The 115,343-nt window shown below is 61.7% G+C and carries 92 protein-coding genes and 1 tRNA gene (2 of these 93 cut by a window edge); 52 read left to right on the plus strand and 41 right to left on the minus strand.

From position 1 onward, the window contains the following. A protein-coding gene (locus tag M2343_RS00825) for an O-methyltransferase (RefSeq protein ID WP_264575225.1) crosses the window boundary here: on the minus strand, window positions 1-234 show its 5' portion. Its footprint begins 429 nt before the window's first position; only the first 234 of its 663 coding nucleotides appear in the window; its start codon is at window positions 232-234; its stop codon lies off the left edge, out of view. Window positions 235-408: 174 nt separating this feature from the next. Between M2343_RS00825 and M2343_RS00830 the strand changes: the two genes are divergently transcribed. Beyond that, window positions 409-963, plus strand: coding sequence for a TetR family transcriptional regulator (locus M2343_RS00830; RefSeq protein ID WP_264575226.1), 555 nt, complete (start codon window positions 409-411; stop codon window positions 961-963). Between the two features lie 193 nt (window positions 964-1,156). Here the strand turns inward: M2343_RS00830 and M2343_RS00835 are convergent, their stop codons facing one another. Continuing rightward, complete coding sequence (locus M2343_RS00835; protein ID WP_264575227.1) at window positions 1,157-1,870, minus strand: RES family NAD+ phosphorylase; 714 nt, start codon at window positions 1,868-1,870, stop codon at window positions 1,157-1,159. Continuing rightward, on the minus strand, window positions 1,867-2,280 hold the full coding sequence (locus tag M2343_RS00840; RefSeq protein WP_264575228.1) for an MbcA/ParS/Xre antitoxin family protein: 414 nt from the start codon (window positions 2,278-2,280) through the stop codon (window positions 1,867-1,869). The genes M2343_RS00835 and M2343_RS00840 overlap by 4 nt, the downstream gene beginning before the upstream one ends. Window positions 2,281-2,632: 352 nt before the next feature. Between M2343_RS00840 and M2343_RS00845 the strand changes: the two genes are divergently transcribed. Together M2343_RS00845 and M2343_RS00850 are read left to right on the plus strand one after the other, a co-directional pair. Next, the gene (locus M2343_RS00845; RefSeq protein ID WP_264575229.1) at window positions 2,633-3,238 is read left to right on the plus strand and encodes a BRCT domain-containing protein; all 606 of its coding nucleotides are present in this window, start codon (window positions 2,633-2,635) and stop codon (window positions 3,236-3,238) included. Window positions 3,239-3,406: 168 nt separating this feature from the next. Continuing rightward, window positions 3,407-3,919 (plus strand): DUF3320 domain-containing protein, encoded by a 513-nt coding sequence (locus M2343_RS00850; RefSeq protein ID WP_264575230.1) that lies wholly within the window; start codon window positions 3,407-3,409, stop codon window positions 3,917-3,919. Window positions 3,920-4,424: 505 nt separating this feature from the next. On the opposite strand, the gene M2343_RS00855 is transcribed toward M2343_RS00850, so the two are convergent. Continuing rightward, window positions 4,425-4,892, minus strand: coding sequence for a MarR family winged helix-turn-helix transcriptional regulator (locus tag M2343_RS00855; protein WP_264575231.1), 468 nt, complete (start codon window positions 4,890-4,892; stop codon window positions 4,425-4,427). 158 nt (window positions 4,893-5,050) lie between these two features. Here M2343_RS00855 and M2343_RS00860 point away from each other — a divergent pair, with 158 nt between their 5' ends. The 8 genes from M2343_RS00860 to M2343_RS00895 all read left to right on the plus strand — a co-directional run bounded on the left by M2343_RS00860 (window position 5,051) and on the right by M2343_RS00895 (window position 17,492). Then, window positions 5,051-6,580, plus strand: a complete 1,530-nt coding sequence (locus M2343_RS00860) for a hypothetical protein (protein ID WP_264575232.1) — start codon at window positions 5,051-5,053, stop codon at window positions 6,578-6,580. Continuing rightward, on the plus strand, window positions 6,580-7,350 hold the full coding sequence (locus M2343_RS00865; RefSeq protein ID WP_264575233.1) for a hypothetical protein: 771 nt from the start codon (window positions 6,580-6,582) through the stop codon (window positions 7,348-7,350). The genes M2343_RS00860 and M2343_RS00865 overlap by 1 nt, the downstream gene beginning before the upstream one ends. Before the next feature lie 105 nt (window positions 7,351-7,455). Then, window positions 7,456-10,155 carry a TonB-dependent receptor domain-containing protein gene (locus tag M2343_RS00870; protein WP_264603849.1) on the plus strand — a complete coding sequence of 900 codons (2,700 nt, stop codon included), beginning with the start codon at window positions 7,456-7,458 and terminating at the stop codon, window positions 10,153-10,155. A gap of 102 nt (window positions 10,156-10,257) precedes the next feature. After that, window positions 10,258-12,240: an alpha/beta hydrolase domain-containing protein gene (locus M2343_RS00875; protein WP_264575235.1), complete on the plus strand. Its 1,983-nt coding sequence runs from the start codon at window positions 10,258-10,260 to the stop codon at window positions 12,238-12,240. Window positions 12,241-12,248: 8 nt separating this feature from the next. Further along, window positions 12,249-14,363, plus strand: coding sequence for a xanthine dehydrogenase family protein molybdopterin-binding subunit (locus M2343_RS00880; RefSeq protein ID WP_264575236.1), 2,115 nt, complete (start codon window positions 12,249-12,251; stop codon window positions 14,361-14,363). A 3-nt stretch (window positions 14,364-14,366) separates the two neighbouring features. Then, window positions 14,367-16,469, plus strand: coding sequence for a PQQ-dependent dehydrogenase, methanol/ethanol family (locus tag M2343_RS00885; protein ID WP_264575237.1), 2,103 nt, complete (start codon window positions 14,367-14,369; stop codon window positions 16,467-16,469). A 114-nt stretch (window positions 16,470-16,583) separates the two neighbouring features. Beyond that, window positions 16,584-16,973 (plus strand): hypothetical protein, encoded by a 390-nt coding sequence (locus M2343_RS00890; RefSeq protein ID WP_264575238.1) that lies wholly within the window; start codon window positions 16,584-16,586, stop codon window positions 16,971-16,973. A 12-nt stretch (window positions 16,974-16,985) separates the two neighbouring features. Further along, the gene (locus M2343_RS00895) at window positions 16,986-17,492 is read left to right on the plus strand and encodes a hypothetical protein (protein ID WP_264575239.1); all 507 of its coding nucleotides are present in this window, start codon (window positions 16,986-16,988) and stop codon (window positions 17,490-17,492) included. A 76-nt stretch (window positions 17,493-17,568) separates the two neighbouring features. Here M2343_RS00895 and M2343_RS00900 read toward each other — a convergent pair whose 3' ends face one another. Then, window positions 17,569-18,291: a hypothetical protein gene (locus tag M2343_RS00900; RefSeq protein WP_264603850.1), complete on the minus strand. Its 723-nt coding sequence runs from the start codon at window positions 18,289-18,291 to the stop codon at window positions 17,569-17,571. Window positions 18,292-18,594: 303 nt separating this feature from the next. Continuing rightward, complete coding sequence (locus tag M2343_RS00905) at window positions 18,595-19,242, minus strand: response regulator transcription factor (protein ID WP_264577459.1); 648 nt, start codon at window positions 19,240-19,242, stop codon at window positions 18,595-18,597. Between the two features lie 129 nt (window positions 19,243-19,371). On the opposite strand from M2343_RS00905, the gene M2343_RS00910 reads away from it, so the two are divergent. Continuing rightward, complete coding sequence (locus tag M2343_RS00910; protein ID WP_264575241.1) at window positions 19,372-21,171, plus strand: ATP-binding protein; 1,800 nt, start codon at window positions 19,372-19,374, stop codon at window positions 21,169-21,171. A gap of 55 nt (window positions 21,172-21,226) precedes the next feature. Further along, a complete protein-coding gene (locus M2343_RS00915) occupies window positions 21,227-21,949 on the plus strand; it encodes a PEPxxWA-CTERM sorting domain-containing protein (RefSeq protein ID WP_264575242.1) in 723 nt (240 codons plus the stop codon). Window positions 21,950-22,171: 222 nt separating this feature from the next. Here M2343_RS00915 and M2343_RS00920 read toward each other — a convergent pair whose 3' ends face one another. The 3 genes from M2343_RS00920 to M2343_RS00930 form a co-directional block, all read right to left on the minus strand. After that, window positions 22,172-24,346 carry a sensor histidine kinase gene (locus tag M2343_RS00920; RefSeq protein WP_264575243.1) on the minus strand — a complete coding sequence of 725 codons (2,175 nt, stop codon included), beginning with the start codon at window positions 24,344-24,346 and terminating at the stop codon, window positions 22,172-22,174. 84 nt (window positions 24,347-24,430) lie between these two features. Further along, complete coding sequence (locus M2343_RS00925; protein ID WP_264603851.1) at window positions 24,431-25,486, minus strand: hypothetical protein; 1,056 nt, start codon at window positions 25,484-25,486, stop codon at window positions 24,431-24,433. A gap of 100 nt (window positions 25,487-25,586) precedes the next feature. Beyond that, window positions 25,587-26,282, minus strand: coding sequence for a response regulator (locus M2343_RS00930; RefSeq protein ID WP_264575245.1), 696 nt, complete (start codon window positions 26,280-26,282; stop codon window positions 25,587-25,589). Between the two features lie 238 nt (window positions 26,283-26,520). On the opposite strand from M2343_RS00930, the gene M2343_RS00935 reads away from it, so the two are divergent. The 8 genes from M2343_RS00935 (at window position 26,521) to M2343_RS00970 (ending at window position 37,299) form a co-directional block, all read left to right on the plus strand. Then, the gene (locus tag M2343_RS00935; protein WP_264575246.1) at window positions 26,521-27,066 is read left to right on the plus strand and encodes a PEPxxWA-CTERM sorting domain-containing protein; all 546 of its coding nucleotides are present in this window, start codon (window positions 26,521-26,523) and stop codon (window positions 27,064-27,066) included. Window positions 27,067-27,302: 236 nt separating this feature from the next. Further along, a complete protein-coding gene (locus M2343_RS00940; protein WP_264575247.1) occupies window positions 27,303-27,674 on the plus strand; it encodes a hypothetical protein in 372 nt (123 codons plus the stop codon). A gap of 85 nt (window positions 27,675-27,759) precedes the next feature. Further along, the gene (locus M2343_RS00945; RefSeq protein WP_264575248.1) at window positions 27,760-28,239 is read left to right on the plus strand and encodes a hypothetical protein; all 480 of its coding nucleotides are present in this window, start codon (window positions 27,760-27,762) and stop codon (window positions 28,237-28,239) included. Window positions 28,240-29,070: 831 nt separating this feature from the next. Then, complete coding sequence (locus tag M2343_RS00950) at window positions 29,071-30,759, plus strand: glycoside hydrolase family 3 protein (protein WP_264575249.1); 1,689 nt, start codon at window positions 29,071-29,073, stop codon at window positions 30,757-30,759. A gap of 88 nt (window positions 30,760-30,847) precedes the next feature. Next, window positions 30,848-31,783 carry a formylglycine-generating enzyme family protein gene (locus tag M2343_RS00955; protein WP_264577460.1) on the plus strand — a complete coding sequence of 312 codons (936 nt, stop codon included), beginning with the start codon at window positions 30,848-30,850 and terminating at the stop codon, window positions 31,781-31,783. Beyond that, a complete protein-coding gene (locus tag M2343_RS00960; RefSeq protein ID WP_264575250.1) occupies window positions 31,780-33,459 on the plus strand; it encodes a sulfatase in 1,680 nt (559 codons plus the stop codon). Before M2343_RS00955 ends, M2343_RS00960 begins: the two co-directional genes overlap by 4 nt. 30 nt (window positions 33,460-33,489) lie before the next feature. After that, complete coding sequence (locus M2343_RS00965) at window positions 33,490-34,749, plus strand: MFS transporter (protein WP_264575251.1); 1,260 nt, start codon at window positions 33,490-33,492, stop codon at window positions 34,747-34,749. A 264-nt stretch (window positions 34,750-35,013) separates the two neighbouring features. Then, on the plus strand, window positions 35,014-37,299 hold the full coding sequence (locus M2343_RS00970) for a TonB-dependent receptor (protein ID WP_264575252.1): 2,286 nt from the start codon (window positions 35,014-35,016) through the stop codon (window positions 37,297-37,299). 72 nt (window positions 37,300-37,371) lie between these two features. On the opposite strand, the gene M2343_RS00975 is transcribed toward M2343_RS00970, so the two are convergent. Beyond that, window positions 37,372-38,412, minus strand: coding sequence for a LacI family DNA-binding transcriptional regulator (locus M2343_RS00975; RefSeq protein ID WP_264575253.1), 1,041 nt, complete (start codon window positions 38,410-38,412; stop codon window positions 37,372-37,374). 91 nt (window positions 38,413-38,503) lie between these two features. On the opposite strand from M2343_RS00975, the gene M2343_RS00980 reads away from it, so the two are divergent. From M2343_RS00980 to M2343_RS00995, 4 genes are all read left to right on the plus strand, one after another. Next, complete coding sequence (locus tag M2343_RS00980) at window positions 38,504-40,594, plus strand: sulfatase (protein ID WP_264575254.1); 2,091 nt, start codon at window positions 38,504-38,506, stop codon at window positions 40,592-40,594. A gap of 2 nt (window positions 40,595-40,596) precedes the next feature. Continuing rightward, on the plus strand, window positions 40,597-42,060 hold the full coding sequence (locus tag M2343_RS00985) for a sulfatase-like hydrolase/transferase (RefSeq protein ID WP_264575255.1): 1,464 nt from the start codon (window positions 40,597-40,599) through the stop codon (window positions 42,058-42,060). 10 nt (window positions 42,061-42,070) lie between these two features. Continuing rightward, on the plus strand, window positions 42,071-43,558 hold the full coding sequence (locus M2343_RS00990; protein WP_264575256.1) for a sulfatase: 1,488 nt from the start codon (window positions 42,071-42,073) through the stop codon (window positions 43,556-43,558). A gap of 311 nt (window positions 43,559-43,869) precedes the next feature. Continuing rightward, window positions 43,870-44,502, plus strand: a complete 633-nt coding sequence (locus M2343_RS00995; RefSeq protein WP_264575257.1) for a tyrosine-type recombinase/integrase — start codon at window positions 43,870-43,872, stop codon at window positions 44,500-44,502. A gap of 198 nt (window positions 44,503-44,700) precedes the next feature. Here the strand turns inward: M2343_RS00995 and hmpA are convergent, their stop codons facing one another. From hmpA to M2343_RS01015, 4 genes are read right to left on the minus strand one after another with little or no spacing between them, the layout of a single operon-like run. After that, a complete protein-coding gene (hmpA, locus tag M2343_RS01000; protein WP_264575258.1) occupies window positions 44,701-45,912 on the minus strand; it encodes an NO-inducible flavohemoprotein in 1,212 nt (403 codons plus the stop codon). 51 nt (window positions 45,913-45,963) lie between these two features. Continuing rightward, the gene (locus M2343_RS01005; RefSeq protein ID WP_264575259.1) at window positions 45,964-46,242 is read right to left on the minus strand and encodes a DUF1971 domain-containing protein; all 279 of its coding nucleotides are present in this window, start codon (window positions 46,240-46,242) and stop codon (window positions 45,964-45,966) included. A gap of 2 nt (window positions 46,243-46,244) precedes the next feature. Then, window positions 46,245-46,931 carry an alternative oxidase gene (locus M2343_RS01010; protein WP_264575260.1) on the minus strand — a complete coding sequence of 229 codons (687 nt, stop codon included), beginning with the start codon at window positions 46,929-46,931 and terminating at the stop codon, window positions 46,245-46,247. Window positions 46,932-46,945: 14 nt separating this feature from the next. Continuing rightward, window positions 46,946-47,371 carry a group III truncated hemoglobin gene (locus tag M2343_RS01015; protein ID WP_264575261.1) on the minus strand — a complete coding sequence of 142 codons (426 nt, stop codon included), beginning with the start codon at window positions 47,369-47,371 and terminating at the stop codon, window positions 46,946-46,948. A 90-nt stretch (window positions 47,372-47,461) separates the two neighbouring features. On the opposite strand from M2343_RS01015, the gene M2343_RS01020 reads away from it, so the two are divergent. Continuing rightward, on the plus strand, window positions 47,462-47,941 hold the full coding sequence (locus tag M2343_RS01020; RefSeq protein ID WP_264575262.1) for an RrF2 family transcriptional regulator: 480 nt from the start codon (window positions 47,462-47,464) through the stop codon (window positions 47,939-47,941). Window positions 47,942-48,137: 196 nt separating this feature from the next. On the opposite strand, the gene M2343_RS01025 is transcribed toward M2343_RS01020, so the two are convergent. Beyond that, window positions 48,138-48,548, minus strand: a complete 411-nt coding sequence (locus tag M2343_RS01025) for a MarR family winged helix-turn-helix transcriptional regulator (protein WP_264575263.1) — start codon at window positions 48,546-48,548, stop codon at window positions 48,138-48,140. 134 nt (window positions 48,549-48,682) lie between these two features. On the opposite strand from M2343_RS01025, the gene M2343_RS01030 reads away from it, so the two are divergent. Together M2343_RS01030 and M2343_RS01035 are read left to right on the plus strand one after the other, a co-directional pair. Continuing rightward, complete coding sequence (locus tag M2343_RS01030) at window positions 48,683-50,368, plus strand: chloride channel protein (protein WP_264577461.1); 1,686 nt, start codon at window positions 48,683-48,685, stop codon at window positions 50,366-50,368. A 1,109-nt stretch (window positions 50,369-51,477) separates the two neighbouring features. Further along, the gene (locus tag M2343_RS01035; RefSeq protein ID WP_264575264.1) at window positions 51,478-52,047 is read left to right on the plus strand and encodes a MarR family winged helix-turn-helix transcriptional regulator; all 570 of its coding nucleotides are present in this window, start codon (window positions 51,478-51,480) and stop codon (window positions 52,045-52,047) included. 55 nt (window positions 52,048-52,102) lie between these two features. Here M2343_RS01035 and M2343_RS01040 read toward each other — a convergent pair whose 3' ends face one another. Genes M2343_RS01040 through M2343_RS01055 form a run of 4 tightly spaced genes read right to left on the minus strand, consistent with a single transcriptional unit; the run spans window position 52,103 to window position 58,544 of the window. Then, a complete protein-coding gene (locus M2343_RS01040) occupies window positions 52,103-53,314 on the minus strand; it encodes a serine hydrolase domain-containing protein (protein WP_264575265.1) in 1,212 nt (403 codons plus the stop codon). A 47-nt stretch (window positions 53,315-53,361) separates the two neighbouring features. Then, a complete protein-coding gene (locus M2343_RS01045; RefSeq protein ID WP_264575266.1) occupies window positions 53,362-55,044 on the minus strand; it encodes a carboxylesterase/lipase family protein in 1,683 nt (560 codons plus the stop codon). A gap of 50 nt (window positions 55,045-55,094) precedes the next feature. Beyond that, on the minus strand, window positions 55,095-55,595 hold the full coding sequence (locus M2343_RS01050) for a nuclear transport factor 2 family protein (RefSeq protein ID WP_264603852.1): 501 nt from the start codon (window positions 55,593-55,595) through the stop codon (window positions 55,095-55,097). A gap of 30 nt (window positions 55,596-55,625) precedes the next feature. Continuing rightward, entirely contained in the window at window positions 55,626-58,544 is a 2,919-nt protein-coding gene (locus tag M2343_RS01055) for a TonB-dependent receptor plug domain-containing protein (RefSeq protein ID WP_264575268.1), read from the minus strand. A gap of 116 nt (window positions 58,545-58,660) precedes the next feature. Here M2343_RS01055 and M2343_RS01060 point away from each other — a divergent pair, with 116 nt between their 5' ends. The 4 genes from M2343_RS01060 to M2343_RS01075 all read left to right on the plus strand — a co-directional run bounded on the left by M2343_RS01060 (window position 58,661) and on the right by M2343_RS01075 (window position 62,639). Continuing rightward, window positions 58,661-59,920: a serine hydrolase domain-containing protein gene (locus M2343_RS01060; protein ID WP_264575269.1), complete on the plus strand. Its 1,260-nt coding sequence runs from the start codon at window positions 58,661-58,663 to the stop codon at window positions 59,918-59,920. Between the two features lie 390 nt (window positions 59,921-60,310). Then, the gene (locus M2343_RS01065) at window positions 60,311-60,736 is read left to right on the plus strand and encodes a hypothetical protein (protein WP_319799378.1); all 426 of its coding nucleotides are present in this window, start codon (window positions 60,311-60,313) and stop codon (window positions 60,734-60,736) included. A 126-nt stretch (window positions 60,737-60,862) separates the two neighbouring features. After that, a protein-coding gene (locus tag M2343_RS01070; RefSeq protein ID WP_413716035.1) for an IS5 family transposase occupies window positions 60,863-61,584 on the plus strand; the annotation gives its coding sequence in 2 pieces (ribosomal slippage) (window positions 60,863-61,148 and window positions 61,148-61,584; 723 coding nt in all). Window positions 61,585-61,895: 311 nt separating this feature from the next. Further along, on the plus strand, window positions 61,896-62,639 hold the full coding sequence (locus M2343_RS01075) for a hypothetical protein (protein ID WP_264575271.1): 744 nt from the start codon (window positions 61,896-61,898) through the stop codon (window positions 62,637-62,639). 728 nt (window positions 62,640-63,367) lie between these two features. Here M2343_RS01075 and M2343_RS01080 read toward each other — a convergent pair. The 5 genes from M2343_RS01080 to M2343_RS01100 all read right to left on the minus strand — a co-directional run bounded on the left by M2343_RS01080 (window position 63,368) and on the right by M2343_RS01100 (window position 70,654). Continuing rightward, window positions 63,368-63,784, minus strand: coding sequence for a hypothetical protein (locus tag M2343_RS01080; protein ID WP_264575272.1), 417 nt, complete (start codon window positions 63,782-63,784; stop codon window positions 63,368-63,370). After that, window positions 63,784-65,928 carry a hypothetical protein gene (locus tag M2343_RS01085; protein ID WP_264575273.1) on the minus strand — a complete coding sequence of 715 codons (2,145 nt, stop codon included), beginning with the start codon at window positions 65,926-65,928 and terminating at the stop codon, window positions 63,784-63,786. The genes M2343_RS01080 and M2343_RS01085 overlap by 1 nt, the downstream gene beginning before the upstream one ends. Beyond that, on the minus strand, window positions 65,925-67,361 hold the full coding sequence (locus M2343_RS01090; protein ID WP_264575274.1) for a tyrosine-type recombinase/integrase: 1,437 nt from the start codon (window positions 67,359-67,361) through the stop codon (window positions 65,925-65,927). Before M2343_RS01090 ends, M2343_RS01085 begins: the two co-directional genes overlap by 4 nt. 15 nt (window positions 67,362-67,376) lie before the next feature. Further along, window positions 67,377-68,630 carry a site-specific integrase gene (locus M2343_RS01095; protein WP_264575275.1) on the minus strand — a complete coding sequence of 418 codons (1,254 nt, stop codon included), beginning with the start codon at window positions 68,628-68,630 and terminating at the stop codon, window positions 67,377-67,379. A gap of 155 nt (window positions 68,631-68,785) precedes the next feature. Continuing rightward, window positions 68,786-70,654: a ribonucleoside-diphosphate reductase subunit alpha gene (locus M2343_RS01100; RefSeq protein WP_181561483.1), complete on the minus strand. Its 1,869-nt coding sequence runs from the start codon at window positions 70,652-70,654 to the stop codon at window positions 68,786-68,788. A gap of 534 nt (window positions 70,655-71,188) precedes the next feature. Here M2343_RS01100 and M2343_RS01105 point away from each other — a divergent pair. Together M2343_RS01105 and M2343_RS01110 are read left to right on the plus strand one after the other, a co-directional pair. Further along, the gene (locus M2343_RS01105; protein ID WP_264575276.1) at window positions 71,189-71,755 is read left to right on the plus strand and encodes a hypothetical protein; all 567 of its coding nucleotides are present in this window, start codon (window positions 71,189-71,191) and stop codon (window positions 71,753-71,755) included. A gap of 100 nt (window positions 71,756-71,855) precedes the next feature. Further along, the gene (locus tag M2343_RS01110) at window positions 71,856-73,010 is read left to right on the plus strand and encodes a Bcr/CflA family efflux MFS transporter (RefSeq protein ID WP_264575277.1); all 1,155 of its coding nucleotides are present in this window, start codon (window positions 71,856-71,858) and stop codon (window positions 73,008-73,010) included. A gap of 4 nt (window positions 73,011-73,014) precedes the next feature. Here the strand turns inward: M2343_RS01110 and M2343_RS01115 are convergent, their stop codons facing one another. The 3 genes from M2343_RS01115 to M2343_RS01125 form a co-directional block, all read right to left on the minus strand. Beyond that, the gene (locus M2343_RS01115) at window positions 73,015-74,427 is read right to left on the minus strand and encodes a methyl-accepting chemotaxis protein (RefSeq protein ID WP_264577463.1); all 1,413 of its coding nucleotides are present in this window, start codon (window positions 74,425-74,427) and stop codon (window positions 73,015-73,017) included. 91 nt (window positions 74,428-74,518) lie between these two features. Next, window positions 74,519-75,442 (minus strand): EamA family transporter, encoded by a 924-nt coding sequence (locus M2343_RS01120; protein WP_264575278.1) that lies wholly within the window; start codon window positions 75,440-75,442, stop codon window positions 74,519-74,521. 25 nt (window positions 75,443-75,467) lie between these two features. Next, window positions 75,468-76,991: a fumarate hydratase gene (locus M2343_RS01125; protein ID WP_264575279.1), complete on the minus strand. Its 1,524-nt coding sequence runs from the start codon at window positions 76,989-76,991 to the stop codon at window positions 75,468-75,470. A gap of 172 nt (window positions 76,992-77,163) precedes the next feature. On the opposite strand from M2343_RS01125, the gene M2343_RS01130 reads away from it, so the two are divergent. Further along, entirely contained in the window at window positions 77,164-77,409 is a 246-nt protein-coding gene (locus tag M2343_RS01130) for a GlsB/YeaQ/YmgE family stress response membrane protein (protein WP_264575280.1), read from the plus strand. A 134-nt stretch (window positions 77,410-77,543) separates the two neighbouring features. On the opposite strand, the gene M2343_RS01135 is transcribed toward M2343_RS01130, so the two are convergent. From M2343_RS01135 to M2343_RS01150, 4 genes are all read right to left on the minus strand, one after another. Beyond that, a complete protein-coding gene (locus M2343_RS01135) occupies window positions 77,544-78,422 on the minus strand; it encodes an arylamine N-acetyltransferase family protein (RefSeq protein ID WP_264575281.1) in 879 nt (292 codons plus the stop codon). Between the two features lie 16 nt (window positions 78,423-78,438). Further along, window positions 78,439-80,316, minus strand: a complete 1,878-nt coding sequence (locus M2343_RS01140; protein ID WP_264575282.1) for an ABC-F family ATP-binding cassette domain-containing protein — start codon at window positions 80,314-80,316, stop codon at window positions 78,439-78,441. Between the two features lie 70 nt (window positions 80,317-80,386). Next, entirely contained in the window at window positions 80,387-80,806 is a 420-nt protein-coding gene (locus M2343_RS01145) for a VOC family protein (RefSeq protein ID WP_264575283.1), read from the minus strand. A gap of 177 nt (window positions 80,807-80,983) precedes the next feature. Beyond that, window positions 80,984-81,538, minus strand: a complete 555-nt coding sequence (locus M2343_RS01150; RefSeq protein WP_264575284.1) for a DUF3617 domain-containing protein — start codon at window positions 81,536-81,538, stop codon at window positions 80,984-80,986. 229 nt (window positions 81,539-81,767) lie between these two features. Between M2343_RS01150 and uvrB the strand changes: the two genes are divergently transcribed. From uvrB to M2343_RS01200, 10 genes are all read left to right on the plus strand, one after another. After that, window positions 81,768-83,963 carry an excinuclease ABC subunit UvrB gene (uvrB, locus tag M2343_RS01155; protein WP_264577464.1) on the plus strand — a complete coding sequence of 732 codons (2,196 nt, stop codon included), beginning with the start codon at window positions 81,768-81,770 and terminating at the stop codon, window positions 83,961-83,963. 288 nt (window positions 83,964-84,251) lie between these two features. Next, window positions 84,252-85,445, plus strand: coding sequence for an efflux RND transporter periplasmic adaptor subunit (locus tag M2343_RS01160; protein ID WP_264575285.1), 1,194 nt, complete (start codon window positions 84,252-84,254; stop codon window positions 85,443-85,445). Between the two features lie 97 nt (window positions 85,446-85,542). After that, the gene (locus tag M2343_RS01165; RefSeq protein ID WP_264575286.1) at window positions 85,543-88,683 is read left to right on the plus strand and encodes an efflux RND transporter permease subunit; all 3,141 of its coding nucleotides are present in this window, start codon (window positions 85,543-85,545) and stop codon (window positions 88,681-88,683) included. 131 nt (window positions 88,684-88,814) lie between these two features. Beyond that, the gene (locus M2343_RS01170) at window positions 88,815-90,056 is read left to right on the plus strand and encodes a DUF445 domain-containing protein (protein WP_264575287.1); all 1,242 of its coding nucleotides are present in this window, start codon (window positions 88,815-88,817) and stop codon (window positions 90,054-90,056) included. A gap of 91 nt (window positions 90,057-90,147) precedes the next feature. After that, entirely contained in the window at window positions 90,148-90,534 is a 387-nt protein-coding gene (locus M2343_RS01175) for a DUF2946 family protein (RefSeq protein ID WP_413716036.1), read from the plus strand. A gap of 67 nt (window positions 90,535-90,601) precedes the next feature. After that, window positions 90,602-91,072, plus strand: a complete 471-nt coding sequence (locus tag M2343_RS01180) for a copper chaperone PCu(A)C (protein ID WP_264575289.1) — start codon at window positions 90,602-90,604, stop codon at window positions 91,070-91,072. Beyond that, a complete protein-coding gene (locus M2343_RS01185; protein WP_264575290.1) occupies window positions 91,059-91,682 on the plus strand; it encodes an SCO family protein in 624 nt (207 codons plus the stop codon). The genes M2343_RS01180 and M2343_RS01185 overlap by 14 nt, the downstream gene beginning before the upstream one ends. A 40-nt stretch (window positions 91,683-91,722) precedes the next feature. Further along, window positions 91,723-93,726, plus strand: coding sequence for a TonB-dependent receptor family protein (locus M2343_RS01190; protein WP_264575291.1), 2,004 nt, complete (start codon window positions 91,723-91,725; stop codon window positions 93,724-93,726). A gap of 151 nt (window positions 93,727-93,877) precedes the next feature. Next, entirely contained in the window at window positions 93,878-94,438 is a 561-nt protein-coding gene (locus M2343_RS01195) for a type 1 glutamine amidotransferase domain-containing protein (protein WP_264571009.1), read from the plus strand. Window positions 94,439-94,443: 5 nt separating this feature from the next. Beyond that, window positions 94,444-94,713, plus strand: a complete 270-nt coding sequence (locus M2343_RS01200) for a hypothetical protein (RefSeq protein WP_264575292.1) — start codon at window positions 94,444-94,446, stop codon at window positions 94,711-94,713. A 25-nt stretch (window positions 94,714-94,738) separates the two neighbouring features. Here the strand turns inward: M2343_RS01200 and M2343_RS01205 are convergent, their stop codons facing one another. Both M2343_RS01205 and parE read right to left on the minus strand, forming a co-directional pair. Further along, window positions 94,739-96,178: a L,D-transpeptidase family protein gene (locus M2343_RS01205; RefSeq protein WP_264575293.1), complete on the minus strand. Its 1,440-nt coding sequence runs from the start codon at window positions 96,176-96,178 to the stop codon at window positions 94,739-94,741. Window positions 96,179-96,275: 97 nt separating this feature from the next. Beyond that, on the minus strand, window positions 96,276-98,255 hold the full coding sequence (gene parE / locus M2343_RS01210; RefSeq protein WP_264575294.1) for a DNA topoisomerase IV subunit B: 1,980 nt from the start codon (window positions 98,253-98,255) through the stop codon (window positions 96,276-96,278). Between the two features lie 352 nt (window positions 98,256-98,607). Between parE and M2343_RS01215 the strand changes: the two genes are divergently transcribed. Further along, window positions 98,608-99,459, plus strand: a complete 852-nt coding sequence (locus M2343_RS01215; RefSeq protein WP_181560305.1) for an outer membrane protein — start codon at window positions 98,608-98,610, stop codon at window positions 99,457-99,459. A 112-nt stretch (window positions 99,460-99,571) separates the two neighbouring features. Here the strand turns inward: M2343_RS01215 and M2343_RS01220 are convergent, their stop codons facing one another. Next, window positions 99,572-100,273, minus strand: a complete 702-nt coding sequence (locus M2343_RS01220; RefSeq protein ID WP_264575295.1) for a GcrA family cell cycle regulator — start codon at window positions 100,271-100,273, stop codon at window positions 99,572-99,574. A 134-nt stretch (window positions 100,274-100,407) separates the two neighbouring features. Between M2343_RS01220 and M2343_RS01225 the strand changes: the two genes are divergently transcribed. Next, complete coding sequence (locus M2343_RS01225; RefSeq protein ID WP_264575296.1) at window positions 100,408-101,247, plus strand: ABC transporter permease; 840 nt, start codon at window positions 100,408-100,410, stop codon at window positions 101,245-101,247. A gap of 42 nt (window positions 101,248-101,289) precedes the next feature. Here the strand turns inward: M2343_RS01225 and hspQ are convergent, their stop codons facing one another. Further along, window positions 101,290-101,685 (minus strand): heat shock protein HspQ, encoded by a 396-nt coding sequence (gene hspQ, locus M2343_RS01230; protein ID WP_181560302.1) that lies wholly within the window; start codon window positions 101,683-101,685, stop codon window positions 101,290-101,292. Between the two features lie 143 nt (window positions 101,686-101,828). On the opposite strand from hspQ, the gene M2343_RS01235 reads away from it, so the two are divergent. Further along, window positions 101,829-101,918, plus strand: a tRNA-Ser gene (locus M2343_RS01235). Window positions 101,919-102,472: 554 nt separating this feature from the next. Here M2343_RS01235 and M2343_RS01240 read toward each other — a convergent pair. After that, the gene (locus M2343_RS01240; protein ID WP_264575297.1) at window positions 102,473-105,586 is read right to left on the minus strand and encodes a DEAD/DEAH box helicase; all 3,114 of its coding nucleotides are present in this window, start codon (window positions 105,584-105,586) and stop codon (window positions 102,473-102,475) included. 566 nt (window positions 105,587-106,152) lie between these two features. On the opposite strand from M2343_RS01240, the gene xth reads away from it, so the two are divergent. Together xth and M2343_RS01250 are read left to right on the plus strand one after the other, a co-directional pair. Further along, complete coding sequence (gene xth / locus M2343_RS01245; protein WP_264575298.1) at window positions 106,153-106,962, plus strand: exodeoxyribonuclease III; 810 nt, start codon at window positions 106,153-106,155, stop codon at window positions 106,960-106,962. After that, window positions 106,959-107,453, plus strand: coding sequence for a cupin (locus M2343_RS01250; protein WP_264575299.1), 495 nt, complete (start codon window positions 106,959-106,961; stop codon window positions 107,451-107,453). Before xth ends, M2343_RS01250 begins: the two co-directional genes overlap by 4 nt. A 59-nt stretch (window positions 107,454-107,512) precedes the next feature. Here M2343_RS01250 and M2343_RS01255 read toward each other — a convergent pair whose 3' ends face one another. From M2343_RS01255 to M2343_RS01265, 3 genes are all read right to left on the minus strand, one after another. Then, complete coding sequence (locus M2343_RS01255; protein WP_264575300.1) at window positions 107,513-108,604, minus strand: ATP-dependent DNA ligase; 1,092 nt, start codon at window positions 108,602-108,604, stop codon at window positions 107,513-107,515. 1,067 nt (window positions 108,605-109,671) lie between these two features. Then, complete coding sequence (locus tag M2343_RS01260; protein ID WP_264575301.1) at window positions 109,672-111,096, minus strand: UdgX family uracil-DNA binding protein; 1,425 nt, start codon at window positions 111,094-111,096, stop codon at window positions 109,672-109,674. Further along, window positions 111,093-112,334 (minus strand): putative DNA modification/repair radical SAM protein, encoded by a 1,242-nt coding sequence (locus M2343_RS01265; protein ID WP_264575302.1) that lies wholly within the window; start codon window positions 112,332-112,334, stop codon window positions 111,093-111,095. Before M2343_RS01265 ends, M2343_RS01260 begins: the two co-directional genes overlap by 4 nt. A 190-nt stretch (window positions 112,335-112,524) precedes the next feature. Between M2343_RS01265 and purC the strand changes: the two genes are divergently transcribed. Next, on the plus strand, window positions 112,525-113,304 hold the full coding sequence (gene purC / locus M2343_RS01270) for a phosphoribosylaminoimidazolesuccinocarboxamide synthase (RefSeq protein WP_181560284.1): 780 nt from the start codon (window positions 112,525-112,527) through the stop codon (window positions 113,302-113,304). A 49-nt stretch (window positions 113,305-113,353) separates the two neighbouring features. Here the strand turns inward: purC and M2343_RS01275 are convergent, their stop codons facing one another. After that, window positions 113,354-114,133, minus strand: a complete 780-nt coding sequence (locus M2343_RS01275) for a MauE/DoxX family redox-associated membrane protein (RefSeq protein WP_264575303.1) — start codon at window positions 114,131-114,133, stop codon at window positions 113,354-113,356. 68 nt (window positions 114,134-114,201) lie between these two features. On the opposite strand from M2343_RS01275, the gene M2343_RS01280 reads away from it, so the two are divergent. Then, entirely contained in the window at window positions 114,202-114,606 is a 405-nt protein-coding gene (locus tag M2343_RS01280) for a MerR family transcriptional regulator (protein ID WP_264575304.1), read from the plus strand. A 4-nt stretch (window positions 114,607-114,610) separates the two neighbouring features. On the opposite strand, the gene M2343_RS01285 is transcribed toward M2343_RS01280, so the two are convergent. Beyond that, window positions 114,611-115,343: the 3' portion of a sensor histidine kinase gene (locus M2343_RS01285; protein ID WP_181561478.1), read on the minus strand. It continues 572 nt past the right edge of the window; the window shows 733 of its 1,305 coding nt (coding positions 573-1,305); the start codon falls outside the window, past its right edge — the gene reads right to left on this strand; the stop codon is at window positions 114,611-114,613.

A 115,343-nucleotide genomic window follows, 5' to 3' on the forward strand; every position in this document is an offset into this window, starting at 1 on the left:
CATGGCGCGCGCCAGCATATATAGCAGTCGGCCGGTATCGCGCGACACCGGCAGTGCATAGTCCTTGAGCTCAGCATAAAAGGAGCGATAGTCCGTCTTGCTGCGCATCAGCCGCTGTTGCTCATCCTTCGAAATCGCGGCGAACACCGCGTTGGCAAGCGGAGAATGGGCGTCGGCCTCTGCGAAGAGGCGATCGATCAGTGGCGCCACCGGGGCGCTGACGAGCGTGGTCATGATAGGTCTCCGATGATCGAGCGACTTGGATGTTGCTCGACCGGGAAAATACGAATAATTCGTCGCCTTTCCTATTCGCATTGAATGGATGCCCTAGTGCCGAGCCCCCGGACTGCCAGCGTTTCCTCGAGAAAACAGCCAAAACAGGCACGCTCGAACGACCTTGTTGGAGCAGTGCTGGATGCGGCTGTTCAGGTTTTGACGGCCGAAGGCGCGCAGCGATTCACCACGGCCCGCGTGGCCGAGCGCGCTGGTGTCAGCGTCGGGTCGCTCTACCAATATTTCCCCAACAAGGCGTCGATCCTCTTCCGCCTCCAGAGCGACGAGTGGCGCCGCACGTCCGATCTGCTGCGCGGCATCCTAGCGGACAGAAACAAGCGCCCGATGGTCCGGGTGCGCACGCTCGTTCACGCCTTTCTGCGGTCCGAGTGCGAGGAGGCGCCGATCCGCGGCGCGCTCCACGACGCGGCACCGCTCTATCGCGACGCCCCGGAAGCGATTGAGTTCCGCACCACCTCGGCAGACATTGTCGGCGATTTCATGCGCGAAGTGCTGCCGAATGCGACCGAGGAAGGGCGCCAGCGCGCCGGCGATCTCATCAAGACAACACTCAGCGAAGTAGGCAGCAACTTTTCCTCGACGCCACGAAGCGACGCAGAGATTATCGACTATGCGGATGCGCTCGCCGACATGTTCTGCGCTTATCTGGCGCAGCTAGCGAAGCGCTAGCGGTATCGCGATGCGCGCGCTTCCGAGGCTGCTACCGCCGACACAGAAGTCATCCGAGTGTCCAGATGCGAACTCCGAAAGCTGCCGGTCGGTCACGCCATCCCGCAAGTCAATCATATGCACCGATCCAACCTAAGTGAGATATAGCTGAGGGCGTCACCCTCTGCGGATATGTCATTCAGAATGCAGCCGCTCACAGCGTAATCTGAATGACGTTCCCGGTCGCTGGCTCTCGGTAGAAATCGACGCGAGACCCATTCCAATGATAGTCGAGATGCCGACCCTGGACAGGGTTGGCAGCGCGATCGGGGTAGAAGAGCGCAACGCATTCGCCCCCGGCCTGTCTCCGGCTTGGATAGATCAGACCATCTGACCCAGCCGCTCGAAGATCGGCGCCCAGTCGCTTGCTCTCTGCATAATCGTCAGGACGCAGCGCATCGGCATAGAGTGCTTCGTCGCGCAGATCGTGCGCGATGACATCGACGTCGATGACAATCTCCCGAAACCGGGATGTCCATCCCGGAGGCTCGGCCGTCCTGGCCATGAAGCGCTGGTGATGATGGATCGTTTCAGAGAGAGCGGTTTCGAAACTGTCGGCAACATAGAGGACGCCGAAGTGCCCTGCCGTAAATCGGCTTGGTCGATCGGGACTGAAGTGAGTGAACGGCGCCATGAGATAGCTTGCGCCGGGGCCGCCTACGCGACGCTCGGACGGAATGAGGTCGAGTGCGCCGATTGTCTCCATCAATCGAGGATTGGTCTTCTGCTCTGCGGAAATCAGAAGCGGCCAGTCCGCCGGATGGGCGATGTCCTCGAACAGATCGATCGGCGGATAGGCACTTCGAATGATGCGACGGGCGCTAGTCCATTCGACATGGGCCTGCGCAATCGCCTTGCGGTCAATCACCAGCTGCCGCGCTCAGCATCCAGATAGCGCCGCACGCGCATCAGATCGGTCAGTTCGCCGCCCAACATGATATCGAGTGCCGATCGGCCGCCGAATGCCTCGTTGGTAGACTTGATCCAGCGATAGCCGCGAGCGGGGTCGCTAAAGATGATCCGCAGCGCCTTGTGGATCCCCATCATGTTCGAAAGCCGGGCCTTTCCGTCGCGATCGATCCTGCCCAAATCGCCAGCCTTCCAGCGCCGGTAGGTCCGGAGTGGCAGATCGACAAGGACCGAGGCTTGTTCGTCCGTCAGATCCCACAGCCCAAACAACCTCGTCACCGCACGAAACATAGCGGCGGCTTCTTCGTCGGTGACTGGCTCCGGTCGAAATGGCCAAGGCTCGGTCTCGATCAGTGTTACAAGCGCCATCGTCATCTCCGATTACATAATGGCATTAGATATATAATTTGATGTCAAATGGCAACATGAAAGAGGGATCAGAATGCGTTAGCTATCGTTCCTACCTAACATTCGATACCAAACGCCGCCCCTTAACCGTCGCTGCGCCTCGCGGGATCAACGATCTTGGAGAACGGCATGGCTCTAGCCGCCCCACTTGCAGACATTCAGACCGCTACGTGAGCTTCCCGTTGGCTTTGGGCCTTCCCAATACCTGTCGTCTGTTCAGCTTTCGAAAGGCGGCCATTTCCGTCGATTAAGCAGGGCGACTTGATCGTTATTCCAAGGTAAGCAACATTAGTTTCCAGGCGGAGGGGCGCTTATGGACGAACAGGCATTGAATCGCGTGAATAGCGATAGGCTACAGTCGAGGCAGGTCGACGAACTGATCGGTTTAGCGCGAGGGCTGATTGCCGACGGCTCGATTAATTCCGCTGAAGTGCACTTCCTTGAGAAATGGCTGGTGGCGAATCTCTCCGTTAGCCAGCAGCCCCTCATTGCCACTTTGTACGATCGAGTCAGGGCTATCCTAGCGGACGGGGTGGCCGATTCGGAGGAGTGCAGTGACCTGTTCTCTGCGTTGAGCGCATTTACCGCGGGGGATGCCGAACTGGGCGAAGCTTCCAAAGCGACGTCGCTTCCACTCTGTCACCCCGCGCCGATCGTCACTTTTGAGGGTATGGCGTACTGCTTCACTGGCACGTTCAGTTTTGGACAAAGGAAACATTGCGAAGAGGCAGTGACGTCGAGGGGCGGGACCGGGGGGAGCCTCACCAAGGCAACCAATTACCTTGTGATCGGCGCCTATGCCACCGAGTCTTGGAAGCATTCGTCATTTGGAAATAAGATTCTCAAAGCGGTCGAGATGCGGAATGCCGGCGCTCCCATTTCGATTATCGCTGAGGAGCATTGGGCCGCGCATCTCTAATTACTTCCTGTAGGTCTATGCCGTTCATTGATAGGTGGTTATGAAAGCAACGCCCGCTTATCGTTCGACGCAGAGATCGTCGATGATACGGACGTCCTGACGGCCGTTGTGAGCAGCGCAGCTCAAAACCATTCGGTTTCCCTGGCTTACGTCGAGGCGAACTTTCCAGTGAACACGGCTTTCGAGCTGCACGAAGCGCCCCTCGGGCTCCTGGCTGAATATGTTTCGAAGATCGTGGAGATTGAGGGGCCAATCCATTTCGATGAGATTGTCGCACGTCTGCGCTCACTTTGGGGGTTGGCACGAGCAGGCTCCCGGATCCGGCAGGTGATCGAAAGCGCGGTCGTCGTCGCAAAGTCGCGAGCGTCCCTTGATGGAGGACCATTCTACCTAGCGCCTGGTCAGGAGACCGTTGTTCGCGATCGGTCAATTGTGAGCTCCAACTCCCTACGGAAGCCGGAAATGCTCCCGCCAGCCGAAATCGAACTGGCGGCGATGCAGATTGTCACCGCAAATTTTGGTGCCGGCGTCGATGATCTTGTCCCGGCGATATCGCGAGCGTTCGGATTTTCTGCGACCAGTGCACAGCTGCGGGAGATCATCGTCCGACGGGTGGATGAATTGATCGCTGTGGGACGCCTGGTACAGCAAGCGGGACTGTTGGTTATCCCTCGACCATAGGCGGCGGCTCTAAGGTCCTCTGATAGGCTGCTCACGACTGCAGACGCCAACATTTCAGACATTCTACTGCTCGAAACGGCTTCCTAAAACCTGCCCTGCGTTCATCAAACTGGTATGGTAGCGAGTGACCGAGCTTGGGACTTTGCTGCCGGTCGTCGTTGCTTCTGGGAACGTCCCGTTGCACCGAAACCGGCCATTCGTCAGCCCGCGAGAGCTTTCTCAGCTATGTCAGTGCTGTTGGACGTTCCGAACTGTCCGCTAATAGCTGGCTAGCGAGCAAAACAACCGTTCGTTCAGCCGCGTAGCGCGTCTGCTCTGGGAGCAGAGTGTCGAGGCAGCTTTGTCGGACAATCCGGTAAGTCTCCTTACGAGCCTGACCGCGCCAAGCTGCCCTTCGTTCATTAATCCAATATCCTGTAGGTTAAGACCGATCCAAGCGGTGCTGTTTCCGTCTCGGTTGCGATAAAACGGGACGAAGCTCTACAAAATCTGAAATCACGTATCTTCAGCTTGAAATCATGATGTTGTTCCTGACCTTTGTTAGTAACGCAATCAGCGTCTCCCGTTCCTCGTCGGTCAAGCTTTTCGCTAGTTGATCTTCTTGTCGTTTACTACGCGTCTCGACGACAGACATTTCTTCCTCACCCCTTTTAGTGAGCGAAAGCATTACGCGCCTGCGGTCTGAGGGGGATCGGACGCGGTCAGCGAAGCCTTCGTCCTCCAGTCTATCCAGGATCGAGTTCGTCGCTTGAGGATCGAGATAAAGGGCTTCTGCCAGACGCTTGGGGGAGATGCCCGGATTACACCCTATGATCACGACGGCACTATTAAAGCCGGAAGGTCGCCTGCTGGCGCGCGCCTTGGAACTCGGCCTCAACAGCCGCCAGACCGCCCGCCCGCACAAATGCAGCTGGAACCCGATGTGCTCCCCGAGAAAACCAAACTGCAACGCGTTCTGTGGCTCTGAGCTCATCAGTCACTTCCCTTGGGCGCCAGGCCTTCGATCTTAACCTCCGCCACGAGACTTGGCCACTTGCAAAAAGTTAAGTTCATATATAACTATGAAATGGAGTTATCGGGGAGAGGGCTGTGTTTGGAAGGTTGTCAGGCGCCATGTTACTGGCGTCTGGATTGATCCTGACTGCTGGTGTGGCATATCAGGTATCGGCACAGAGCGATCCAAGCCCCGCGGCCAAAACGAGCGAGCGCGACTGGTGGTCGCCCGGCCTAGACAAGACGATACCTGAGATGCTGACATATCCCAATGTGTGGGGCGAAGTTGGTATCTACACCGTAGGCGCCCCTATCGTCACTAAGGGGCACGCTTTCTTCGAACCAATCGGGGCCAACGGACGCGCCTGCGTCAGTTGTCACCAGCCCTCCGATGGCATGGGCCTGTCAGTCGCATCGATCCAGCAAAGATGGACTGAAACCAAGGGCAAAGATCCGATCTTCGCTATGGTCGATGGCGCCAACTGCCCGACCTTGACACCAGGCGACCCCGCTTCGCACTCCCTGTTGCTCCACCGCGGCCTGTTTCGGATCAGCCTCCCCTGGCCTCCAAAAGACCCTAACGGAAAGGCGATCGATCCCGAATTTACCATCGAAGTCGTGCGCGATCCGACCGGCTGCAACACCGATGCCAGATATGGCCTCACCAGTAGTCAGCCCAGAATATCCGTGTATCGCAGGCCTCGTCCCGTTGCGAACGTCAAATATACGACGCACCAGAATTTCGGGGTCAGCCCGTTCATCGGAAAAAATGGACTGCCGACTGCGCGCGATCCGGAGACGGGCCGCCCCACCAGCATGAACCTGATGAGCGATGCGCGCTTCCCGACGCTCAAAGTTCAAATGCGGGACGCTGCAGCCACGCACCTGGAGTTCAAGGGCCGGCTCACCGCTGCCCAGACGAGCCAGATCGAGGATTTCGAGCGCCGCGTATACGCTGCTCAGGTGAGCATGGCGCAGGCTGGCAGTCTGGTCGAAGCAGACGGCCCGCCGGCATTCGGTCCACGCAATCTTGCGCGTGGCGAGGCCGGTGTGCTCGGCAACAACACGACCCGTTACGTTTTCCCCATGGGGGAAGCTTGGAAAGTCGCCAAACCGAGCGAAACGCGCGAGCAGCGCGCCAAACGTGAAGCCATTCTGCGCGGGCAGGACATCTTCATGTTCCGCACGTTCTGGATCAAGGATTCCATGCATCTCAACACCGTTGGTCTTGGAAACCCCACGAAGCGGACATGCGCAACCTGCCACGGCATGCACATGACGGGCATGGATACCGCCAATGGCTGGATGGATCTCGGCACGACGAATCTGCCTTGGGCAAAGGAAGTACCAGCCAATCCCTGGACCGACCAGAAGGCAGAGATGCCGCTGTTCAAGGTCACCTGCAAAGCCGGGGTGCCGGCGCATCCCTACCTCGGCCGGGTGATCTATACGCAAGACCCCGGGCGGGCCTTGATTTCCGGCAAATGCAACGACGTAGGAACAATCGTGATGCAGCAGTTCCGGGCGTTGGCCTCCCGCGCGCCCTACTTCTCCAATGGTTCAGCCGCCAGCATTCGGGAACTGATCGACTTCTACGATCGGCGTTACAATATTCAGTTCACGGAGCAGGAAAGACTCGACCTCGAGATCTTCCTGGCGAGCCTGTGATGCGGCGCACTGTCATCCTGCGCGGGCTGGCTCTAGCCGCATTCACGCTCCATTCTGCAGCCCGCGCTGCGGAAGATCATCTGGCCTTTGTGTCCTGCCCCATCGTGCGCGACACCAAAACGGTTCCGTGCTGGTTGGCCGAGCATGACGGGGAGACCTACTATCTCGGCATCCAGACGGATGTGAGCGCGCCCTTCTCTCCTCCGTCGCTGGGCCATAAGGTTCTTGTCGAGGGCGAGAAAACGAACGAACCCCGGATTTGTGGCGGCATCCCGTTGCGCAATGTCATTGTGTCCGTGATGCCCGAACGGGCTGATTACTGCCAGACGCTGCTGATGGCCGAAGACAGGTATACTTTGCCCTTTGAATCGCCACGCCCGCCCGGTCCGAGCCGCGGACGGCTGGCATTCTCCTTCCCGGAGCCGGAGAAGGTCGTGCCGCCATACAAAAGCCGCTCGTTCGAGCTGCGCTATGATTTCGACGGCACGGTCGGGTTCCGGCATCCGCGGTTCCTGGTCGCCGTGATGGACTATGCAAGGCAGGTCCAGGCGCGCGCCATCGTCATCAAAGGCTATCGGGGCCGCACGATTCTAAGCGACGGAGATGCGCTGACCGAGCGGAAAGGCCTCTCCGAACTGCGGGCCAGGGAGGCGGCGAGTCTGCTTCAGGGAGCGGGCCTCACTTCCCCGAACTACGTCGTCTCTTGGGACGACGAGCCAAAGACGGGTGATGCGGGTGAGCGGAAGACCGAGATCACCGTCGAGCCGTGACTGTCGCTGGCTGCGCGTCGGTGACCCGGCAGCCGATCACAAGCGTCCGGCGATCAATCGAACATATGACGTGACGAAAATATAAAGTTTCAAGGGAGGGTAATGATGACGAAGAACAGGGAGAATTTGCGCACCACGATGGCGATCAGGGCGAGCCTGATTGCCATTTTGGCATCTCAATCGGCGCTGGTAATGGCGCAGTCCGGCCTGGCGAGCGACGCCACCGACAACGACCTCAACGACATCGTGGTGACGGGCACCAGCATTCGCGGCGTCGCGCCCGTCGGCGCCCCGGTTGTGTCTCTCGATCAGGAGGCCATTCAGGCTCAGCCCGCCACCACAACGGCCGAACTTCTTCGGCAAGTGCCCTCGGTTGTCGGCCTGGGCGCAAACGACCAGTATTTCGGCGGCGCCAATGGCTCTGCCGCGAACATTACCAGCGGCAATGGCATCAACCTTCGTGGTCTCGGGACTACAGCAACACTAACCTTGCTGAACGGCCGCCGTCTCGCACCGGCCGGCACGCAGGCACAATTCTTCGATCCCTCGGTCTTCCCGACCTCCGCGATCGGCCGCATGGAGGTCATGGCGGACGGGGGTTCTGCGGTCTATGGATCCGATGCCGTCGGCGGTGTGGTCAACATCGTCACACGCCGTCCCTTCTCAGGGCTGGAAGTATACGCCAAGAGCGGCATCAGCGCGCGCGGCGATGCGCCCAACCTCATCCTCGGCGGCGTTGGCGGGATCCAGTGGGGCGGCGGCAGCGCGGTCATTTCCTATGAGTATAACCGTCGAGAAGCACTCCGGGCGTCGGCGCGCACACTCTACACAGACGATCTTCGCCCCTATGGCGGCACGGATCAGCGACTGTTCGCGGCAAGCCCGGGGAACATCCAGGTCGGAGGGACACGCTATGCGATCCCGGCCGGGCAGGACGGCACCGACCTGCAACCTTCCGATCTCATTCTTGGCCGCCCCAATCGTGAGAGCGCGTTTCTGGGCGCAGACGCGATTCCGGGTCAGGAACGGCATTCCGTCCTTGCGACAGTCCGCCAGCGGGTGACGCCTGATATCGAGCTTTGGACGGAAGGTTTCTACACCGACCGCAAGTCGGATCGGAAGATTGGTCCCATTACGAGCAATCTCACCGTTCCCCGCAGCAATCCCTTCTTCGTTCACCCGACCAATCCCGCTGCCGCAAGCGTGCTCGTGAATTACAGCTTCTCGGGCGATTTCGGATCGCAGCAGCATTATGGCACGCAACTCGCCTGGCAAGGTGCTGCCGGGTTTGAAGCCAATCTCGGCTCGGGCGTGACCCTGAGTGGCTACGGCTCCTACAGCGGCAACGACGATGAGCGTCACCAGCCCGTTCTGAATATTCCCCAAATGCAACAGGTGCTGGCGGATACATCCCCGCTGACCGCGTTCAATCCATTTGGGTCTGGCGGCCAGAACAACCCTGCGACGCTCGACCGGATTCTCGGTTTTCGCGACATTGGTGTCGAATACCGCATGGCGGACTTCGGCATCAAACTGGACGGGCCGCTCTTTGACATAAGCGGCGGCGCCGTGCGCTTTGCCGTGGGTGGCGAATATCAGGACCACCATCTCAACAGCTACTTCCGCGATAATGCCAATACCGCAAATGTCGGCACGATCAGCTATCGGCCCAGCTACACCAAGCGCACCGTGAAGTCGGTCTATGGTGAGCTGTATGTTCCGCTTGTCAGCGGCTCCAACAGCACACCAGGCATCGAAGAGCTGTCTGTCGCTGGCGCCGTGCGCTATGATGACTACAGCGACTTCGGCTCGACGGTGAACCCAAAGCTGTCGTTCAACTATCGACCGTTTACGGGGCTATCGTTCCGCGGCACCTACGGCCGCTCTTTCCGAGCGCCAACCCTGTCAGACATCGATCCGTCGGTTCTGACGATCGCGTTTCAGGACTTCACGGACCCGAGTTCTCCGTCGGGTCAGACCCGGACGTTGTGGGTGCGCGGTTCCAACCTGGACCTTGGCCCCGAGCGGGCGACCACGTGGTCGCTAGGCGCTGATCTCGCGCCAATCTCCGTCCCGGGACTGCGCATCGGCCTCACCTACTTCAATGTGAACTACAAGGATCGCATCGAGGGGCCTGGCTCTGACGTGCTGGCCTTGACGCCGGCCCGCGAGCCGCTGCTGGGCAATCTCGTCGTCCGCAACCCGAGCGCGGATCTGGTCAATTTCTGGCAGAACTCGCCTTACTTCTACACCGGCGTGAAGGAAGATCCGACCACCATCGGCGCCTATGTCGATGGCCGGAAGGTCAATGTCGGCCTGCTGGACACGGACGGGCTGGAAGGCACGATCGATTATGCCATCGATGCCGGCACCGGAACGATCAACCTCGGCGTGGCGGCGACCTATCTGCTCAATTACAAGCGCAAGATTGCCCCTAATTCTGTGCTCGAGCAGGATCTTGATACGATCAACAATCCCTCGTCACTCAAGGGGCGTGGTACGCTAGGCTACCAGTCCGGTGGTTTCGCCGGCAATTTCTACTTCAACTACACGAAGGGCTATCTGAACGATTCCGTCGTGCCTGGTGCTGAAGTGCCCGCCTATTTCACCACCGACATGAGCTTGCGCTATACGATCGACGAGCCGGCAGCGTTTGGCCTGAATGGCGTGACCTTCAGTCTGGACGTACAGAACCTGTTCGATCGCGATCCTCCGATCGTCCTCTCTGGCAATCTGCCTTATGATGCACAGGTCGCCAGCATCATGGGTCGCTACATTACGGCTGGTGTGCGGTTCCGCTGGTGATCGCTGAACGCGACGGCGGCTGCACCATGCCTCCGCCGTCGCGCCGTTGAGGAGATCGGCCGCCAGATGATGGGCCGGCGGTAAAAACTAGGAGAGGTCTGAATGTCCAGGTTCATGAGCGCCTTGCTGCTCAGCGTCACCATCGCGACAGCGGCGTCAGACCCGGCGGCTGCCCGCGTCAGCCGTATTGATGTGAGCGAAGTGAAGGCAGCGTTTGGCGGCAAGAGCTTTGGCGCGGTCGGTAGTTATGAGTGGGTGCGCGCCGTGGCGCATTTCGAGGTGGATCCAAACCTTCCGGCTAATGCGGGCGTCAAGAACCTACAGCGCGCGCCACGCAATGCCCAAGGTCTGGTCGAGATGGATACGGACGTCTGGATCTTGCGCCCGACCAATCCGTCCGCCGGCAACGGACACCTGTTCTATGAGCCGGTCAATCGAGGGCGCCCGCTGTCGTTGGGCCAGTTCAACGGCGCTGCCCCGGCGCCGCTCGATAGCCCGGAAGCCGCCGGCGATGGCTTCCTCATGAAGCAGGGCTATACGATCGTGTTCAGTGGTTGGCAGCCGGGCTATCCCTTGGCCAAGGCGCAAACCATGGCCGTGGGCTATGGCAGCCGCTTGCCGGATTCAGGAAGCCTCAAGGCCCGGCTCCCAATTGCGCGGGGTACCAACGCCACGCCGATCACTGGCCGTGTGATTGAAGGAGAGGGCTTTGGTGGACAGGCCGGCGATCGCAAGATCTACCTGACCTATCCTGCTGCGAACGTCGCGGACAAGGGCGCCTATCTGCGTGCCGTAGGATCCACAGAGCCGCTGCGTGACGGCAGTACCTGGCGCTATGTGAACGAGCTTGAGGTGGGAGTCATGCGCCCCGCTGGCGCTGGCGGCCCTGTCGAGTTCGTATATGAGGCTAAAGATCCGTTCGTTTATGGTCTCGCGCTCACCTCCATGCGCGATCTCATGTCCTTCTTCCGGCATGAGACTGCAGGCAACCCGTTGCGCGAAAATGGCCGTAAACCCCTGACCAAGACCTTTGCATTCGGCGCCTCGCAGACCGGGCGCACGGTCAAGACCCTCGTCTATCTGTTCAATGACGACGAGCAGGGCCGGCAGGTCGTCGATGGCGCGTTCATCCACATCTCGGGCGCCAGCCTCAACTCGCAGAACGAGCCGTTCGGTCGGCCCGGCGACAAATACGGCGCCTTCCCGTTCACCTATGCCGCCATGTTCGATCCGATCAGCCGGCAATATGATGGCGTGCTGATGCGCTGCTCGGCGCTGGGCACTTGCCCTAAGATCATCCACACAGACTCCGAATCCGAGATGTCGTTCGGCACGAGCCTGCTCTACACGGACACCAAGGGAGAGGATGTGCAGATCCCCGACAACGTCCGCGTATACCTTCTTGCGGGCACGCAGCATGGTCCCGCCCGGAAGGCGGAGCGGACGATGTGCAAAAATCTGAGCAATCCGATGCCTTATGCGCAGCCCATGCGCAGCCTGCTCGTGGCGCTGGATCAGTGGGTCACTGCCGATCGCGCCCCGCCTGCCAGTCGACACCCCATGCGCAGCGACGGGACGCTGATCAGCCTGGCCGAGATGCAAGCGCGCTTCCCGAAAATTCCGCAAATGGTCGTCGACACCAGCTTTCAGACCTTCAATTTTGCTGATCCCGCTTCAGGCGATCTTGTCGAGGGCCTGACCTACCCCGATTATCGGCTGAAGACCGACGCCGATGGTAACACGGTCGCGGGCATCCACAATGCCGAGCTGATGGTGCCGCTCGGCACGTACACTGGCTGGAATCCTTCGGCGACGGGGTCCGGACTTTGCCCCGCCACAGGCTCCTTCGTGCCGTTCGAGCCGACAAAGGCGGCGCGCGAAAAGCTTGGCGACCCGCGTCTGTCCATCGCAGAACGCTACCCGACCGTTGACGCTTATGTTGCTGAAATGCGCAAGACGACACAAAGCCTCGTGGCGGAACGGTTGATGCTGCCCGAAGATGCTAAGGCGATCATGGACGGCTCGGCAAAGCGCTATGCCGAAGCGATGAGCGGATCGGCAGGAGCCACAGCCGGCGCGCGCTGAGATCCGACATGGACACCAGCCGGCGATCCCTCATCAAGTTTGCCGTGGCCTCGGGCCTGGCGCTTGCGCTGAAACCTGGCCCGGGACGTGCCACAGCGACGCCTCGTTCGGGCTCCGGCTTTCAGCCGATGCCGTGCCTCCTGCTGGATGTGAGCGGGCGCGCGACCGTTTTCCTCGGCCTAAGCGAAATGGGGCAGGGCGTCGCCACGATGGCGGCCATGCTTGTTGCCGAGGAACTGGATTTTCCGCTGGACCGGCTCACGGTCGAGCAGGCACCCGCCGACCCTGAACGGTTCGGCATCGGCGGGCGACAGGCCACCGGCGGCTCCACATCCGCGCGCTCCGCCTGGGAGCCCATGCGGCAGGTCGGCGCGACGGCACGCGCCATGCTTCTCGACGCTGCCGCGCGCCAGCTGGATGTCCCCAGAGAAGAGCTTGAGACGACTGCGGGCGTCGTGCGCCATCCGCCGACTGGCCGGGAAGCGCATTATGGTGAGTTGGCGACTGCGGCGGCATTGATGGACGTTCCCGCATCCGTCAGCCTGAAGGCACCGGCGGATTACCGCATTATCGGCCGGGATGCCCACCGTGTAGACGGCGCCGCAATCGCAAATGGTAGCATCCGCTACGGGATCGACGTCAAGGTGCCGGGCATGAAGGTCGCGGCGATCGTGACCAGTCCGGAAGTCGGGGGCCGGCTCCTCGCGCTTGATGAGGCGCCGGTGTTGCAACTGCCGGGCGTGATCGCCGTGGTGAAGCTGGATGATGCCTTTGCCGTCGTTGCCGACCAGTCCTGGGCGGCACTGAGCGCTGCGAGATCGGTGAAGGCGCAATGGTCGCAGGGCGTCGCGGTGCAAAGCCAGGACGATGTGATGCAGGGCCTTGAAACCGCACTGAACGCGCCCGGCGCGATGGCCTTTTCGAGCGGTGACCCGCAAGCGGTGCTGGCAGCGAACGACCGGCGGATCAGCGCGACCTACAGCCAATCCTTCCTCGCGCACGCACCCATCGAGCCGCTGAATTGCACGGCGCACGTCACGACGAACAGGTGCGAAATCTGGACTGGCACGCAGGTGCCCGGCCCTGCGCGCGACGCGGTTGCGCAAAAGCTGGGCCTGCCGGTCGAGCAAGTGGTGCTTCACAATTTCCCGATCGGCGGCACATTCGGGCGGCGGCTGGATAATGACTTCGTTCTGCGTGCCGTGGATGTGGCACAAAAACTGCCCTGGCCGGTCAAGCTGTTGTGGAGCCGGGAGGAGGACTTCAGGCAGGATTTCTTTCGTCCCGCCTATCTGGATCGACTCACCGCAAGCCTCGATGAGAACAACAAGCCTGCTGGCTGGTCGCATCAAATTGCCGGCTCCTCCGTCTTCGCGCGCGTCGATGCCCGCATGTTCAAGGATGGTGTGGATCTCGGCGCGATCCAGTCTGCGATCGACATGCCATATGCGCTGCCGGTCCGCGACCTTTCCTATCACCGCGCGGAAAGCGGAGTGCGGACCGGGTCATGGCGCGGCGTCGGGCGCGCCCGCACCCTGTTCCCGCTGGAGAGCTTCGTCGACGAACTGGCTCATGAGGCCGGCGCTGACCCTATCGATTATCGCCGCCGGCTGATCGATCAGCCGAGGCTGCGCCATGTACTCGACGTTGCTGCCGAGCAGGCAGGATGGGGCGAGGCCTTGCCAACCGGGGAGGGGCGCGGCGTCTCGGTGCTCTGGGGCTTCGGCAGCTTCGTGGCGCAGATCGTCCATGTGGCCATGCTGCCCGACACGCCGCTGCGCATCAGGCGCATCGTGTCCGCCATCGATTGCGGTCGACCGATCAATCCCGACGGCATTCGTGCCCAGATGGAGGGCGGCATTCTCTTCGGTCTGTCCGCCGCGCTGAGCGAGGCCGCACAGGTGGACAAAGGCCGCATGGCCGCCACGAGCTTCGCCAATTACCGCCTCCTGCGCATCAATGCTGCGCCGCCAGTCGAAGTACACATCGTGGCGAGTGAGGAGGACCCGCGCGGCGTGGGTGAATCCGGCGTGCCGGGGATCGCCCCCGCGCTTGCCAACGCGATCTTTGCCGCGAGCGGCCGGCGGATCAGGGCGCTGCCGCTTGCAGCGAGCGGGGTGTAAGGCATGATGAGTGGGGCACGGTTGAGCGGCATTCTGGGCAAAGCGCTTCTCGCGATCATGGCGGCGTCGCTGCTCGCGGCGTGCAGCAAGGCGCCTGATATCCATGCGCAGTTGGTGGACGACGCCAGTATCGGTGATGTTGCGCTCGCCGGGGACTGGCTGAGCCATGGGCGGACCCACGCCGAGGATCGCTTCAGCCCGCTCGATCAGATCGACCGCGAGAGCGTCGCGCGTCTCGGGCTCGCCTGGTCGCTGGACCTGCCCTCCAAGGGTGCCATGGAAGCAACGCCGTTGGTCTGGAACGGCATCATCTACACGACCGGGAGCTGGGGCGTCGTCTATGCCGTGGATGCCCGCACGGGCAAGCAGATCTGGTCCTATGATCCCCAGGTGCAGGGCCGAGCCGCCGAGGCGATCGTCTGGGATCGCAACCGCGGCGTCGCGCTGTGGAACGGCAAGGTTTATGTGGCATTGGTCGATGGTCGACTGATCGCGCTGAATGCCAGAACGGGAGCGAAAGTCTGGACCGCGCAAACCTTCGACCGTAAGCTGCCGCTGTCGATTACCGGCGCGCCGCGTGTCTTTGGCGGCAAGGTCATCATCGGCAATGCGGGCGGCGATGTCGGCACCCGGGGCTTCGTTTCGGCTTATGACGCGGAGACGGGCAAGCAGGCCTGGAAATTCTACCTCGTGCCCGGCAATCCCGCAGATGGCTTCGAGAACAAGGCCATGCGAATGGCGGCCAAAACATGGACCGGCGAATGGTGGAAAATGGGCGGGGGCGGCAATCCCTGGAATGCCTTTTCCTACGATCCTGCCTTGCGCATAGTCTATGTGGCGACAGGCAATGGCGGGCCTTGGAACCAGCATGTCCGCAGCCCCGGCGGCGGCGACAATCTGTTTCTGGCCTCGGTGGTCGCGCTCAATGTCGATACCGGCGACTATGTCTGGCACTATCAGGAGACCCCGGGCGACAGCTGGGACTTCGCCTCGGCCATGGACATGATCCTGACCGACCTGCCGATCAATGGCCAGGTCCGGCAGGTGCTCATGCATGCGCCGAAGAACGGCTTCTTCTACGTGCTGGATCGCAAGACCGGACAACTGCTTTCGGCCGAAAAGATCGTGCCTGTCACCTGGGCGAGCCATGTCGATCTCAAAACCGGGCGACCGGTGGAGGCGCCGAACATCCGCTATGGCGATGGACCGGCGGTCATTGCGCCCACGGGCGCCGGCGCGCACAACTGGCAGCCCATGTCCTACGATCCAAGACGGCAGACTGTTTTCATTCCCTATCAGATCAACAGCGCCAGCTATCAGGACGCGCCAGATCTTGCCTCCTATCGCTTCGTAGCAGGAAAGTTCGATCGTTCGGCACGACTGAGCCCGGCCGGGCCTTCCAGCACGGGCCTGCTGGCTTGGGATCCTGTCCGCCAGCGCGAGAAATGGCGCACTGTGGATCCGACCCCGATCATCGGCGGCACCATGACGAGCGCTGGCGGGCTCGTATTCTATGGGCGCCCTGATGGTCAGTTCATTGCTGTGGATTCCGATACCGGCAGGGCGGTGTGGCAGCGCTATGTCGGCGGCGGCATCGTCGCGCCGCCCGTTTCCTTTGCGGTCGATGGCAAGCAATATCTCGCGGTGTTGACCGGCGTTGGCGGTGGTGCGGCCAATGCGGGTGGCCCGATCATGGCCAGCTATGGCTGGCGATACGGAGAAGGCCGGCGGCTCCTGGTGTTCACGCTGGACGGCCACGCGCCCATGCCTGCAGCACCCCAGGCCGACCCGCGCTTCATTCGTCCACCGATTGCCGTCAACCGGCCTGCCGAGCGGCGTGGCATGGCACTCTATGGCGACTATTGTGCGATCTGTCATGGTGGACAGGCGGTCAACGGCGGCACCACGCCGGATCTGCGTGCTTCTTCGCCGGAGGTGATCGACATGCTGCCTCAGATATTGATCAAGGGCGCGCTGACACCCGCGGGCATGCCGAGCTTCGCGCATGTGATGACCGAGGCGGAGGCGCGCGACATCTCGGCCTATCTCAAGGCGCAAAGTTTCAATACCTCCAGCCCTGTGAAGCGCTCTTCACTCTCGCGCTGATCCGAAGGATTTGAACGTTCTGATAACAAGGCAGTGCTCCCCATTCACCGGCGGGAGCTCCTGTAATCTCTTTGCAATCGAAACTCGCGGGCTGCTGCGTTTCTCGTGGCGAATATGACTTTCCTAGAAGAAGAAGGTCAGGACCGCGTAACCGAATTGGCCGCCCACACTCTAGCCTATCATCTCGCCTGTCCGCAGATCAAACAAGCGCTCATCGCTGTATTCGAGATGATCGCTGCTGCCATCGCCGCGAACACGGATGGCGATCAACGCGCCGTTATCCGGAAGTCGCCGCTGTCTCCGGCGATCGTGTCCCAACTACAAAGCTGGCTGAATCAAAATGCCGATCCGCTCCGCGCACCGATGGAAGCCGGCCAACTCCTGCATTTTGCGGCAGCTCGAATCATTTCCTGGAACTCGTCATCGTCGATTCGGTCGCTCTCCAGAACGGATTTTCTGCAGGATGCTTTGGCAGACTGGGTCAATGGCCGCCCATACCATTAAATCGATCACCACATGGCCGATCTCGATATCAGGGTGAGCGGCGACCGGGCAACGGTCGAAGATGCGGTTGCCTTATGTGAGGGGGCGTTCGCATACGATCGAGCGGTGATCACTGCCTTACTGGCCAACTTAGCCGAAAGCATGGATGAAGTCCTCTTCGCGGATCTCTCAAAGCTTCAAAAGCAAACTAAATATGGTCTGACCGATCCGTCCGCGCTAGCTTTCACGGAGGCCGGTTTCGCAGACCGGATCGTTGCCAATTTTTGTCTGTGCTATGGAACGGTGTTCGCGACCGCGAGGGCGTTCGTACGGCTTGTCGGCATCAAGCCACAATCCCTGCCCTCCAAGCCTACCCCTCATATTTTTCGGCCGTTGCCAAGGAACTTGCCGCTTGATGTGGCGCGGCCGTTGATTCGGCAGACCGCCGGCTTCAGTCGGAACCTGCCGTTCGACACATCACCCCGGAACGGCAGAAACGTCCCAGGGTCTGTCGATCCCTACGCCGCGACAGCGTGCTGAACGAACGGTAGGTTTTAGGGAGTCGTTTGAAGGGGTGGAGTGTCGGCTATGTTGGCGAGATCTGCCGTGCCCGCAACTACCGAATTATCAGTCGGGCCCGACGACCGTTAGCGATCGCGTGGGCCTTGATTTTCTGCAGGCGCGTGTTCGGGGGCATCAGATTCAGATCCACAACGACTTCTTCGCCGGTAGCCAGATCGCGGATCACCACATCCACTTTCGAGCCAATCGCGTCGGATGCAGTCATCGGCCAGAGCCGTTTGGGGTCAACATCGTTGCGGCTCACTTCAAGAGTGCCAAGCCTGTGCTCCGACCACTGGTTGACGAGTGGATATCCCTTTGTACGTAAACGGGTTGCCCAATTCGTTTCTGAGACGAGACTGTCGAGAGCGCTCTCAACCTCTTCGAGAATGCTCCACCGAGGAGCGGCGCCTCTCGACATGATGTCATACAGGAGGCCGTCTATTCGGTCCGTCGGCCGTTTCACGGCGCGGCCCGCAGAAGTCATTCTGTCTCGAACACGCGTCGCAAACTGCTTTGATTGGCCGACGTAGACAATCAAACCTTCGGCGCGGTGATCAATATCGTCAGCCCGCGTCGGATCATGAATGGCATAGGTGATCCAGATGCCTGGCCGGCTGGCAGATGCCGCGAGCGCAAATTGGGCATCGACCTCGGCTCTAAAAGCGGGTTCGCGATAATATCGAGTGAAGCCTTTCACGGCCACATTATGCCCGAACCGCTCGCCTTGAGATACGGCCTTCGCAACAACCATTAAAGGCCGGCGAAGCGCGCCCATTCAACATAAAAATCGATTGGCGCGCTTCCGGCCTTCAGCCCCTGAACAAATGGCCGCTGTCAGGGCACATAGGTGCGGACCTGGATGTCCGATAGGTGGGCGGCTGTGGACGCCGCGTCCGTGTCTTCCGGAGCCGGCGGCTTCCGACCAAAGCCGGTCGATGAGATCACCTGCCGCGAGCGTCTTATAATGATAACGCTCGCGATCGAATCGCTCCGAAGTAGACTTTCCAAAGGCATGGAAACACCCTGATAAGTTCGCGATGATTATATCTAATCGCAAGGTCGCCGAGGCCCGCCATCATTATACCAGCTTGCGGCGGCGCGCCTCAAGCGTCGCTTCGGCACGCCGAGTGATGTTCAGCTTCGAATAAATGACTTTGATGTAGCTGGCCACAGTCTGCTCTTTCAAAGCCAGACGCTCTGCCGTTTCACGCGCAGTGAAGCCGCGGCCAAGCCAAGCAAGCACCTCGATTTCACGCGGAGTTAGTATCTCCCGTGGTGTTTCCAGCGGCGGTATATCTGAACGGAAATGAGTAAGGATGCGTTGCGCAATCGACGGCGAGAGCGCCGGCTGACCTCGGATAATCGCGCGCAGGCTGGCAGTGAGCTCCTGGTCGTTTGCGTCTTTCAGGACGTACCCGCCAGCCCCTGCACCAAGGGCGCCGAACAGATGGGCATCGTCATCATAAACCGTCGTGACGATCGCAATCGTTCGCGGGAAGCAGCGTGCGATTTCGGCAATCAGTTCGATGCCCGAGCCATCCGGCAGACCCAAGTCTATCAGTCCGAGATCGAATCCGGCCGCGCTTTCGTGCAGCGCCGCGCGCGCTGCACGTAGAGTGCCCACCTCTGTCACCGCGATCTCAGGAAAGCCGCTGCGGACGCATGCGCTCAGCCAGGCGCGAACAGTGGGCTGATCCTCTACAACAATCGCTGAGGTTGGGGTCATCGTCACCAGACCATGCTGCCTGATTTCGGGGCACAGCGCACCCCGCAATTTAGGGTATCGAAACCCCTTCTTGATGTGCAGAGGGAGATGATGGGGGAAAGACGGGATCCATGGTGGACAGCGGCGAGGGTGATCGTCCCGATCCTCGTCGCGGCGGGTGTTTTAGCTGTTGCGACGCCTTGGCAGCCTGGTTTCCGCGATTTCGTATTTATCACCCAACTGGCGAGCGGCGGCATCGGGATGGTGTTTGCCGCATGGATGCTGCGTTCGGCGGAAAGTCCTTGGGCGGCCCGCTGCTATCTGTTGGCTGGTGTCGGCTACTATCTTTCGGCCACAGATTGGGTCGCCGCAATTTTACCGCGTGAAGCCGAGGCGTTCGGCATGATAGTTATGATGTCGGGATTGCTGCTTTTCTACGCAGCCTTGGCTACCCTCTTCTTGCGTTATCCCGGCGCGCTGCTCTCGCGGCGCAGCGCTGGCATGATTGCGGCCGCAGAAGTCTTGCTTGCTGGATTGACGCTCGTCCTAACGCTTGGCGGGAACGACAGCATGTTCGACCTCGCGGCTGCCATCGCCATCATCGCAATCGTCGTGTTGGTGGGTAAGCAAACCATAGTGGGCCGGCGCGACGCCCGCGTGCGACTGCGCATGAGCTGTTTGGCATTCGTCGTTTTGATCGGAGCCTCGTTGCATCTTCTGCTCGACGTCTTCGGTGCCCGGTTGTTCGAGGCAACTCCGCTGGCACTGATGGCGACCCCCATCAATACCCTGATCTTCATCGGCCTCGGGCTCGCTATCGGGCCGATCGAGCCATTTGCCGCAGGAGGCTGGGCCGCGCGATTGATGGTCGCGACTGCACTTTCTATCGCTCTGCTGCTGGCGACTGCACTTCTCTTTCTTGCGACCGGCAGCATTGGCCTCGCCTTACCGCTCGGACTGGCGAGCGTTGTCACTGCCTGGACACCGTTTCGGATCGCCGCCGCCCGTCGCGCCGAACGTCAACGATCCTGGCAGGCTCGCCAGATACTCGAACACGCCGCTGGTTTGGCTTTTGCGGTTTCGCAGGAAGCGGTCGAGGTTCGCTGGCAAGAAGCGCTCAGGTCGTTGTTCGATCCTACAGAGATCGGTTCTGTCAGCGAGGAGGTCCAAGCCTTGGAGTGCGCCGAGGGTGGCGTCGCGTTGCGTCTTCCCGGAAGTGGGTCTCTGCCCCCTGTCGTTTGCCGACATGCCGATCAGGGCCGCCGACTGTTCACTGTCGAAGATACAGTCACGGCTGGCAATCTCATGCACTTGCTTGAGCAGCTGATCGCTGGGCGCGACAATTATGTGCGGGGCAGGGACGAGGAGCGCGAACGTATCGCGCGTGATCTCCACGATGACGTCAGCGGGCTACTCGTGACGAGCCTTCTACGCGACAAACCGGATGCGATGCGCAATGACGTGCGGGGCGCCCTGCTCGAAATACGCGGTATCGTACGTGGGGCATCAGCTCATAACCGGTTGCTCGCGGGCCTGATTGCCGAGCTTCGCCACGAGGCGGCAACGCGGCTGGAAGCGGCACAAATCAGGCTAGACTGGATAGCGGAGGCGATCCCAGATGAAACGGTAACATCCGCTCAATACCGCCACCTTCTCTCAATTGTGAGGGAGAGCGTCACCAATGTGCTGCGCCACGCAAGTGCTGCTCACGTTAGGGTAGAGGTGAAAGTCGCTGACGGCTGGCTGTCGCTGATGCTTGCCGATGACGGAGAGGGCGCGAGTTTGAGTACCCCTGCCGGCAACGGCTTGGTCAACTGCCGCCGTCGTGCCGAGCAAATCGGCGGAACCTTTGGCCCGATCGATGTGACGACTGGTTTCGCGGTGCTTGTAAAAGTACCGCTCAACGATCGCGATCCCGGATTGGGACACCCCCCTGATCAGGGGTTCTGACGGGCCAGACCGTTACGTATTCCCCGATCAAGCATCAACAGGGGAAAATATAGTCATGTGCATTCGTTCGTACATCAGCGCGTTCATGGTCCTCGCAACTGCCAGTCCGGCCGCTGCTGCCGTTACGTTTCAAATGGCGGGAGACAGCCACGCGACCACTCGTGGTGAAATGCCCCAAGCCGTCGCGGCCGCTACCGCCTTTGATATAGCAGCGCCCGGGCTGACGTTCGTCGATTTCGAGTCCCCAGCTCCCGCCGGGTTCGCCTGGAGCAGTGGCTCCATCACCAGCGTAACCCCAGTTGCAGGCTGCGCTCACCGTTGCGGCTTCAATACGACCTTGGGCGGTGGCAACTATCTCCACTTTGGTAGCGGCCTTATCACGTTCACGTTCGATACGCCCATCAATACCTTCGGCGCACTCCTGACGGGGTTGCAGAACACGCTTGTCGGTGGGCCAGTGCAGTTGAGCTTCAATGACGGATCGGCTCAGTTCATCGATCTGCCGGGAGTGGAGGGCGGCGGCGGCGCCTTCGTCGGTTTTACCACGTCGGGTGCAGTGACAAGCCTGTCCTTCTATACCCGCAGCGACATCGTTGGTTTCGACGATGTGCGGTTTGGGATGGTGGGGCAGACAAGTGCTGTCCCTGAGCCAGCGACCTGGGCGATGATGCTTGGTGGCTTCGGGGTGCTGGGCGGTGCCCTCCGTCGACGCGGCCGCCGCGTTTTGATCCGCCAGCCGTTAGCAACGACCCTCAGCGTCAATGAGCTTGTCGGCTAATAGCGGACTGATCGCAACCGGCCAAGTTTCTGACCTGTCGGAATGCCGGCCGGGCCGACGTTGAGCGGCGGCTCCTGAAAAGATCTGCCGTTCGGCATGCGCATGCGAACGGCAGAATCGTCCCAGTTGAGAACATTATGAGCGAGATGAACGAACGGCTACTTTTAGGATGTTCACTTGGCCATCTGAGAGTCCGACTTCAGGGCGATCGCGGTCAAAGGCTCATATTAGTGACCTTGCCGTTTGCAGCGGCACCTCTTGCGGCAATATGGGAACACTCAGACGCGCCTGCGTGCCTCGACCGCTAGACGCGACCGAGAACTCCCCTCCGACAGACGCTGCTCTTCGTGTGGCGTTCAGAAGCCCATTGCCTTTCGTTTGGTCCTCAACGATCCCGCGTCCATCGTCGCAGATCTCCACGATAAGGCGATCCTCGGTAACATGTACCCAGATCCGCGCCGATGTCGCATTGGCGTGGCGAATGATGTTGGTCACACATTCGCGAACAATCGACACAATCTGCCGGCCTGTCGAATAATCGAGTAACCAGTCCTCAGTCGTCGTGGCTGGGATCGGCCAATCCAGCGTAGTACCCGCCGTTTCCAATCGGCCCTGGCTTTCATGGCGGAGATTGGCGAGCATCGCCTCGAAGGATTGCGGCGCACCTGACAGGCCGGTGATGATTGTTCGGATATCAGCCATGGCGCTTCGCACATCTTCGTGCATCGCCTCGGCACTTGGGCGATGCAGGCTCGTCAAAAGGCGCGCGCTTACATCGTCGTGCAAATCGCGCGCAATTCTTCCCCGCTCCTCGGTTACCCCGCGTAAGTAGGCATCCCGTGCATCGAGCAATCGACGGACGAGCTCGGAGAACTGCCGGGCGGTCTCGAAGTCGCTCCCTTTGAAGACACGCGTGCCCCCACCGGGGAAGCGCAGCAGCAAGCCGTCATCCGCCATTGGCGAAGGGAAATAGAAGGCGCTTCCGTTGTCCAGGATTCGCGGCTCATCACCGGAAAATGTGATCGCGCCAGTCTCGAGCGGCTCAAACATCGCTTTGGCGGCTTCATGCCATGCCTGACGAGCCAGTTGCGCTGTCGGTGCGAGCGCCATATCCCCGGCAAATTGCAGCAGGTCGCGCGCCTGTCCGTCGCGTAGACGCTCTGCGCGCCGAAGCAACCACTCACGCATCGGCAAATAGAGTGTGATTCCCGCCATCGCAGAGAGGAACAGCGCGAGATCGCGTTGCTGCGTGACCGTGGCCAGGAGAACTGCATCAACGATGAGGAGGAAGAGAATGGCACATGCGGAAAGGAGCAGACTAAGCGCCCAGCGCCCCAGCGCGAACAGTCTGGCCCTGATAATCGCGATGCCGAGGCCCAGATATAGCATCAGCAGCAAGGGCGCAGTCATGTCCGGGGACACGAGTGGCGTTCCACCATTGAACTGACCCGCCAGAGATAGAACGAGAAACAGGATGACCGATACGGCGGTGCCGATTGTGATCGGCATCAGCGCAGAACGTGTTTCCGGATCACGGCGGGCATGCCAGGTCTGCAGCGCGAGCAGCACGATGATCGCGATGCTCTCGAGACCTGCGGAAAGAATGGCGACATCGACCGCATTTGGGAAAAGATCGAAAGCGACATCGAGGGCAATCGCGACACTCACGATCGCAAGCATCCAAAGCCAGAACGGGCTCACCAGCGGCCGTGGAAACCGGGCGAACAAAGCAACGAGGCTCCCTGCGCAGACCACGCCGGAAAGATAGTTCGCGATCAGCATGATCTGATCGAGGGTTCCGCTGAAACCGAGCCCCGAACTGATGTTCAGCGCAATTGTCGCGCATCCAACAAAGAGGCCGGTTCCACTCAGGGCGAACATGATCGGTGCCCAGGCACGCGGACGGAGGATCCACACCCAGAGGCCAGTCAGGGCGGCAATCGCGCCAGCCGTGAGGGACAGCCAGAAACCGGTGGTCAAATCGGAAAAATTTCGCTGCCGCGCGACTGCTTCGAGCCGCTGATTTCCGGCCTCAACGGCAACAGGCCCGGCAGCGACTATGCTTGCCAGCCGATCCCGTGCCGCCCAGTAGAGCTGGTTCTCGGCACGACTGCCGCGCGGCTCAGCAACGCCGGGCAAGAGCGCGGCTGGAATGCGGACCACCTCGCCGCTCACCGTTGAGCGGAACGTCACCACAGACTCGCCCGCCACAGTGATGCGCTTTGCGGCGTCAAAGATACTGATTGTGCCGTTCGCGCCCATCTCGGCGTCGACCGAGACGAGCGGAACACGAAGCATCAGCACGACCGTGCCCAGCGCCAGCCCCAGAATAGCGAAGGCAAAGAACCGAAGCAGCAATTGGGGTCGGTCAAATGCTGATAATGCCGCTAGCTTCAAGCCGGGTCCCGACGCTCCCGGCAAGGATCCAATCATAGATGTCAGTCCCCCACCGCGACAGCATAGCGGTCAGGTCATGAAACGCTAGAGCTCGCCCTTCAGGCGCGTCATCAGCATGGTCTCAACTCCTTGGAGAGCGGCCTCGACGTCCCTCTCCCAGACCGCCTGGTCGACATGAATGTCATATTTGCGTTTCTTGGACGAGCCGCCACCCAGCAACATGCCCAGCGCATTGCCGAAGGTCTCGGACGTCTTGTCGCCGCCCGTCCGCGCATCAGTCATGGCCGTGATTGCATCGGTGTCGATTAGCAACGGCGCCTGAACTTCGAACCGCATCCGGTTTTGCATGTCCGTGACGCCCGGCTTCGCCTGCGGCGTCATCAGCCAAAGCTGCGTCGCGATCGGTCGGATTGCGATACCAGCCTCCGCTGACGTCTTCGCCTTGCTGCGCAGCATCCGGAAGGGAGATCGCTTATTGTTGTTCGTCAGGCTGGCGAAATCGACGACCGCGCGAAAGCCAAGCACTGCCGCGCCCGATTCCTCCATCAATGCCTGCTCGCGCGGCGGCAGCATCGCAGTGCTGAACCCGCCGAAGGACCCAGCCCCGGTATAAGCGATGTCTTGAGTGGGGAGAAAATAGAAGGTCATCCCTGAAGGAGCAAAAAACAGCGAGTTGACGCCCTCGTGACCGTCGATCTTGCTGCCGCTCGGTTTTCCGCCATCCTGGAGCTTGGCGAAATTGGCGTAACCGCGCGCTTGCCGCGCATCGACGACATCTAGGCCGGCCGCTGCGAGATCGCTCAAAAGTCTGGCATAAAGCCGATCCGTGATTGCCTGCATCTGATCGGACGTCGGCCCAACCAGTTTGACCATCATCTTGGACGAGGCGTTCCCTGCGACAGCACTCGTGTCGCTATCCACGACGAACTGGACCTGAAAGAAGGGAATGATGACCTTTTTGATACCCTTGGCGGACCCTGGCTTGTTCACCCAGACCAGCGCCCCTGCATCGCCGGCATGATCAGCGGTGGGAGCGAATGACACCGGCTCCGCGATCTTGGGATATTTCTCGGCTTGCGCGACGACGCCGCAGAAAAGCAATGCCGCGCTCGCCGCACCTTTCAAGATTGCACGTCTCATAAACCCCCACTCCGTTTGCCGGTCTGTTCTAGGGAGAAGGCTCGCGCCTGTGCTCCCCTCGTTCAGGGGGAGAACCACGCAATTTTTATCAAGCAAGGGATTAGACGAGACCGCGCCTGACGGCTTCCACCGCCGCCTCAGCGCGCGTCCCGATGTCTAGCTTGCGATAGATGGTCTTGAGATAGCCTTGAACAGTCGTAGCACTCAGGCTCAACGTATCAGCAGCCTCCGAGATCTTGAAACCGCGTCCGATCAGGCGGAGCACGTCGGTCTCGCGGGCGGTCAACTGCACCGGCTCAGACTGACTGCGCACGAAACGCGCATGGCTTCGAAAATGCGTAAGAATGCGGGCGGCCATCGCCGGCGATATCGGGCTTTCGCCTCGTTCCACCATCGCTTGCAGACGATGGATGATATCAGCTGGCTCATGGTCTTTCAGCAGATAGCCATGTGCGCCGGCGGCCATGGCTGCCAGAAGATGCTCATCGTCATCATAGAGCGTTGTAACCACAGCTTGCGCCGCGGGGTTACGTGCCAGAAGTTCGCGAATGAAATCAACGCCCGAACCATCCGGTAAGCCCAAATCCACGAGGCAGAGAACCCGACCATTCTTCGGTGGCTGCGCGCCTAACCAACGACGCGCGACCGCAAGACTGCCTGCTGAGGCGACGGGTACTGCCGGATAGGCCGTTGCAAGCAGCGCAATAAGCCATTCGCGCGTCGCGACTACATCCTCAAGAACGAAGATCGATCGGATCTGTGTTTGTGCGCTGATCGTTGTTCCCCTTGCCGCCACGATAGGATGATTTAGTCACCTCAGACACCCCCGAAACGAGGGGATATCAACTCTCAGTCGGTACGCGCCTCGCGTATCAACCAATCATATGACACAAATTGAGACAGTAACCGCCCACCCCTCGTTCGGGGGGATGTGCCGCAACTGCCCGCCCTTTAGCGCAGCCGTAACACCGCGCATGATCTCGCATACGAGCACCGGATCGTGCGTCATTTTTATGAGGGAGCAGGGGAAGAGTATGACGAAGTTCGCGATGCTGCTGGGCGCAGCCCTAATGATAGTGCCGGGAACGGCTCAGGCGGCGGTGACAGTAACTGATTATGCGTTCACGAACGAGTTTGTGCTCGGCGCGTATCCGACCCTGAGCGGCACTTTCTCGATCTCGCATGACAGCGACAGTGGCGTCTACGCGCTCACGGCTCTGCATTACGTCATCGAAGGCTTCACGCATGATTTGTCGAACAGCAGCCTCTGGTCGTATGTTGATCCCGACGACGGCGATCATGTTGTAATATACGGAAACAAGAACGGGCAAAGCGTCGTATATCATACGACTGATTTTGATTTCATGTTCGGTGTTACATCCGGCGCGGTGAGTACCGTCTATTCGACGCCCACCTCTTATGTCATCCCGGCAGGGAATACGGTTCTAACTCGGGTGGAGGCGCCTCCGGTTCCCGAGCCAGCAACCTGGGCGATGATGATCGCAGGCTTCGGCATTGTCGGCGCATTTCAACGTAGCCAAAAGCGCGCAATTGCTATGAACATGCGTCTCGCATTCTGAGCGCAGACTGAAGTTTAACGAGGCGACCCGAGGGGCTCTGCTTGAGCCCAGACTGCAGCCCGCCCCTCTCGCGGGGCGGGCTTTTTTTTCCTCCAATCGTCATCCTCCCGACGGTGATAAGGCCATCAGTTACAGGGAGAAAGCCATCTCGGCACTGCCGATCGGATTAACGAGCGGCAGCTTTCAGCAACCTGATTTGGCGCCGCGAATGACCGCAATCGGGGCGGGAGTCGTCCGTGCTCGACGGAATTCACGCCCAATTACTTTATCGAATAGGGACGCAAATTTCTGCTAGTCTGGCGGCCATGCGACCTGCCTTGGGCAGAGATTTATTCTCAGCTCGCCAACTCCCTAAGAAATATGCTGGTGCAAAAGAGGGAAAATCGATGCCATACTATAAGTTTGAACTGGTCGGCGGTGAGCGCCATGAGCGCAACGCTTATGCTGAGCAGTATGATCTGCGCCCGTCAGATTATACCGGCCAGGCGGTTGTTTTTTACAAAGAGCACCCTGCAACCTTGGAGCAATTACGAAGAAGCCATAGCTCGACCGCAAGTGGCTTCACGGTCAAGATTACGAAGATTTCAAAGGCGATTTTCGAGGGTTGATAGAAGGCGATTAGCGCTGGCTGCAGGGGCGGAAGCACACTGGCAGCTGATCGCCCAAGACCCGCAAGGGCCGAATGGGGGTAGAATGAGTCTAGGGCCTTTTCTCAATACGCTCGATCTGATCACGGGCAATCTGGTCGAAAGTATTCTCAAAGCGATACTTCGCGCCATGGGCGTGGACGCTACTATCTCCGGCGGCAGTAGGCGCTCGGTCGATCAGCGCATCGCACGGTTAGACGAAGCAAAGGCCGCTTTGAGTGAAAGCCTTGAAGCGATAGATGAATTGCGGGCCGACGCTGAGGCGGCACGCGTCGAACATGCCACCGTTGTGCACGCACTCAACACTGCGCTGTCTAACAAGGACGACGCTCAGCAGAAGCTTGAATCGATCCGCCGCATAATTGCGCAGGACGTGAGTGCTTTCCAAGAGATAGCCGGCGTCCCGGACATTCGCAGAGAGCGTACAATCGGCTTCCTCAGCGGAATCTGCGCGTCGATCGTGGCGACGGCGATCTGGGTTTGGGCCCCTAAGGTGTGGCCCCTCATAGTCCGGCTCTTCGGCTGAAGAGGACGCTACCAGGCCAGATTAACGAACATCCGCTTGCAGGGGATGGTTTCAGGCTGTCCAACGGCCGCAAGGTCGGCGGTCTGCAACCTAGGCGCTTGGGCAAACCGAGCGGCAGGTTTCGGCATGAGCTGACGTTCGCATTGCCGGCCAGGAACGACCGGGTCTGGTCGCCTGCTGCCGGAAGGTCGTGGGACAAACCCGTCATTCAGCGCCGCGCCCTTGAACGTCCGGTTAAGGCGATAGCTGCCGTTCGCTTGGCTGCGAAAGCACTCTCTGTTACATCTGAACTTGCGGATGATCGCGACAGACAGCTTATGTTCGCATGATTTGACTCCGGCCGCAGACTAGATATGTAGCGCTACATCGCTTACCTCTCGTCGTACCACCGGCGATTGGGGGTCGTGTGGAGATCGGAGAGGTGCATGATGACTTTCAGTGCTAATGGGATTGGAAATGCCCATGATGACGCAGTTGCATGGATCGCCGACAACGACTTGCTGTGGTTCGCAAGAAAAAACCCCGATCATCCGGCGCCGCGACCTCAAACTGCGGAGGCTCTCGCAGGACAAGCCTCGCGTAACCGAGATCCTCTAAGCCAATCCGGGCTGGCTTACGCCAAAAGCTATCAAAGTACTGACGTGTCTGCGGCATCCGCGTTTAATCCTCGGGTCCGCGCATCCACAACCAGCTTCACGTGGGCGCCGGGCTATGACCCGCGCTGCCCTGGCTCCCGGTGCCTGCCGCTCTCTCTCCAGGCAGGCACCGGGTATCTTGCGGCTGTTGGGTGGGCCACAGCTTTCAGTCGAACCCTCATAAGTATCGAGTATCATGACCATCGATCGCGCCTCGTCTAACGATCCCCTGTCCCTTTCGCCGCAAGACCGCGTGTGGGTGGAGCGGACGCGCGACAGTCTGAGTGTCGAGCAGAAGATCTCCCAACTTTTCATTCTCTCTTCCCGGCAGGATACGCTGGAAGAGGTGGATTGGCTGGCCGGCTTTGCGCCGGGCGGCGTTCACCGGTTTCCGACGCATGACCTCGAAGCGGCCTGGGTGGCGACGCGCGCGCATTTGGATCGCTCGGACGTGCCGCTGATCCTTTCCGGCGATATCGAAGGCGGGATGCTGAGCGCACCCTTTGCGACGCAAATCCCCAACCAGATGGGCATCGCGGCCTGCAATGATCTCGATCTCACCGAGCGGCTCGCGCGTGTCGTGGGAAGAGAGAGCCAGGCGCTCGGCTACAATTGGTCATTCACCCCGGTCGTCGACATCAATCAGGCGTTCCGCAACGCCGTGGTCGGTACGCGGTCCTACGGGGCCGATCCGGAGCGGATCATCAATCACGCTTCGACCTATATCCGGGTCTTGCAATCGGAAGGCCTAGCGGCCTGCGCCAAGCACTGGCCGGGCGACGGGATCGATGATCGCGATCAGCATCTGAGCACTTCCGTCAACGCTCTGTCGCTGGACGCCTGGGAACAAAGCTTCGGCCGTATCTTCCGCGCGATGATCGAAGCCGGGGTGATGACGATCATGTCCGGGCACATCGCCCTGCCGTCCTATGTACGTGCGCGGTATCCGGATAGTGGGCGGGATGCGTTTACGCCCGCCGCCGTGTCGCGCCTGCTCAATCAGGATCTGCTGCGCGACGAGCTTGGCTTTCGCGGCCTCATCGTCTCGGATGCGACAGTGATGGGCGGGCTGACCAGCTGGATGGACCGCGCGACGGCTGTTCCGGCGGTGATCGAGAATGGCTGCGACGTGTTCCTGTTCAGCCGTGAGCCTCGCGCGGACATGGACCATATGCTCAGAGGCCTGCGGGAAGGGCGCCTCTCGGCGCAGCGGCTGGAGGAGGCTGTCACGCGCATGCTGACCCTAAAAGCGGCGCTCGGCCTGCACCGCGCTGCGCCCGAAGACCGTTTGCCGCCGCTCGACGCGCTGAAAGCGAAGCTTGCCGACGATGATCACCGTAAAACCGCGCGGCAGGCTGCCGGCAAGAGCATCACGCTGGTCAAGGACAGTCAGGCTTTGCTGCCGCTTGATGTCCAGCGCCACCGACGCATCGTCGTGATCGCCGATGAAGGCTGGAATTTCGTCTCGGGCGCAGCACCCCGCAGCTTCGATCCGCTGCTCGAGGCGTTGAAGGCCACGGGGCATGATCTTCGCTTTTACGACCCGGAAAACCTGCCGACCCGTGACGATTGCGATCTGCTGCTCTATCTCGTTGGGCAGGAGGCGACGCCGGCGATCAGCCACATCTACCTCGACTTCACCAAGCTGCATGGCGGCTCGCGCCTCGCCATGGTGCAGTTCAATCGTGAAATTCCGACGCTGCTCGTATCGTTCGGGCAGCCTTATTATCTCTACGACGCGCCGAATATGTCGACCTGTATCAACGCGTATAGCGCATTGCCCGTCGTTCAGGAGGAACTGGCTCTGCGCCTCTTCGGTCAGCAGCCCTTTGTGGGGGATAGTCCGGTCGATCCTTTCTGCGGCATGGAGCAGTTGCGGTGGTAAACGGGAACGGCTCTCTACGTGCTGCCCAGCGCGTTGCGCTGTCCCAGATGATCGGCGGCAATAAATGACGACCGGCGGCACCTCCAACATGCGGTACATACCCGGTGGCGTCTTCACCATGGGATCGGAGCGATTCTATCCAGAGGAACGGCCCGTGCGGCAGGTCCGTGTCGACGGCTTCTGGATGGATGAAACGCCAGTGACCAATCGCGCCTTCGCCGAGTTCGTCAAGGCCACGGGCCACCGGACTTTGGCGGAGATCGCGCCTGATCCTGCCGATTATCCCGGTATGCCGGCCGAACTCGCCCGGCCGGGCTCCCTCTTGTTCATGCCAACGAGCGGCCCGGTCGATCTCCGAGATTTCCGCGAGTGGTGGCAGTTCAGCTTCGGCACGGATTGGCGGCACCCGCACGGACCGGACAGCGCGCTCGACGGCCTGTGGGACCATCCGGTCGTCCACATCGCCTATGAGGACGCGCAGGCTTATGCCGATTGGGCGGGCAAGGCCCTGCCGACGGAAGCCGAGTGGGAATATGCGGCACGCGGCGGGTCTGAGGGCCTGGACTATGCCTGGGGCGAGGAACTGGCGCCAGACGGTCGTGTCCTGGCCAATTACTGGCAGGGCGAGTTCCCGCACCAGAACCTCATGACCGACGGATATCTCCGCACGTCCCCTCTCGGTACTTATCCGCCCAACGACTATGGCCTCTTCGACATGATCGGCAATGTCTGGGAATGGACGGTCGATTGGTACGCCTTGCCCAAGGCCGAAACGAAGCCTGCCGGTGCCTGCTGCGTGCCATCCAACCCACGCGGTGGCACGGAACGGGATAGCGTCGATCCCTGTACGCCGCATGTGCCGATCGGCCGCAAGGTTTTGAAGGGCGGCTCGCATCTTTGCGCGCCCAATTACTGCCAGCGCTACCGGCCGGCAGCACGCCATCCGCAGTCGGTGGACAGTTCGACCAGCCATATCGGCTTCCGTTGCATCATCAGGGACAACAAGGAGGACATGCCGTCATGACCCGCTCCCGCATCGCCTTGCGCGCCGCCGCTTTCTCGGCCGGCATCCTGCTGACCACAGCAGCCTGGGCCGGTCAGCCCACCCCGACTGCTGGCGCGCCCGCTGCACCGCAGACGGTTGCTCACCCCGGCAAGCCGATGAACATCGTCTTCGTGTTGGTCGATGACCTCCGCTACGATGCGATGGGGTTTCTCAAGCCGGGCCTCAACACCCCCAATATCGATCGGCTGGCCAAGGAAGGGGTCTATTTCCCGAACGCCGTCGTCACCTCCTCGCTCTGTTCGCCGAGCCGGGCCACGATCCTGACCGGTCAGAGCACGCGCAATCACGGCGTGGTGGACAATCATGATTCATCGGAAGAGCATCTGACCTTCTTCCCCGCCTATCTCCAGCAGGCGGGCTACCAGACCGGCTTTTTCGGCAAATGGCACATGGGCGCGGATACGGATGCGCCCCGGCCTGGATTCAATCGCTGGGTGAGCTTCAAGGGGCAGGGGACCTACTTCCCCACGGACCTGCTGTCGCCCGCACGGATCGCCGCCGGCGAGCGCCAGATGCTGAATGTGGACGGCAAGCCTGTCCAGCAGAAGGGCTACATCACCGACGAACTGACCGACTATGCGATGACGTGGCTGGAGAAGGACCGGGACAAGAGCAAACCTTTCTTCCTGTATCTCAGCCACAAGGCGGTGCATTCCGATCCGGTGCCGCCTGACCGGTACAAAAACCAATATGCCGACCTGAAGATCGACCTGCCCGCGAGCATGGCTGACACGCCGGAGAACAATGCCGGCAAGCCGATGTGGGTGCGCAATCAGCGCAACAGTTGGCATGGCGCGGACTTCCCCTATCACACCGACCGCTCGATGGTGGAGCAGGTGCGCGATTACTATCGCACGCTCAGTCCGGTGGATGAGAGTCTCGGCCGAATCATGGCCTATCTGAAGAAGAACGGCCTCGATAAAAATACGATGGTCGTCTTCTATTCCGACAATGGTTTCCTGATCGGCGAGCATGGTCTGATCGACAAGCGCAATGCCTATGAGCCGTCCGTGCGCGTGCCGATGATCGTCTGGGCGCCGGGCACTCTGCCCAAGGGCGCCACCAATCCCGCGGTCGTCCGCAATCTCGATCTCGCGCCGACATTCCTCGATGTCGCGCATCTCGGCAAGCCGGCGCAGATGGAAGGCAAGAGCTTCCTGCCGCTGGCCGAAGGCAAGGTCGATGAAAAGACGTGGGCGGCCGGCGACTTCGTGTATGAATATTACTGGGAGTGGAGCTTCCCGCAGACGCCGACCACCTTTGCCATCCAGCGCGACCGCGTGAAGTACATCCAGTATCATGGCGTCTGGGATCTTGAGGAATTGTACGACCTCAAGTCCGACCCCGACGAACAGCATAACCTCATCAACGATCCCGCCTGGCTCGAAACCAAGATTACGTTGCGCAAGGCGCTCTTCGAGCAGCTTGCGAATAATCAGGGCCAGCATGTGGTGCCGTTCTCGGAGAAGACCAGCGCGGGCCTCGTCAGCCGCAAGATCGGGGGAACGAGAGCCGCTGATTTCCCGGAAGAGTGGTACATCGAGCCCAACCTGCCATCCAAGATGAACGGCCTGTTCCCGGATAGTGAGGCGAAGGTGAAAGCCGATGCCGAAAAGAAGTTCTACCGGCCCTAAAGCCCCTGCGGCTTCTTTCGGAGAGTCACGATGACGATAGCACCCGATGCTCCGATGGAGCCTGTCCGCCCCGTTTCGGGCGGCTTCATTGCGGTGTATGTGCTCGCCCAGTTCGGCATCTGGGTCGCCCTACTGACCCCGGTGGTCCTGACCATCGCGCTGCGGGTCGGTGAAATCGCGACCGAGGCGGAGAAGGGGCAGTGGCTCGGCATCATCCTCGCGACCGGTGCTTTCGTGGCGCTCGTCTCTGCGCCTGTTTGCGGCGCATTGTCGGACCGGACCCGAAGCCGCTTTGGCCGTCGGCGGCCCTGGCTGGTCGGCGGGCTAGCTGTCAGTGCTGTGGGCCTGACCATCTTGGGGACCGCGCCCAATCTTTTGCTGCTGGGCTTGGGTTGGGTGATCTGCCAGGCCGGTTTCAACGCGATGCAGGCCGCCTGCCTACCCATTCTGCCGGATGTCGTCCCGTTCCGCTTGCAGGGCCGCGTCGCCGGGATGCTCGGGATGACCTCGACCGCAGCCACGTTCGCCGGGAGCTGGATCACCCAGTTCACGCAGACCTCCACATTGCTGATGTTCCTCGCACCGTTCGGCATCACGGTGATCGGCGTCCTCGCGCTCGTTCTGATCCTGCCTGACCGGGCAGCGCCTGCGGACGAAGGGGCTCGCACGAACCTCGCGGAAATACCGCGCGCGCTGATCAAGCCGTTCCTCGATCGCGATTTCAGTTGGGCGTTCGTCAGCCGTTTTCTCATCATGATGGCCTGGTCGTTCCTGCTGACCTACCAGTTGTTTTTTCTCACAGATCAGCTGTCGCTCGAACGTTCCGACGCCACACAGGTGATGGTTCGGTCGATGGCCATTATCGCCGTCGCGACCATCAGCATTTCGATCGTCGGCGGATTTGTTGCGGACTGGTCGGGGCGTCGCAAGCCCTTCGTCGCTCTGGCTGCGATCATTGAGGCGACAGGGTTTCTTCTCGTGGCACTGGCACCGTCGGTCCCGCAGTTTCTCGTCGGCGTTGCTGTCGCTGGGCTGGGGAAGGGGCTCTACTTCGCCGTGGACCTTGCTCTGCTCGCGGCCATTCTTCCGAACAAGGAGGAGCGCGCGAAGGACATGGGGGTCTTCCAGATTGCAAACTCGCTGCCTCAGTCGCTGGCGCCGGCGCTTGCCCCAATCATTCTCGTGCTGGGCAGTGCTGACGGTGAGAATTATGCCGCTGTCTTCATTGCAGGCACGGTTTTCGCTCTGCTTGGCGCCGTGGCGATCGCGCCGATCAGACGATCGCGATAAGCGCTTCAATCGCGGACTGTTTCCTCGTTCTTGGCTGTTACTGATCGGCTGGCATTGAGCCGACGGAACGTCGCGGCGAAGAGCGCCCGGATGAGATTGTCAGCACAGTGACATGCCGAAGAATGTCACCGATGGCGGCCTCGGAGAAGCCGAACATTCCGACGCTCGCGAGGATGAATCGCACCAGTTGACGGCGCTTACGGCCAACTATATGTAGCGCTAAATTTCGCGTCTACCCGAGATCAATAAGGGGAGGAGTTTCTTATGATCCGCCATTTCAGAATCGTCGCGCTGTGCAGTATCAGCGCTCTCGCCGCCGCTCTGCCGCACGCCGCTATGGCGCAGGTCGCCCAAGCATCCACGGCGCCCCAAGCCGATGATACCGCAGACGTCGGCGACATCGTGGTCACGGCAGCGCTTCGCGAGCAGACGCTTCAGGAAGTCCCGGTCGCCGTTTCCGTGGTGTCCGGCGCGCAGCTCGATGCGATCGGCGCGTCGTCTATCGAGTCGGTCGCCAATGCCTCTCCGTCGCTGACGTTCACGAAGGGCAGCAACCAGTCCAACAGCTCGCTCAGCATTCGCGGCATCGGGACGACCGTGTTCTCGGCAGCGACTGAGCCGGCCGTCTCCGTTATCGTCGACGACGTACCGATGGCCCGGTCCGGTCAGGGATTCCAGGACCTCATCGACGTTCAGCGCGTCGAGGTTCTGCGCGGTCCTCAATCCACCCTGTTCGGCAAGAACGCGTCCGCCGGCCTCGTCTCGGTCACGACCAAGGCACCGGGTCGCACGCTCACGGGCGACTTCGACGCGACGTATGCCGAAGGCGGCGAGCTGCAGCTGCGCGGCTCGATTTCCGGCCCGGTCAGTGAGACGTTGGGCTTCAGCCTCAGCGGTTTCTTCAAGGATTATGACGGCTTCGTCGAGAACGTCTCCGGCGTTGGTGACAGCAAGCTCTCGGGCTATCATGTCTGGGGAACGCGCGGGAAACTCCGCTTCGAGCCCACGAACGATCTCGAAATCACGGTGATCGGCGACTATAGCAAGGGCAGTGATACGACCGTCCCGACCCTGCGCGAGCTTGGCACGGTGGCTTATGCCAATGCCGTGGCCCCCGTCATCCCCTCTGCCGAGAACCGTCAGGTCAACCTGAACTCGGACAATACCAATGACAGTGAGCAGTGGGGCATTTCCGCGCGCATCAAGGCCCGCTTGACCGACAATTTCGAACTGGTCTCGATCAGCGCAATCAGGAAGTGGGATTTCACCGGTCGCGGCGACACGGACTACACGTCGCTGACCGCCCCTGTTGCGGGCGTTAACCTGTGGGACGTCAACAGCGGCACCACCTCTTTGCAGCAACTGACGCAGGAAATCCGCCTGGTCTCGGGCGATCTCGGCGGCTTTGACGTGCTTGTGGGCGCCTTTGCCTCCAAGGTGGACATCGACACGACCTTCCAGCGTCGTCAGGTCTTTCTGGCCGGCCCGCGCAGCGGGCAGTTCTCGGGCAGCACCTCCAGCTCGAATATCGCGGCGTTTATCAGCACGAACATCGATCTGACAGAGAACACACAGTTGTTCGGCGGCCTGCGGGTGTTGCGCGAGACGCTCGACTGGAGCGCGGACCGTGATCCTGCGGACGTGCTGGTTCCTGGTGACTTGCCGCTTACAGGGGCGACCGGCACGGCGGCCAATTTCTCGAACTCCACCAGCGACACAGCGGTGGTGGGTAAGATCGGCGTCCGCCAGAGTCTGGGCGACCTCGGCAATGTCTATGCCAGTTATGCACGCGGTTACAAAGGCAAGGGCTTCAACCTGATCTTTGCGACCCAGCCGACAGACCAGCCGGTCAATCCTGAGCTGTCAGACGCGTTCGAGGTCGGCGCGAAGGTTCAGACGCTGGACCGCAAGCTTTCGCTCAATGCTGCGTTGTTCTACACCAAGTATCGCGGTTATCAGTCCCAGGCGCGCCTGCCGGGAGATATCTCCTTCTACCTGCTGAACGCGGGCACCGTTTCGACGCGCGGCATCGAGGTCGAGGCGACCGTGAAGCCCACGCGGCTGCTCGACATTTCGCTCGGCGGCACCTGGGCGGATGCGCGCATCGACGAGTTCCCGATCGGCCCCTGCTATGTGGGCCAGACAGCGGCGCTGGGCTGCGTCGGTGGATCGCAGAACCTGAGCGGCGGCGCGCTCCCCAATGCGCCGGATTTCCGCGGCACCTTCTACGTGCGCCAGACCGTGCCTTTCGGCGACAGCATGCCGTTCGATGGGTTCATCCAGTCGAACGTCGTGTACCAGACCAAGGTGCAGTACAGCCTCGATCAGGACCCCAAGACCATTCAGGACGGCTATGCCGTCGTGAACGCGGCTCTGGGCCTGGAAAGCAAGGACGGCGCTTATTCGGTGTCGGTCTTCGTGAAGAACCTGTTCGACAAGAACTTCACCGGCAATCTCTTCAACTCCACCTTCAATGGCGGCAGAGTCTATCAGCAGGTTCTGCGTGATGGCGAGCGTTACTTCGGCGTGCGGGCTGCTGTGCATTTCTGATGCACTGAGGCTCGTAAGCCTCGCTTGAAAATGATCGGGAAGGGCGGTGAAGATGTTCACCGCCCCTTTTTATCAGTCCGTCAAAGTACGGTCGGATACCGAGGCACGCTGAATGATCTCATGCGGAATGTAGATCACGTCGTTGGTGTACTGATCGGGGTTGCGGATCATCTGAATGAGCCGCTCGGTCGCCTGTTCAGCAATGTAGGCCAGGGGCTGGCGCACAGTGGTTAGAGCCGGCCAGATCTTTACCGCAATCGGCGTGTCGTCAAAGCCGACGATCGAAATATCCTTCGGGACGTCCAGCCCGCAGCGATGCATGACGTTGACGAAGGCTGCTGCGATGTCATCGCTGCCGGCCAGGATGGCGGTTGGTCGCTCGTCCATTTTGCAGACCATCTCGGCAAGGGCGAGGCCGGCCTCGTAGATCGGACGTGCTTCCCAAATAAATCGCTCTTCCAGCACAACCCCGCGCTCGGCGAGTGCTCGCTGAACGCCAGCCAGTCGCGTCTGCCCCACCATCGAACCCGGCAGCTTCACGAAGCCGATCCGGCGGTGCCCCTTCTCCAACAGCAGGCGCGTGACCTCATAAGCGGCTACCTCGTCGTCGATCCGTACGGCAGGAATGTCCGACAGGTTCGTTCCGGGCGCTAGGCCGATCATCGGGATGCTGAGCTTCGTCGAAATGCCGCTGAAGCTGGCCAGTTCGCAAAGCGGTGGTGGGAGCAGCAAGCCATCGATTCCGCTCACCGCAAAGGCCGCCACCTCATCGAGAGGCTTGGTTTCATCATAGCTGCGGATGATGAGCTGAAACCCAAAGCGCACGGACGCCTTCAACGCGCCGACCAGCATCGCGCCCAAAATGGCATTCTCCACGTCGCGGTAGAGCAGGCCGATCCGGATCGAGCCCGCGCTTGCCAATGCACGCGCAGCGACATTGGGGCGATAATTCAGCTTGTCCATCGCCTCGAGCACGGCTCGCCGCCTCTCTGGCAACACGCTCGGCTTGTTATTGAGGACGTTGGACACCGTCATTGTCGAGACGCCAGCAAGGCTGGCTACCTCCGCCATCGTCACGACGTTCTTGCTTCGGCGACGGGGGCGTTTGGTCATTGCAAATCCCTATGCGCATTGAGCACTGGTTGACAAGGGCGCACAAGCACGTATGATTTAGCGGTAAATCACGCGCTTGAATTGTGACGACATGATCGTCGGCGGGAGAAGGATCAGCTGCGATGATCGCTGCAACTCAAGGGGTATATCGGAAGCAGTTCTTCTCTGCGCTTTTCCCATCTGTCCATCCGTCTTCGCCACCGCAGAAGCCCACTGTCGATGTTGCGCCTTCCCGATCCGCGGTGACCGCCAAGCTCTTTTGGTCAGGAAATATTTGATGGGGAGGGGGCTCACGACCCGTCGACAGATCGTCGCTGGCATGGCTGCCCTTGCAACAGCGACGGGTGCGCGGTCGGCCGTGCGTGCCACGAAAGGCGATTTGCCGAACATCCTTTGGATCGTCAGCGAGGACAATAACCCGTTCATCGGCGCATATGGCGATCCCTTGGCCCATACGCCGATTATCGACGGGCTGGCGAAGGAGGGCATCCTATATCGGAATGTCTATTCCAACGCGCCGGTCTGCGCGCCCTCGCGCTTCGGCATTCTGACGGGGGTATATCCCGAGAGCTGCGGCCCGGCGCATCATATGCGCGCCCGTGCTCATCTGCCGGGTTTTATCCGCACTTATCCGGAGCTGATGCGCGAAGCAGGCTATTTCTGCTCCAACAACGCGAAGACCGATTATAATTGCGACGTCAAATCCGATGCGATCTGGAGCGCGCAGGGTCCGCAGGCGCACTGGCGTGGCCGGCCCGAAGGAACTCCATTCATGTCGGTCTTCAACCTGATGACCACGCATGAGTCCCGCCTGTTCAATCCGGTGGCCGGTCGCGTGAGCCCGTCAGACATAAAAGTCCCTGTGCACTTGCCAGACACGACAGAAATCCGGGAGGATTTTGCCAGCTACTATAATCTCATGGAGCAGATGGATACGCAGGTCGGCGGTCTGCTCGACGCGCTGGAAGCAGATGGCCTCGCGGACGACACGATCGTCTTTTACTATTCCGATAATGGCGGCTCGCTCCCGCGTTCCAAACGCTACTGCTATGATGAAGGATTGCGCTGCGCCATGGTGGTGCGGGTGCCGCCCAAATTTGCGCATCTGGCGCCGCATCGCCCTGGAAGCGCGGTCGAAGCACCGGTGAGCTTCATTGACCTCGCGCCGACCGTGCTGTCCCTGGCCGGCAAGCGTGCCCCTGCGACGATGCAGGGAGATGCATTTCTCGGAGCACGTCGTGCCCCTTCCAAGCGCTTCGCCTTCGGGATGCGGAACCGGATGGACGAGCGCTACGACTTTGTCCGCACGGTGACGGATGGCCGCTATCGATATATCCGCAACTATGCACCGCATCGGCCCTGCGGTCAGCATCAGGCCTTCGCCTGGCTCGCCAAGGGCTATCAGTCCTATGAGCGGGCCTATTTGGCGGGCCAGTGCGATAGCAAGCAGCGGACGTTCTTCGAAACTCGCGCTGCGGAAGAATTTTATGATCTGAAGAACGACCCCGATCAGGTCGAAAATCTGGCTGTCCTTGCTGAGTTCAAGAACCGTCTGAACAGCATGAGCCGCGCCCTCGATGCCCACATGCTCGCCACCCGAGACAATGGCTTCATCCCGGAAGGGATGGCCGCGGAGGGGTATGAAGCCAGCCGTGTGCCCGGCGCCTATCCCCTCAAGGACATCATGGCGCTGGCCGCGGATGCGGCGCGTGGCGAACCGGCGAACGTTGATCGCTTTGCCGAGCTCCTGTCCCATCCCGATGCGGTGATGCGCTACTGGGCCGCCAACGGTCTTCTCATCATGGGATCAGCGGCTCGGCCGGCGGCGGGGCGGCTTGAGTCCGTCATGGCGGCTGATCCGAGTCCCCAAGCGCGCATCGCAGCGGCGGAGGCAGCGACGCATCTCGGCCTTGGAGAAGCGGGCGTCCGGGCGCTCGCGGGTCTCTTGGATGCGGGCCAATCCCAGCCGGTGCGGCTTCAGGCTATCAATGGGCTTACTTACTGCGCGCCAGATCTGGCCAAGCAGGTTCTCCCACAAATTTCCGCTGCAAAAAGCGATCCTTACCTGTTTGTTCGGAGCTGCGCCATCTATCTCGAGGCCAAGCTCACGGATCGCTACCAACCGTCCATGCCGATCTTCGAACTCGATCGGCTCGGCAAACAATCCAACATCGAAGGCTGATCATGAAAACCCTGGTGAAAATGCTGGCTGCTGCCAGCCTCTTCGGGATCGCAGGTTGCACCCATGTCCCGGTCGCGCCGGTGAGCAAGGTGCAAGCGCAGCAGGAACAGAAGAAGCCGAATGTTATCGTCATCCTGGTGGACGACCTTCCTTGGACCGACGTTTCGATCAACAAGGCAGGCACCATCGACACGCCCAACATCGACAGCATCGGCGAGAATGGCGTGACCTTCTCGGCAGGCTATGTTGCTGCCTCCGTTTGCGCCGTATCACGCGCCGCGCTTTTGACCGGGCGAACTCCGGCGCGCTACGGCTTCATGTACAACATCAATGACCGCGGCAATCTGGATGCGGGGGCAGGTCTCCCCACAGACGTGCCCACAATCGCTGAGCGCCTGAAACCGATGGGCTACCGGACGGCTGTTTTCGGCAAATGGCATCAGGGCGCAGAACCGAAATTCTATCCGACCCGCCGCGGCTTCGATGAGTTCTTCGGCTTCCTGGCCGGTGAAACAATCTATGCCGAGCCCGATACCCCAGGACTCGTCACCACGCCGACCAAGGCCGATCGCTACGAACCCATCAAGCGGGAAGGCGGTGGCCGCCTGTTCGAGGGACCGGACATGCAGATCGTGGAGCAGCCGAACCAGTATCTGACGGAAACGATCACCGAGCGCACTGTCGACTTCATTCGGCGCAGTGCCGCATCGGGCGAACCCTTCTTCGGTTACGTCGCCTACAACGCCCCGCATTGGCCGCTGCAGGTGCCGAAGGTCTATTATGACAATCGCTCCGAGATAACCGACCCCGTGCGCCGCACCTATGTGGCGATGATCGACGCGCTCGACGTGGGCGTCGGGCAGATCCTCAAGGCGCTGAGCGACGCAGGCGTGCGCGATGATACGATCGTGATCTTCCTGTCGGACAATGGCTGCCCCGTGCAGTTTGGCTACTGTCCGGAATATCACCCATGGGGCGCAGGCAAGTTCACCTATCTTGAAGGGGGCACCCGCGTGCCCTTCCTCATGTCATGGCCCAATGGCCTGAAGCAGCGGGGTAGGATCGACGCGCCCGTCAGCTCGATCGACATCTTGCCGACCATTCTCAAGGCGGCGGCACCCAAGCAGGCGGTTCCGCAAGAACTTGAGGGGCTCGATCTCGTCACCACCGTCGCGCACCCTACGGGGGACGAGCGCACCTTGATGTGGAGCCAGCGGCCGGTACGGGCCATTCGGGAAGGGCGTTTCAAACTGTGGCATTCCGACGACTGGGCACAGACACGGCTCTACGACATCGACGCTGACCCTTGGGAAGTGAATGACCTGTCTTCGGCGATGCCCGATCGCGTCCGCGCGATGAAGGACAAGGTCGATCGCTTCGATGCCTCCTTGCCGGAAGCCATGTGGCCGCTCAAATCCACTCGCGAGATGATCATCGGCGGGCGGAAGACAGAATTCGTTTATTAAGGAAGACATCGTGATCAGCTTCTCAAAGCGCCAACTGCTGATGGCCGGCATCGCCTCTGGCGCGCTGATGGCCGTGCCGAGCCTCGCTCAGGACCGCGATTATGTGAAGCGCGACAAGCGCAAGCGCACGAACTTGCTGCTCATCACGGCCGACGACATCGATTGGACAGCGCTCGGCTTCATGAACGGGCGGCGCAATCTGACACCGAACCTGGATCGCCTGGCGAGCCAGAGCCATGTCTTCGAACAGGTCCGAACCGTCGCGCCGATCTGCATGCCGTCCCGCCAGGCGTTCATGAGTGGGCTGCTGCCGCATCGCAACGGTGGCAACGGCTTCTTCCCCATGCATGAAGGTACCCCGACGCTCTGCTCCTTGCTGGCGTCAGAGGGCTATTATTGTGCGGCGAGCCACAAGATCGGGCATATGCAGCCTGCGACCTCGTTCCCATGGCACATGAAGCAGGAGGGGAAGGACCGGCATCCGACGGTTCATGCCGACCTGACCCGGCTCGCAATTACGCAGGCTCAGGCGCAGTACAAACCGTTCTTCATCAACTGCAATATCAACGATCCGCACAGGCCGTTCTATGGCAGCCGGGATGCCGAGGAACTGGATCACGGGCAAGAGGGGCCATATCGGATCCCCAATCCGCTCGGTCCCGATGACGTCACCGTCCCGGCCAACCTCGAGGACCTTCCCGAGATACGGCAGGAGATCGCGCAATATTGGAACTCTGCCCAGCGGCTCGATATCGCCGTCGGCAATATCCTCAAGGCGCTGGACGAGAGCGGTGCGGCGGACGACACGATCGTCCTCTTCGTCTCCGATCATGGCATGCCGTTCCCCTTCGCCAAGGCGACCTGTTACGATTACGGCATCAGAACGCCGGTCGTTCTGCGCTGGCCGGGCATGACACCGCCGCGCCGCTTCGATAATCTCGCGAGCAATCTCGACATCCTGCCGACGCTGCTCGAGCTTCTCGGGATTGACCGGCCCAATAACCTCGACGGCCATAGCTGGGTGCCGCTGATCAAAGGATCAGGTGCCGTCCAGCAGCCGTTCGTGATGTCCTACGTCGATTATGTTTCCAGTGGCTGGCTCTATCCATCGCGGACCCTGCAAGACCAGAGATACGCATTGCACTTCACAGCGTGGGCAGACGGCAAGACGAAGCTCAAGCTGGAAAGCATGTGGGGCCTGACCTATCCCGCTATGGCCAAGGCGGCAGAAACCGATGCCAGGATCGCGCAACGCGTCGACCAATATGTCCACGGCCGCCTGCTGGCGCTCTACGACATGCAGGCCGATCCGGGACAGCGCGTCAATCTTATCGACGATGAAGCCCACCGCCCGATCGCGGAGCGGATGAAACGCCTCATGCTGCAGCAGATGGAGCGCACGCTCGATCCTCAACTCGAGAATTATCGCCTTGCGTTGCGAGGTGAAGTGCCGGTTCTACTGCAAAACCCTCAGCGATATCGGATTGCAGGCGACTGATTTGGGCTGGCGTTTTGCAAACTTGGGTATGCAGTGATTCAGAGGCGCATGTCGCCTTCATTGCCAACCTTAGCAGGCCAACACGGTTCCTAAAATTGCACTTCGTTCATCACGCTGCCGAGGACCAGACTTGAGGCGCGTAATGCCATACCGCTCTGCGCTGAGCAAATGACCGGTTCTGGGGTAAGCTGCCGTTCCAAACCCGAACGCCGAACGGCGCAGTCTGGTCGGCGCGAGCCGCATTGCCACTCCTGCGGATCTTCATCGGCAAGCGTTCTTCCGGTGGCCAATGTGGCCAAAGGAGAACGATCATGGAGATGCGTGAAACAGAACTCACTGCCGCCAAGCGCCCGGTTTGGAATGCCGGAAGGACAGTGGGTGCAAAGCGGGCCTTGAAACCGAAGCAGATCTGGGAAATCCGTTTCTACCTCAATCAGCGCCGCCGCCTGCGAGACCGGGCGCTGTTCGATCTGGCGATCGACAGCAAGCTTCGGGGTTGCGATCTGGTGCAGATGAAAATCGGCGACCTTGTCAGCGGCGGGCAGATCCGAACGCGGGCAATCGTCATGCAGCAGAAAACAGGCCGGCCCGTTCAATTCGAACTGCTGCCAGACGCTCGCGCAAGCCTGCTAGCTTGGCTCGAACGCCGGGGCGGCACGGTCGATGATTATGTGTTCCCGAGCCGAGTTGATCATAGCGGGCATCTCAGCACTCGCCAGTATGCTCGGCTTGTCGACGAATGGGTGACAGGGGTCGGTTTGATGCGAAGCGAGTATGGAACCCACTCGCTTCGGCGAACGAAGGCATCGATCATCTACAGGGCCACCGGCAATCTTCGAGCCGTCCAAATCCTTCTCGGGCATAGCAAGATCGAGAATACGGTGCGCTATCTCGGGATTGACGTGGAAGATGCGCTTGCCCTCGCCGAGAATACCGAGATTTGACCAATCGGCTCCTCGCCTTCGGCGAGGGGCCAACTTCGCGGCGTTTGGGACATTGCCGCCGTTCCTCCGCGCGATGGTGAACGGCAGAATTCGTCCAAAGCGGACGTCCGTTCGCTAGGCTCGGAATGCCACGATTGGTGACAATCCTGACAGTCGGCGACAAGTGGTGTTCGCGGATTTCGTCCTACGTCGTATCTGTCAGGCTGCTAGCAGTTCGTCAGCGGGGCCAAAAAACTCGTAATGAATGCGGTTTGCCGGCACGCCCGCCAGCGATAGCGCCGAAACGGCATGACGCAGGAACGGACGCGGGCCGCAGATATAGTAGTCCGCCTGTGCAACGGGGGTGCTGGCAACCAGCCATTCGTCCGTGATGATGCCGGCGGCATCATAGTCGCGCCCCAAGACTTCGTCGGGCAACGGCGTCTGATGAAAGTCGGTCACCCGCACGGCCCCGCCCCGCGCGGCCAGCGTACGGACATGGTCGCGCATGGCGTGGGTCGTGCGATCATGGGTGCCGTGAATATAATGAACGGGCACATCGGCGCCGTTCTCGACCAGCGCTTCAAGCATCGCCACCATCGGCGTGAGGCCCACGCCGCCCGAGAGCAGCACCACCGGCCGCTCATGATGCGTGTCGAGGAAGAACTCGCCCGCAGGCGCCGCAACCTTGAGGCGCGTGCCAATCATGGCTGCGTCATGCAGCCAGCCCGATGCCAGTCCGTGCGGTTCGCGCTTCACGGAAATGCGATAGGTTTCGCCATTGGCCGCGGTGGAGATCGAGTAGTTGCGCTTCACCGGCGGATGGCCGGGAATCTCGAACCAGAACGTCAGATACTGGCCCGGCTTGTGCGCCATGACCGGGCCGCTATCGGTGGGGCTAAGGATGAATGAGCTGATGATGTTGCTCTCGCGCACAATGTCCGCAACCTCGAACTCTCGCCAGCCGCTCCAGCCGCCGTCCGCTGTCTTCTGCTCAGTGTAGAGGCGCTCTTCCCGCGCGATGAGGATGTTGGCGAGGAACCAGTAAGCCTCGCCCCAGGCTTCGAGAATCTCGTCGGTCGCCGCCTCGCCCAGCACGGCCTTGATCGCGCCGAGCAGTGCCCTGCCCACATGGGGATAATGTTCGGGCAGGATCTGCAGGCCAACATGCTTCTGCGCGATGCGCTCCACCGCCGGGGCGAGCGCACCCAGATTCTCGATATTGCTCGCATAAGCCAGGATCGCCCCGGTCAGTGCACGGGGCTGCGATCCGGCGTCGCCATGATGGGACTGGTTGAATAGTTCGCGAATGTCTGGATTGCGGAACATGCGCGCGTACATCTCGTGGACGATGTCGAGCCCATGGGCTTCGAGAGCGGGAACCGTGGCCTTGACGAGTGCGGTCGTCCGATCGCTGAGAGGCTGCGACATCGAATACTCCTGAGATATGATGTATGAAGAAATGGGAGGGGTAGCTCGGGATCAGTGTCCCGGCGGCGCCTGATCGTAGAAATCCACCTGCATCTTCATGGTCCCGACGGGCGTCACGAAATGCGGCTGCTGCGGGCGGACTAGCCCCGGTCTTTCGGGCGTGAGGGTCACCTCCGAGGGCGGGTCAATATAGGTGAGCGTGAGGGCGCCCTCGATCACCCGGATCACCCCCCACACGCCCGCCTTGGTATCGTGGCGGGCGCGCAGGGCAGCGGGCAGCGTGTCCTGATTGAACACGGGAGTGGATCGATAGGGGCGCGGCTCAGCCATGATCAGGCCGCCAACCGGACGTCGTCGGCATGCTCAGGATAGGGCGCGGCCTTGACCGCCGGCGCGTTGCCCGCCAGTTCGTCGGCAAAGCTGTGATTGACATCGCGGTGATGCGCCTCGTCAGCCCGCACCACCAATACCACGTCGCGCAGGGTCGCACTGTCGGCCAGCTTCCAGTAATGGCGCGCAATCGCGGGTGCCGGCACATTGGCGCTGCGGCCCTCGTCGATTTCCTTGAGATAGTGGGTGTAGCTGATCACCGCTTCCTCCTCGAAATAGCCTACGATGCGGTGCGCGGTGCGCGCGCTCACCAGGTAAAGCGTGAAGAAGGCGAGGTAGAACACCCATTGCACCGCCAGAATGACCAGCCGCTCGAACAGGGTCGGTTTGGCGACCTCGATGAAGGTCATCAGGTGCATCCGCTCATTCTCCGCTTCTTCCATCAGGGTGCGGATCCAGCCCTTGTCGTCGCACATGCGGCGCAGGCACGTGAGATGATTGATGGTCGCACCGACCATGCCGGGGACGGCCGCCACGGTCTCCAGAACGATGGCGCGATGGCCGTAGCGCTTGGCGAAAAAAGTGTCGGCGCAGAAGCGCAGAACCTTGGTGAAACCGAGCGCGATCCGATCGCGCACGTCGCGCGGTGCGTGATGGACGGTCAGGTCGACGAGTGGAATATCGGTCATGGCAGCGTACTCCTCTATGCAGGGTCCGTCGCGTCTGCTGTTTGGCGTGCGGGCCGGGGGAAGGGCTGGTCATCCAGCCGGAAGAACAGGGCAAGTTGCAGGCTCTCGGCGATGCGCGCCGCCTTTGCCTGCAGGGTAATGGCAGCGCCGCGCGCCATGAGTTCGTTCGTCGTGTCTGCCCACAAAGCCAGCCAGCGTTGGAACAAGGCCGGCGTGATCCGGCTGCGGTGCTTCATGTGGGCGGGGACGGGCTGGCCTTTGTAGCGCCCGGTGGTGAGCATCACCGAGGACCAGAAGGCCGCCAGCTTGTCGAGATGCTCCGGCCAATCATGAATGGCGTGGTCGAAGATCGGGCCCAGTTCAGCATCCACGCGGACGCGGCCATAGAAGGCGTCCACCAGCCTTTTCAGACCGTCATCGTCGAGTTGTAACTGCGCCATTGCGCCGACTCCAAATCATGCAACATTGATGCATCTATACAGGCGATTTAAAACATGCAATGATAATGCATCATTAATTGCGGAGTGCCGATGCGCCTGACGCGCTACACCGATTACGCCATGCGCGTGCTGCTCTATCTGGGACGGAAGCCCGTGGAGCTGGCTTCGATTGCCGGTATCGCGCGCGCCTACGGCATATCCCAGAACCACCTGATGAAGGTGGTGAACGACCTTGTGAACGCCGGCTATCTGGAAAGCGTACGCGGCCGCAATGGCGGCATCCGGCTCGCCCGTCCGCCGGAAGAGATCAATGTTGGCGCCCTGATCCGCCACACGGAGGACGATTTCGATCTCGTCGGTTGCAGCTCATGTCTTATCGCGCCTGCCTGTGGTTTGACCAGCGTGTTGGACGAAGCCATGCTGGCATTCCTCAGGGTGCTGGACAGCTACTCTCTGGCGGATGTTCTCTCCCGCAGAGGTGACTTTGGATATCTGCTTCACGTCTCCGACGCATCTTCGAGGGCTTCTGCCGTCGCTGAGAAACAGGCCTCCCGAGGCGGCGTCCTTTGACTGCAGGCATCCCGCGCTAAAGCCGCGCGCACAGCGACTCTCCGACAAGTTCCACAAGCTCTTGCCGACATATCGGAGCGAAAGGATCGAGGAATGGCGTCTTTGCGTGAGCATGAACGTAGCGCAGGTTTCGACATGCCAAACTGAAACAGCGAATGGCGCTATGAGGGCGGACCAGCGGACCCAATTTTACTTTCTATTCTCCTGCGCGATCGAGCAAAGCCGTCAATAGAGGACGCAGGCGCCTAATCTCTTCCCGATGCGTGGCTGATAGGTCAGCAAGTATCGTCTCCGCCTTTGCCGTCAGTTTAAGAAGCGATTGTCGCCGGTCGGCCACCGAAAGACGGCGCATTAACAGCCCCAGCGCCTCTAGCCGGTGGATGAGGCCAGTGGCGCTGTGGGGCTTCAGAATGAGCCGCTCGGCCACATAGCCGATCGTCGCCGTGCCGGGTTGAGCCGCGCGGATCGCGAGCAATGCCTGATGTTGCTGCGCTGTTAGCCCCGCTGCGGCCGCCCTGCTCTCGCTGAATGCCATGAACAGCCGCAACGTATGACGAAAGTCCGCCAAGATCGCGTAGTCGGCATCAGTGACAGCAGTCTCGGTCATGATTACTCCCAATCCCGTTGATAAATATCGTATTGCGATATAATGCGCCGCGGATTCATTGGAAAGGCACCATGACCGCAATAACACCGCCACCCCATGCCCATAGGCTCGCCGATCATAGCGCTGACTGGCGCATGCTGATTCTCGTCGCAGCCTCGTTGTTCGTTGGCACGGGCGGCGCTTTTGGGGCCTGGGCATTGCTCAAGCTCATCGCGATAGCGACCAATATTTTCTGGTTCGGCAGATTCTCCGCCAGCCCGGCACTCATCACTGACAGTTCGATCGGATTCGGTGTCGCCATCATTCCGGTGATCGGCAGCCTGATCATTGGCCTGATGGCTCGCTTCGGATCGGACAAGATTCGTGGCCATGGAATACCGGAGGCGATCGAGGCCATTCTCTATGGTGAAAGCCGCCTGTCCCCCAAAGTTGCATTCCTCAAACCCCTCTCATCTGCCATCTCGATCGGCAGTGGAGGCCCGTTCGGTGCCGAGGGGCCGATCATTATGACCGGCGGAGCGATCGGATCGCTCTTCGCCCAGTGCTTCCATCTGAGTGCTGCGGAGCGCAAGACGCTGCTCGTCGCAGGCGCAGCTGCCGGTATGACGGCGATTTTCGGGACGCCTGTTGCTGCCATTCTGCTCGCGGTGGAAGTGCTGCTGTTCGAATGGAAACCGCGCAGCTTCGTACCGGTCGTCGTCGCCGCGCTCGTGTCGCTGGCCTGGCGCCCCCTGCTCGTCGGAAGCGGGCCATTGTTTCCCTTTCACGGTGTGCCAGTCACCAGCTGGCTGGTCATGGCGGGCGCTGGCGGCGTCGGGCTGATCGTCGGTCTCGAAGCCGTGCTTTTGTCGACTTTCCTCTACCGGATCGAGGACCAATTTCACAGGTTGCCGATCCACTGGATGTGGTGGCCGGCGTTGGGCGCCATCGTCGTCGGTATCGGCGGGCTGATCGACGCACATGTGCTCGGGGCTGGCTATCAGAGCATCCAGGATCTGCTCAATGGATCGCTCGCGACCCGGGTTGTCCTCGCTCTGTTCGTGGTCAAAGCGGTCGTCTGGCTGATCGCTCTGGGCTCCGGCACATCAGGCGGTGTCCTGGCGCCGTTGCTGATCCTGGGCGGTGCCTGCGCTTCCATCGTCGGCCTCGCGGTTGGCGCCAATCCCGGCTTCTGCGCCATGCTGGGCATGGCTGGTATCTTGAGTGGAGCCATGCGGGCGCCTTTGACTGGCGCAGTGTTCGCGGCTGAATTGACCGGTCATTTCGACAGCCTACCCGCCGCATTCGCCGCCTCTGTATGCGCCTATGCGGTCAGCGTGCTTATCATGCGCCGCTCGATCCTGACCGAGAAGATCTCGCGGCGCGGCCGGCATATCCTCCAGGAATATAGCGTTGATCCGTTCGATTTCCTGCAGGCCGGGCAGATCATGACCCCCAAACCGGAGATGCTGTCAGGATCGACGACCATTGGCGAGACAATCGCCTTTTTCGGAAGCACCGCCAAGCACCGCAGCTATCCGGTAATCGGTGAAGAAGGGCGGTTGCTCGGTCTGGTGTCGAGATCCGACGCGTTGCGCTGGCAAGTTGAAAGCGCGCCGGGAGATGCCCCTTTGTCTGATGCCGTATCGGATGCCTCGCAGCCTTTTACCACCGCGCAGGCACCGGTTGGTGTTGTGGCCGATCTGATGGTCGAGACGGGCGTCGGGCGCGTTCCGATCGTCGACCCGATCACCAGCAAGGTGATCGGTATTCTATCGCGTCACGATCTGTTGAAGGCGCGACGCATCGGCAGCGAGGCGGAGCGCGCACGTAGCCGTTAAAGGCGCTTAGCGCTGAACGAACGGCAACTATCGGGATGCACGGTTCCGAGGCCATGTCTGAAACTGGCGCGTCTCCAGCCTGGCAGCTCCGTTAAGCGAATGACTGCTATTGTGATGGTCGGACGTTCGCGGGTGATCAGCGGATGCCGTAATCTGGTCGATCGCCGCCGGCCCGTCGTAATATTCACATTCATTCCCGCCGGACGGGTTTCTCGGTAGGGTTACTGCCAAAATCCGCCACTCTGCTGTCTGCGCCCTGCACCTGAGATCCATTGGCCTGAAAATAAAGGGGCGGTCACGCACATTGGGATGAACGAAGTCCGCATGCGCAAACTTATCAATAAAGGATAGCTCTTCAACGACGCTCGGGGCGCTGCGTAAGATGCGGTTGAAGGTATCTTTGGAGTGCTGCGAAGGCGCGAATGTTTAACAGTTCCGAAGCTTGCCTGTATAGCTTGGCAAGGTCGTCGCTCGCCCCATATGTTGGGTTGCCTCCGGCATCTTCGAGACGGTGTTTGCAAACCCATTCGATCAAAGTCCGGGCTGCGGTGATTGCGTCGGCATCGAACTTTTGAAGGGCGTCGGATACGATCGTGTCAGCGGGCGCACCGCTGAATTCGAGAAAATCTACCAAGGGCACGAATTCTTCGCGAACGAGGCGCCGTCGCGGCTCCCAACTAGGGCTGAGGCCTTTGAAAAGGGACCAAAGGCCGCTGGTTTCCTGATTCGAGCGAACCAAGTGCGGGAGCAGCTTCGTGGTTGCAGGTTCGGACATGAATTACCGACGCAACGTTCGGTATACCGCTTGATCGATGCTCCCATCAGCGAATGCTGTTGGCTGGGAAGGGGAGGTCGGCCGCCTGGTTCGTTGCCTTGGCGCGATGCGAAACGGTCTTCGCCACGCTGCCGCCTGTCCGGCTCCCAACCAGGCGCTATGCCCCACCTTTGGTCGCATGATGGCGATTGCTGCGGAAGGGACAAGAAAGGCAAAACGCACAGGCTGACCGCTTCACTCACACGTCGCAAAAATTTTGTGGGACGCTCTCAACGGCTGGCCCGGTTTCGTGTGTTCATTTGCACATAATCGGAGCCATGCTAGGCGCAGCTTTATGGAAAACGCCCCGCATAACGGAACCGGTTCAGAGCAGTCCAAGATTCAGGACCCGCCAATCTACCCTGACTCCCGTGAAGTCGAGCGGATGATGGCGATACTTGAGGAGCAATGGAGCACCGTCGGGGCGTGGAACATCCCTTATCTCGTGCTGCTCGTCGCGAAACTGGTGGATCGTATTACGGCTCATCACGTCAAGCAGGTGGCAAACCTGTCCTTGGCCGAATGGCGGGCCATGGCCCAGATCGTGGAGCTTCAGCCCTGCAACGCCACGCAAATTGCACAACGCGCCCTCGTTGACCCGGCCGAGGTCAGTAGAGCCCTCCGCTCTCTAGAGAAGCGCGGCTTCATTCAGCGCTACCGCAACCCGAAAAACCTCAAGAGTCGCGTGGTGGTGCTAACCCCCGAGGGCGAGCGCATTCGATCTGCCATCCGGGGCGAACGCGACGAGTTCTACCAGCAGTGGATGGGCAATCTCTCGTCCGCGGACTTGGGGATCATGGATGCAGGGCTCCGCTCGATCGCTAAGAAGATTGTTGCGATCGCACCCCATGTTGTGGAAGGTTAGCCGTCCGCCGGTCCGGGGATAACCTAGCCCGGCGGCCCACCTGTGACCCCTTATCTCATTTCGGGTTCCACCGCGCAGCGGCCTTGAGGAACGCCATCGTCTCGGCCATCACTGGGACAGCTTCCGGGCCGACCGGTCCGTGACTGAGTTTCACGACAACAGTCTTGTGTTCCGGATCGACATAGATGAACTGGCCCTCGCCCCCGATGGCTGAAAAGGCCTGAGTGCCAGTCTGGGTCCACCAGAAGTAGCCATATCCCAAGCCCTCGCCGGTCTCGGCGGTGATGCTTTGGCGCAGGGTTTTTACATAGTCCGGCGGCAGCAGTCGCTGACCGTTGAGCATCCCCTCGTTCAGCATCAATTGTCCAATGCGCCCATAGTCCCTTAGGCGGGCGTTAAAGCCGCCCGCTGTAAATTCACGACCCACGCCAGAAGGTCCATCGATGACATAGAAGGCGTCAGCCTCCATGCCGCCAGGTCTCCAGAGGCGCTCGCTGAGATAACGACTGACCGGCATCCCTGTCGCACGCTCGACGACGAGCCCGACCAAGGCTGCATCCATGCTGTTGTAGGTGAAATGTGTCCCTGGCTTATGGGCAGGCTTTGTGAGTTTCGCTCCATCCGTATAGCGCGCCTTTTCCTCGACCCAGGACGCGACATGAGCGTCATAGGCAAGGTTGCCGGGGGTCATGAAATTGTCGATCCAGTCCACGCCGGAGCGCATCTCGAGAAGGTCGCGTATTGTCGTCCCTTCGTACCCGGAGCCCTTCACTTCCGGAATGTAAGTGGTGATTGGCGTCGTCAGCGACGCGATCTTCCCCTCACGGAGCGCAAGCCCAACCATGATCGCGTTGAAAGATTTCGCAACAGAGTAGGAATTGAAGAGCGTCTTTTCACCGGAGTTATTGTAATATCCTTCGTAGACGATCTCGCCATTCTTCATGATCAGCAAGGCGTCCGTCTTAGTGCGCTCGACAATATCTAATGCGTTCCGCCGCTTCTTGTCGAACTCGTACGTGAAGTCGAGCGGGCGCAGGCGCTGACGCAGTTCGAGGGCGGCTGGACCGGCTGGGACCGGCGCAGTGTTGAACATTTCCGCGAGCGTTCGGTTCGCCAGCATCCGCATCGGCGGATCGAACATCTGCATGCGATATGTCTTCACCTCGTCCGAGGGTTGAGCGCGAGCAGAAGTGCCCCCCGCCGCGACGACCAGTCCGCTCGTGACAAGCAATGCTGCCATGATGCGGCGTCCCAAATTCACGTTCATTCGCGCTCTCCCTTTGCGGCTCATCAACAGATTAGCGGTGGCACTCATCACAATGCCTGGCCGATGCGAAGCTGATCCAGCAACCGGCGTGCTTCACCGTCAGGATCGTGCGCAATGCGGCATTCACGATCAAACAGCATCGTCGCTCTTCGCGTCGGCTCATAGGCCGGCCATTCAAGGGACGGTGTGCTCGGCGTACCGCTGCGCGCAAAGGCCACCCAAGCCGAACTCAAACGCTCGGACAATGCCTTGGCATCCTCGCCGCCACCATTGACGCCGGATCCTTCCTGCACATTGCGGAAGACCAAGGGCACCTCAAGGCCGTGCGGGGCTTTCATCAGGCTGTTGAAGCCAGGGGTTTGCCAGTCGGTGCGATACATGAACACGGGGGCACTCCGCGCCGCATGCCGGCGCTGCGCTATTCTGATCGAGTTGATACGCGTTGGGATGTCAGCGGTCATGACGGCAAAAAGATCCCAAGGCGACATCTCAGGATAGATAGTGCGGTACCCTGCTATCACTGCGGTTGGATCTTTGCCGACATAGCCTGCCAGACGCTCCGGCAGGTCTTCGAAGCGCATATGATGTGCCTCGGGATTTCCGCTCAGGGTGACGGCTGCCATCTCCTGCCGTGCGCTGCCAATCATCAGCGGTACATGCGCGGAGAGCGCGAGAGTGGAGGGCTCCAGGGGCTGCCCGGCGATGATCTGGCCATCCACCACGGGCGAAAAGCGGACGGGAAAACCCCAAAGCTGGCGCGGCGGTTGCGCGATCACGGCGCGATAGGCCGAGAGCAGCGCGTCTACGGGCAGCGCTTGCAGTGCGGCGCCGTCACCGGGTCCGACACCGAGCACGCTACAGAGTCGCCGTGTTACATCTTCGCCTTGCGCTGCGGTAAGCAGGGCAGGGGTCTGTCCGCTCTGGACGATGGCCTTGTGAAAGAGACCGCGCGCTTGCGGCATCGCCATGAGGGCCGAGACCTTCTGTCCGCCACCCGAGTAGCCAAAGATCGTGACGTTCTTCGGATCACCGCCGAAGCGAGCGATGTTGTTCTGTATCCACTGCAGGACGAGCAGGATGTCGAGCATACCAACGTTGCCGGATCCCTCAAAGCCGGGGCTGTCGATAGGCGTAAACCCGAGAACGTTCAGGCGATGGTTGCAACTCACGACCACCACGTCACCGAAGCGCGAGAGCCGTCCACCATCGTGCACAGCCGTCGATGCGGAGCCTGACCAGAAGCCGCCGCCATGGAGCCACAGCATGACGGGCCGGCGCGCGTCATCATTTACCGATGGTGTCCAGACATTGAGAGCAAGGCAGTCTTCGCTCTCGAAGGTCTGAAGACCCACATCGCCTTCAGCCAAGGCATAAGGGTTGTCGGCGAAACTGCGATCAGTGGTGGAGTCGCCTTGCGGCGCGGTGGCTCCCCATCCCAACGTATTGAGCACACCCGACCATGATCGCGGAGGTTCGGGGGGACGAAAGCGGTTGCGCCCTGCCGTCGAGGCTCCGTAGGGCACGCCGCGGAAGCTATGAATGCTCTCTGTCACAAAGCCCCGGATGGCGCCATGCGCCGTTTCCACCACCGGTCCGAAGGAGCGCTCGGCGCCCTGTCCCCTGGCTTTTCCGGCAAACAGCAGAGTGCCTGCCACAGTGGATGCGCCGCCTTTCAAGAAAGCGCGGCGGCCCACAAAATCCGCTGAATGCAACTGCCCAACGCCAGACATATCCGCTCCTGTCCCTGTCCTAAGCACGTCTTTGTGCCTGCCGAGCCCCGTCAGTGGCCGATGGAGCCAGCCTCCGTTTTGCGCGCTCCAGACCTGCTGCCCCTGATGGTCGTGATGAGCCCGTCCTTCAGCGTGTAATAGACCGTACCTTCGGAGACGATCATGTCGCCGGTGTTGAGATGACCCGAAGGCATCGCTACGCCGTCCTTGAGCGCTACAAGCCGCGTGCTCAGCTCGGCTGCCATTACACCGTGCTCGTTATCCACGACGACCACATGAGACGTCACTTCCTCACTGACCTGCAAGCGAATATTCTTGTAGAAATCGATGATCGCTTGCCTCCCCTTCAGCACGCCAAAGATCGGCGCGTGATGGAAAACGACATCCTCGTCATAGAATTGTGCGAAGCGCTCGTCCCCTGCGCTAAAGAGGCGGAGATATTCCTCAAACCTCTGCCGCGTCATCTCGCGGGGGGCGCTCTCCTGAGCATATGTGGCCACAGGCATCATCGCGGCCATCAGCCCCATCGCCAGAAGTGATTTCACCTTCACAACGCACCTCCTATCTCGGACACCGTTAAGTCAGTAATTCACGCGAACCCCGGCAAGAAACGTCCGGCCGATCTGATCGAACAATATGCCGTTGGTGGCAGAAGAGGCGCCCGGCGCTATCGGCGGATCGCGATCAAAAAGGTTGTTCACCACCGCGTAGACCTCAAAGGAGCCTCGGCCAAAGGCCGGAATGGTCTGTGAAATGGACAGGTTTGTATAGAGGCGGGACGAAACGCTGTTATCATTGTTGCTGTTGTTCTGATCGGGCGGTCCGCTGATGGCATCCTGATAACCGGCTTCATCCGGACCAACCTGGAGCACGTCGTAACGCCCCTTACCAATGTAGCGATTCTGCACGGTAATGCTCGTGCCGCCAGCACTCTTCCAGGTGAGATAAGACGTCGCCTGGAAATGGGGAACGCCCGGTCCCGCGCCGAAATTGGAATTGCCAGTCTGCCCGGCGAGGTCGACGCTGGTGCCGGTTGCATTGTAGAGCGTTACCAGCCGGTCTACATAGGTCGCGAGGCCGCGGAAGCTCAGCGACCCGCTGCCGATCTGGCGACGATAGTTCAGTTCAAAGTCAACGCCTCGCGTCGAAAGGCCGTTGAGGTTCGCCTGTGTGTCCGTGATCAGCGTGATTGCACCCGCTCCGTTTCGCGTTACCCGCGCGCAGTCAGAGGCGGAACCTGCTTGGCAGAGCTGCAGAATGTTTGTCGCCCCTGTGGAGGTGATTACATCATTCACCTTGATGTCGTAATAATCGACCGAGAACGTCAGCGTATCCGAGCTGGTCCGAAGAGGCGTGATGACCACGCCGATGGTGGTGGTATTCGCCGTTTCCGGACGAAGCCCTTGGTTGCCGCCAGTCAGCAAAGGCACGAGCACCTGCGAGTTGGAGCGGGGGTCCAGAACGGACACCTGACCGCTCACCAAGGGCGAGAACAGCTCCGATATATTGGGAGCACGGATGTCACGCGAGCGGGTCACACGTAAGCGCAGGAAGTCGGACGGCTCCCAAACGCCGCCGACCTTCCATGTCGTTACCGCGCCCGACGTGGAATAATCGGTCCGCCGGACTGCGCCATTAAGCGCGAAGGACTGCGCAAACGGGACATCGGCCAACAGAGGAGCGTTGACCTCGACATATCCCTCCGTGACGTCGAATGCGCCTGCGATGTTGGCGGCGTTGAACGTATAGAAGCCATTGGCGCGTGAGATGGGGTCGGCGACTGTCTCAAGCGAATCCCGGCGATACTCGGCACCGGCAGCCACCGCGAGGGGGCCACCGGGAAGAGGCACGACTTCGCCGCTGATATTTGCGCTCACAACATCTTGCTTGATCTTGGTATCCAACGCTGCGGTGCCAGTTACGAAGGCCGCGGCGGCCGGCGTGAAATTCCCCAGCCCAAGCGGGTTGAACGGCTGACAGCCATTGCTTTGGTCCCGGCAGACGATGGCGCCGCTGGGCAGCTGGATCGCATCGATCGCCTGCCGCAGGCGAGCGGGTATCAGATTGTTCGAAAGACGCTGTTCATAATCTGTCTGCCCGTGCTGATAATAAGCCTCATAACGCCACTGCGCGCCGAGCTCGCCCGTTATCCCGGCCACTGCACGCAATGTGGAGGTTTTGGAGCGGCCCAGAGCATTTCCAAGATCGTTCATCGCCTTGCCAACCGAGATCGTTCCAGCTGGGCCAATGGCATTGCGGATCACCTCCGGCAGGAAGGGGTTCTCGCCGCTCAGCACGAGGCCGCCGCCGGTAAATCGACTGAAGCGGCCCTGCGCGCCGACATTCTTCCCGAGGACGGACCCGTACGAAACATTCACGAAAGGCTTGAGGGCCGGACTAATCTCAAAATCAGCATATCCGTAGAGGCTGTATCGTTCATAGGCCGGCACCATGACCGGGCCGCGGAAGAAGGCGTTTTCTCCCTCTCCCGTGCCCCCCGACTGGAAGAATCCGCGATACCGGCCCGGAACGAACGGTACCAGCGAACGGCCATCGGCGCTGAACTGCTGGTCTGCAAAGGGGCCGCCATCAATGAGGCCCGGCCCCGTGAGAAAGCCGGTGCGACAATTGTCGACGATCAGATTGGCTGGCTGGGAAGGGTCTGCAAAGTTGCCAAGCTGGCAGGTTTCGCGACGCGACCAGTCCCGTGAATAATAGTCGCCCTGTCCCTTGTTCTTCTCATATTCGCCCGCCAGGACAATGTGGCCGCGACCGCCCGCAAAGCCCGTGCCGCCTGCCAATGAGGCTTGCACCGTGCCGTTGTCGCCCTGTTGCGCGACACCCGACTGCGCTTGCGCCCGCAGCCCCTCAAGGCGGGTATCCGTCACAAGGTTGATCACCCCCGCCACAGCGTCTGAGCCGTAAGCCGCAGAGGCACCACCGGTCACAATGTCGGAGCGGCTGACGATCGCGCTGGGGATCAATGCCATATCGACCGTGCCACTTGCCGTGCTCGGCGCAAAGCGGCGACCATCCACAAGGATCAAGGTTCTCTCCGCGCCCAAGCCGCGAAGATTGGCAATGCGCGAGCCGATATTCTGGGGGCTGAGGGCAATCGTCTGCCCGGGAGAAGCGCTGTTGAGCAGCGAGGGCAGCTGCAGCAAGGCATCACCCACATTGGCGATCCCGAGCGACCTCGTCGTCGAGGAATCCAGTATGGTCGTTGGGGAAGGCAAGCTCGCACCGGAGACGGCTTGAATGCGCGAGCCGGTGACGACGATGTCCTGCACTGCCGGGGCGTCATCCTCGCCTGTCTGAGCATGTGAGAGCGACAACGGGACGACCGCCAGCAGAAGCCATGTCGCCGCATAAGTGGTTGTGGATTCCCTACGCGCGCGCGCCGAACGAGCACTTTTTCTCATGACATCCTCCCTGGTGTGATGCGCCATTTTGGCTGCATCCGAGAGGCAAAGAGACAGGCTGCCATTCGACGCCGTCATGCCTCACTCAGCAGAGACCTACCCTCCTATATTGAGTTGTCAATATCTTTATTGATTTTTCAATTTACCGAGCACATCTTCCACGTCGAATACCAACCTCAAGGGAGGACGCTAAAATGAGGAACCGCTCGCGCAAACTCTTCCAGTCAGCATGCGTTATGCTGGTCGCAGCATCAGCCCTCAGCGGGCAGTCAGCATCCGCGCAGGAAAAGTCCGCTGGTGCGGGCGCCTGCCAACCAGACCCGCGTGCCACTCCGGCAATTCGGGAGCTTCGACGCAACTTTATTGATGCAAAGATCAACGCGCTGACGTTCCACAGCATCGGCTCGATCTTCAACACCGTCCCTGTCAAAGCCGGCGGCCAATCCTCGCCGTTCTTGAGCAGCCAGCATCCGCTGGATTTCACATATGAATACAAGGGCGAGAAAATCCCGGCCCAAGACGCGCTGGAACGCACGTTCACCAATGCGCTCATCATTCTCAAGGACGGCAAGATCGTCCATGAGACCTATCGCAACTTCACAGGGCCGCAGACCCGCTTCCTCTCCATGTCTACGGCCAAATCCATGACGTCGATCCTTGTGGGAGCGGCGCTTTCTGATGGGCACATCAAATCTCTGGATGAGCAAGTCGTGGCTTATGTGCCGGAGCTCAAGAAGACCGCATTCGATGGCGCAACGATTCGCGACCTCCTCCTCATGCGTTCGGGCGCGGACCGCGAAGATAATTATCAGCCGGACAGCAGCAGTGATGCAGCGCGGCTGCGTGAAGAGATCATGGTGCTCAACTGCCGTCGCAGCGTCGACGAGGCGTTCCTCGCCAAGCGAGCCGATAGACCCGGCAAGACCTTCCGTTACTCAACCTTGAACACGAATATTCTCGGCTGGGCTCTGGAGAAGGCCACAGGCAAGCCAATCAACGAATATATGAGCGAGCGCCTGTGGACGCCTCTGGGCGCCGAGGCCGATGGATTCTTCCTGACGGACGGGCCGCCTCCCCACGGGCGGGCCACGAACGGCATGGGCTTCAATGCAGTGGCTAGAGACTATGCCCGGCTGGGGCAAATGATGCTGGATCAAGGACGGGTCGGCAAACGCCAGATCATTCCGGCCGACTGGGTCCGGGAGTCGACTGTTCCGGTCTATCCTGAACCCGTCGCTCAAGGGCAGGATCAGGGCTATCAGTACCAGTGGTGGACCCTCGTGAACTCCAACGCCTACATGGCGATCGGCTTGCAAGGGCAATTCATCTACATTGATCCGGACACACGCACAGTCGTCGTGAAACTGAGCTATTTTCCTATCGCCGACGCCAACGCTTATCAAGAAAGCGAAACTTTTTTCCGGGCGGTATCAGCCTGGAAGCCAGAAATGTAAGGCTTCCTCCTCGAGGCCCGCCTTGCCATTCGCCACGGCACGCGCACTCGACTACATGCTGTAGCGGTCAGAGAGACAGACGTCAGCGGCGGTCCGGTCATCGTTCCCTGCTGCATCCGCGACGCCACAACGGCGCGCTGTCATCGCTCGTTTGCGGTCAAGTGCGGCAATGCCAAGCAACGGGCAAAAGTCCTTCTGGGTGACTGCGATTTGCGGTAGCGCAGCCGGTGTTGAGATCAACCACGCTCTAGTGGCTGAAGTTTAACTGAAAAAGCAAATCTGCCGATAAGCCTCGCCCGTGATTCATCGTCATTAATCGGCTTGACCGCTTTTAGGAGGTGTTTAGTTTCCGCCCAACACGGCTTCGTGCGCTTATAGGGGGGATTGCCAGTGAAAATACGTGTTGCCTTGGTCGCAGCCACTGCTGCTTTGTCTGTTTTGCCAATGAGCTCAGCGTTCGCAGCTGACAAGGCTGAAAAGAAATATGTGATGATCAATGAGGAAGTCGGCCTCCCGGTATTTCCTTATGACATCACAGGCCGGGCGTATGACGTGCTTGGCGAGGTCAAGACATCGGTGCGCAAAGCAACGATATTCAGCAAGGCACCTAGTCAAGATAAAATCTATCGTGAGCTGTGGGAACGCGGGGAGAAGCTTGGGGCCGACGCTATTATTAAAGCGCAATATGGCGACGCACATGTGACGCTGATGAGCTGGGGCGCCAGCACTGCCACCGGCCTTGCTGTAAAGTTCAAGCCAGTTGACGCGGCACCGGTCGAAACGCCGGTGGCCGAGACGGCTGCCTCTGGAAGCTAGTTTATGGCGATGAAGACTAGGCTCAGGACCCATTAAATTGCTTGCGCAGACGGTGATTGGTTGATTCAATGTCAGCGTCGAGGAGGCGCTGTCGTGGAGGTTTCGTTTCTGCTGAGCGAGGCGCAAATGCGTCGGATCGAGCCGTTTTTTCCGTTGTCGCATGGCATTCCACGGGTGGACGATCGTCGGATTATCTCGGGCATCGTCTATGTCATCAAGCACGGTCTGATGTGGCGCGATGCTCCCAAGGGGTATGGTCCGCACAAGACGATCTACAACCGGTTCGTGCGCTGGAGCCGGCTCGGGGTCTTTAACCGCATCTTCGCCGAACTGGCTGGCGCCGCCGGCGAGCCCGACCGGATCATGATCGACGCGACGCATCTCAAGGCGCACCGCACCGCATCCAGCCTCCTAAAAGGGGGGCTCTTTCCCGATGTATCGGGCGCACCAAGGGCGGGCTGAACTCGAAGCTGCACACGGTCTGCGATGGGCAGGGTCGGCCGATCGTCTTGCTGCTCACTGAAGGGCAGATGAGCGATCACAAAGGCGCAGTTCTGCTGTTTTCGCGGCTACCCCAGGCCAAGGAACTGCTGGCTGACAAGGGCTACGACAGCGACTGGTTTCGCCATGCCCTTGCCAGCCGCGGCATCACCCCATGCATCCCGCCAACAGCCAATCGCAAGGTCCAGCACGCCTATGACAAGCAGCTCTATCGCCAGCGTCACAAAATCGAGAACCTGTTTGCCCGTCTCAAAGACTGGCGACGCATCGCCACCCGCTACGACCGCTGCGCGCACACCTTCATGTCCGCCATCACCATCGCCGCGACCTTCTGCTTCTGGCTCTGATCAATGAGTCCTGACCCTAGAGCTAAACGAAAAGTCCGAGCACCTCGCTCCGATGACTGCGGAAGAAGCGCGCAATTGGGTCGTTGAGCGTCGTGGCGCCGGCTTTGTCGCTTATGGTGAAGCGGATGATCAACCTAGCCCAGCGCCGGACGTTCGCAGCAGCTGGGCTGATATTCCTGCCCTAGATCGACGCACTGCCCTTAGCGTCTTGCATTGGAGCGCATTGGACGATCCCGAGCAGACGCCTTGGGAAGAGTTCGGGCAGATGCTGACCAAGGTGGCGCAGGCCGACGATCTGCGTGCGTCGGACCTTGGCCACATCCTTCTGCAATTGGTCGGCGCCAGGATACGGAGGCAGCTGCTTCATCGGTGCTGGCGGCTGGGAGACGCGCAGCGACGGCGCCCCGGCACCGAACCCCTACCACGGGGTGAGGCCGGGCTTCCTATCGAACGGCGCGGACCGCGGCGCGCTGGCGCCGACGGAGAACGCGCTGATCATCGCCGACATCCGCCCGGAGAAGACAGTCGACGACAAACCGAGGTCTCAGACGCTGGGCGCGCCTATGCGGCTCGTGGCCCACATTCCGATCTTGGAGGACGTGGACTGCAAGGAGGTCGAAGGGCGTTGGGATAAGGCCTGGTGCCAAGAGCGCCAAGTCCCTTGGGTGAAATCCGATAGCACCGAGCTCCTGCGTGATCCGAAACTTCACAAGATTGCGCTGCACGCGGCGTCGATCGGAGAGCGGCTCAGCCTGGATGGATTCTTCGCTGCAATGAATAAAGTGGTCACCGGGGCCGGAAGCTCCTTGTACATGAGTTCCGAACAGGCCGATGCTGCCGTGGCGGCGGTGTTTGATCGATCGCCAGCGATGAGACGGCGTGCTGCGGCGATGGCAGAAAACCTGAAGTCTCTGCCGGAAACCCTCCCTTGCCCGGCGCTGGTCGATTGGCTTGTAGTAGAGCTTGATATCGAGCGGTTCCACCGCCAACTCGTTGCACTTCATGAGATCAATAAGCAGACTGTTACTGCATCGGAATTGCCACCCGCGCTATAAGGAGCGGCTTGGCGCTGGGTGCCGCGCAAAGGTGACTGATTGATGGTGTCCCGCCGTTTCCCTGGAATGAAAACTCTCAAGGGAACCGATTGCGTTAGGTTCACCCGCTCCTGATCAACGGCAAAAGATCGGAATACGATCTTACTCCGTGCCGAATTCGCCCCAATGCTCGACGCCCCAAGTTCGCCGAGCTGACCTGCTGCTGCCTCCGGCGCTTCGCCGCTGGAGCGGCAGCTTTCTGCCCCAAGTCGCTTGGAACCTGCCGTTCCGGAGTGTCCGAAGAACCTGCCATTTGCATTGGTCACAGTCTGCGGCGTCCGCCCGAGTTGGACGAACTCTTTCGATGTTGATGTGGAGGTGGTATGATAGCTGCATGGCAGACCTCTCTCCCCAAGACGTTCTCGCGATTGAGAGGCTGGCGCCGAGATTCGGTTCCTCGGAAAAGGCCCGCAGTTCTTATTTATCGAGTCCCATCCCTGCGTTCGGCGGGAAAACAGCTGCCGATATTGTGAAGTCGGGTCACGAAGACCTGCTTTGGCGGTATATAGAGGCCGTAGATGCGGGCGTCTTTGCCTAGCCCGGGCCTCTGCGACGTCTAGCCGAAAGCACGGCAAGCGTGCCGCGACGAAAGACTGCCCGGAGCATGTGGGCAAACCTCGTCAAGGCAACGTTAGGCCGATTGAGGCAGTTTTAACTGGTCTCCACAATGGGCGCTTGCTTGCCGCGCATTACCGAGATGGGCGCTGGAGTGGGGCATCGAGCTGAGAATATTTTATGCCGTGCCGTTCCGCATTGTATTGCCAGCGTTTGAATTGCTCGATGAGTTCGTTGTTTCGTCTGCGTTCTTCAGAAAGATCTTTGCGCGCTTCGTCTAACTTGGCGCGGAGCGCAGCGACCACGGTTCGTCCATGCCCTTTTTCGCCGACTGCTCGCACTTCGTCCGCAAGTCGTTGACGTGCCTCTGACCAAGCGGACTTGATCCGCTCATGCTTCAGCATCGCGACCTTGGAGTAGACGTGCCCATGTGGGAGCTCCATCGCCAAGGTTCTCAAAAAGAGATCCCAGGTTAGCTTCGAGCTCCAGCCCTTAAGCATGTCGACCGCTTGGTCGATATCTGCAGGCGACAGATGCGGGGCTCCAGGCATCAGATTGGCCTTTGATCCCAAAGGTCAAAAAAGGAAAAGCCTCCATCATCATCATCGTTGTCGGAGCCGACCGCGATATTAGTCGAGGGGGCTTCCTCGTCCCGGATGGCAGATGCGAGTGCAGATTTGGTTTGCGGCCTGGCGACAGGTGGCAGCGTGATCAAGGTCCCATCGTCGATGGCGGGGTCTGTCAGATGATCAACTGCCATTTTCCAGCGCAGGGCCTTCTCACTGTGCAGATCTACCCAGCGCTGCGCGCCATAACGGCCGGCATCCATCGCCGCTCGAGCTAGCTTTTCGGCCTTTTCTGAGATGGCGAGCTGCTGGATCGCCTCGTTATAGTGGTCCAAATTGCCTTTGATGAAGGTGTTTTCCCCGCATCGAATGCAGTCCTTATCTTTTGGGCAGGGCATCAGCGAGTAGTCGTGACGGCAAAGCCCAAAGCGGGTGGTTATGGTCGATCCGACTTCCAAACGGAGTGCCGTATTGCGGGATATCGACTCCTTCCGCATGCGCTCTTCAATCTTGCCTGCCAGCGGACCAACCACCTTTAATTGCTTTGGCGCGGCATCGTCTAGAAGTAGAAATGCCTCAATATAAGTTTCCTGGTGGACATGATTATAGGAGGCGTTCTGCTTGACGTTTTTACGCCCCGACCAGAATGCGATAATTTCTTGGGATAGGTGTTTTGATTGAGCCAGAGTGTTCAGAAGGTGGCGCGGCTGATGCGTATTCAAGCGCCATGGTTCTCCCGTTTCGGGATTAGTAAGATTGTGCCGCGCGAAAACGGTAAGCCCGGTGGATTTTGAGCCGAGTTCATGCTTGATCTGTGAGTAGGTTAAGTATCGTGGGATGTAATGGTTGGTGCTCGCACCACCGCGCATGGCCTCATCTGGAAGGCAAAACAGCGCATCGCTTCCCTTCAGTTCGTTTCGTTTATCAACGTATGGAAACGCGTCTGGAAGCTCTCCAAGAACAAAATCTTGGAGCGTTTCAAACGTCACGAGGACATGCTGAACGCGACCAAGGCGCTCTGGATGCAGACGGGAATCGTCGTATGTTTTTCCACACCTGATCAGCGCTCGATCGCAGCGCCCACCTTGGGTGATAGGGTGGGCGCGCCCTAGAATTTGCGCAACCTCCCACAGGGTGAGAGGATTGCCACGGAGATGCTCAAAGCTTGGCGGCAGGTAAAGCTGACCCGGGTTCTCCTCATACCACCGGTGTGCGATCCGACTTTTCTCGCTGATGGCCTTGAGGCGCTTAATTGCAATCTTGGCGATTTCGGCGTTTTCCGTGGTGACCGCGAACTTCGTCATGTCGCCGCCGCCTTTTAGAGGGCGCCAACTTAAACCGTAAATGCCATCCATCTCGGTTTCGCAGTTGACCGGCAGGCCGATGATCTCGGTAACCCGGGACGGCGCGAACATGGCCAGCGCAAACCAACTCGTGACAACCTGATCTGGGATGTAATCGCTGTCGTGAAACACCGATGCGAGATCGAAGATGGCTTGTAAATTGGGAAGCTTATCGACCCGACCTCTGGCCCCGTCACTGTTTACCCGATCATTTCTCACCGGAGCTTGGTATCCGATGGAAGTTTTCCATAGAATTCTTTGTTTTGTAATCTGGGCAGGTGCGAGCGTGTTCATCGCGAGTCGTTCCAGATAGCGACCAAAGGTCCATGCGTCCTTATATCTCTCAACAATGATAGCTTGAGCTCGATCAAGGATGCTCGCTGAGAGATTCTGAATTTGTGGCGGCACTTCGAGATCGCGAAACGCTCTTTCTAGGATCCGCAGGACTGTGACCATTCTTCCCGGCGAATTTTCGCCCGTCGTTCGAAGATGCTCAACTAAAAGGGCTTTGGCCGCGTTAAGATACGGCTCTGGCAAATCGACAGCGTCGGCCGAGCGATTACCGCGACGAGTCGTTTCGAGGTTCGTAAAGTGAACCCTCAGACCCGGTGGCGTTGAGCTTGCCTTGGAAAAAAAAGGGCGCAAATCCCATGTGCCGTCGTGCCAATCTACTGCGTTGGCTCCATGGAAAAATTTGTAGTGGCGGGCATTTTCGATGAATGCTTCAAGGTTGCGGTCGGCGTCGTACTCGGAGCGTCCGACAAAAGGAATGATCATCGCCGTCATAGCGCTGTCGCCGCCTGCCGTTCGGCGATAATCTCATCGACAGCGTCAATCTGTTCCTGCGTAATGTTTCGAATTCGATCGTTTTTTTCAGTGTCACGGTCTTTGACCAAGATATCGCGCAATGCCTCCCAGGAAGCTTCCCGGAACGGCTCGAATTTGGAGCAGGTCAGGCAACCTCGCGGAGCATCCTGGTAACACTGCGCTCGGGTACCGCAGGCACCAAGGTCCTGACCGTTGAGATGTTCATACGCCGTGATGAGGGCGCTTTCCTCTCCCTTTCGCGTAGCCTCTTCAAGGCTCTCAACGAGCCGGCCTTTGAAGGCGCGCGCAAAGATCGTCATTTCATCGCCGATCGCTTCACCAATTGGCGCTTGAAGGGCAGGCATCGCGGCTCGGTAATAACGAACGCAGTGGAGTGATGTGTGGGTGAGCAGGCGGGCGACCTCTTCGTCTCTGGCGCCAAGAGCAATCGCTCTGGTTCCCAAAGTGTAGCGAAAACGATAGGGAAACAAGGGAATGGGGCCCTTCACGCGATCTGAATGCGTTTCTAAAGCGTCGAAAATGATACGAAGACCCTTGGCCACTTTGATCGACTGATCAAAAAAGAGCGGATCGTTGGGCTTTGCGGCCGCCATTTTCGGTGTTTTCAAATAAGCCGACAGCACCTCTACAAGCTGGGTCGGGCACTTTCGCCTCCACCGCGTGCTCTTTATGGCATCTCTTGTCTTGGCTAAGGTGATGATGAGGGTCATTTCAACGCCTTCGGGGCCCGTCGTGATAACTACGTCTTTCACTTTCATCCGCGCGATTTGGATCGGGCGGACGCCGGTGGCGATGAGGAAGAAGCAGAGCGCCCACTGATCCGTGGAAATACTGCCGTTCGCATATGCCTGGTTCAGGGAGTGATAGACATTACGCAACTCCTGTTCGGTCAAAGCGCCACGGCTGGGGTTGTTCGCGACAAGCGCGAAGTACCAGCCGTTGCCTTTCTCCTCCCACTTTTCGGGCTGGGACAGAAATTTGGCTATCTGGGGGTCGAGCCCTGGCAGTCGGCGTTCCGCCCAACGCGCTAGGGTCGCTTGGACAAAGGGCCAGGTCGAAATAGGGCGACGCTGAGGATAGTCCTCTAGGTGTTCCAGCATCAACTTTTCGCAAGGTATTGAAGCACCTGCGAGGCCTTTTATAAGGAAGCCGCAATGGATGGCGCATTGTTCAGCGTATGCTAGAGAATGAGTGGACAATAGCCCTATCAGAATCTCTCCCAGCGAATCATGCCACTGCAGTTCCTGGCTACGCCAGGAATAATCATATCTATGTCTTCCCTGATCGCTGCTGAAATAGTTCGTGCCATACGGGTTGACCGTGACTAGCCGACCATCCAGAAGCCGAACCTCTCTAGATTGGTCTGGATAAAATATTGTCTCGATGGGCATATTTTACTCGTTGGGCTAAATCTCGTCCATCATCTGTTGCGCGATCTGATCAGATCGCTCTCTTATGTGACGACGGTTGTAGCGTGCAGCCTGCCGAGAATTTTCGGACCATCCCATCAGCCGGATGCGCATTTGCGCTTCCTTCTGAGCGGAGAAGCGCTTGTCCTCCGGGAGACTGTCGAGTTTCATGCTCAGGATATGGTTCCAAGCCCGCCGCATCGTATGAGGAGTGATGTTCCACGGCTGAGGCCCTATGATTTGGCGCACGGCCAGGAAAATGCGGTTTATGAATTTCCCGCTGGTAAGTGCCTGGCCTTTCGCATCGGTAAACAGCGCGCCGTTGCGATGAGCTTCGCAGCCGTCAGGAAGATTGAGCCAATACTCCATAAAGAAATGATCGAACGCGTCTGCAGTCTTGTCGATGATCGGGACGGTCCTTGGGACCGTCTTTGATTCGGTGATGGAGAATCGCCTTTTCGGCACCAGCACGCTGTCTGTTGCTGCCGATGTCACTTCACCACGACGCGCGCCGGTATCGAAGAGCAGGCGCCACGCGAGATAGTTCCTCCACCGCACAAATGTTGAGGAAAAGGGATTTTCACGCGAATCTGGGTGTAGAATGTCTTCGATGCGCTTGAGAATTGGGATGTCAGGGGCTTCGAGCAATTCGTCATCGTGCCAGCGCAACGACGACGCGGGGGCCTTGGAGCGAAGTTCGGCGATGGATGCCTTCGCGGATTCGTTGAGGTGCGACTCGATTTCCGACAGCGTCCGATTGTCAAACCGACGCCGGCGATGCCACTCTCCATAGCTGGCGAGCCAGCGAAGCCTGTTCCCCATCTCAACCGCCGTAGCGGTCTTGCTCCCTCCCGATTTCGACGCATTTTGATTGAACTTCCTCGCGTCGAAAATGACGTTGCTTGGAGCAGTTCTACATGAAGATAGGTATTCCGAAGCCTGTTGCGCCGCGCTGAGGCCCAGGAAACGCGCAACGTCCGTCACGTCCGACATACTTAGAAAGCAGCCTTCGGACAGATCGTGGTCGAGGTCCCTGCCGATCGATTCGGCCCACATTTTTGCCGTGCCGATAGCCCTTAAAACCTTGTCTACGGTGTGGGGAGATCGACCAACCAGTTCGTAATTTACGGTCGCAAACAGGTTGGGAAAATAGTGGGGCGCTGGTGACCCATCGAGGTCCGTTATGATCACGATCGATGCTTCGCGGTCACCCTTTGAGCTTCGAAATTTACGGATACGAAACGAAGGCATGTTTACGATTTCCCGTATGTCCTCATAACGGAATTTCACCGCCTTCGATAAGTTGCTCTCTCCTCAGTGCACTTTGCACGAAGAAAGGCTAGGGATCCTGCGATCCCTAGCCTGCAACTCTTCCCGAAAGGTTTACGTTCTCGTCGAGTGTCTTCCTATTGGCAGGCGAGGCACTCGTCATAATCGGTGGACTCGCCCAGCTCGATCTTCTTGAGCTCGGCTGTGTTGTCCGCCTCGACGCCGCCTGCGAAGCCGGCGCGCTGGATGGACTTGGAGCGCAGATAATAGAGCGACTTCACGCCCAGCTCCCAGGCGCGGAAGTGGAGCATCAGCAGATCCCACTTCTCCACGTCGGCCGGGATGAACAGGTTCAAGGACTGCGCCTGATCGATGAACGGCGCCCGGTCGGCGGCCAGTTCGAGCAGCCAGCGCTGGTCGATCTCGAAGCTGGTCTTGAACGTGTCCTTCTCTTCCTGGGTCAGGAAGTCGAGATGCTGCACGCTGCCGCCCTTCTCGAGGATCGAGTTCCACACATTGGTCGAATCCTTGGACTTCGCCGCGAGGATCTTCTCGAGATAGGGGTTCTTGACGATGAAGCTGCCCGAGAGCGTCTTGTGCGTATAGATGTTCGCCGGGATCGGCTCGATGCACGCCGAGGTGCCGCCGCAGATGATACTGATCGAGGCGGTCGGCGCGATCGCCATCTTGCAGGAGAAGCGCTCCATCACCCCCTGATCGGCTGCGTCGGGGCAGGGGCCGCGCTCTTGGGCCAGCACCATCGAGGCTTCATTGGCCTTGGCGTTGATGTGCTTGAAGATGCGCAGGTTCCAGCTCTTGGCCATGGCGCCCTCAAACGAGATGCCACGGGCCTGCAGGAAGCTGTGGAAGCCCATGACACCGAGGCCAACGGACCGCTCGCGGCCGGCGGAATATTTTGCGCGGGCCATCTCGTCCGGAGCGCGGTCGATATAGTCCTGCAGCACATTGTCGAGGAAGCGCATGACGTCCTCGATGAACATCTTGTCGCCGTTCCACTCGTCCCAGGTTTCGAGGTTGAGCGAGGAGAGGCAGCACACGGCGGTGCGATCCTCGCCGAACTGGTCCTTGCCGGTCGGCAGGGTGATTTCCGAGCAGAGGTTGGAGGTGGAGACCTTCAGGCCCACGTCGCGATGATGCTTGGGCATCATCCGGTTCACCGTGTCCGAGAAGACGATATAGGGCTCGCCGGTCGCCAGCCGCGTCTCGACGAGCTTCTGGAAGAGCGAGCGCGCATCGACGGTAGCGCGCACGCTGCCGTCCTTGGGGCTCCGCAGCTGGAACTCGGCGCCTTCGCGCACCGCTTCCATGAACTCATCGGTGATGAGCACGCCATGATGCAAGTTGAGCGCCTTGCGGTTGAAGTCGCCCGACGGCTTGCGGATTTCGAGGAACTCCTCGATCTCCGGGTGCGAGACGTCCAGATAGCAGGCCGCCGAGCCGCGCCGCAGCGAGCCCTGGCTGATCGCGAGGGTGAGCGAATCCATCACGCGGACGAAGGGAATGATGCCGCTGGTCTTGCCGTTCAGGCCGACCGGCTCGCCGATGCCGCGCACGCTGCCCCAATAGGTGCCGATGCCGCCGCCGCGCGAGGCGAGCCAGACATTCTCGTTCCAAGTGTTGACGATGCCTTCCAGGCTATCGTCCACGCTGTTGAGATAGCAGGAGATGGGCAGGCCGCGTCCCGTGCCGCCATTGGAAAGCACGGGCGTCGCGGGCATGAACCACAGCTTGGAGATGTAATCGTAGATGCGCTGGGCGTGCGCCTCATCGTCGGCATAAGCCGCCGCGACGCGCGCGAACAGATCCTGATAGGATTCGCCGGGCAGCAGATAGCGATCCTTGAGCGTCTCCTTGCCGAACTCGGTCAGCAGGGCATCGCGCGTGGAATCGGTCACCACATCGAAGCGGCGGGCGTCGATGGTGTTCGATGCTGCCGCCTTCTTGGGCGCCTTTTCAGGCGCATCGCCTGTCCGCACAGTCTCCATGATGCCCTCGCTGGCCAGCGTTGCTTCTGCCAAACCTTCCGCCTGCAAATCCCGAAACTCCATGATTCAACCCCCAATGTTCTTGCTTCGTTCGGTTTCGTCAAGCCTTGGCCGGAGAGACCTCAAATTCGGATGTCGGCGGGAACTTCCGCCGGGTTACGCGCCTTGGCGCGCTATCCAGAACATCACGAAGCACAATCTATAGCGTAGCCCCCGGACCCCTAACACTATTGATAGTGCCACAGATGATTGCGGATGCAAGGTATAATGGCGATCGCGGGGCCGCATTTCATCGACGAAATGACTCGGTTGGGCGATGCCTGCTTATGCTGCAGTGCAGCGACGCGCGGTCCTGCGCGGGCTTGCCGGAAAGCAAGCGCAGAAAGCGGGCCGGAAAAATAAAGATGTGGAAAAGGCCGGCCATAGGGACGTGCCTGGCGACGTGCACCGAAATGCGCGCCCTCGTGATGCTGGCAAATCCGCCGAGGCCGCCTTATGGATCGGTCGAAGAGTCAGGCACAGAGGATTGTCGGCATGTCCCAAGGCATCATCATGATCATCGGCGCAATCGCGCTCATCATTCTGCTGGTGTGGGTTTTCCGGTCACGATTCGGAGCGGCGGACCATATCGACACCTCGGCCACCGCCGTGGGTGCGGTGACGGAAGCGGCACGCAACATCGCCGAGGAAGTCGTGCATAAATTCGAGGGCAAGCACGAGCCGCAGGTTGCCGCAGAGGCCCCGGTATCGGTTGCTGCTGCTCCGGTCGCTCCGGCTCCGGCTCCGGCTCAAGCTCAAGTCAACACGGCCCCAAACGCCATCGGCATCCCCGCAGCGGTGGGTGCGCCGGACAATCTGCGTCTCCTCAAGGGCGTCGGGCCGAAGCTGGCCGCTTTGCTGACAGAACTCGGGATTACCCGCTTCGACCAGATCGCCGCCTGGAACGCGGCGGACATTGCAACGGTCGATGCCAATCTGGGCACCTTCAAGGGCCGCATCGTGCGCGACAATTGGGTGGAGCAAGCCGGCTTCCTGGCGCGCGGCGACACTGCCGGCTTCGAGGCGCGGTTCGGCAAGCTGGACGGCCCCGGCAACAGTTGAACGGACCCCCATTCTGACCGATCATCCTTCCAAGGCGGCGCCCGGCGTCGCGGCGCAAAGCGCGTCCGCCCCCTCGCACCTTCCGCTCGGGCATGTCCTGTTGCTGGCCGCGCTGACGGCGACCTTGCCGGCCGCCATCGAGGGCGTTTCACCCGCCTTGCCGGCCATTGCGAGCGGCCTCGGGGCGGACCCCACTCATATGCCGACGGCGATGAGCGCGTTCGTGATCAGCTTCGCTATCGCGCAGCTGCTGGGCGGCATGTGCGCGGATGCGCTGGGCCGCCGGCCGGTGGTTATCGGCGGGTTGCTGCTGTTTACGCTGGCAGGCCTGTTGGGGGCCTTTGCGGAGAGCTTCCCGATGCTGCTCGCCGCCCGTGCGCTGCAGGGCGTCGGGGCGGCCGCAGCGGTGCTGCTGGCCCGCACGATGGTCCGCGATCAGCTCGGCCGGGAGGACGCCGCGCGCGCTCTGGCGCTGATCGGCATCATCATGGGGTTCACTCCCGCGTTGGCACCACTCATCAGCGGCGTTCTGGTGGCGACAGGCGGCTGGCGTGCGCCCTTGGTCGCGCTGGCCGTGATGGGCGGTGTGCTGGTCATCGTGACGACCCTGCGCTTGCCGGAAACGCTGGCGCGCGAAGAGCGGCTCCCCTTTGATCTGCGCGCCTTGTTCCGCACCCTCGCAGGCCTTGCCCGGTCGCGCGCGTTGATGGCCTACATCATCGCGAACGCCTTTGCTTACAGCGGCATCCTGCTGTTTTCTTCTGCCGCGCCGCAAGTCATCATCGATTATCTCGGCGTCTCGGCCGCCGGCTATGCCGCGATGCTCTCGCTGGCGACGGCCGGGTTCATCGCGGGCAATTTCCTGTCCTATCGTCTCGTCCGTCGCCTGGGCGTGGATGGCACCTTACGGGTCGGCGTGCTGTTCCAGGCGGCCGGGCCGCTGCTCATGCTGCTCGCCGTCTCTGCCTGGCCGCACATATGGGTCGCGCTGGTCATCCCGCAGATGCTCTACACCATGGGTTGGGGCATCGTGCAGCCGCAGACGCAGGCGGGCGCCTTGTCCACCCATCCGCACAGCATCGGTCAGGCCTCGGCCTTGCTGGGTTTCGTCCAACTGGCGCTGGCCGGCCTGATCGTGGCGATCTTTTCGCGCGTGACGGCGGGAGAGCCGGCTTCGCTCGCTCTGGCCCTGATGGTTTGCGGCGGCATGGCGACGGCGTGCGCCTGGCATCTGGTGCCGCGCCAACGCGGCTGAGCCTTCAGGCTGCGATGGTGAGCGGCGCACCCAGCGGCGGCTGATAGATCAGTTCGATGACGCCCCAATGCTGGCCCGCAATGGAGAGCGGCGCCACCACCTGCTTGAACAGCCCGCTTCTGCCCTGCGCCAGCGGGCGGCGACTCGTCCGCACGGTGAACGGTCGCGTGTTCCGCGCCAGCGCGCGCATGTGCGGCGCATTGAGCATCTGCCCCTGCTGGCCCTGATCGCTCGCCTGCTCCAGGGCCGCTGACGGTTGCTCCATCCCCTGCACGGGGAGAGCGAGCGCGCAAAAGGCGTTGCGGTCGAGGCAATTGAAGCTAACCAGCCCTAGCAGCTGCCGCGCACCGTCCCGCCAGCCCGCCGCAATCCGCTCGATCAGAGGCTGGGCAGGATGGCTGAACAGCGGAGGATTGCTGCCCGCCAGCGGCTCATAATCGTCCGTGAAGATCTGATCGGCCGTGATCTCGCCGGCTGCGATGGCCTCCTCGACGGCAGAGGCCATGGCCGCCGCCGCTTCGGACGCAAAGCGGATATAAGGCGAATCCGGGATGTCGACGCCGCTTTCGGCGAGATACTGGAGCAGCTGGTTGGTGTCCTCGCTCACGTCGATGACGCGCGTAGATAGCCGCTGGAGGCCGATGGCATTGTCGATGGAGGCATCGGCAAGGTCGGAGAGGCCGGTGCGGATTTCGCCGACCGAGCCGAGGATAGCGTGGATGTTGGCCGACACCGCCTCGCTGTTGCCGGAGAGGCCGAGGATCAGATCCCGCAACCGCGCGACCAGCGCGGCGATCTCGCCCGAGGCGGCGTGGGCACCATTGGCCTTTTCCGCGCCTTGAGCGATTCGATCGAGCATGGTCTGCGCTTCGTTGCGCAATTCGCGGATCGATCCTTCGATCTGCTGCGTGGCGAGGGCCGTCTCCTGTGCCAGCTTCTTCACTTCCGCCGCCACCACCGCGAAACCCCGTCCGGCGTCGCCGGCGCGGGCGGCCTCGATGGCCGCGTTGAGCGCGAGCAGGTTGGTCTGGCCGGCAATGCCGCTGATCACCTTGCTGGTGTCACTCACGCTGGCAAGGGCGAGATTGAACCCGTCCAGCCGCTCGTGAATGCGGGATACCTGATCGATCAGATCCAGCACATTCTGCGAGGCGGAGGCGAGCTGCGTGCTCGAATCATCGACCACCTTGCGCGCGGTGCTGGCCTGCGCGCGGGCCTGATCGGCATTGTCGCCCACGTCATCGCCCATCTGGCCGAGCGCGATCGCGGCATCCTCGAGCGTTTCGAGCATGGACGCCTGATCGGTCACGCGGTCGGCCAGCTCGGCAATGTCCACCTGCAGGTCGAGCGTGCGCAGGCCGAGCGCGCCGGTATGCTCGGCGACATGCAAGATCGTCGTTTCCAGCCGGTTCGTCATGTTCACGCGCTTTTGTCTCCCGCTCAAAGGGCGGTTTAGGAACAAGCGGTTAAAATGACGTTGTGCAGTGCGGTATTAATGGCGCGCCGCCCTAACCTCGGGCGCCGAGCAGCGCCAGCACCACCGCGCTTACGACCAGCAGCAGGCCGATCACTTCGCTCCGGCGCAGGCGCTCGCGCAGATAGAAATGCGCAAAGCTGAGCGTGAAGACGACCTCGCTCTGGCCGACGATCCGCACCAGCGCCACCGGCGCGGTCGCAAAGCCGGTGAACCAGCAGGCCGAGCCAAGCGCGGACAGAAAGCCGACCTGCCCCGAGACGCGCCATGTCTCGAACACCCTCCGCACCTGTTCTGGTTCTCGCCACAGCAGGTAGCCGCCCTGCATCACCGTCTGCAGCGCAACGGTGATGACCAGCACCGTCAGTGCGGCCGAAATGGGGTCGGGCGTGGTTACGTCCATCGTCGCGCGCCGAATGGCAATCGCCGTGAGCGCGAAGAAGAAGCCGGACGCGATGCCGTAGCGCGCGGCGGGCTGGCCGAGCGCCCGCAGAAAATCGCCCGCGCTCATTCGCTTGCCCCCGGTAGAGAGCAGCATGACGCCCACCACGCCAATGGCGATGCCGATCCAGGCCAGCAGGCTCAGTGTCTCGCCCAGCAGCAGAATGGAGAGCAGCGCGCCCTGTGCAGCTTCCGTCTTGGAGTAGGCGGTGCCGACGACGAAATTGCGAGGATGGAAGGCCATCAGCAGCAGATTCGTCGCCAGTATCTGCGCCAGTCCACCCAATGCGCTGTAGATGACGGTGGCGCTGGAGAAGGCTGGGAACAGCCCGTCCCTCAGCAGGGCGTGATATCCCAGCATCAGCGCTGCTGCGAAGGGCAGGCCGTAGAGATAGCGCACCAGCCCGGCGGCATTGACGGACATCATCTGCCCGACGCGCCGCTGCACGGCCGTCCGCCACGCCTGCAGCAGGCCCGCCAGCAGCGTCGCCGGCAGCCAGATGGGCGAAGAAATCAACGCTGCGCTCTATGTCGGGTCAGGTTCATGCCTTCTCCAGCAGGCCTTCCCGCGCGATCTTCTCCTGCCAGACGAGCGGCGCGAGCTGGTGGACGTTGTTGCCTTCGCTGTCCACCGCGACGGTGACCGGGAAGTCCTGCACCTCGAACTCGTAGATCGCTTCCATGCCCAGATCCTCGAAGCCGACGACCTTGCTGCCCTTGATCGCCCGCGCGACGAGATAGGCCGCGCCGCCGACCGCCATCAGATAAGCGCTCTTGGCGTCCTTGATTGCTTCGGTCGCCGCCGGGCCGCGCTCGGCCTTGCCGACGCAGGCGAGCAGGCCCTGATCGAGCATCATGCGCATGAACTTGTCCATGCGGGTCGCGGTCGTGGGGCCAGCCGGGCCGACCACTTCCTCGCCGACCGGATCGACCGGGCCGACATAATAGATCACCCGGCCCTTGAACTCGACCGGCAGTTGCTCGCCCCGCGCCAGCATGTCCTGAATGCGCTTGTGGGCTGCGTCGCGGCCGGTGAGCATCTTGCCGTTGAGCAGCAGGCGGTCGCCCTGCTTCCAGCTCTGCACCATCTCGGGCGTGAGCGCATCGAGATCGACGCGGATCGCTTCGGCGCTCGGCTTCCAGTCCACCTTGGGCCATTCATCGAGCTTGGGCGCTTCCAGATAGGCCGGGCCGGAGCCATCGAGCGAGAAATGCGCGTGGCGCGTGGCGGCGCAATTGGGGATCATCGCCACCGGCTTGCCCGCCGCATGGCAGGGGGCGTCGAGGATCTTCACGTCGAGGATCGTAGCAAGCCCGCCCAGACCCTGCGCGCCGATGCCGAGCGCATTCACCTTGTCGAAAATCTCGATGCGCAGCGCCTCGATATCCGTCTGCGGCCCGCGCGCCTTGAGGCTGGCCATGTCGATCTGCTCCATCAGCGCCTTCTTGGCGAGGTGGACGCAATGCTCGGCCGTGCCGCCGATGCCGATGCCGAGCATCCCCGGCGGGCACCAGCCGGCGCCCATTTGCGGCAGCATTTCAAGCACCCAGTCGACGATGTTGTCAGCCGGGTTCATCATCTTGAACTTGGACTTGTTCTCGCTGCCGCCGCCCTTGGCCGCGACATCGACATGGACATGATGGCCCGGCACCATCTCGACATGCAGCACGCAGGGCGTGTTGTCCTTGGTATTCCGCCGCGTGAAGGCTGGGTCGGCCAGCACGGATGCGCGCAGCTTGTTCTCGGGGTTGAGATAAGCGCGACGCACCCCATCGTCGACGACCTCCTGCAGCGACTTGCTGGTGTCGTCGAGGCGGCAATCCATGCCCCATTTCACGAACACGTTGACGATGCCGGTATCCTGGCAGATCGGGCGATGGCCCTCGGCGCACATGCGGCTGTTGGTGAGGATCTGCGCGATGGCGTCCTTGGCCGCCGGCCCTTGCTCCGCTTCATAGGCCGTGCCCAGCGCGCGGATATAATCCATCGGGTGATAGTAGCTGATGAACTGAAGCGCATCGGCGACGCTTTCGATCAGGTCGGCGGTCTTGATGGTCACGGTCATGGCGCGCGTGAGACTCCCGGCAAATGGCAAGGACAGGCGGTTTGGATGCCGGGCGCTATACGCCTTTGGCCTGCGCAGGCAAGCGCTCGACGCCGTTGCGGCGCGCGCCGATCCGCGCAATAACCGCTCAGCGGCGCGCGCTCATGACGCCGCAGGCAGGAAGGATGCATCTATGTTCCGGATCATCGGCTATATCGTCGTCGGCCTCATCGTTGGCGTCTTCGCGCGCTTCTTCTATCCCGGCGCCGTAGACCTCGGCTGGATCGCCACGATCCTGCTCGGCATTGGCGGTGGCATCGTCGGCGGCTTCGTCGCGGGGCTGATGGATGGCAAGAGCGGCAACTTCCGCCCGGTCGGCTTCATCGGCTCTGTGCTGGGTGGGATGCTGCTGATCTTCATCGTGCGATCATTGAGCTAGGCGCGGTCAAGCCTAGGAACCGCCTTGTGTTCCTGTGAAAACAGGAACCCAGGGCGCAACCGCTGTTCCTCGAGGCCCTGGGCTCCTGCTTCCGCAGGAGCACCGCAACATTGAGACCGGGGCAAACTCGCTTATCATCCGCCGCCTGCATGGCTCTTCGGCGCGAACAGGGGCAGGCTCGTTACGTCGTCCGACGAAAGTGCGAGGCCGAAGACCTCCGCCAGCGTTGCCCGATACTCTTCCGGAGCGGCAATATCTCGGATTTCGCGGTTAGACCCCTGCGCGATCGAGAAACTCCGCTCGGTCAGCGCGGCAAAGCCGTCGGGCAGTACGATGCTGACAATGTGCAGGGTCGTAAAGCGCGAGGCCGCCCGCGTGGAGGTCCAGTGGTTGCACTGCTCCAGATCGATGGGTGCCACCGGATCGAGGTGAAACGCATATTGTGGTTGCCAGTCGTCGGTCTCAGCGCTGCGCCCGTCGGTGGAGGCCGTCGGGCCGGCGCGCTCCAGCAGCCATTCGCCGAGGACGTCGCCGGGCTGGCCGGTCCGGCGCAAGCGATGGCGGGCCCCGTCCGGCGTCGTGGCCTCGGCGCCGTCCTGCAAGGGGAGGGGCGGCACGAAACTGCCGCCAAATCCGGCATCGGCCACCCAAGGCTGGCCTTCGATCTCAAGCAGCAACAGCGTATGCGTGCGCGGCGGGATGTCGCCGGGCGCCGCGCCGAGCAACACCCGCGCTAGCAGCGGTCTGGCCGGCAGGCCAAGTGTGCCCAGCATGTCGGCAAACAGCCGGTTCTGCTCGAAGCAATAGCCGCCGCGCCGCCGGGTGACGAGCTTGTCGAACACGCTGTCCCCATCGATCAGGATCGGCCGGCCCAGGCGCACATCCAGATTCTCGAACGCGATGCGCCGGCGCTGCGCCGCCTGAAGAATGGCGAGACCCTCCGCATCGGGCGCCGGCGCCGACTCAAGGCCGAGGCGGGCCAGATAGGCGTCGAGGCGGTCGGCGGTGGTCATGGCAGGCTCGCCCCGGTCAGGCCGCGTCGAGGCTGTCGAGCGCTTCGCTGGCTTCCATCCAGCTCTGTTCGGCCTGTTCGATGGCGCCGTCGAGCTTGGCGCGCCGCTGCATCAGTTCGCTCATCGTCCGGTCCTTTTCCTGCGGGCCAGCCTTTGCCGGATCGAACAGGGCGAGATCGATCCGCGAGCGCTCGGCGGTGAGATCGGCCAGCGCTTTCTCTGTCTTCTTCACAGCCGCCTGCAGCCCCTTGTAGCGCTCGCGTGCCTGGGCGTTCGCGCGGCGATCGGCCTTGCGATCGTTCTTGGATCCGCTCTCCTTCGCGGGGGCACTGGCACCGCGCCCGAGCACGAAGTCGGTATAATCCTCAAGGCTGCCGTCAAAAGGCTGCGCCAGTCCGCTATCGACCAGCACCAGCCGGTCGGCGACCAGCTCGATCATGTGCCGGTCGTGGCTGACGATCACCACCGCGCCGGAATAGCTGTTGAGCGCCTGGACCAGTGCCTCGCGGCTATCGACGTCGAGGTGGTTGGTCGGCTCGTCGAGGATCAGCAGGTGCGGCGCGTGGCGGGTGATCAGCGCCAGCGCCAGCCGCGCGCGTTCGCCGCCGGAGAGCGACCCGACCTTCTGGGTAGCCCTTATGCCCGAAAAGCCGAACCGCCCAAGCTGCGCCCGCACCGCGCCGGGGGTGGCGCCCTTCATCTGCCGGGTCATGTGCTCCAGCGGGGTGTCTTCCGTATCCAGCTCTTCCACTTGATATTGGGTGAAATAGCCGACGTTCATCTTGCCCGAGGCATTCATCGCGCCTTCCATGGCTGGCAATTGCGCGGCGAGTAGCCGGGCCAGCGTCGTCTTGCCGTTGCCGTTCTTGCCGAGCAGCGCGATGCGGTCATCGGGGTCGATGCGCAGATTGAGGCGCTGGAGGATCGGGGTCTCATTGTAGCCGACTGCCGCCATGTCGAGCGTGATGAGCGGCGGGCGTAGCGCTTCGGGATCGGGAAAGTCAAAGGAGAGGCTGGGGTCTTCCAGCGCGGCGGCGATGGGCTGCATCTTGGCCAGGGCCTTGGCCCGTGATTGCGCCTGCTTGGCCGTGCTGGCGCGCGCGCTGTTGCGGGCGACATAATCCTGCAGCTTGGCACGCTCCGCCGCCTGCTTCTCGCGGGCCGATTCGAGCTGGGCCAGCCGCTCGGCGCGCTGCCGCTCGAAGGCATCGTAGCCGCCCGGATACAGCGTGATCTTGCCGCCTTCCAGATGCAGGATATGGTCGACGACATTGTTGAGCAGGTCGCGCTCGTGGCTGATGACCAGCACCGTGCCGCGATACTCCTTAAGGAAGCTTTCCAGCCACAAGGTCGCTTCGAGGTCGAGGTGGTTGGATGGCTCGTCGAGCAGGAGCAGGTCCGGCTCGGAGAAGAGCAGGGCGCCCAGCGCGACGCGCATCTTCCACCCGCCCGAGAAGCTGTCGAGCGGCCGGTTCTGCATCTCTTCATCGAAGCCGAGGCCGGTGAGGATGCGACCCGCGCGCGCGGGCGCGGTGTAGGCATCGATGGCGATCAGGCGATCGTGCAGGTCGCCCAGCCGGTCCGGATCTTCGCACGTCTCGCTCTCCACCAGCAGCGCCGCGCGCTCGGTATCGGCAGCGAGCACGGTGTCGAACGGCGTGGCGCTGCCGCTCGGCGCTTCCTGCGCGATATAGCCCAGCCGCGTGTCACGGGGCATGTCGACCGATCCACCATCTGGGTCGAGTTCGCCGATGATCGTCTTCATCAGGGTGGACTTGCCGGCGCCATTGCGGCCGATCAGGCCGACCCGCGACCGCGGCGGCAGGGCGGCGCTCGCGGCATCGAGAATGACACGGCCCCCCAGCCGCACGGTGATATCATTGATGGTCAGCATGGCGCGCCGTTAGCACAAGCGCAGGGCAGGTCGCCCGGAAAATTCTGACCGCCGGCGCGTGTTTGCTGATCTAGCCGGCCGCGGCGGCTGCCTCAGCATCGCCTTCGCCGGGGCCGACGCAGTAGAAACAGAGCTTGTTGCCATCGAGATCCCGCACATAAGCGGCGTAGAAGGCCTGACTCCCATCGGCGCTGCGCAGACCAGGCGGGCCTTCATCCACCCCGCCCATTTCGATGGCCTTGCCATGCAATCGCCGCACCTTCTCCCGCGTGCGCTGGCCCATGGCGACCATCGCCCCGTTTCCGGGGGTCGCCGGTCCGCCATTGAAGGGTTTGGCGACGCCAAACATCGGTTTGCTCCAGCTGGCGCCCCAGGCCGCGATATGGGGCAGCTCCAGCAACCGCCGGATGCCGACACTGCCGAACAGCGCATCATAGAAGGCCATGGCGCGCTGCAGGTCATTGGTGCCCACCGTCGTGTAGCCGATCATGGGTGCCTCTCCGCCGGGATGGACCGCTTGCCCGACTCAACGCCGCGCGAACCAGCGGCTCCATACAGTAGAATTCGGCTGGTGCTAACCGGTCGCGCTCCACGCTAGTTCTGCCGCCCCGAATTGAAACGCTTCGCATGGGCGGGTCCCTCTCGCCCCGCAGGGCGACCGAGGCTGTCAGCCCTGTTCGTCTCCCTTGCAGGCGCCGACCCGCTTGGCGTCCACTGTCATCTTCATCGTCATCTCGCCTGCGGCGTCCCCGCCTTGGGCCTTTGAGGCCATTTCCATCCGGTAGCGGTCGGGGGCATATTCGCCGTCCATCTTCATTTCCATGCGGCCCTGCGCGCCGCCATCGCATTTGAGTAGGGCGGAAATCTTACCATTTTTCATCGTGAAGTGATCATATTTGCAGCTCTTGTCGTGCTCGCCGGTGAAAAAGGCTTTCTGCTCCTTCACATCCTCTTCGGTCACGCAACTGGTGAAGCTTCGCCCGGCGCCCATCTGCGCCTTCATGTGATCACGCGCTTCGGCGGGCAGACCGGGCATCTCGATCTCCTGCACCGTCATCTGGCCTTCCCACCGGCCGGGGCTGACCATGACACCATCGCCGCCGGCAGCCGCCACTTGCTGCTGCACTTCCTCGGGCGTCGCGTTGGTCGCCGAGACATTCGGGCCGCTGTCGCAGCCGGAGAGGACAAGAAGGGCAGGGGTGATCAGAAAAACGGCGCGCATGGGCATGTCCTCTTCGCAAGGCCCGGCACCTGTGTGTCCAAGCTCGTCCGGCCGGTGATGGCGCTTTAGCCTCCGCAGGGCAAGCTCGAGAACGGCACGACGGACGGATCGGTGGCAAAAGCCTGATTGACGCTCACCCCATATCATGATGGCGGGCCCAGTCATCGTCGATCCCGCTTTGTTCTTCCGCCCCATTGCCGCCGGCGGCCACAATCGCCATATTCCCCCTATGGCGATCCAAATCCGCACAAATCTGGCTGAACCCCAGACCGACCAGTCCTTCGTTCCCCACCGTCCGGCACGGCCGGAAAAGGCGGAGGGGGGCAGGCGTTTCAAGCTGGTGAGCGATTATCAGCCGGCCGGCGATCAGCCCACGGCCATTGCCGAGCTGGTCGAGGCGGCCGAGGCTGGCGAGAAGGATCAGGTGCTGCTCGGCGTCACCGGGTCGGGCAAGACCTTCACCATGGCGAAGGTAATCGAGGCGGTGCAGCGCCCCGCGCTGGTGCTGGCGCCCAACAAGATCCTCGCCGCGCAGCTCTATGGGGAATTCAAGAGCTTCTTCCCTGACAATGCGGTAGAATATTTCGTCAGCTATTATGATTATTACCAGCCCGAGGCCTATGTGCCTCGCTCGGATACGTACATCGAGAAAGAGTCGAGCGTGAACGAGGGGATCGACCGGATGCGCCACTCGGCGACCCGGTCGCTGCTGGAGCGCGATGACGTGATCATCGTTGCGTCCGTCTCGTGCATTTACGGCATCGGTTCGGTCGAAACCTATTCGGCGATGACCTTCAGCCTCAAAAAGGGCGAGAGCGCCGATCAGCGCGAGATCATCCGCAAGCTCGTGGCGCTGCAATATAAGCGCAACGATGCCGCCTTCGCGCGCGGCAACTTCCGCGTTCGGGGCGACAATCTGGAGATTTTCCCGAGCCACTATGAGGATAATGCCTGGCGGATCAGCTTCTTCGGGGACGAGATCGAGGAGATTGTCGAGTTCGATCCACTGACCGGCAAGAAGGCGGCGAGCCTCGATTACGTCAAGGTCTTCCCCAATTCGCACCACGTCACCCCCGGCCCGACGCTCAAGCAGGCGATGGAGGCGATCCGCCACGAACTGACCGAGCGGCTGAAGGAACTGGTCGAGGAAGGCAAGCTGCTGGAGGCGCAGCGGCTGGAGCAGCGCACCAATTTCGATCTGGAGATGATCGCGGCCACGGGCTCCTGCGCGGGCATCGAGAATTACTCGCGCTTTCTCACCGGCCGCCTGCCGGGCGAGCCGCCGCCGACGCTGTTTGAATATCTACCGGAAAACGCGATCCTGTTCGTGGATGAGAGCCACCAGACCGTGCCGCAGATCGGCGCGATGGCGCGGGGCGATCATCGCCGCAAGGTGACGCTCGCCGAATATGGCTTCCGCCTGCCAAGCTGCATCGACAACCGCCCGCTGCGCTTCAACGAATGGGACGCGATGCGCCCGCAGACGGTCAGCGTCTCGGCCACGCCCGGCAACTGGGAGATGGAGCAGACCGGCGGCACCTTCTCCGAGCAGGTCATCCGCCCGACCGGCCTCATCGATCCGCCGGTGGAGATCAAGCCGGTCGAGGATCAGGTGGACGACCTCATCCATGAAGCCAAGTTGACCGCGCAAAAGGGCTACCGCACCCTGGTGACCACGCTCACCAAGCGCATGGCCGAAGATCTGACCGAGTTCATGCATGAGGCAGGCCTCAAGGTCCGCTACATGCACAGCGATGTCGAGACGCTGGAGCGCATCGAGCTGATCCGCGACTTGCGCTTGGGCGTCTATGACGTGCTCGTGGGCATCAACCTGCTGCGCGAGGGCCTAGATATTCCCGAATGCGGGCTCGTTGCCATTCTCGATGCCGACAAGGAAGGCTTTCTGCGCTCGGAAACCAGCCTCATCCAGACGATCGGCCGCGCCGCCCGCAATGTGGATGGGCGTGTGATCCTCTATGCCGACCGCATGACAGGCTCGATGGAGCGCGCGCTCAACGAAACCAATCGTCGCCGCGAAAAGCAGGTCGCCTATAATCTGGAGCATGGCATCACGCCGGAAAGCGTGAAGAAGCAGATCGGCGACATCATCGCCCATGTCGCCAGCAAGGATCAGGTGACCGTCGACACCGGCCTCGACGATGCGCCGCACATGGTGGGCCACAATCTGCGCGCCTATATCGAGGATCTCGAAAAGAAGATGCGCACCGCGGCTGCCGATCTCGAGTTCGAGGAAGCCGGCCGCCTGCGCGACCAGATCCGCAAGCTGGAAGCCGAGGAACTGGGGCTCCCCGTCGATCAGCAAGTCACCGCCAATGCCGGGCGCTATCTTGGCCGCGCAACGGAGGGCAAACCCGGCACGCGCAAGATGCGCTACGGCAAGACGCAGCGGAAAATGGGGCGCTAGCCTTGCAAGCGGCGGAGACTTTTCGCTGCTCAATTTCGTTTGACAGCAAGTAGACGAAGTCTACAAGCCGGCACCGCTGTAACACTCGGATTTCATGCAGGCGCATCCGCCGAGCATCGCTTTTGCTCAGCGTTCATTCATGCTGCTGTCCTGTAAGGTCTTCAGCTTAGAAAGCGAAGTGAACACAGGGTGTTGCGGCTGCGAGAAGGTGGGTATAATCCCGCTTGTCGATAGTGACTTATTCATGTAATACAGTTCGAGCTAAGGGGCGCCTAGGCGGCGAAACTCATGAACTATGAAGCGAACATGAAATACGGCGTGTCCAGTGTGGACCCGGAAGAGGCCGAGAGTCGGCAGAAGCGGCGGCGCCTGCTGCTGGTCGTTGGCGCGCTGGTCGCGTTGGCGGTCATCGCGATGCTGGCCTATCGATTCTTCGGCGGTTCGGGCGATCAGGGCGAGCAGGTCAGCCAGGTGGCAATCGTCACCGTCGCCGTGCCCGCGCAGGAAGCCGTGACGCGCACCGCCAATGCCACCGGCTCGCTGGCAGCGCGGGTGGATATGCCCGTCGGCGTGGTTGGCGAGGGTGGCCGCGTGGTCGCCGTTCATGTTCAGCCGGGCGACTGGGTCGGCGCGAATCAGATTCTCGCGACCATCGAGCGGTCGGTGCAGGCCCAGCAGATTTCCCAGCTCGAAGCGTCCGTGCAGGTCGCTCGGGCCGACGCCAAGCTGGCCCAGAACAATCTTGATCGCGCCAAGGCGCTGGTGAGCGACGGGTTCGTGTCCCGCGCTGACATCGACCAGAAGACCGCGACGCGCGATGCTGCCGTGGCCCGGGTCAATGTGGCGGTGGCGCAGCTCAACCAGATGCGCGCGCAGGTCGGGCGGCTGGATATTCGCGCGCCCGCCGCAGGGCTGGTGCTCACGCGTTCGGTCGAGCCGGGTCAGGTCGTCTCCGGCGGCAGTGCCGTGCTGTTCCGCATCGCGCGCGCAGGCGAAATGGAAATGAAGGCACTGCTCTCCGAAGACGAGCTGGCCTTGCTGTCCGAAGGCGCCGTGGCACGCGTGACGCCTGTCGGCATGACGCAGAGCTTCGAGGGCCGCGTGTGGCAGATCGCGCCGGTGATCGACCAGACGTCGCGCCAAGGCATCGTCCGCATCGCCGTGCCTTATAATGCCGCGCTGCGTCCGGGTGGTTTCGCCAATGCGGAAATTGCCATGGAGCGCGTGTCGGCAGCAGTCCTGCCGGAGTCCGCGATTCAGAGCGACCCGAAGGGCAGCTATGTCTACGTCGTCGGCAAGGATAACAAGGTCGAGCGCCGGTCGGTGAAGACAGGTGCGGTGACGACGCGGGGCATTGCCGTGGTGCAGGGGCTCAATGGTTCGGAGCGCGTCGTGCTCTATGCCGGCGGCTTCCTCAGCCCGGGCGAGACGGTCAAGCCCCGGCTCGCGAAGAGTGCAACGGACGGAAGGGCTGGCGGCTGACCGGCGACGCCTGACAAGCGACGTCTAACGGGCGACGTCTAACAGGGCGCCGCTGCTTGTGGCGGCCGTCACACGCTAGATTGGCAGGACAGACGAGATGAGTCTTCGCAACATATCGGCCTGGAGCATCCGCAATCCGGTGCCGCCGATCGTGCTCTTCATCGGCCTGCTGCTGGCGGGCATCATTGCGTTCAGCCGCATGGCCGTCGTGGACAATCCGGACATCGATTTTCCGGCCGTCAACGTCACGATCACGCAGCCGGGTGCCGCGCCGACGGAAATCGAGACCCAGATCACCCAGCGCGTCGAGGCGGCGGTGCGATCGATCAATGGCGTCGATGAAATCCAGTCGACGGCCAGCGAAGGATCGAGCCAGACTTTCGTCCAGTTCCAGATCGGCGTCGATTCCAACGTCGCGACCCAGGAAGTGAAGAACGCGGTCGACCAGATCCGCAGCGATCTGCCCGATGGCATTCTCGAACCGTTCGTCCAGAAGGTCGAAGTCGGCGGCGCCGAGATCGCGTTTTTCTCGGTCCAGGCTTCGGACATGACGATCGAGCAGCTGAGCTGGTTCGTCGACGATACGGTGGCCAAGCGCCTGCTCGGCATCGAAGGCATGGCGCGCGTCGGGCGCGGCGGCGGCGTCGATCGCGAGATCCGCGTGACGCTGGATCCGGCCAAGATGCAGTCGCTCGGTGTCACGGCGTCCCAGGTCAATCAGGCGCTGCGTCAGGTGAACGTCAACGCGGCGGGCGGTCAGGCAGAGATCGCCGGCTCGCGCCAGTCGGTGCGCGTGCTGGGCAATGCGCAGGATGCCTACAGCCTCGGCCAGACCCAGATATCGCTGGGCAACGGCCGCACGATCCTGCTGGCGGACATTGCCAGCGTGACCGATGGCTATGGCGAGCAAAAGCGCCTGGCGAAGGTCGGCGGCAAGCAGGTCGTCAACTTCTCCATCGAGCGCGCCAAGGGCGCATCGGACGTCAGCGTCTTCGATGAAACGCTCAAGGTGTTGAAGCAGCTTGAGACAGAAAATCCCGGTATTCGCTTCTACCAGCGCTTCAACAGCGTGAACTATACTAAGAGCCAGTATAGCAGCTCGATGCACGCTCTCATCGAGGGTGCGGTGCTCGCCGTCATCGTGGTGTTCATCTTCCTGCGCGACTGGCGTGCCACCGTGATCAGCGCGATCGCCATTCCGCTCTCGGCAATTCCGACCTTCTATTTCATGGATTTGATGGGGTTCAACCTGAACTCCCTGTCCCTGCTCGCGCTCGGTCTGGTGGCCGGCGTGCTGGTCGACGATGCGATCGTGGAGATCGAGAACATCGTGCGGCACATGCGCATGGGCAAGACGGCTTATCAGGCCTCCATCGACGCGGCGGACGAGATCGGCCTCGCGGTGGTTGCAACGACGATGTCCATCGTCGCGGTGTTCTTCCCGGTCGCCTTGATGCCCGGCATCACCGGTCAGTTCTTCAAGAATTTCGGCTTTACGGTCGTCATCGCCGTGCTGATCAGCCTTGCCGTTGCGCGCATGATCACGCCGCTGGTCGCTGCTTACTTCCTCGAACATCATGGCGAGGAGAAGCATGGCGAAGGCTGGCTCATGGATCGCTATATGAGCCTGCTTGGCTGGGCGCTCGATGATCGCAAGGCCAAGGCTTATGCCCGTGGCGGTGGGCTGGGGCGGCGGATTCGCGCGCGCTTCCTCGATCATCGCGTCTGGATGATGGGCTTTGGTCTGGCGGCCTTCGCCTTGACCGTCATCCTCCTCGTCTCGATGCCCAAGCAGTTCGAGCCCAATGCCGATCAGGACTTCAGCCGGATCAATATCGAGGCAGTGCCGGGCACCACGCTCCGTCAGAGCGAGGCCATTGCCGATCAGGTGACCGAGCTGCTGAACAAGCAGCCGGAAGTCGATACCGCCATGGCGAACGTCGGCGAGGGCAACGCCCGTATCTTCATCACGCTCAAGAAGGACCGCAAGCGGACCAGCATCGAGTTCGAGCGCGAACTGGCGCCGCGCCTTGCGGAAATTGCGGACGCGCGCGTCTCGTTCGCGTCCCAGCAGGGCGGGTTCGGCACGGGACGCGATATTTCCGTGATGCTCTCCGGCTCTGACCCGGCGCTTCTGGAAGAGACGGCGACGAAGGTTGCCGAAGAGATGAAGAGCCTGCCCGGTGTGGTGGCGCCGCGCGTCAATGCCGACATGCAGCGGCCGGAGCTCATCATCCGTCCGCGGCTTGATCTGGCCGCGCAACTTGGCGTCACGACGTCCGCGCTCAGCCAGACGATCCGCATCGCAACACTGGGCGATATCGACCAGAACAGCGCGAAATTCTCGCTGTCCGATCGCCAGGTGCCCATCCGGGTCATGCTGCCGGAATCGGCGCGGCGCGACCTCTCGAACATCGAGAACCTGCCTGTCCCCACGGCGGGCGGCGGCACTGTGCCGCTCAGCCGCGTCGCCGAGATCAGCTTCGGCTCCGGGCCCACCTCCATCCAGCGTTATGCCCAGCAGCGCCGCATCTTCGTCGGTGCGGATCTGGCGCAGGGCGCGGTCAAGGGTCCTGTCATGGAGGCGATCAACAAGCTGCCGACCATGCGCAACCTGCCGCAGGGCGTGAGCAATCAGGCTGTCGGCAGCGATCGCTGGCAGGAGGAGTTGATCCAGAACTTCGTCATTGCCGTGACCTCTGGCGTGCTGCTGGTCTTCGCGGTCCTGGTGCTGCTCTACAAACGCTTCATCTCGCCGCTGGTGAACATGTGCTCGCTGGCGCTGGCGCCCCTGGGTGGCCTGCTGCTGATGCTGGTGATGAACGAGCCGCTCTCGCTGCCGGTCTATATCGGCCTGCTCATGCTGCTGGGCATCGTCGGCAAGAACTCGATCCTGCTGATCGACTTCGCGCTGGAGGAGATGGACAAGGGCGTGCCCAAGTTCGAGGCGATCATGGAAGCCGGCCACAAGCGCGCCCAGCCGATCGTGATGACGACAGTTGCCATGACCGCCGGCATGGTGCCGACCGCGCTCTCGCTCACGGGTGATGGCGCCTGGCGCTCGCCGATGGGCATCACCGTGATCGGCGGCCTCATCCTCTCGACGCTGCTCACCCTCGCGATCGTGCCGGCTGCGTTCAGCCTCGCTGATGGCGTGGAAAAGCGGATCGGCCCGTGGCTGCGCCGCCGGGTGCTGACCTATGACGGCAAGGGCGAGGCCGCTCTGCCAGCCGAATAAGCAGGGGTTTCAGGAACTCTTGTCGCTGGCGGGACTTCTTCCGGCAGCGGCTTGGTTCGCGTGCCGGGATGGACCGGCCGCGCGATGCCTTGCCGGATGACCCAGGGGCAGCAGTCGGCTAGAGACGTCGCATGATCAAGGTTCCCGTACATAGCGGCGTGCGGCAGATGCGCATCATTGCGACCGGGTTGCTGGTCGTGATGGCGATTGCCTATGTGTCGGCGCGTCGGTTCGAGGACCTGCATCCGGCTTTGGGCTTCGTCCGGGCGTTCGCCGAGGCGGCCATGGTCGGCGGATTGGCCGACTGGTTCGCGGTCACTGCGCTGTTCCGTCATCCTCTGGGCCTGCCGATCCCGCACACCGCGATCATCCCCCGCAACAAGGATCGCATCGGCGATACGCTGGCCGTCTTCCTGCGCGATAATTTCCTTACCCCCGCCGTCGTCGCTCGCCGCATGGGCCGGCTGGATGTCGCCGGCGCGGCCGGGCGCGTGCTGGCGGCGCCAGCCGCCGGTGATGGACGCTTGCGGCGCGGTGCCTCGCGCTTGCTGGCCGATTCTCTGGAAGCGCTGGACGATGAGCGGCTGGGCGGGATGCTCAAGGGCGTGCTGGTCCAGCGCATCGGCCAGCTCAATGCCGCGCCGCTGCTGGGCCAGTTGCTCGCCGCCGCCATGAAGGACGGGCGTCACCAGCCGGTGCTCGACGCCCTGATCCGCTGGGGGGCGCGGACGCTGGAAGCCAATCGCGAACTCATCCGCCAGATCGTGCATGAGCGCTCGGGCAAGATCATGCGCTTCACGGGGTTCGACGAGACCTTGGCCAACAAGATCATCGACGGGCTGGACAGGCTGCTGCAGGAGGCTGCTGACGACCCCGAGCACCGGCTGCGCTCCAAGGTGGAGGAGGGACTGGCGACTCTTGCGGACGATCTCCAGACCGACCCCAAGATGCAGGCGCGGGTCGACCGCATCCGCGACGAAATGATCGCCAACCCGGCCATGCAGCGCTGGCTGGATGGCATCTGGCAGGCCGCGCGCGAGGCCATGCTCCGCGCTGCGCGTGATCCGCAGGCGGCGCTCGCCGGGCGGATGGGCGAGGTGGTGCGCCAGCTCGGCGAAACGCTCCGCGACGATCCCGCGCTCAAGCATGTGGTCAATCGTTTCGCCCGGCGCGTCGCGGTCGGCACGGCGGCGCGCTATGGCGACAGCATCGTCCTGCTGGTCTCCGAAACCGTCCGCAGTTGGGATGCGCGAACGATCACCGGACGCCTGGAAAATGCGGTCGGGCGCGATCTGCAATATATCCGGATCAACGGCACCCTCGTCGGCGGTCTGGTCGGCCTCACGCTGCACAGCCTCAGCTATTTGTTCTAGGAAATCCGCCGCTGCGCGGGCGCTATAAGGTTTTATCCGTTCGCGGGTGACAAATGCGGCGGAGGGGATTAGGAGCGCGGCCGTGTTGCATATGCGCCGCCTTGTTCTTTCGCACCGCTGCTGGGCTGCCACGCTGCTCGGCCTCGCGTTGCTGTTCAAGGCGCTGATGCCGGCGGGCTTCATGCCCGTCGTCAGTGGCAAGACGCTCACCGTCGAGCTGTGCTCGTCCGGCGGGGCCGGGCCGATCACGCTGCACATTCCCGTCGAGGGCAAGGACAAGACGCCGCAGACCCAATCGGATCAGACCTGCGCCTTCGGCGGCCTGACGGCTCAGGCGCTTGCCGCAACCGATCCGGTCGTGCTTGAAGCCGCGCTGGCGTTCATCTTCGCGACGGCCCTGCTGCAGCCCGATCTGCGGCTGCCCCGGCATGAGACCTATCTCCGTCCCCCATTACGCGGCCCTCCGGCCAACGCCTGACAATCTGAGCTGATTTGTCGGTCCTGTCGGCGCGTCGTTACGCGCGGGCATGTCGGAGTGCTTCACAATGCAAATTCCTATCCTGATCGCGGCGGGTTTCGCCGCAGCTTTGGTGGCACCTGCCACCGCGCAGGGCGTCAAGAAGGACGGCCTCACCATCGATCGACCCTGGGCGCCGGAAACCGCGCGTGGGCAGTCTGCGGGTGGCGGTTTCCTCACCATCACCAACAGCGCCCGTGCGGATGAGCGGCTCATCGGAGGCAGTACCCCCGTGGCCGCCCGCGTCGAAGTCCACAGCATGAGCATGGAGGGCGGCGTCATGCGGATGCGGCCGCTCAAGCACGGCCTGCCGATCCCGGCCGGCGGCTCGGTGACGCTCAAGCCGGGCAGTTTCCACGTCATGTTCATGGGCCTCAAGCGCCCGCTGGTGCGCGGCGAGACCATTCCCGTCACGCTCGACTTCGCCCGCGCCGGCAAGGTGCAGGTCTTATTCGCCGTCGAGGCCGTCACTTATGGAGGCAGCCATGGCGGACACTGATCCGCGCCGGCTGGCCCGCATTCGTCTGTGGCTCTGGCTGCTGGTGGCGCTCGCTGCCCTTGGCCTTGGTATTCTGCTGGCCCTACGGTTCGTCACCCAAGGTCCACCGCAAGTGATTGCGGGGGCGCCGGCCGATGTGGGCCAGCATTTCTCGCTGGTCGACAGGGATGGAAAGCCGGTCACCGCGCAGACGCTCAAGGGCACGCCCTATGCGATCTTCTTCGGCTTCACCCGTTGCCCGGATATCTGTCCGACGACGCTCAGCCGCATGGCGCATCTGCGCAAGGCGATGGGCAAGGATGGGGACAAGTTCCGCATCGTCTTCGTCTCGGTGGATAGCGGCCATGACAAGCCGGCCGATGTGGGTGCTTATGTCGATCTGTTCGGCACGCCCATTCTCGGCCTCACCGGTTCGCCAACGCAGATTGCCGACGCCGCGAAGTCATTCCGGGTCTTCTACCAGAAGATCCCGCTGGAGGGCGGCGATTACACCATCGATCACAGCGCCTTCGTCATCCTCATGGGTCGCGACGGGCGCCTGCAATCCCTGCTGAGCGATCAGGATAGCGAAGATGCGGCCCTTGCCGAACTTCGCCGCCTGATCGCCTGACCCACAATATTTCAGGCCCCGAACGGGGGGAGACATCATCATGAAAACGTCCTTTATCGCTCTCGCAACCATGCTCGCCATGGCCACGCCCGCTTTTGCCGAGGAGGCTGCCGATGCCGCCGCCGATGGCGAGCGCACCATCATCGTCGTGGGCCAGTCCCAAACGCAGGAAGCCGAGCGGCTCGCCCGCGCCACGCCGGGCGGCACCGATGTCGTCCGGCACGAGGATTATGCCGACAAGACCATCGTCTCGCTGCGCGATACGCTCGCCTTTTCGCCGGGCGTCTACACCCAGCCGCGCTACGGGCAGGAGGTTCGCCTCTCCATTCGCGGCTCGGGCCTCTCGCGCGGCTACCACATGCGCGGCATCACGCTGTTGCAGGATGGCGCGCCGATCAATCTCGCCGATGACAATGGCGATTTTCAGGAACTGGACCCGATCTTCTTCGAGCGGCTGGAGGTCTATCGTGGCGCCAACGCCCTGCGCTTCGGCTCGGGCACGTTGGGCGGCGCGATCAATGGCGTGACGCCGACGGGCAAGGACGCGCTCGGCCTGTATCTGCGCGCCGATGCCGGCAGCTTCGAGACAGTCCGGGGGCTGGCGGCCTATGGCGGCAACAGTGGCCCGGCCGACTATTGGGTCGGCATGAGCGCCGATACCTCGGATGGCGACCGCCAGCACGCCCATCGCGAGAGCATGCGCGTCCATGGCAATGTCGGCCTCGCTCTGTCCGACGTTGTGAGCACGCGCTTCTATGCGAGCCTCAACCGCATCCGTCAGGACCTGCCCGGTGCGCTTGCCGCTACGGATGTTCTGAATAATCCGGAAAAGGGAAATTTCAGCGGCGATCAGGGGCGGGATATCGACTCGATCCGCCTGCAGAACCGCACCCGCTTCGATTGGGGGCAGACCCGGCTCGATGTCGGGGCCTTCCTCAACATGAAGGATCTGTTCCACCCCATCTATGAAGTGATCGATCAGAAATCGACCGACCGGGGCGTCTTCGCCCGGCTGGACCATGATGCCGGCATTCTCTCCTTCACCCTGGGCGGCGAGTTCCGCCATGGCGAAACGCGGGCGCGCCAGTATCGGAATGTGAATGGGCAACGTGGGGCGCTGACCTTCGATGCCGATCAGACCGCGCGCACCGCCAATGTCTATGGCGAGGCCCGCCTCCAACCGGTGCCGGGCGTCACGCTGATTGCCGGTGGCATCTATGCCGATGGCTTCCGCAAGCGGACCGTGCTGGTCTCCACGGGGCAGAGCGGGCGCCTCGCCTTCAGTGAATTCTCGCCCAAATTCGGCGTGCTCATCGAGCCGACACCGGACATCCAGCTCTTCGCCAACTACAGCCGCTCGGCGGAATTCCCGGGCTTCGGGGAGGTCTTCCAGAGCGTCGGCACGCCGCCGGTCAGCACGCTCATTGCGGCCATCGCTCCGCAGACGGCCTGGACGGCGGAAATCGGCACCCGCGGGCAGGCGGGCATGGTGAGCTGGGATATCACCGCCTACCGTGCCACCCTGCGCGATGAGCTGCTGCAATATTCCCCCAATGGCACCACCGTTCCGGCCGCCACCTTCAACGCGGATCGCACGCGGCACAGTGGCATCGAGGCCGCCGTCAGCCTCGCGCCGACCCCCTGGCTGCGCCTGCGCCAGATCTGGCAATATTCGGACTTCCACTTCGTCAACGACGCGGTTTTCCGGAACAACCGCCTGCCGGTGGTGCCGCTGAATGTATTGCGCAGTGAAGTACGGATCGGGACGGCGGCGCTCAATGTCGCGCCCAATCTCGAATGGGTGCCGCAGGGGGCGTTTGCCGATTACGCCAACAGCACGCGCACGCCCCGCTATGCGCTGCTTGGCCTGACGGCTGGCGCGACGCTGACGAGCGGGGTCGACCTGTTCCTCGACGTGCGGAACATCACCGACAAGAAGGCGATTGGCGACATTTCGGCAGTGATCGCTGCCACGGGAACTTCCGCGATCTATTACCCGGTCGAGCGCCGCGCGGTTTACGGTGGCGTGCGCGCGCGCTTCTGATCCTCAATGAGGGCGCCGGCGGCGGAGGGACTGCTCCGCCGCCGGCGCATGATTGGTTCGGTTCAGCCTGTCTTGCATGTCCTTCGGGCTCGGATCGCCTGCCGGTGCGTTGTCCGGAATATCCCCAAACGCAAGGAAAGGCAGAGACCCTATGAGTCTGGAAGGAAAATCCATCGCGATCCTCATCGCGCCGCGCGGCACGGAAGAGCCCGAGTTTGTCCAACCCCGCGATGCCGTGACCAAGGCGGGCGCCACCGTCACCGTGATCGGCATCGAGACGGGTGAAGCCAAGACCAACAATAATGATCTCGACCCCGGCGGCACCTACACTGTGGATCGCGCGGTTGCCGATGTGTCTGTCGATGACTTCGACGGTCTGATCATCCCCGGCGGCAGCGTCGGCGCGGACAAGCTGCGCGGCGATGATGATGTCGTGGATCTGGTTCGCGCCTTCGCCGAGGCTGGCAAACCCATCGGCGTGATCTGCCATGGTCCGTGGCTGCTGGTCGAGGCCGATGTGGTCGAGGGGCGCACGCTCACCTCTTACCCCACCGTCAGGACCGATATCGAAAATGCCGGTGGTGATTGGGTGGATGAGGAAGTGGTCGTCGACAACGGCCTCGTCACCAGCCGCACGCCGGATGATCTGGACGCCTTCTGCGCCAAAATCATCGAGGAATTTGCTGAAGGTCGTCATGTCGATGCGGCCTGACCTGCATGTCTGAGGGCTTGCTGACAGCCTTACAATATTATGGCGCGGCCGCGGCGACGCTGGCCGCGCTCATCGTGTCGCTCAATCTCGGCAGGCTATGGACGGGCTGGGCGATGGTGATTTTCGTCACCAGCTCCATGGCGCTGATCGGCTGGGGTTTCCTCCAGCCGGAGAGCGAAGGCATCGGCGTGCAGAACATCGTGCTGCTCGTCATCAATCTCGTCGGGGTGTGGCGTTACCTGCTGCGGCCCGGCCGGCGCCGGGCGGAAGGCTAGCCCAAACCGCCCGGCACCGCACGGCTCACGGCCCAATGTCGCCGCGGTCGCCCCGCACCCGCCGCTCCGATCCCGAGCCGAAGCCCAGCGCGGCGGCGACGGGGTTGTTCCACCCATAAGGATCGTCGCGGACCACCGGATCGCCGGCATCGTCGAAGATCACGGTCTGGTAGAGCAGCCGCACCGGGATTTCGCGGGGCAGGGGGACAAAGCTCTCCTTGCCGGTTTCGCGTGCCTTTTGCCATTCGGCCGTCACGCCTTCGTCCCGCGCGATCATGTCGGCAAAGCCAAGCGCGTCCTGCACGCGCACGCACCCATGGCTGCGCTGGCGCTGTACGTCATCGAACAGCTGCTTGGCCGGCGTGTCGTGCAGGTAGATGGCGTGGTCGTTCTTCATGTCGAATTTGACGAGCCCGAGCGAATTCTTCGGCCCGGGCTGCTGGACGATCCAGCCGTCCTTTCGCGCCATGTTGTTGCGGCGGAGATAGTCCGCGCCCTTGTCGGCCAGTTCCCTCTCTTCGATAGAGCGGGGCACGGTCCAGGTGGGGTTGGCGACGAGGCGATAGATGGGCGATCCGAGCATCGGCGTTTCATGGTCCGGTTCGCCCACGATCACGCGGCGCACATCGGCCAACTTACCGTCGCGCCAGTAGCTCTGCCGGGCCGCCGCAATGTTCACATCGATGCGCGTCGCAGGCGGCGTGCGTTCGAGCCAGCGCATCCGCTCCATGTTCACCGCGATGGCGCGGGCACGGTCAGCGTCTGATAGGTTGATGATCTTCAGCGCATCATCCCCGATCACCCCGTCGGTCGCGATGCCATAGTCCGCCTGCATGGCCCGCACGGCGGCGGCGATTGCCGGGGTGTAGCGCGTGTCCGCGCTGGCATTCGCCTTGTCGAGATAACCCGTCGCGACGAGCTGCCGGGCTATGGCCGGGATGCGGGGATCGCTCTCACCGGGCTTGAGCGGCGCGCTGGTTGCCGGAATTTCGGTACTGGCGCCATTGCCTTGCTTGCGCAGCGCCAGATAGGTCTCGGACAGCTTGCGGTAGCTTGCATCCTGCGGCGCGAGGCTGGCCAGCCACGCGCCGACCTTGCCCTCCCGCAAGGCCTGCGCAAGCCCGGCGCGAAGGTCGGGCGAGGGGCGGGGGACGGTATAGATTTCATACAGCTTGGTCGGGTCAGTCGCGCCGCGCGCCAGTGCTTGTGCATAAGCGAGCGCAGCCTTGGTTAGCTCCGCATTGCCGGCCTTTTCACCCGAGCTGGCGAGGCCGAAATCCTTCTGGTCCAGTCCATGGGCGGCGCGCTGGGCCAGCGCTTCGGTCAGTTGATCGGTTGCCTCGTCGCTCCACTGCATGTCTTCCAGCGCGACGCCGGTCTGATCCTGATTGTCCTTTGTTTTATCGCAACCTGAAAGAAGCAGCGCGACCGCCAGCAACGATGATCCAAAAATTCCAGTGCGCACATATGTCTCCCGACTGCTTGGTGGGGAAACGCGAGGCGCGGGATAACGCTCCCGTTACGGGCGGTTTCAAGCGCGAAATTCCGTGGGCTCGCCCGGCTCAGGCGTCGATGACGTCCTCGTCGACCTGCGCGGCATTCTCCTGAATGAACGCGAAGCGATGCGCGGGATTGGTGCCCATCAGCCGATCGACGAGATCCTTCACGCCCGCGCGTTCCTCATATTCCTGCGGCAGCGTGATGCGGATCATCTTGCGCTTCTTGGGGTCCATGGTGGTCTCGCGCAGCTGCATGGGGTTCATCTCGCCCAGGCCCTTGAAGCGGCTGACCTCCAGCTTCTTGCCTTTGAGCTCGCCGCTGCGCAGTTTGGCGAGTGCGGCATCGTCCGCCGCATACCAGCTCTTGCCGCCCGCCACGAGGCGATAGAGCGGCGGCTGGGCGAGGTAGAGATGGCCGCGGCGCACAAGCTCGGGCATCTCCTGGAAGAAGAAGGTCATCAGCAAGGTGGCGATATGCGCGCCATCGACATCGGCGTCGGTCATGATGACGATGCGCTCATAGCGCAGATTGTCCGGGTTGCAGTCCTTGCGGGTGCCGCAGCCGATGGCGAGGATCAGGTCTGCGATTTCCTGATTGGCGAGGATCTTGGCAGAGGTGGCCGAGGCGACGTTCAGGATCTTCCCGCGGATCGGCAGGATCGCCTGTGTCTTGCGATCACGCGCCTGCTTGGCACTGCCGCCGGCGCTGTCGCCTTCCACGATGAACAGTTCAGTGCCCTCGGGGTCATCGGACGAGCAATCGGTCAGCTTGCCCGGCAGGCGGACCTTGCGGCCGGAGGTCGCCGTCTTGCGCTTGATTTCCTTTTCCTGCTTGCGGCGCAGGCGCTCGTCCATCCGCTCCAGCACATGGCCGAGCAGCGCCTTGCCCCGGTCCATATTGTCGGTGAGGAAATGGTCGAAATGGTCGCGCATCGCCGCTTCCACCAGCCGCGCGGCTTCGGGACTGGTCAGCCGGTCCTTGGTCTGGCTCTGGAATTGCGGATCGCGAATGAACACGCTCAGCATCAGCTCGCAGCCGGACATGATGTCGTCCGTCTGGATGTCCTTGGCCTTCTTCTGGCCGACCAACTCGCCAAAGGCGCGGATGCCCTTGGTGACCGCGCCGCGCAGGCCGGTCTCGTGGGTGCCGCCGTCGGGTGTCGGGATGGTGTTGCAGTACCAGCTGGTGGAACCGTCGGACCAGAGCGGCCAGGCGATGGCCCATTCCACGCGCCCGACACCGTCCGGGAAATCCTGCGTGCCGCGGAAGAACTCCGCCGTCGCGCACTCGCGATTGCCCAGCTGCTCACGCAGATGATCGGAGAGGCCGCCGGGGAACTGGAACACCGCCTCGGCGGGTGTGTCATCCGTGATGATGGCGGGATCGCACTTCCAGCGGATTTCCACACCGGCAAAGAGATAGGCCTTGGAGCGGGCGAGGCGGTGCAGCCGGGAGGGCTTGAACTTCAGCTCGCCGAAAATCTCGCTATCCGGCGTAAAGCTGACGCTGGTGCCACGTCGATTGGGCGCCGCGCCCACCTTCTCCAGCGGACCCACAGGGTGCCCCTTGGAGAAGCGCTGGCGGAACAGTTCGCGATTTCGCGCCACCTCGATCTCGGTGTCGACGGACAGCGCGTTGACCACGCTGATGCCGACGCCATGCAGGCCGCCCGACGTCGCATAGGCCTTGTCCGAGAATTTGCCGCCCGAGTGCAGCGTGGTGAGGATGACCTCCAGCGCCGACTTGCCGGGGAATTTGGGGTGCGGGTCCACCGGGATGCCGCGGCCATTGTCGGTGATCGTCAGCCGATTGCCCGCCTCCAGCGTCACCTCGATGCGGGTAGCGTGGCCGGCGACCGCTTCGTCCATCGCGTTGTCGAGCACTTCGGAGGCGAGATGGTGCAGGGCGCGCTCATCCGTGCCGCCGATATACATGCCGGGGCGGCGACGCACCGGCTCCAGCCCCTCCAGCACCTCAATGGCGGAGGCGTCGTAGCTTTCGGTTGTGCGGGCGATGTTCTGGTCGAACAGGTTGTCGGACATGCGGGAACTATAGGGCCAGCGGAGTGACGGGCGCAAGCGGCGTGATCTTATCCGGCGGGTGGTGGAACCATGTCGGCGTCCGAGCGCTCTAGCGGATCGATCATCGCAGCGCCGCACCGCGGCCAAATGCAATAGAATAGCCTGCAGATGCAGACAGCTCAGCGAGCAACGAAGTACGCAAAATCAATAATCGTGACCGTTTCGTTCATCTGGCAGCAATATTCGCGGCCAAACCGTTACAAAAAAGAGACAGGTGTCGTGGTTAACAGAATTTTGTGAGCGAGTTCGCGAAACCAATTCGAGGGGGTGAACGTATTGCGGCCAGCCAGTTCAGAGGCAGGAGATTTATTGTATGAAAAAGATCGCTCTCATTTCGCTCACCACCGCCATGGCAGGCCTGCTGGCTGCTCCGGCTCTGGCGCAGGATGGCGCGGGTGATTGGACCGGTCCGTATGTCGGTGGCTCGCTCGGCATGGCCTGGCAGCCCAATTATGACCGCGACACGCTCGAGACGCTGACCTTCGACACCAACAATGATGGCAATTACGGCGATACCGTTTCCACGGCTGTCCCCGGCAATGCCTTCGCGCCCGGCTTCTGCCGTGGCCGCGCGCTTGGTGCCACGCCCGGCTCCTGTGCCGGTGACAAGGATCGTCGCGTCGCTTGGGGTGTCCATGCCGGTTATGACATGCAGATGGGCAACTTTGTCGTCGGCGCTGTCATCGAAGGCGGTCGCACGATGATCGGTAATTCGGTCAGCGGCTTCAGCACGACCCCGGCCAGCTATGTCCTGTCGCGTCGGATTGACTGGGATGCCAACGCCCGTCTGCGCGCTGGTCTGGCACTCGGCACCGGCACGCTGATCTACGGCACCGGCGGTGTCGCCTACGCCAAGATCAAGAACAACTTCGCCACCAGCAACACCTTCAACACCTTCACAGAGTCCAACGAAAGCGCGGACGAGTGGGGCTGGACTGCTGGCGGCGGCATCGAGCAGCGCGTGAGCGAGAACTTCTCGATCGGCGTGCAGTATCGCTACACCCGCTTCAACACGGAGGGTTACACGGTTCGTGCCGGTCAGGGCACGCCGCCCTCGTTGACGAACCCGTTCGTGATTACGCCGGCTGGCTTCACCGACATCCAGCGCACCAACGATGTGTTCGATCATCACACCGTTCGCGCGACGGCGAGCTTCCGCTTCTAAGATCGATTGCGCCCTCCCGCTTCATAAGGCGGGAGGGTGTACGTCGCACTGGAATGCCAGATACAGAAAAGGGGCCGAAACCGGCCCCTTTTTTATGTCATCGCTTGATGCCTCAGCGCACCCGGGGGCCGCCATAAGGCATGGGCGGCGGGGGACGGCGCGTGCCACGCGGCAGCTGCGCCTGATAGGCCCGCCCGCAATGTTCCACGCAATAAGGGAAGCCCGGGTTCACCTTTTCACCGCAGAAGTGGAAGTCCGGCTCGCCCGGATGGCCCATCGGCCATTTGCAGATCTTCTCGTTGAGATCGAGCAGGCTGGTCTTGTCCGCGATTTCCGGGCTGGGCTTGGCCGGAACCAGCCGGCGCGGCGGTGCCGGCGGAATCGGCTGCTGCATCTCGCCCGGGCCCTGCCGCAGGAAGCCGCCGGGGCCAACCGAGACGATCCGGGGCTGGGGAGGCGGCGGCGGTGCGTCGGCAGCAGGCTGGGCCGCGACGGGCGGCTGCGGCCGTGCTTCCACCACCGGCGGCGCCTTGGGCTGCGGCTTTGCGACGCGCGGCTCGGGTGCCGGCGCGGCTTCCACCTTGGGTGCGGCGGGTGCCGGCGGAGGCGCGGCCTTGCGGCTTTGCGGCGCAGCAGCGCGGCTGGAGTCCGCCGCCTTCACGGGGGAGGGGCGCGACTGCAGGCCAAGGCGGTGCGCCTTGCCGATCACGGCGTTGCGGCTCACGCCGCCCAGCTCTTCAGCGATCTGGCTCGCAGTCATGCCGCGCTCCCACATCTGCCGGAGCTGATCGATGCGTTCGTCTGTCCAGGACATGCCTATTCCTTCAAATGATCGGGTCATATGGGCATCCATGGCCCAAAGGTCAAACGACCTGTCATCGACAAAGCCGGGCGGCACAGTATCGCTGTGCCATTGCTGCTGCGGGTGGGACGCGATAGGGCAGTTTCATGGCCGAACCTGCTTCCTCGCACACCCAACCGCTCATTCGTCATGAACCGGGCGTTCCCGTCATCCACGGCGTCAACTGGTCCGGGATGAAGGCGCTCTACCTCAAGGAAGTCCGCCGCTTCCTTAAGGTGCATCTGCAGACGATCTGGGGGCCGGCGCTTACCAGCCTGTTGTTCCTGATCATCTTCACCGTCGCGCTGGGGCGTGGCGGCCTGATGGTGATGGACGTGCCCTTCGCTGATTTCGTGGCGCCCGGCCTCATCATCATGGCGATGGTGCAGAACAGCTTCCAGAATACCGCTACCGTGGTGCTCGCCGGCAAGCTGCAGGGCACGATTGTCGATTATCTCATGCCGCCTTTCTCGGCGGGGGAACTGCTGTTCGCCCTCGTCGCGGCCTCGGTGACCCGTGCGGCCTTTGTCGGTGGCGCGATCTGGCTGGCGATGCTGGCCTGGCCGGGCGTCCATGTGGCCCCGCATCATCTCTGGGCCGTCGTCTATTTCGGCATTGCCGGCTCGGCGATGCTGGGCTTCCTCGGCATTCTCACCGGCATCTGGGCGGAAAAGTTCGATCATGCCGCTGCCGTCACCAACTTTCTCGTTGCGCCGCTGTCGCTGCTCTCCGGCACCTTCTACTCGATGGATCATGTCTCGCCGATCATGCGAGCGATCAGCCACGTCAATCCGTTCTTCTACGCGATTTCGGGCTTCCGCTATGGCTTCCTCGCCGCAGCCGATTCGCCCATCGCTGTCGGCGCGGCGCTCCTGCTCGCGCTCAACCTCGTGCTGGCAGCTGTGTGCTATATCGGGCTGCGGCAGGGGTGGCGGATCAAATCCTGATCGATAGCTGGGGCTCGGCTGGGTCAGCCGGGGCGCCTTCATTCAGTGCCAGTAGCTCGGGTCGAGCGCGTAATGCCCGCCGCGATGCTCGCCGAACAAGGCGGTGACAGCCGGATGATCGATCGGCTCGTCGGTTCCGTCGGCCACCAGATTCTGCTGGCTCACATAAGCGACATAGGTCGCTTCACCATTGTCCGCGAACAGATGGTAGAAAGGCTGATCCCGCTCCGGCCGCATCGTCTCGGGAATGGCCTCATACCATTCCTCGCTGTTGGAAAAGACCGGATCGATATCGAACACAACCCCGCGAAACCCCAGCAGGCGGTGCCGGACCTTCTCCCCAATGCCGAAATGCGCGTGCGACACGCGATGGGCGGCACTGATCGTCGGAATGTGCGTCACGGAAGAGAATGACTTGCGGGCTTGGGCTTGATTCATGAGACAGATTTAGTGTCGCCGGCACCGAGTGCAAGTTTTCCCGCACCGACTGCTTGGCAAAGCCCCGATCATCCGCTAACAGCGCGCGCTCGACTACCGCAGCGGCGCTCTCATTCAGGGCACTGCGACGCGAAAACCTCTGCGGAGAGGTGGCAGAGTGGTCGAATGCGCCGCACTCGAAATGCGGTGTACGGGCAACCGTACCGTGGGTTCGAATCCCACCCTCTCCGCCAGTTCCTGCACCTCAGTGATCTTTTTCGAGCCAGCGCGTACGCAAATTTTCTCGAAAATCCTAAGGTTTCGGGAGAGGGGCCATCCGTCTCCGTCCGCGGTAGATCGTGTGCAAACTCGGCCGGTTTTATGACCGATTTCAAGGCTGCGGCATGGCTTTGTTCACCGGTGCCAAGTCGCTCGCGCCTTCTCTATCCTGCGGTTGCCTTTCTGGGCATCGGGGCACACACCTCCATCCTCGCGATCGTCATGGTGTTTGGTAACTGGTTTGGCGCGCGAGCAGCGCCATCGTCTTCGGCTGCGCACTCTCGGCCGGCTTTGACGCCCTCGCGTCGGTTGCTTCAGGCTATTGCTACGATCTCATCGGCACCTTTGCGCCTGTGTTATACGTTGTTGCCGCACTGTGCTTCATGGAACTGGTATTCTGGCTTTCCTTAAGCCGCCGCACCTGCTTGTAGCTCGACTAGCCGTGACCTAGCCTGAATTGACAATGAGGGTAGCATAATTGCGGTCACATTGAGCCTGGACGTGGTGATCGTTGATAGAACCAATGCGATTATGGCGCGATGGCGTGCAGCACGCCTTCCAGCCGTTCCAGTTGCTCTTCCTCAGCGATCCGCTCCTTGAGCAGCCAGCGCCCGTCTTTATGGACCAGCCCGGTCGGGACCTTCCTGCGTCGCCCGCGCGGAGTCAGCGCGATTGCTGCAGGTCCTGCGTCGACCCTCTCTATCTGGGCCAATCGAGCGAGCAGCCTGATCCGCGCGACCGCAAGAAGGCGCCCAGCAGCATCCGGGAGCGAGCCGAACCGATCGATCAGCTCTTCTTCTAAGGCTTCGAGTTCTCCTTCGTCGCTCGCCCTGGCGATCCGCACATAGAGACCCAGACGAATGTCGACGTCGGGAATCCAGTCTTCGGGCAACGCGCCAGCCGTTCCAACATTCACCTCCGCGAGCCAAAGCCCGTCATCCTCGCCGCGTGCGGCCCTCAACGCCGCCTCGAATAAATGCTGGTAAAGGTCGACGCCCATGAGCTTCATATGCCCCGCCTGAGCATCGCTTAACAGATCGCCGGCGCCGCGCTGATCAAGGTCTGCTGCACTTATCTCGAATCCCGCGCCAAGTCGGTCGTAAGTCGTAAGCGTTCGCAGGCGCTTCATCGTCTGCTCGGCAATCGTCCCACCCTCGGTGAACAGCATGACCTGTCCCCGCCTATTGCCCCGGCCGACCCGTCCGCGCAGTTGATGAAGCTGGGCGAGGCCGAAACGGTCGGCGTGCCAAACGAGCATGGTATTGGCGCGCGGCACGTCCAGACCCGCCTCGATAATATTCGTTGCGAGGAGTACATCGCCCTCGCCATTGGCGAAACGGACCATAGCCGCGTCAATCTCCGCCGCCGGTAGCTTGCCATGCGCCTCGATGAGCACAAGATCGGGCGTGATGCGCCGCAATCGCTCCGAGAGGGGCGCGAGATCCTCGATCCGTGGCACGACGACGAAGCTTTGCCCGCCCCGCGAGCGCTCGCGTAGCAACGCCGTTCTGATCTGCGCGTCGTTCGGCTCGGCAAGGCTGGTACGGATCGGCTGGCGGCGCGCTGGCGGCGTTGCGATGACGGAAATCTGCTGAAGTCCGATCATCGCCCGGTGGAGTGTTCGCGGGATCGGGGTTGCGCTCATCGCGAGCAAATGGATTTCGGCCCGGCCGCGCAGCTTCGCCTTGTCAGCTGCACCAAAACGCTGCTCCTCATCTATGACAACGAGACCCAGCTTCGCATAGCGCACGTCCTTCGCCATTACCGCGCTCGTTCCGATGACGATGTCGATCGATCCGTCCGCCAAGCCCGCCTTGACGACCTTTTTCTCTGCCGCACTCGAAAGGCGGGATAGGCTAGCGACTTTGACCCCCAGCCCTGCGAAGCGGCGCTCGAACGTTTCCAGGTGCTGGCGCACAAGCACGGTAGTCGGCGCTGCGACTACGACTTGATGCCCGGCTAGGGCAGCCAATGCCGCAGCCCGGAGGGCAACTTCGGTCTTTCCATAGCCTACATCGCCAATGATCAGTCGGTCCATTGGACGACCGCTGGCAAGATCATCGCGCACGGCTGCGATGGCCCGCGCCTGATCAGCCGTCTCATTGAACGCGAAGGTCGCAACGAAGCGCTCATAGGCAGCCGCCTCCGGCTCCAGTGAAGGGGCTTTTGTATTCATGCGCTGTTGCGCCAGCTTCAAAAGCGCCTTTGCGCTCGCCGCGACGGTCTCGTCGATCTCGCCACGCCGCTTTGCCCAGCTCGTGCCATCAAGCTTGTCGAGCTTTACTGCGTCCGCATCGGCGCCATAGCGCCAGATACGCCCCGCCTCTCCGGCAGGCACCAGTCGGCGGGTACCGCCGGCATATTCCAAAATGATCGCTTCCGATCCGCCCTCGGCTGGCGCAGCATTGAGCCCGAGGACTCGCGCGACGCCATGGTCTTCATGGACGACCACATCGCCCACGCGAATATCGCCGCCTGCGCGCGCAATTTCTGACGATGCCGTCTCCGGGGCCTCGTTCAGCAACGCCCGGCTGCCCAAGAGATCGGCGGCCGCCAGCATGATCAATCCGTCTCCGACCGCGCCCGCGTCGATCGGCGCAATTAGAGCGCCACCACTCGACTTCGGAGACGCGAGAACGGAACCGAGATCGGCCACGTCATGTAATTCGAGACCCAATTTGCGCGCGATGCGAGACCGCAGGAATCGGACATCCCGCTCGCTTCCAACGAGCAGTAATCGGTCGCCGGAATCAAGCCGCGGCTTCACAAACCGGACCATCGCGTTGAGTGGTGCGCGTTGCTCAGCGAAACGGGGGAGGGCTCCGATTTGAGCATCGGTAATCTCACTTGTCTTCCAGCCTTCTTCGCCCGCCCTCCACTCACCTTCCGCCACGGCGTCCGCCGGCTGTTCGCCCCCTGTCTCAGCTGCCAGTCGAGCAAATCGACGACGGCGCTGGTCGGCTTTTCCACTTTGAAACAGGCGCCCCGGCCGAAGATGAGCGAAAACGCTGCAACGCCGACCATCCGTTGGCTCCAGCGCGCGGCCGATCTCCAGCGCTTCGCAATCTCCAGTGCTAAGCTGGGTCGCCGGGTCGTAATGCCGGATGCTGGCGATCTGCCCATCAGAAATCTCGATGCGAGCGGGCGCACCGGCATCCGCCGGATAGATATCAATGACTTCACCCCGCACCGCGATCTCGCCCGGTTCGTCTACGCGGTCGTCACTGACATAGCCAATCGCGTTCATGTCCTGCGCAAACCCCGCAGGATGGATCTTGTCGCCCTCCCTCAGCGTAGGTGGCGCAGCGTCAAAGGCTGCTGGATCCGGATAAAGCCTTGCCGCCGCTTCGCCGCTCATTACCACAGCGATGGGCTTGACGCCGCCCGCCTGCATGGAGCGCCTGAGCATGCGCAGCGCGGCAACACGCTGCCCAATGTTCGCAGGTGAAGCAGGAGCACTGTCGCCGGGCAGTGTGTCACTTGATGGTAAGAAGATGACAACGTTCTCGGGCGCTAGCTTGCCGAGGGCGGCGGCCAGCGCCTCTGCTTCCTGTTCATCATCGGCGAGATAGAGAACGTCCTCGGCTTGCAGCGCTTTCCATAGTGTCAGGGCCCGTACACCCACTCCATGCCCGCCGCTCATTTCGCGTGTTCCCCAACAAGATCGACCGCAATTCGCGGCCCGATATTGGCAGCGGTCATCATAGCGGCGATCATAGTGGCCGCGGCCGCAATCCGGCCTGCAAAGTCTTCCAGGTTCTGCTCCTGCACTGGACGATAGGAAGCCTGAAACGCGCACGTTCGCCCCTGGTCGCAGGGTCGCGAGCAAATTTAGTCTGATTTATGTTGATTATCCTGATCGGAACTCCCCGACGTTGTTCAACGATGCGCCGCCTTCGCTGCATCGGTCCCTAGCTTGGTAGGACTGCGCCCTGATCCATCGACCGGCAGATTTGTGTCCCCGCAAGTAAACGCGTCCTTAGCGGCCGTAGCACTCGGCTCAACCAGCATTTCCGCGGGTGAGCGACGTGCGTGGGCCGCTGGAACCTTCCTTAGACCAAGCTGGAACGACTCTCATGCCAAAGGATTTCGTGGATATGCCATTGGCGGGATTCATGATGTGGCGCAGATGAAGCGCGTCGGTCCAGGGTTCTTCGGGGGCTTGGGCGGGCGCCGACGGGGTGCTGCCGGACATGCGGGTGCTCGGCGGTGAAGATCGCGACCTACAATGTGAACGGCGTCAACGGCCGACTGCCTGTCCTCCTCCGTTGGCTGGAAGAAACTGAACCCGATGTCGTCGTGCTCCAGGAGTTGAAGGCACCCCAGGAGCGCTTTCCCGAAGGCGCCATCCGCGATCTTGGTTATGATGTCATCTGGCACGGCCAGAAATCCTGGAACGGCGTCGCGATGCTGAGCCGCGTCGGAGAAATTCACGAGACCCGGCGAGGGCTTCCCGACGACCCGGACCCGAGCCAAAGCCGGTACCTCGAGGCGGCGGTCAACGGTATCCTGATTGGCGGGCTTTATCTCCCGAATGGCAATCCCCGACCTGGCCCCAAATTCGACTATAAGCTGCGCTGGTTCGAGCGGCTGATCGATCACGCTGCCGGGTTGCTCGAAACCGGGCTGCCAGTAATGCTTGCTGGTGACTTCAATGTCATGCCCACCGATCTGGACGTCTATAAGCCCGAGCGCTGGCTCGACGACGCCCTGTTCGCGCCTGAGGTGAAGGCGGCCTATTTCCGGTTGCTGGACCAAGGTTGGACAGATGCGCTTCGCACGCTTCATCCCGGCGAAGTCATCTACACCTTCTGGGATTATTTCCGGAACGCCTACGGCCGAAATGCAGGCCTTAGAATAGACCATCTGCTGCTCAGCCCGGCCCTCGCCAGCCGACTGGTCGATGCTCACGTTGACGCCCATGTGCGTAGCTGGGAAAAAACGAGCGACCATGCGCCAGTTTGGATCGAGCTTGCCGATAAGCCCAAACGCAAAAGAACCCCGAAAGCTATGTCATGATGGAGACTGAAAGCTTCCTCCTGGGCAAAAACGGCTGGGTGCCGAACAACGATCGGTTGCCCGTAATCGTTTATCGCGGCGTATTGCAGGGCGGTAACTCGGATTTGGCCGAACGGTTCGAAGCGCTGTTCGCGGAGAACGGCTGGTTGCCCGACTGGCGTGACGGTGTGTTCGACTATCATCATTATCATTCGACCACGCATGAAGCGCTCGGCGTGTTTGCCGGAAGGGCGATGCTCGAACTCGGCGGACCCGATGGCCGGCAGGTCGAAGTCGTGGCGGGCGATGCGGTGATGTTGCCCGTCGGCACCGGCCACCGCTGCGTCGCGTCCAGCGAAGATTTTCAGGTTGTTGGCGCGTACCCGAAAGGGTTGAGCTGGGACATCTGCCGGGAAGGGCCCGGCGATGCCGCCGAGGCGCGAATGGCCGCTGTGCCTGATCCCCGTCGCGATCCCGTGACTGGCGAAACGGGCGCGCGGATCGGGGCATAAGAAGGATCAGTCGCGAGACAGCTCCGCTTTCAGTGCGTCGATCCGCGTCGCCCGTTCGCTTAGGTCAGGCCTTCGGGCGGGAGTTTCTTGCCGATTTCCTCGCTCTTTTCGACAAGTTGAATGAGTTCGGCAGGCTTCAACTCTCGCACCAACTGATCGAACGTGCATTGCGCGGGCGCTTTGTCAGGGCGCCAGCGGTGGAAGCGGGTACCGTGGCGGAACCGGCTTGCGGTGATCTGGTCATAAATGACCTCGGCGATCAGCCCATGATCGAGCGCAATATAATCGCCGCTCTTGTCGGGATTCCAGCGGCTGGGTCCGCCGGGCGCCTTTCCGGTAAACCCCGGCCCGCCTTCATGCGGCTTGAGTGTTCTGATCAGGGCCTTGCGCTCGGTGGCGGGGAAACCCGAGCTAAATCCGACAAGATCGAGATGACCAGTCTCAGTATAGAGCCCAAGGAGCAGTGAGGCGACATCGCCCTTGGCAGTCTTGCGATATCCGCCAACCACGCAATCGGCCGTGCGCAATTGCTTCACCTTCCGCATCGCGCGTTCCCCTGGTCGATAGGGCTCGTCGAGCGCCTTGGCGATCACGCCATCAAGGGCGCCGCCCGTTTCGGCTAGCCAGGTTTTGGCTTGCTCCAGCGATGTCGAGGCCGGCGACAGGATCAGTGATGAATTGGCTATCGCGCTGTGTAGCGCCTCAAGCGCGCCCCGTCGTTCCGCCAGCGGCTTGTCGCGAAGGTTGCTGCTGCCGATTGCCAGCGCGTCGAACAGGATAAGCTGCGCGGGGGTCTCCCTCGAGAGCTTGGCGATGCGCGAGGCCGCGGGATGGAGGCGGGCCTGAAGCGCATCGAAGGAGAGATGATCGCGGATCGGGATCACCAGTTCGCCGTCAAGGAGCAGGTGCTTCTCAGGAAGGTTGCGAATATGGGCAATCATTTCCGGAAAGTAGCGGCCGAGCGGCTTGCCCGATTTGGACCAGATCTCAATATCGTCACCATCGCGTGCAGCGATCGCGCGAAAGCCATCCCATTTGGGTTCATACTGCCAGCCGGGTGGGGCGGGCAGTTCCTCGACCAAAACCGCTTCCATGGGCGCAAGCGGAGCCTTGCTGTCGCCAGTGGTATGGGTTGATTTCGAGCGAGCCATGCCGGGATAACCCCTGGCGGACAGAGCGGTTGCCCGGGCTGGCAGTCCATTCAGTCGGGCAGACCGGCGCACCTTTCAGCATATGCGGTGTTAGGAGCCATGTGCCGATTGAGATGGGCCGCTCCATCGTTCCATCGCACGGGACCCGGCCACCGAGCGCTCTCTTGGCTATGTCCACGGCCTCAGCGGACGGTGGGGCAGGGGGCATTCGTCGTGATGGCGTTGTTCAAAGGTGGAGGGCGGTTGCTGAAACCTGTCATCGATTCAGACCTGAGCGGCCATACGGGCATCCAACTCTGAATGGCGTAAGTTGCTCAGGAGCGGACAGGGTAATCCGGTGCGGGGCGCAGTGCAGGCTAAGCAGATGCCGTTGGCGCCAATGGGGCATCCCGACTTCCGGCTGGTCGTGCTGCTGCCTGCGGAAGGCGACGCTTAGGCGGACCAGCTAGTGAAAAAACGGACAGCTCGCTATTCGTTGGCGCCGTCAGGTCAATCTCGCAGCTTGTAATGTCATCTCTGAAGGCGGCAGTTGCGCGAACACTTTCCCATCGCTCGCTGCCAGGTTCGATTCCCGGCCAGCCGGGTTTGCTGGCGCACGACGGGATCGGGTTGGAGGACTTTCAGGGTCCCTCCAGCGGACAATCTCGTCGGGCAAGGCTTCGTTGTCCTCGCCGCGAAATTGTTGCGGGGCGGCCTTTATGGGGACGGGAAGCAATGCTCGCGCGTGCTTCCCTTGCTCGGCGACACGAAGCGCATGATCGCGGTTGGTCGCATCCTTTAATCGCGTCTTAAAGAGGCGTCGCGCGTGGCGGCCGTGAAGGATCTTGTCCTTGGTCAAAGCCTTATGGACACAAAAATTTCGGCGTACACTCTCCGCCTTTAAAAATGAGCGCAGTACCGATGTCGCGCGTCTCTCGGCTCCGTCGTTCCCGATTTCGGCCTGTACTTGCGTTCGCTGCGATCGGGAGATGGTCAGTTCGATGCTCTCTGCTCCCCTTTTATTCCAAGTGATCTCCGCAGGCCTATGCGCAACATCAGGGGCCGTCGCACCGCGTCTCTTGCACTCATCAACCTTGCAGCGCCACGCGGACCGCCGCCAGATCGCGGGCGAACAAATTCTGTTCCCGCGCTTGCGCCTCGCCGCTCAGGCGCAGAAGATAGCTGGGATGGGCGCTCAGCCAGAGCTGGCTGCCGTCCGCGAGCTGATAGGGTTGGCCGCGCTCCTTGGCGATGCTGGGTGTTCGGCCCAGCAGGGCGCGCCCGGCGCTGGCGCCCAAGGCCAGCACGATCGTTGGCTGAACGATCCGTCTTTCGGCATCGAGCCACCAGCGGCAATGGTCGATCTCCCCGGCGGTCGGGTTCTGGTGGAGACGACGCTTGCCGCGTTGCTCGAATTTGAAATGCTTGACGGCGTTGGTTAGCCGGATTTCGGCACGATCGAACCCCGCCGTCTCCAGATGCCCGTCGAGCAACTGCCCCGCCGGGCCAACAAAAGGCCGGCCCTGCTGCTCTTCGAAATCGCCGGGCTGCTCGCCCACGATCATCAGCCGCGCGTTGCCGGGGCCTTCGCCCGCGACGGCGCGCGTGCCGTTGCAACCGATCGGGCAGGCAGTGCAGGTTGAGATGCCCTCGGCAATCTCGCCGAGGGACGTCGGGGGCGGGCGCTGGAAGGGATCGGCGCCCTGATCGACCATCTGAGCCTCGCGAGCCTGCGCGCCGGCAATCAGCGCGGGGATCAACGCGGCTTCCGGCAGGTTCTTCCAGTAGCGTCGAGGCATTTCCTTCACCATCATCGCCACCTTGAGCCGCGCGGGGTTGAAGATGGAGGCATAATAACGCTGCCAAAGCCCTTCGATCTCGTCTTCGCCAGGGGCATCCCGGGCGTCGGCGCCCGGCCCCTCCGCAAGCTGAGCGCCATCCCAGTGAAGGCTGAGATCGGGTGTCAGGATGGACCAGCGCTGGCCCGCAAACCGGTTTAGGAAAAACGGGGCATTGGCGCGCACGATGGCATGATCCGGCTCAAACCAGGCCACATAGCGGTCCGTTCCATTGGGATCATGGGCCAGCCGAAATCGCACGAACGCGCGCATCTTATGAATGTCGCGGCGCACCTGCCGCTCCAACTGCGTCAGGGCGTGCACATCAGCATCGCTCGTCTTTTCAAGCAGGTGTGGGTCGCTTTGCAGGCGCCACAGCAGGCGATAGAGCAGCGCCAACCGTGTATCCGAGCTGTGCAGGATCACCTTGCGGGCCAACCCGATGAAGCGCTTGTTGGCCGTGACCGCGCGGGGTGATGGAGCCGGTTCAGGCGTGTCTTTGGACGCGAACAAATCCCGCCCGCCGTCCGTTGCCGCTGCCCAGCGGATATGCTCCGGTGTGACGCCCTGCGAGACCAGGGCGCGGGCCAGATCACGCCAGGCATCGAAATCATGGGCATCTTCTATTTCGGCGCTGAAGAGCGCCGGTGGGTGCGGGACCGAGGCCGGCCTCACCCGAACAGTTCCATCTGGCGGGGCGGCGGGGCCAGTCGGGCGCGCAGGTTTGCCGTGTCGATCAAGCCAGTCGGGCGCCAGTCGGCCGTGACGATGAACGGCCGCAACTTCGTCACCGTGCGGGTGAGCCGGGCGAGATCATCCAGCCGGAGACGATGATGGCGGCGGGCTTGCAGGATGGCAGCCACCGCCCGCGTGCCCAGTCCTGGCACGCGCAACAGCTTCTCGCGCGAGGCCAGATTGATGTCGACCGGAAAATCCTGCCGGTGCCGCAAGGCCCAGGCCAGCTTGGGGTCAATGTCGAGCGCCAGCATCCCGTCATCGTTGGTCGCGGTCTGCACCTCGCTGGTCGAAAATCCGTAGAAGCGGATCAGCCAGTCGGACTGATAGAGCCGATGCTCGCGCATCAGCGGCGGTCGCTTGAGCGGCAGGACGGCGCTGGCATCGGGGATCGGGCTGAAGGCGGAATAATAGACGCGGCGCAGGCGATGGCGGTCGTACAATTCGCTGGCCCGGCCGATGATCTGCGTGTCGCTGGCGCCATCCGCGCCGACGATCATCTGGGTAGATTGGCCGGCGGGCGCGAACATCGGCGCATGTTTGAAGCGTTTGCGCGCATCCTTCGCCTCGACCATGGCCGAACCGAGCCGCGCCATCGCGCCTTCGATCTGCCCGCCATTCTTGTCGGGCGCCAAATCGGTCAGACCGCGCTCGGTCGGCAGTTCGACATTGATCGAGACGCGATCGGCCCAGCGACCGGCCTGTTCGACCAACATGCGATCGGCCTCGGGAATGGTCTTGAGGTGGATATAACCTTTGAAGCCATGATCCTCCCGCAACGCGCGCGCGACCTCGATCAACTGCTCCATCGTGTGGTCGGCAGACTTGATGATGCCGGAGGAGAGGAACAGGCCCTCGATATAATTGCGCCGGTAGAAGTTGAGCGTCAGCTCGACCACTTCCTGGGCCGTGAAGCGCGCGCGCCGCACATTCGAGCTCTTGCGATTGACGCAATAATGGCAGTCGAAAATGCAATGATTGGTGAGCAAGATCTTGAGCAGCGAGATGCAGCGCCCATCCGGCGCATAAGCATGGCAGATGCCCATGCCTTCGGTCGAGCCGATCCCCTTGCCGTCGCGACTGTTGCGCTTGGCGGTCCCGGAGGATGCGCAGGAAGCATCATATTTCGCGGCGTCCGCAAGGATCGCCAAGCGGTCGGTAATCGTCTCCTGTTTCATTTGTTCTTTATATGTTCCAGCGTAATGCCCGGCAAGCGCCGAGCGGGCCAGCCCGGCTCGGTTCGTCTGAAAATTGCACTGCCATGTGCCTTGCGCTATGCGCTGACGGAGAGCCCCGGTGTCCGCTGATCCTCGCTGATTCGCGCCGCCGGGGCCTTGATTTTTACAACTGATGAGTAGGCACCCGCACATGTCCCGTCGTCGCCAGATTTATGAGGGCAAGGCGAAGATCCTCTATGAAGGTCCTGAACCCGGCACGCTGATCCAGTATTTCAAGGATGATGCGACTGCCTTCAATGCGCAGAAGAAGGGGACCATCTCCGGGAAGGGTGTGCTGAATAACCGGATTTCCGAGCATGTCTTCACGCTGCTCGCGAACATCGGCGTGCCCACCCACTTCATCAAGCGGCTCAACATGCGCGAGCAGCTCATTCGTCAGGTGGAGATCGTGCCGATCGAGGTCGTGGTGCGCAATGTCGCCGCTGGCTCGCTCTCCACCCGGCTGGGCATTGAAGAGGGCACGCAGCTCCCCCGCACGCTCATCGAATATTATTACAAGGATGATGCGCTCGGCGATCCGCTGATCACCGAAGAGCATATCGCCTGCTTCGGCTGGGCGAGCCAGGAAGAGATGCACGACATCGCCGACATGGCGATCCGCGTAAACGACTTCATGAGCGGCTTGTTCGCCGGCATCGGTATCCGTCTGGTCGACTTCAAGCTGGAGTTCGGCCGCATCTGGGATGGCGATTTCTCGCGTATCATCCTGGCCGACGAGATCAGCCCCGATGGCTGCCGCTTGTGGGATATGGCCACCAACGAGAAGCTGGACAAGGACCGCTTCCGCCGCGATCTCGGCGGTGAGGTCGAGGCCTATCAGGAGGTCGCCCGCCGCCTTGGCCTGCTGCCCGAGGGCCTTGAGAACGACGTTCTCGATCTGGAAAGCCACCGCAAGAAGCGCGGCAAGTAAGAGGCGTTTCGGGCCGGGCGCTCATCAGCGGCGCCCGGCACCCGCGCCTTTACATCGGCGCGCCGGGAAGTACCCAGGCATTGAGGCCCATCCACAGGGCCATGGCGACCATGAACAAGTCTTCGGTGAACGACACGAAGCCGAGTGGCACATTGGTCCCGCCGCCGACGCAGGCACATTTGAGGCTGCGTTTCTCCACATAGACGGCCTTGTAGATCGAGACCGCGCCGATGCCGCCGATGAACGCGGCGACTGGTACCGAGAGCCAGGGCAGGGCCCCCGCGAGCATCAGCACGCCGGCGCCCAATTGGGCGAACGGATAGATTGAGGCATAGGGCACCCATTTGCGGGCCAGCAGATCATAGCCCAGGAACATGGTCGCGAACCGATCCACATCCTGCAGCTTGAGCATCGCCAGTAGGATCATCGTCGTGGAGATGAAACGCTCGAGGGTGAGCAGGCTGAGCAGCGGCGCGGCCGTCAACAGATCGATCGTCAGCGCGATCAGCGCCGCGACAGCGAACACGACCAGAACAGGCGTATAGCTCGTCGCGTTCGGATCTTTGACGCTCAGGCCCAGGAAGCGGCGCAAGTCATCATGGCCACCGATCCGCTGACCGTCGATGAACACCTGCGGCGTCGTGGTCACATAATGCTCGGCCTTGAACGCCTCCTGCTGGGCGCGGGTTTCGATCCAGCGATCCTCGACATCATAGCCTTTGCCGCGCAGCAGGTGCAGCGCCTTGAGGCCATACGGGCAGATGTGGCCGGGCATCACCATCCGATAGAGAACGGCCTTACGGCTGCTCGTGGCGCGGGGTTCAGGCATTGACGCTCATCCTTGCTGAGAAGTCCATGCACCCCATATAGGGTCTGTACCACGGTACGGAGTCAAGCATGGCGGCGATGAGCATTTCGGGTCTGGCGAAAGCCGGCGGTGTGGGGGTCGAGACGATCCGCTTCTATCAGCGCAAGGACTTGCTCCCCACGCCCGAGAAGCAGGCCGGCAACGACCTGTCCGGGGGCATAAGGCGCTATGGTGAGGAGGATGTCCGGCGGCTGCGCTTCATTCGAGCGGCGCAGCAGGCCGGCTTTACGCTGGAGGAAATCCGCACGCTGTTGTCGCTGGACGCGGGGCAGGATCGTGCCCGCGCGCGCGCCTTGGCGGAAGAGCGGCTGGTCCAGCTCGATGAAAAGATCGCGCAATTGGAAGCGGCCCGCGCCTCGCTGCGCCAACTCGCGCGGACCTGTGCCCGTTCCGAAGAAGGGCCGTGCCCGATCCTGCAATCCTTCGGCGTGTGAGGCCTTATCCGGCGGGGAGGCGCAGGCGTACCATCAGGCCGCCGAGGTCCTCGCTCTCGTCCAACGTGACCGAGCCGCCGTAGATTTCCGCGACATCGCGCACGATGGCAAGGCCAAGGCCGGTGCCGGGCTTGCCGCTATCCAGCCGCACGCCGCGATCGAAGATGCGTTCGCGCGCGGCCTCGGGAATGCCCATGCCGTCGTCCTCCACGAGAATGTCGACCCAGGGCGTGCTCTGCACCACGGTGACGAACACGCTGCCACCGCCATATTTGGCGGCATTCTCGACCAGGTTGCCGAGCAGCTCGTCCAGATCCTGCCGCTCGACGCGGACGACGGCCGTCTGCGCGCCGTCGCGGTCGATGCGGACATCAGGGTAGAGGCGCTCGACGGCGCGCTCCACCGCTTCGAGGCTCGGCCACACCAATGTGCGGCTTTGTGCCGCGCCGCGCCGGCCGAGAGCACGGGCACGGGCGAGATGGTGGTCGATCTGGCGGCGCATCGTCCCGGTTTCCCGCACCACCGTGGTGGCGAGGTCGGGCGACTGGGCCGTCGCGGCGTTCATCACGACCGTCAGCGGCGTCTTGAGCGCGTGGGCGAGATTGCCGGCGTGGCGGCGGGCTTCCTCCGCCTGCTGCTCGTTATGGGCGAGCAGCGCGTTCAATTCCTCGACCAGCGGCTGGACCTCCCGGGGCAGGGGCACGGTTACGCGGCTCTTCTCGCCATCCCGCATGCGC

This window comes from Sphingobium sp. B8D3B, assembly GCF_025961875.1.
In the GTDB taxonomy this organism is placed as follows: domain Bacteria; phylum Pseudomonadota; class Alphaproteobacteria; order Sphingomonadales; family Sphingomonadaceae; genus Sphingobium.

What these genes read in the sequence shown, in the direction of transcription:
- M2343_RS00840 (WP_264575228.1), bottom strand. Translation starts at nt 2,280, where the DNA reads ATGGCGCTTGTAACACTGATCGAGACCGAGCCTTGGCCATTTCGACCG.
- M2343_RS00845 (WP_264575229.1), top strand. Translation starts at nt 2,633, where the DNA reads ATGGACGAACAGGCATTGAATCGCGTGAATAGCGATAGGCTACAGTCG.
- M2343_RS00855 (WP_264575231.1), bottom strand. Translation starts at nt 4,892, where the DNA reads ATGAGCTCAGAGCCACAGAACGCGTTGCAGTTTGGTTTTCTCGGGGAG.
- M2343_RS00865 (WP_264575233.1), top strand. Translation starts at nt 6,580, where the DNA reads ATGCGGCGCACTGTCATCCTGCGCGGGCTGGCTCTAGCCGCATTCACG.
- M2343_RS00870 (WP_264603849.1), top strand. Translation starts at nt 7,456, where the DNA reads ATGACGAAGAACAGGGAGAATTTGCGCACCACGATGGCGATCAGGGCG.
- M2343_RS00875 (WP_264575235.1), top strand. Translation starts at nt 10,258, where the DNA reads ATGTCCAGGTTCATGAGCGCCTTGCTGCTCAGCGTCACCATCGCGACA.
- M2343_RS00880 (WP_264575236.1), top strand. Translation starts at nt 12,249, where the DNA reads ATGGACACCAGCCGGCGATCCCTCATCAAGTTTGCCGTGGCCTCGGGC.
- M2343_RS00885 (WP_264575237.1), top strand. Translation starts at nt 14,367, where the DNA reads ATGATGAGTGGGGCACGGTTGAGCGGCATTCTGGGCAAAGCGCTTCTC.
- M2343_RS00890 (WP_264575238.1), top strand. Translation starts at nt 16,584, where the DNA reads ATGACTTTCCTAGAAGAAGAAGGTCAGGACCGCGTAACCGAATTGGCC.
- M2343_RS00895 (WP_264575239.1), top strand. Translation starts at nt 16,986, where the DNA reads ATGGCCGATCTCGATATCAGGGTGAGCGGCGACCGGGCAACGGTCGAA.
- M2343_RS00900 (WP_264603850.1), bottom strand. Translation starts at nt 18,291, where the DNA reads ATGGGCGCGCTTCGCCGGCCTTTAATGGTTGTTGCGAAGGCCGTATCT.
- M2343_RS00905 (WP_264577459.1), bottom strand. Translation starts at nt 19,242, where the DNA reads ATGACCCCAACCTCAGCGATTGTTGTAGAGGATCAGCCCACTGTTCGC.
- M2343_RS00915 (WP_264575242.1), top strand. Translation starts at nt 21,227, where the DNA reads ATGTGCATTCGTTCGTACATCAGCGCGTTCATGGTCCTCGCAACTGCC.
- M2343_RS00925 (WP_264603851.1), bottom strand. Translation starts at nt 25,486, where the DNA reads ATGAGACGTGCAATCTTGAAAGGTGCGGCGAGCGCGGCATTGCTTTTC.
- M2343_RS00935 (WP_264575246.1), top strand. Translation starts at nt 26,521, where the DNA reads ATGACGAAGTTCGCGATGCTGCTGGGCGCAGCCCTAATGATAGTGCCG.
- M2343_RS00945 (WP_264575248.1), top strand. Translation starts at nt 27,760, where the DNA reads ATGAGTCTAGGGCCTTTTCTCAATACGCTCGATCTGATCACGGGCAAT.
- M2343_RS00950 (WP_264575249.1), top strand. Translation starts at nt 29,071, where the DNA reads ATGACCATCGATCGCGCCTCGTCTAACGATCCCCTGTCCCTTTCGCCG.
- M2343_RS00955 (WP_264577460.1), top strand. Translation starts at nt 30,848, where the DNA reads ATGCGGTACATACCCGGTGGCGTCTTCACCATGGGATCGGAGCGATTC.
- M2343_RS00960 (WP_264575250.1), top strand. Translation starts at nt 31,780, where the DNA reads ATGACCCGCTCCCGCATCGCCTTGCGCGCCGCCGCTTTCTCGGCCGGC.
- M2343_RS00965 (WP_264575251.1), top strand. Translation starts at nt 33,490, where the DNA reads ATGACGATAGCACCCGATGCTCCGATGGAGCCTGTCCGCCCCGTTTCG.
- M2343_RS00970 (WP_264575252.1), top strand. Translation starts at nt 35,014, where the DNA reads ATGATCCGCCATTTCAGAATCGTCGCGCTGTGCAGTATCAGCGCTCTC.
- M2343_RS00975 (WP_264575253.1), bottom strand. Translation starts at nt 38,412, where the DNA reads ATGACCAAACGCCCCCGTCGCCGAAGCAAGAACGTCGTGACGATGGCG.
- M2343_RS00980 (WP_264575254.1), top strand. Translation starts at nt 38,504, where the DNA reads ATGATCGTCGGCGGGAGAAGGATCAGCTGCGATGATCGCTGCAACTCA.
- M2343_RS00985 (WP_264575255.1), top strand. Translation starts at nt 40,597, where the DNA reads ATGAAAACCCTGGTGAAAATGCTGGCTGCTGCCAGCCTCTTCGGGATC.
- M2343_RS00995 (WP_264575257.1), top strand. Translation starts at nt 43,870, where the DNA reads ATGGAGATGCGTGAAACAGAACTCACTGCCGCCAAGCGCCCGGTTTGG.
- hmpA (WP_264575258.1), bottom strand. Translation starts at nt 45,912, where the DNA reads ATGTCGCAGCCTCTCAGCGATCGGACGACCGCACTCGTCAAGGCCACG.
- M2343_RS01005 (WP_264575259.1), bottom strand. Translation starts at nt 46,242, where the DNA reads ATGGCTGAGCCGCGCCCCTATCGATCCACTCCCGTGTTCAATCAGGAC.
- M2343_RS01010 (WP_264575260.1), bottom strand. Translation starts at nt 46,931, where the DNA reads ATGACCGATATTCCACTCGTCGACCTGACCGTCCATCACGCACCGCGC.
- M2343_RS01015 (WP_264575261.1), bottom strand. Translation starts at nt 47,371, where the DNA reads ATGGCGCAGTTACAACTCGACGATGACGGTCTGAAAAGGCTGGTGGAC.
- M2343_RS01020 (WP_264575262.1), top strand. Translation starts at nt 47,462, where the DNA reads ATGCGCCTGACGCGCTACACCGATTACGCCATGCGCGTGCTGCTCTAT.
- M2343_RS01025 (WP_264575263.1), bottom strand. Translation starts at nt 48,548, where the DNA reads ATGACCGAGACTGCTGTCACTGATGCCGACTACGCGATCTTGGCGGAC.
- M2343_RS01030 (WP_264577461.1), top strand. Translation starts at nt 48,683, where the DNA reads ATGCTGATTCTCGTCGCAGCCTCGTTGTTCGTTGGCACGGGCGGCGCT.
- M2343_RS01035 (WP_264575264.1), top strand. Translation starts at nt 51,478, where the DNA reads ATGGAAAACGCCCCGCATAACGGAACCGGTTCAGAGCAGTCCAAGATT.
- M2343_RS01040 (WP_264575265.1), bottom strand. Translation starts at nt 53,314, where the DNA reads ATGAACGTGAATTTGGGACGCCGCATCATGGCAGCATTGCTTGTCACG.
- M2343_RS01045 (WP_264575266.1), bottom strand. Translation starts at nt 55,044, where the DNA reads ATGTCTGGCGTTGGGCAGTTGCATTCAGCGGATTTTGTGGGCCGCCGC.
- M2343_RS01055 (WP_264575268.1), bottom strand. Translation starts at nt 58,544, where the DNA reads ATGACGGCGTCGAATGGCAGCCTGTCTCTTTGCCTCTCGGATGCAGCC.
- M2343_RS01060 (WP_264575269.1), top strand. Translation starts at nt 58,661, where the DNA reads ATGAGGAACCGCTCGCGCAAACTCTTCCAGTCAGCATGCGTTATGCTG.
- M2343_RS01080 (WP_264575272.1), bottom strand. Translation starts at nt 63,784, where the DNA reads ATGCCTGGAGCCCCGCATCTGTCGCCTGCAGATATCGACCAAGCGGTC.
- M2343_RS01085 (WP_264575273.1), bottom strand. Translation starts at nt 65,928, where the DNA reads ATGACGGCGATGATCATTCCTTTTGTCGGACGCTCCGAGTACGACGCC.
- M2343_RS01090 (WP_264575274.1), bottom strand. Translation starts at nt 67,361, where the DNA reads ATGCCCATCGAGACAATATTTTATCCAGACCAATCTAGAGAGGTTCGG.
- M2343_RS01095 (WP_264575275.1), bottom strand. Translation starts at nt 68,630, where the DNA reads ATGCCTTCGTTTCGTATCCGTAAATTTCGAAGCTCAAAGGGTGACCGC.
- M2343_RS01100 (WP_181561483.1), bottom strand. Translation starts at nt 70,654, where the DNA reads ATGGAGACTGTGCGGACAGGCGATGCGCCTGAAAAGGCGCCCAAGAAG.
- M2343_RS01105 (WP_264575276.1), top strand. Translation starts at nt 71,189, where the DNA reads ATGTCCCAAGGCATCATCATGATCATCGGCGCAATCGCGCTCATCATT.
- M2343_RS01115 (WP_264577463.1), bottom strand. Translation starts at nt 74,427, where the DNA reads ATGACGAACCGGCTGGAAACGACGATCTTGCATGTCGCCGAGCATACC.
- M2343_RS01125 (WP_264575279.1), bottom strand. Translation starts at nt 76,991, where the DNA reads ATGACCGTGACCATCAAGACCGCCGACCTGATCGAAAGCGTCGCCGAT.
- M2343_RS01130 (WP_264575280.1), top strand. Translation starts at nt 77,164, where the DNA reads ATGTTCCGGATCATCGGCTATATCGTCGTCGGCCTCATCGTTGGCGTC.
- M2343_RS01135 (WP_264575281.1), bottom strand. Translation starts at nt 78,422, where the DNA reads ATGACCACCGCCGACCGCCTCGACGCCTATCTGGCCCGCCTCGGCCTT.
- M2343_RS01140 (WP_264575282.1), bottom strand. Translation starts at nt 80,316, where the DNA reads ATGCTGACCATCAATGATATCACCGTGCGGCTGGGGGGCCGTGTCATT.
- M2343_RS01145 (WP_264575283.1), bottom strand. Translation starts at nt 80,806, where the DNA reads ATGATCGGCTACACGACGGTGGGCACCAATGACCTGCAGCGCGCCATG.
- M2343_RS01150 (WP_264575284.1), bottom strand. Translation starts at nt 81,538, where the DNA reads ATGCGCGCCGTTTTTCTGATCACCCCTGCCCTTCTTGTCCTCTCCGGC.
- uvrB (WP_264577464.1), top strand. Translation starts at nt 81,768, where the DNA reads ATGGCGATCCAAATCCGCACAAATCTGGCTGAACCCCAGACCGACCAG.
- M2343_RS01160 (WP_264575285.1), top strand. Translation starts at nt 84,252, where the DNA reads ATGAACTATGAAGCGAACATGAAATACGGCGTGTCCAGTGTGGACCCG.
- M2343_RS01165 (WP_264575286.1), top strand. Translation starts at nt 85,543, where the DNA reads ATGAGTCTTCGCAACATATCGGCCTGGAGCATCCGCAATCCGGTGCCG.
- M2343_RS01170 (WP_264575287.1), top strand. Translation starts at nt 88,815, where the DNA reads ATGATCAAGGTTCCCGTACATAGCGGCGTGCGGCAGATGCGCATCATT.
- M2343_RS01175 (WP_413716036.1), top strand. Translation starts at nt 90,148, where the DNA reads ATGCGCCGCCTTGTTCTTTCGCACCGCTGCTGGGCTGCCACGCTGCTC.
- M2343_RS01180 (WP_264575289.1), top strand. Translation starts at nt 90,602, where the DNA reads ATGCAAATTCCTATCCTGATCGCGGCGGGTTTCGCCGCAGCTTTGGTG.
- M2343_RS01185 (WP_264575290.1), top strand. Translation starts at nt 91,059, where the DNA reads ATGGCGGACACTGATCCGCGCCGGCTGGCCCGCATTCGTCTGTGGCTC.
- M2343_RS01190 (WP_264575291.1), top strand. Translation starts at nt 91,723, where the DNA reads ATGAAAACGTCCTTTATCGCTCTCGCAACCATGCTCGCCATGGCCACG.
- M2343_RS01195 (WP_264571009.1), top strand. Translation starts at nt 93,878, where the DNA reads ATGAGTCTGGAAGGAAAATCCATCGCGATCCTCATCGCGCCGCGCGGC.
- M2343_RS01200 (WP_264575292.1), top strand. Translation starts at nt 94,444, where the DNA reads ATGTCTGAGGGCTTGCTGACAGCCTTACAATATTATGGCGCGGCCGCG.
- parE (WP_264575294.1), bottom strand. Translation starts at nt 98,255, where the DNA reads ATGTCCGACAACCTGTTCGACCAGAACATCGCCCGCACAACCGAAAGC.
- M2343_RS01215 (WP_181560305.1), top strand. Translation starts at nt 98,608, where the DNA reads ATGAAAAAGATCGCTCTCATTTCGCTCACCACCGCCATGGCAGGCCTG.
- M2343_RS01220 (WP_264575295.1), bottom strand. Translation starts at nt 100,273, where the DNA reads ATGTCCTGGACAGACGAACGCATCGATCAGCTCCGGCAGATGTGGGAG.
- M2343_RS01225 (WP_264575296.1), top strand. Translation starts at nt 100,408, where the DNA reads ATGGCCGAACCTGCTTCCTCGCACACCCAACCGCTCATTCGTCATGAA.
- hspQ (WP_181560302.1), bottom strand. Translation starts at nt 101,685, where the DNA reads ATGAATCAAGCCCAAGCCCGCAAGTCATTCTCTTCCGTGACGCACATT.
- M2343_RS01240 (WP_264575297.1), bottom strand. Translation starts at nt 105,586, where the DNA reads ATGAGCGGCGGGCATGGAGTGGGTGTACGGGCCCTGACACTATGGAAA.
- M2343_RS01250 (WP_264575299.1), top strand. Translation starts at nt 106,959, where the DNA reads ATGATGGAGACTGAAAGCTTCCTCCTGGGCAAAAACGGCTGGGTGCCG.
- M2343_RS01255 (WP_264575300.1), bottom strand. Translation starts at nt 108,604, where the DNA reads ATGGCTCGCTCGAAATCAACCCATACCACTGGCGACAGCAAGGCTCCG.
- M2343_RS01265 (WP_264575302.1), bottom strand. Translation starts at nt 112,334, where the DNA reads ATGAAACAGGAGACGATTACCGACCGCTTGGCGATCCTTGCGGACGCC.
- purC (WP_181560284.1), top strand. Translation starts at nt 112,525, where the DNA reads ATGTCCCGTCGTCGCCAGATTTATGAGGGCAAGGCGAAGATCCTCTAT.
- M2343_RS01275 (WP_264575303.1), bottom strand. Translation starts at nt 114,133, where the DNA reads ATGCCTGAACCCCGCGCCACGAGCAGCCGTAAGGCCGTTCTCTATCGG.
- M2343_RS01280 (WP_264575304.1), top strand. Translation starts at nt 114,202, where the DNA reads ATGGCGGCGATGAGCATTTCGGGTCTGGCGAAAGCCGGCGGTGTGGGG.